This window comes from Amycolatopsis sp. ATCC 39116 (genome assembly GCF_000231075.2).
Taxonomy (GTDB): Bacteria; Actinomycetota; Actinomycetes; order Mycobacteriales; family Pseudonocardiaceae; genus Amycolatopsis_E; species Amycolatopsis_E tucumanensis.
The window spans coordinates 1-97,988 of sequence record NZ_AFWY03000024.1 but is presented as its reverse complement, the minus strand read 5'-3'; the positions used below and the strand labels follow the sequence as shown (position 1 = coordinate 97,988).

The window sequence follows — 97,988 nt, the reverse complement described above, 5'->3', positions numbered from 1 at the left end:
GCCCGCCCCGCCGCGACGCGAACCGCCGCCGCGACGGGTCGAACCGGCCGCGCCCGCCCCCGCGGCGGCCACGGCCTCGGCGGCCTCCGGTGGCGGCAACCAGCAGTGGCCGATCCAGCCGCTGCCCGGCGAGCCGCCGCTGACGCTGTTCCGCGGCAAGGAGATGCGCGAACTGCCCGCGGGCAGCGAACTCGACCGGTTCGGCGGCCCGAACGGCAACCTGACCTACGCGGCCGGGACCCCGTTCGAGGAGCGCTCGCTGGTGCCGGAGTGGGTGACCCGCCCGTACCACGTGTACCGGGTGCAGCGGCCGATCGAGGCGCTCGCCGGCGTCGCGATCCCGTGGTTCAACCAGCCCGGCGGCGGCGCGGCGTACCTGCTGCCCGCGTCGATCGAGGACCTGCTCGCCTCGGGCGACCTGATCGAGCTCGACCCGGGCGAACCGCCGATCGACTGAGGCCAGCCCGGCGCGCGGCCCGGGGTCAGTCGACCACCAGGCCGTGCGCCGCGGCGAAGGCGATCGCCGTCTCCAGGTCGACCCGCGCGCCGCGCAGTTTCGCCTGCACCAAGGCGTTCGCGTCGAGCTTGGCGCCACGCAGGTCTGCACCGGTCAGGTCCGCGCCGCCCAACCGGGCGCCGCGGAAGTCGCTGTCCCGCAGGTCGGCCTCGGTCAGGTTCGCGTCCACGAAACTGGCCTCCCGGAACCGCAACCCGGACAGCGACCGGCGCCGCAGGTTCGCCCGGCTGAAGTTGGCCAGCGAGAAATCGCTGTCCCGCACGGACATCCCACGCAATCCACCGTCCACGAAGGACGATCCGAGCAACGAGCACGCGCTCCACGTGCTGTCTGCCAGCACCGTCCGGTCGAACACGCACGACCGGAACGCCGAGGCCTGGTGCCGGGACTCCCCCAGATCCGCGCCCGAGAAGTCGCACTCGTCGAACGTGCAGCCCTGCGTGACCAGCCGGCGCAGGTCGGCGCCGCTGAAATCGCACCGGCTGAACTGCCGCTTCTCCCACGTCGTCCCCGGCAGCACCGCGTCCCGGTAGTCCTCGGCGATCTCCATCCGGCGAGCTAATCACACCCGCCAGACCGGGCTGTCGACGTAGTGGTTGTCGTAGCGCTCCTGCGACTCCCGGATCTCCCGCGGGTCCGCCTCGCCGCGGTTGACCCGGTCCAGCAGCCGGTAGTAGTCGAACCGGTCCATCCCGGGCGTGAACGTGACGAGCACGTCCGCGGGAGACCCGGCCGCCGGCGCGAACGCGTGCGGCACCCGCGGCGGCACGGTGAGGAAGTCGCCCTCGCCGAGGGTGACCACCTCCTCGTCGAGCAGGACGTCCAGGCGGCCGCTCAGCACGAAGAAGACCTCGGTGGCCTTGGTGTGGAAGTGCGGCGGCGCGCCGGTGGCGCCGGGCTCGAACGTCGCGCGGTTGCTGGTCAGCGTGTCCGTGTCGGTGAGCAGCGTGATGCGGCTGCCCGGGGCGTCGGCGAGAACTTCGGCTTCGGTGGCGCGGATCAGGTTCATGCCTCCACTCTCGCCGTCTCGAGCGCGGCGACCAACGACAAAGCCAGGCTCGATCGATAACCTGGGTGTTATGGATGTGGAGCGGCGGGACATCGAGATCTTCCTGGTGCTCGCCGAGGAACTGCATTTCGGCCGCACGGCCGAGCTGCTGCGCGTCTCGCAGGCGCGGGTCAGCCAGACGATCCGCACGCTGGAACGGCGCATCGGCGCGCGCCTGTTCGACCGGACGAGCCGCCGGGTCGCCCTGACCGCCATCGGGCAGCGGCTGCGGGACGAGGTCGCGCCGGCCCACCGGCAGATCCAGGAGGCGTTCGAGCGAGCCAGGGCCGCCGGCCGCGAGCGGAACACCGTGCTGCGCCTGGGTTTCGCGGCACCCGCGGTGGCCGACCTCATCGCGGACCGGCTGGAAACCGTCCGCGCACAGGGTTTCCGCGTCCAGATCAAGGAAGCCGCGTTCGACGATCCCCTGCGGTCACTGCGGGACGGCGAGGTCGACGCCCTGGTCACGCTGCTGCCGGACCCCGGAGTGGTGGTGCACACCGAGCCGCTGGTGCTGGCGGTGGCGGCGAAACACCCGTTCGCCCGCCGGAAATCCGTGTCGCTGGAGGACCTCGCGCGCGACACCGTGCTCCGCGCCCTCTGGCCGCCACGGCTGCCGTGGACCACGCCCGCGGGCCGTCCCATCGAACTCGGCCCCGCACCCGGGACGATCCAGGAACTGTTCCTCGCCGTGGAAGCCGGCGAGGGCATCAGCCCGCTCGCCGAGCACGCGACGCGCTACTTCGCGCGCCCGAACCTGGCGTTCGTGCCGTTCTCGGACGCGCCGCCGGTCGACTGGAGCCTGGTGTGGCGCGAGGAGACCGCAGCGGTCCGCGCCCTCAGCTCAACCCGGTGACCCGCCGGGCGATCTCGGCGTCCAGCACGCCCTGGTCGCGCAGCAGGGGCGTGCGGGGGTTCCACCATGCGATCGCGGAGACCTCGTCCTCCTGCGGGGTCACCGCGGGCTCGGTCGCGAACCCCGTCCGGTACACCGCGGCGTACTCGCGACGCACTGAATCGCTCAACACGAACCGGGCCACCGCGGCGAACCGCAGCCCGCTCACCACGATCCCGGTCTCCTCGGCCAGTTCCCGGACCGCGGCCTGGTGCGAAGTCTCCCCCGGTTCGATCATCCCGCCGGGCAGCTCCCACTGCCCGCGCCGCCGGTCGAACACCAGCAGCACGCGGTCGTCCACCTCGACGACCACCAGCGCGAGCGGCATCGGCACCGCGGGATCCGTCGAGACCCCGAACCGCACGCTGACCAGGGTGTTCCCGCGCGCGTCGGTGATCGGCAGGCCGTTCACCGGAAGTCCCGCGACTTCGACGGCACCCGCATCGACAGGTGCTGCAACCGGTCCGCGCGCACGCTCACCACCCCGTCCGCCCGTTCGATCACCCCGCGGATCAGCATCGCCGCGCTCCCCCGCGCCACCCGGTGGTACCGGCGCCACAACCCGGCGCTGCACACGACGTTGACCATCCCCGTCTCGTCCTCGATGTTCAGGAACGTGACCCCGCCTGCGGTCGCCGGGCGCTGGCGATGGGTCACCGCTCCGCCGATCAGTACCCGGGCGCCGTCTTCGGCGTCCATCAGTTTTCCGGCGGGCACCACGCCCAGCGCGTCCAGCCGCTCGCGGATGAACTCCGTCGGGAAGCTGTCCGGCGACAACCCGGTCGCCCACACGTCGGCGACCGCCTCGTCGATGTGGTCCATGCCGGGCAGCGTCGGCGCGTGCGCCCCGGCCAGCGTGACCGGCAGCTTCTCCGGCCGTTCCTGCGCCACCGCCCCGGCCGCCCACAACGCGCGCCGCCGGTCGCCGCCGATCTCGCCGAACCGGCCGAACGCCCCAGCCGTGGCCAGCGCCTCGATCTGCGGCGTGGTCAGCCGCACGCGCCGCGCCAGGTCGGCCATGTCGGCGAACGCCCCGCCCCGCTGCCGTTCCCCGACGATCTCCTCGGCGAGCTTCTGCCCGATCATCCGCACCGTGGCCAGCCCGATCCGCACCGCCAACCCGGAATCCCCGGGTTCGAGCGTCGCGTGCGGCAGGCTCGCGTTGATGTCCGGGCCGTGCACCGTGATGCCGTGCCTGCGGGCGTCGGCGACCAGCGACTGCGGCGAGTAGAACCCCATCGGCTGGGCCCGCAGCAGCGCCGCGCAGAACGCCGCCGGGTGGTAGCGCTTGAAGTAGGCGCTGGCGAACACCAGGTAGGCGAAGCTCAGCGCGTGGCTCTCCGGGAAGCCGAAGTTGGCGAACGCCATCAGCTTGTGGAAGATCCGCGCGATCAGCTCGTCGTCGAGGCCGTTGCGCCGGGCGCCCTCGTAGAACCGTTCCCGCAGCCGCTCCATCTTCCGCGTGGACCGCTTCGAGCCCATCGCGTGCCGCAGCTCGTCGGCCTCGGCGGCGGTGAAGTTCGCGACGTCCAGGGCGATCTGCATCATCTGCTCCTGGAACAGCGGCACCCCCAAGGTCTTGTCCAGCGCGTTGGACAGCAGCGGGTGGTCGTGCCGCCACTTCTCCTTCTTCGTGGCGCGCCGGATGTAGGGGTGCACCGAGCCGCCCTGGATCGGGCCGGGCCGGATGAGCGCGACCTCGATCGCCAGGTCGTAGAACGTCTTCGGCTTCAGCCGCGGCAGGGTCGCCATCTGCGCCCGGCTCTCCACCTGGAACACGCCGATCGCGTCCGCGCGCTGCAGCATCCGGTAGACCTCCTGGTCCTCCAGGTTCAGGTTCGCGAGGTCGACCTCGACGCCCTCGAACTCGCGCACCAGGTCGAGCATGTAGTGCACCGCGGAGAGCATGCCGAGGCCGAGCAGGTCGAACTTGACCAGGCCGACGGAGGCGCAGTCGTCCTTCTCCCACTGCAGCACGCTGCGGTCGGCCATGCGCGCCCACTCGATCGGGCACACCTCGCTCACCGGCCGGTTGCAGATCACCATGCCGCCGGAGTGGATGCCCAGGTGCCGCGGGAAGTCCTCCAGCGCGGCGGCCACCTGCAGCACCGGCAGCGGGATGTCGTGATCGGTGTCGTCCTTGGTGTCGTGCAGCGGGCCCCAGCGGTCGATCTGCTTGCTCCACGCGTCCTGCTGGCCGGGCGAGTACCCGAAAGCCCTTGCCGCGTCCCGGATCGCGGACTTGGCGCGGTAGGTGATCACGTTCGCCACCTGCGCGGTGCACAGTCGCCCGTACTTGCGGTAGACGTACTGGATCACCTCCTCGCGGCGGTCGGACTCGATGTCCAGGTCGATGTCCGGGTAGCCGTCCCGGTCCGGCGCGAGGAAGCGCTCGAACAGCAGTTTCCAGCGCACCGAGTCGACCTTGGTGATGCCGAGCGCGTAGCAGACCGCGGAGTTCGCCGCCGAGCCGCGGCCCTGGCACAGGATGTTGTTGCGGCGGCAGAACTCGACGATGTCCCAGACGATGAGGAAGTAGCCGGGGAAGCCGAGCTGCTCGATGATCCGCAGCTCGTGCTCGATCTGGTCCAGCGCCTCCGGCCGGTCGCGGTAGCGGTGTGCGGCGCCGCGGTAGACCTCCTCGCGCAGGAAGGACGCCTCGGTGTAGCCGGCGGGGACGTCGTAGGGCGGCAGCTCGGGCGCGACCAGCTTCAGGTCGAAGGCGCACTCCAGCCCGAGCAGCGCGGCCCGCTGCACCGCGCCGGGGTAGCGGGCGAACCGCTGCGCCATCTCCTCGCCGGACCGCAGGAACGACATGCCGGACGCGGGCAGCCAGCCCGCCATGTCGTCGAGGCCGCGTCGGGCGCGGATCGCGGCCATCGCGCCGGCCAGCCGTCCCCGGTCCGGGGTGGCGTAGTGGGCGGCAGTGGTGGCGACGGTCGGCAGGCCCTGCTCGGCGGCCAGCGCGGCGAGGACGTCGTTGTGCACCCCGTCCTCGGGGTAGCCGTGGTCGGTCAGCTCGACGTACACGCTCTCGAACCTCTCGCGGAGCCGCCGCAGCTCCCGCCCCGCCGCCTCCGGGCCGCCGCGGGCCAGCGCTTTCCGGACCGCGCCCTTGCGGCAGCCGGTGAGCACCACGACCTTGCCCGCGACCTCGCTCGCGACGGCGTCCAGGTCGTACACCGGGCGGCCCTTCTCGGCCCGGTCCGCCGACGCGGCGTGGTCGTGCCCGGCGAGCTGACCCGCGGTGATCGCCCGGCACAGGGCGGCGTAACCGTCCTGCTGCTTGGCGAGCAGGAGCAGGTGCTCGCCCTCCGGGTCGGCGACGCCGTTCTGCGGGCCGGACAGGCCGAAGCTCAGCTCGGTGCCGAACACCGTGCGCACGCCCAGGTCGCGCGCCGCGTCGGCGAACCGCACCACGCCGTACATGCCGTCGTGGTCGGTGAGCGCGATCGCGTCGAGCCCCAGCCGCGCCGCCTCCTCGACCAGCTCCTCGGGGTGGCTCGCGCCGTCCAGGAAGCTGAAGTTGGAGTGGCAGTGCAGCTCGGCGTAGGGCACCCGGCGCCGCCCGCCCGCGTGGTCGTCCCCGCGCGGGGCCTCGACGGTGCTCGGCCGGACGTAGCCCTCCCGTTTCCGGCTCCAGGCGGGGCTGTCCCCGCCGTCGGCCGTCGCCGGTTTGCCCGCCAGCCTGCGCTCCAGCTCCTCCCAGGGGACGGGCGGGTTGTTGAAGCCCATCAGTCCACCGGGCGGCGCGGCACCGGGATCGGCAGCAGCATCTGCTCGTCCTCGACCGGGTCGAGCGACTCGACCACCTTGCGCGGCAGCGCCAGCCAGTGCTGCAGGTCCCGGAAGTACTCGTCGTCCATCAGTCGTACACTCCCTCCACTGTCCAATGTGGACTCGATCCGCCCACTCTCGTCAGCAGGACCGCCGTTTCCGGTTCCCCGGCCAGCACGGCCTGCACCCGGGTGCGCACCCCGTCGCCACCCGGCGTCCACCAGTGCGCGTCGACCAGCCACGGGCCTGCCCAGTCCAGGACCTCCCGTGGCGGGCCGTCGCCCACCGAAACCCGGTGCGGTGGCGCGGAAAGCTCCCGCCGCCGCGTGATGTGCACCTCCGCGCCCGAGGCGTCGAGGACGCGCGCGGGCAGCGGCTGCGCGTAGACCGTGGCCGGGGACGGCGCGGGCAGCCGGCCCGGCCACGGCACGTCCGGCTGGCTCTGCGGGGTCCGCGGGTCGCCCCACGGCACCAGCCGGACGCGCTCGGCCGGACCGCGGCCGCCGTCGAGCACCGCGGTGAAGACGCTGTCCGGGCCGAGCAGGCCCTGCACCCGCACCAGCGCGCGGCCGGCCCGCTCGGTGGTCTCGTCGGACAGGCCGCGCAGGCCCTCCTGCCACAGCCCCAGCTGCAGCGAGTGCCCCTCGACGGTCTCCTCGGGCGCCAGTCGCAGCCGCTCCACCCCGGCGCTGGGCCGTTCGCCGGGCGCGGCGCGCAGCCAGCCTTCGAACTGCCAGCGCACGCGGTCCGCGATGCCCTGCGGCGTCAGCGGTTCCGCGCACCGCCACACGCGGCTCAGTTCCTCGCCGTTCTCGGTGGTGGCGTAGATGCCGAGGCGCGTGCAGGCCAGGCCGTGCCGGGCCAGGCCGCCGTGGAACCGCTCGGCGAGGGTGCGGGCCATGAACGCCGCGGCGTCGACGCGGTCCAGCGGCGGGTCGAAGGCCTTGGTGACGGTGAGCTCGGGCGGCGGCCGTCGCCGGTGCGGTGGCCGTTCGTCGAGGCCGCGCGCCAGCCGGTGCGCGATCATGCCGGCGCGGCCGAACCGCGCGGCGACGTCCCGTTCGGCGAGGTCGGCGAACGCGCCGAGCGTGCGCAAACCCAGGCGGCGCAACAGGTCCACCAGCTCGGCGCGGTCGGCGGCCGGCTGGTCCAGCTCGTCGACCGGCAGGGGCGCGAGGAAGTCGGCGGCCCGGTCGCGGTCGACGATGCGGGACCGGTGGGCGGCCAGCGTCGCGGCGAACAAGCCGTCGGCGATGCCGATCTGGCACTCCACCTGGTGGGAGACGTGCTCGACGAGCAGTTCCGCGAGGCGCAGCTCGCCGCCGAAGTAGCCGGACGCGCCGTCGGCGGGCACCGCGACCAGGCCGGGGCGGACCACCTCGACCCCGACGACCAGCTCCTCGACGGCGGCCGCGACCGGCTCGAAGAGGCGCGCGTCGCGGTCCTCGTCCGGGCCGAAGACCTGGAGTTCGGGACAGCGGGACTGCGCGTCCCGGCGGCGCATGCCGCGCCGGATGCCGGCCGCCCTGGCGACGGCGGTGCACGCGACGACCCGGTTGGCGTGGAACACCGCGGCAGGCAGGTGCAGGGGCGTGCCGTCGGCCAGGCACGCGGCGACGGCGGGCCAGTCCGGGCACCAGAGGACCAGCATGCGCGGTGGTTTGTCTACTGTGGACATGCCGCGCTCCTCGCGCCGGTGCGGTACCCCGGCCGTGCCAAGACACCCCACGCCGATGCCGGCATCGGCGAGCGTGGCACTCGCGGCCCGGCGCACCTCCCGCGCCGGGCCACCGTGCCGGTGGCGCCGCGCCGCGCCACCGCCGTCCCCGAGCCGCCTGCGCGCCTCGGCCCGTGGCCCGAAGCAACGGCGCTCGTCCCCGGAAGATCGGCGCGCATCAGCCCACCTCCCTGGCCAGTTCGAGCACCGGCTCGGGTGCTGCTGCCGGGGCCCCCGCAGACCCCGGCAGCAGCAGATCCGCCCGCCGGGGACGCGTCGCCGCGCCCCGGCCGGCACCCTGGACACGGACCCGCCGCTCACGCAGGTACCCGTGCCCGCCTTCGAGACCGGCCCAGCGGCCGGCCACGCAGTTCAGCTCCACCTCGGCGCCGGGCCACGGCCCCAGGGAGAGCAGCACGGCGCCCCGGTGCCGTGCCCGCGCCGAAAGTCGCCGTGCCTCCTGCGGCGCCGCGCCCCGAGCGGCGACCGCCACCACGTCCACCCCGTCCAGCAGCGCGCCGGTGACCGCGGCGAACTCGGCCCCTGGCCGCGGCACCAGCGCGAGCCGGCTCACCTCGACCCCGAGTTCCGCGGCGGCCACCAGACCGAGGTCCGGCATCCCCACCGCCGCGGCCCACGATCCGGTCGCCGTCGCCTCGGCCAGCAGCGCCAGGAGCAACGACGTCGATCCGCGCACCGCGATCGTGCTCCCGCGCCGCAGGCCCGCCGACGGCAGCAGGCGGCGCAACTCCGGCAGCACCGGCAGGACACGCCCGGTCAGCTGGGCGTGCTCCGCCGCGGCGGCCACCCCGCTCGCCGTGCTCACCCCGGGCAGAGCTGCCAGTGTCGCGACCGACATGCCACCTCCCCACGACGCGCCTGCGAGAACCTGCGGACGTCACCGTGGGGAAGCCGGCGACTGTTCGAACTACTGTTCGATGCGCCTAGTTTGCCTCGAACACCTGTGCGATGTCAAGCCGAGGCGCGGTCCTCCGCGTCACGCCGCGTGAGCACCAGCGGGCCGTCCTCGGTGATGGCGACCGTGTGCTCGGAGTGCGCCGTGCGGGAGCCGTCGGCCGACCGGATGGTCCAACCGTCGGGGTCGTGGACGATGCGGTCGGTCGTGCGCGCGAACCACGGTTCGAGCGCCAGCGTCAGGCCGGGCCGGAGCTTCAGGCCGCGGCCCGGACGGCCCTTGTTGGGCACGTGGAGGTCCTCGTGCATGGTGCGGCCGATGCCGTGACCACCGAACTCGGTGTTCACCGGATAGCCGTACGCCTCGGCCACGGACCCGATCGCCGCCGAGATGTCGCCGAGGCGGTTGCCCGGGCGAGCCGCCTCGATCGCGGCCTCCAGCGCCTCCTCGGTGGCGCGGATGATCCGCAGGTCCTCCTCGTCCGCCGTCCCGACGACGACCGTGCGCGCCGAGTCGGCCGCCCAGCCGTCGATGCTCACCGCGAGGTCCGCGGTGAGCACGTCGCCGTCACGCAGCGTGTAGTCGTGCGGCAGGCCGTGCAGGACGGCGTCGTTGACCGACAGGCAGATGACGTTGCGGAACGGGCCCTTGCCGAAGGACGGGGCGTAGTCCCAGTAGCAGGATTCGGCGCCGCGCCGCTTGATCATGCCGCGGACGTGGTGCTCCAGGTCCAGGAGGTTGACGCCCACGTCGGCGAGCCGGCCGACCTCGGTGAGCACCTCGGCCACGAAACGCCCGGTCACGTGCATGCGGTCGATCTCCGCAGGCGTCTTCAGTTCGATCACGGGTACCTCTCGTTCAGGAGAAGCGGTATAGTTATACCGCAACCCTAGCACCCCACCACGGGAAAAACCGCTCGCGCCCACCGGGTCCCGCGGTGATCATGAACGGGTGCTGCCCGATCCCACCGTCCTCCACCCGATGCCCGGCCAACCCCGCGTGGTCCTGCTCAAACCGCTGGTCAAGTCACCGCTGATCGAAGCGGGCGAGTACTCCTACTACGACGACCCGGATGACGCGACCGGGTTCGAGACACGCAACGTGCTCTACCACTACGGGCCGGAGAAGCTGGTCATCGGGAAGTTCTGCGCGCTCGGCACCGGTGTGCGCTTCATCATGAACGGCGCCAACCACCGCATGGACGGGCCGTCGACCTTCCCGTTCCCCACCATGGGCGGCTCGTGGTCCGAGCACTTCGACCTGCTCACCGGCCTCCCGAGCCGCGGCGACACGGTGGTCGGGCACGACGTGTGGTTCGGCTACCGTTCGACGGTGATGCCGGGAGTGCGCATCGGGCACGGCGCCATCATCGGCGCGGGCTCCGTCGTCACCAAGGACGTGCCCGACTACGGGATCGTGGGCGGCAACCCGGCCCGCCTCGTCCGCAGGCGCTTCAGCGACGAGGACGTCGACCGCCTGCTGCGCATCGCCTGGTGGGACTGGCCGGTGGAGCACATCACCGAGCACGTGCGGACGATCATGGCGGGCGGCGTCGACGACCTGGAGGCCGCGGCCGCCCGCCTCTAGCGATCAGTGGGCGAAGTGGCGCGTGCCCGTCAGGTACAGCGTCACGCCGGCCTCCTCGGCCGCCGCGATCACCTCGGCGTCCCGCACCGAGCCGCCGGGCTGGACGACGGCCTTCACACCGGCGTCGATCAGCACCTGCAGCCCGTCCGGGAACGGGAAGAACGCGTCGGACGCGGCGACCGCGCCCTTGACCCGGTCACCGGCGCGCTGCACGGCCAGCCGGGACGAGTCGACGCGGTTGACCTGCCCCATGCCGACGCCGACCGTCGCACCGCCGCTGGCCAGCAGGATCGCGTTCGACTTCACCGCGCGGATCGCCCGCCACGCGAACACCAGGTCCGCCAGCGTGTCGGCGTCGGCGGCCTCGCCGGTGGCCAGCGTCCAGTTCGCCGGCGAGTCGCCGGGCGCGTCGATCCGGTCGACGGTCTGCACGAGCACCCCGCCGGAGATCGGCCGGAACTCGATCGGGTCGGCGTCGGTCAGCGCGGGCAGCTTCAGCAGGCGCACGTTCTTCTTGCGCTTGAGCACGTCCAGCGCCTCGTCCTCGAAGTCCGGCGCGAGCACGACCTCGGTGAACACCTCGGCGATCTGCTCGGCGGCCTCGCGCGTGATCGGCCGGTTCGCCGCGATCACGCCGCCGTAGGCCGACACCGGGTCGCAGGCGTGGGCCTTGCGGTGCGCCTCGGCGATGTCCAGGCCGACCGCGATGCCGCACGGGTTGGCGTGCTTGATGATCGCGACCGCCGGGCCCTCGAAGTCGTACGCGGCCCGGCGCGCGGCGTCGGTGTCGACGTAGTTGTTGTAGGACATGGCCTTGCCGTGCAGCTGCTCGGCGTGCGCGAGCCCGCCGCGCCAGTGCCGGTACACCGCGGCGCGCTGGTGCGGGTTCTCGCCGTAGCGCAGCACTTCGCCGCGCTCCCAGGTGGCGCCGGTGAAGTCGGGGAAGCCGGAGTCGTCGGCCGGGGCGTAGGCGTTGGCGAACCACGACGCGACCGCGATGTCGTAGCTCGCGGTGTGCGCGTAGGCCTGAGCCGCCAGCCGCTTGCGGTCGGCCAGCGCGAAGCCGCCGGCGCGGACCTGCTCCAGCACCCACTCGTAGCGAGCCGGGTCGACCACGACGGCCACGTTGTTGTGGTTCTTCGCCGCGGCGCGGACCATCGCCGGACCGCCGATGTCGATGTTCTCCACGCAGTCCTCGGGGCTCGCGCCCGAGGCGACGGTCTCCCGGAACGGGTAGAGGTTGACGACCAGCAGGTCGAACGGCGCGATGTCCAGCTCACGCAGCTGCTCGACGTGCTCGGGCCGGTCGCGGTCGGCCAGCAGGCCGGCGTGCACCCGCGGGTGCAGCGTCTTCACGCGGCCGTCGAACGACTCCGGGAACCCGGTGACCTGCTCGACCGGCGTGACCGGCACGCCGGCGTCGGCCAGCGCCTTCGCCGTGCCGCCGGTGGAGACGATCTCCACACCCGCCGCGTGCAGCGCGGTGCCCAGTTCCAGCAGGCCCGTCTTGTCCGAAACGCCGATCAGCGCGCGCTTCACCGGACGCCGGTCTTCCACCGTCACCGCAACCTCACCTTCCGTCCCTCGACCGTGGCACCGGCCCGGCCGAGTCGTTCCACCACGTCCACGAGCAGCCGTCGTTCCACGACCTTGATCCGCTCGTGCAGCCTGTCCTCGTCGTCGTCCGGCTCGACCGCCACCGCCTCCTGGGCGATGATCGGCCCCGTGTCGACCCCGGCGTCCACGAAGTGCACCGTGCAGCCGGTCAGCTTGACGCCCAGCTCCAGCGCGTCGGCCACGGAGTGCATCCCCGGGAACGACGGCAGCAGGGCCGGGTGCGTGTTGATCACGCGGTTCGGGAAGCGCGTGAGGAAGTTCGTCCCCAGGATCTTCAGGAAGCCCGCCGACACGACCAGGTCCGGCTCGTAGGCGGCGACCGCCTCGGTGAGGGCCTTGTCCCAGGCGTTGCGGTCCGGGTGGTCGCTCAGCCGGACGGTGAAGTGCGGCACCCCGGCGCGCTCGGCGCGGGCCAGCGCCTCGACGCCCGTGCGGTCGGTGCCGACGGCGACGATCTTCGCCGGGAAGCCGACGCGTTCGGTCGCGTCCAGGAGCGCCTGCAGCAGCGTGCCCGATCCGGAGGCGAGCACCACCAGCTTGACCGGGACGGGCAGTTCCAACCGGCTGGAGTTCAACGCCTCTCCTTCGCCCGTGCCAACGTCGCACTGAGTCTAAGCTGCGCCGCGGGGCGGCTCCGTTGAGGGCGGTGGTGGGAGACGGGCGGGCTAACTGGGCTCGTCGGGCTTCCCGTTGGTGGGCGGTCGCTCCTCGCTGTCGTCCGGCTCGTCCTCGGGCTCCTCTGCGGTGTCCTCTTCCGGGTCCTCCTCGGCAAGCTCCTCGGCGCTCTCTTCGGCCTCGGCCTCCAGCTCCTCGAGCTCGGCGTCGAGGTTCTCCAGCTCGGCCTCGATTTCGGGCTCCACCTGGGGTTCCTCCGGCTCGGGCGCCGGCTTGGGGCGCGCGTGCGGGCCGGCGAACCAGGCGATCAGACCGCCGGGCACCGCGATCCAGCCGAACGCGGCGACGGACACCAGCCCGACCGGGATGGTCACCGGGTCGAACGCCCCGCCGCCGAGCCTGCCGCCGGCGAGCGTGCCGAGCAACACACAACCGAACCCGACGAGCGCGCCCGCGATGCCGACGATCCGCAGCCGGGCGAGCGGGTTCTCGTCGGCCCGCCGCAGCGACCAGCCGAGCAACGCGCCGACCCCGGCCGGCAGCAGCATCAGGACCGGCCACCACGGCGCGGCGTGCTCGGGAACGCCGGCCAGCACCGGCAGCCCGGGCACCGGACCGCCGGTGAACGAGAACGCGCTCGCCGAGAACGACCCGATCGAGAAACCCGGACCGGTGACGAAGGCCAGGCCGCCGACCACGGCGTTGGGCAGGTACCCCAGCGACAGCAGCAGCATCCCGGCGCCGCTGCCGAACCCGGGGGCGTTCGCCGCGAACAGCTGGCGGATCGTGCCCGAGGCGAGGACCAGGCCGACGGTGTGCACGAGCGCGCCGACCGCGAGCAGCCCGGCCAGGCCCAGCGCGCCGGCACGCAGCCCGCGCACCGCGAGCGGGTCCAGGTAGTCGCGGACGGCTGCCGCGACACCGGACCGCGACGCCGCTCCGGCCGCGGCGGCGACACCCGCGAGGACCGCGGGCACGGCGAACGCGGACAACGGCTCGACGCGCACCCCGGCGCCGTCGTCGAACAACGCGATACCGAGGCCGGCGAGGGCGTGCGCACTGGTCACGGCGGCGATCAACGGCACGGTCGCACCCGGCTCGGCATAGCCGAGGCGTTGCGTGGCGGTCGCCGCCGACCGGGCGACCAGCGCCAGCGCGCCGATCGTCGCCAGCAGCGGCAGCACGCCCAGCGGGCGCCCGGCGATCTCCACGGGCACCTGGTAGGCGGCGAGCCAGCCCGGCCCGGCCGCGCGCAGCACACCGCCGATCGAGAACTCCCCCGCCGCGGCCATGGCCGTGACCAGCCCGAACAGAGCCGCGACCACGACGTACCCGGCGACGATGGGACCGAGGACCGCCGCGGCGAACACCCTCGCCCGGACGACCGGTGAGCGCTCGCCCCGGTCTCCCGGGTCCGTCACCCCTTTCCCGGATCGGCGGTACGAGGTGAGCACCTGCATGCCTCGCACCCTCGCACCAACACTGCTCCGGCCGGGTGAGCCACGCCGTTCCTCCCTCATGCGGGTTAAGCCACACAACGGTGGTGTCGAGCAAGACGCGGCGCGCGAAACGAAAAGCGCCCCTTCCCTGGCCGGGAAGGGGCGCTCCTGCGGAGAAGATCAACCCTGGGGGCTGCCACCGGGCGGGGTGCCGGGGTGCTGGCCCTGCTGGCCCTCGGGCTTGGCCGCCGGGTTGTAGAACTGGCCCTGCTGCGGGGCGTAGACCGTGGACTGCTGCTGCGGCGGCGTCACCGGCGGGCCGTACTGGGTGCCCGACGGGCCGCCCTTCTGCTCACCGGGGCCCTGGCCGAACTGACCCGGCTGTCCGTAGGGCTGGCCGTACTGCGGCTGCTGCGGCTGCGGCATCTTCAGCACACCCGCGTCGAACAGCAGCGCCGCGACCGCGACCAGCATCTGCAGGATGCCCAGGATCAGGATCACCGTGTAGATGCCCGGGGTCTCGGCCTGCTCCGGGATGTGCACGACCACCAGGATCGCGGTGAGCGCGCCGAGCACGCTGAACAGCACCGCGAACGGGAGCGTCCGCGGGCCCCTCGGCAGCACCGACAGGCCGGCCAGCAGACCGCCCACGAGCAGGAACAGGACCGGCTGGTCGGCGCCCTGCGCCTCCTCGGAGAAGCCGATGAAGTAGTTCACCAGGCCCAGCAGGGCGATGAACAGCGTCAGGATCATGCTCAGGTTCGCCGGCGACAGGCTCGGGCCCTGCTGCGGCGGGGGCTGCTGCTGGGGGAACCCGCCGGTCCCCGGGGGCTGGCCACCGCCGCCCTGCTGCGGGTATCCCGGTCCACCACTGGGGAACGTCATCGCGCTTGCTCTCCTGTCTTCGCCCGAACCGGGGTGCCGATATGTCCGGGAACGATGCAACACGTCCCGGGGTTCCCGGTCACCCCATCCGGCTATCCGACGTGCCGGGACGGCAAACGGTTGCGTCGAATTTCGGGGGCCGGGACGCACGCCGGCCGGGCACCGCGAACGGTGCCCGGCCGGCGTGTGGACCGCTACGGGTCAGTGCAGGTTCTCGTACAGCTCCCGAGCCAGCGCGGCGGTCTCGGACGGCGTCTTGCCGACCTTCACGCCCGCGGCCTCGAGGGCCTCCTTCTTCGCCTGCGCGGTGCCCGCGGAGCCGGACACGATCGCGCCCGCGTGCCCCATCGTCTTGCCCTCGGGCGCGGTGAAGCCCGCGACGTAGCCGACGACCGGCTTGGTCACGTTCTCCTTGATGTAGGCCGCGGCCCGCTCCTCGGCGTCGCCACCGATCTCGCCGATCATGACGATGACCTCGGTCTCCGGGTCGGCCTGGAAGGCCTCCAGAGCGTCGATGTGCGTGGTGCCGATGACCGGGTCGCCACCGATGCCCACGGCGGTGGAGAAGCCGATGTCACGCAGCTCGTACATCATCTGGTAGGTCAGCGTGCCCGACTTCGACACCAGCCCGATCTTGCCGGGGCCGGTGATGTTGGCCGGGATGATGCCGGCGTTCGACTTGCCCGGCGAGATGACGCCGGGGCAGTTCGGGCCGATGATGCGGGTCTTGTTGCCCTTGGCGACGGCGTGGGCCCAGAAGTAGGCCGAGTCGTGCACCGGGATGCCCTCGGTGATCACCACGGCGAGCGGGATCTCGGCGTCGATGGCCTCGATCACGGCGTCCTTGGCGAACTTCGGCGGCACGAAGATGACCGACACGTCGGCGCCGGTCTCCTTCATGGCCTCCTCGACCGTGCCGAACACGGTGAGGTCCTTGCCCGCGATGGTGACGGTCTGGCCTGCCTTGCGGGCGTTCACGCCGCCGACGATGTTCGAGCCGGCCTGCAGCATCTTGGTCGCGTGCTTGGTGCCCTCGGACCCGGTGATGCCCTGAACGATGATCTTGCTGCTGGAATCGAGGAAGATCGACATGTCTCTTACGCTCCTGCCGCGGCCAGCTCGGCAGCCTTGTCCGCTGCGTTGTCCATGGTGTCCACCTGCGTGACCAGCGGGTGGTTGGCCTCGTTGAGGATCCGGCGGCCTTCCTCGACGTTGTTGCCGTCGAGACGGACCACGAGCGGCTTGGTGGCCTCGTCGCCCAGGATCTTGAGGGCTTCGACGATGCCGGTCGCGACCGCGTCGCACGCGGTGATGCCACCGAAGACGTTGACGAACACCGACTTGACGGCCGGGTCGTTCAGGATGACGTCCAGGCCGGCGGCCATGACCTCGGCCGAGGCGCCGCCGCCGATGTCGAGGAAGTTGGCGGGCTTGACGCCGCCGTGCTTCTCACCGGCGTAGGCGACCACGTCCAGGGTGGACATGACCAGGCCCGCGCCGTTGCCGATGATGCCGACCTCGCCGTCGAGCTTGACGTAGTTGAGGTCCTTCGCCTTGGCCTTGGCCTCCAGCGGGTCCTCGGTCTGCTTGTCGACGAGCTCTTCCTGCTTCGGCTGCCGGAAGGCGGCGTTCTCGTCCAGGGTGACCTTGCCGTCGAGGGCGACGATCTTGTCCTGCGGGTCGCGGACCAGCGGGTTGACCTCGACCAGGGTGGCGTCCTCGGCCACGAAGGTCTCCCACAGCTTGACGACCACGTCGGCCGCCTGGTCGCGGATGGCCTCGGGGAAGTTGCCCTGGGTCAGGATCTCCAGCGCCTTGGCCTTGTCGACACCGGCGATCGCGTCGACCGGCACCTTGGCGAGCGCCTCGGGCCGCTCCACGGCCAGCTGCTCGATCTCCATGCCGCCCTCGGCGGACGCCATGGCCAGGAAGGTGCGGTTGGCGCGGTCCAGCAGGAAGGAGAAGTAGTACTCCTCCGCGATGTCGGACGCCTCGGTCACCAGCACGCGGTGCGTGATGTGGCCCTTGATGTCGAGGCCGAGGATGGCTTCGGCCTTCTCCTTGGCCTCGGCCGGGTCCTTGGCGAGCTTCACGCCACCGGCCTTGCCACGGCCACCGGTCTTCACCTGGGCCTTGACGACGACCTGTCCACCGATCTTCTCGGCGGCGGCCTGGGCTTCTTCCGGGGTGCTCGCTACGGCGCCGGGCAGTACCGGCACGCCGTGGGCGGCGAAGAGGTCCTTCGCCTGGTATTCGTAGAGGTCCACTACTCCAGTCTCCTGACGACACACACCGCCTGAGTCACCGGTCGTCTCGCGAGGGGCGATCCGCAGGCGGGTGCTTGTTGCAAACCATGCTGCCGGACGGAGACGACCCTAGCGACCTGGGCTTTGGCTCGGGGCGGCGCATCCGGTGAACTCGGTCACCGTATGGATCCAGAGCGTGGTTTCGGGGTGTGAATCGAGCCACGCGCGGCCAGAACGGCGGCGATGACCAGGGCGAGGGCGCAGCCCAGCGCGAGCCACCAGCCCAGCCCCGCGTGCGCTCCGGCGATCTCATCACCCACGAGTGGCAACTCCGCGGCACGCAGCCCGGCGACGCAGGCGGCACCGGCGAGCAGCGCCGCGGCACGGGCGGGACGGCACCGCGGGGCGAGGACGCACGCGCCGAGGACGGTGAGCAGCGCGACCAGCAGGCCCCACGAGGGGGTGCCGAAGCTCGACCAGAGCGCGGGTTCGACGTAGTCCGGCGCGAGGATCGAGGGCGTGCCGAAGGCGCCGATGGCGAGTATCCCCGCGGCGACCAGCGGGGTGAGCAGGTCCGCGCCGGGCAGGGCGGGTCCGTCGCCGAGCGCGGTGGCCGGGTCGGTGGTCTCGTCCCGTTCGACCATGCCCGCGACGACGGAGCAGCAGGCAGTGATGGCCGATCCGACGATGGCGAGCGCGGTCCACAGCACCCCGGGCCCCGGGGTGAGACCGGCGCCGAGTTCGGTGGCGGTGACGGCCATGGTCAAGACGGCGGTGCCCGCGAGCGGGACCGTGACCCAGGCGACCGAGAGCGCGGGCCGGGCGTAGGCCGCGGGGCCGGCGGTGAACATGACGAGGCCGAGCACGCCGACCAGCAGCCCCGCGACGAGCAGTGCGGAGCGGGAGGGGCTCTGCGGGCCGTTGAGGGTCTCGGTGATGACCACCTGGGGCGTGAGGGCGCCGGCGACGGCCGCGGCGGAGGTGAGCACGGCGAGGACGCCGGTGACGATCCGCAGGCGGCGGATGCCGGGCAGGGTGATCTCGCCCGCCTCGTCGTCCTGGGCGGCGTCCCGGGTGGCCGCGGTGGGCAGGAACGCGGCGGCGATCATCCCGGCGGCCCCGACGAGCACGAGGATCGGCCCCGCCGCGAGGCGCACGCCGGGCAGGCTGAGCCCGGAGACGAGGTTCGGCAAGCCGACAACGGCGGCGGTGACGCCGAGCCCGAGCAACCCACCCCGGGCGACGGCCGTGCCCGAGCCGGCGAGCAACACGGTGGCGACGGGCAGAGCGAAGGCGAGCAGCAGACTCCCGGCGAGCACGAGACCCGGGCTCTCGAACGCGCTATCGGCGGGCAGGAAGGCGTCGGTCGAGGTGAAGGGCGCCATCATGACCCCGACGCCCGCAACGACCGCGGCGAACATCCCGAAAACCAACCCCCCACGGCTCACTTCGGCCGCCTCGGGCCAGGTGCTCTCGGGAGCAGGGGTCTGGTCGGCGAGGTTGGCGGGGGTGGCGGCCCGGCCAGGGCCCGCGCCGGGGGTGCAGCCACTGCGGGCAGCAGCGGCTCGGCCAGGGCGGGCGCCAACGGCCGGACCAGAGGCGCGGCCGGAGGCAGGCGCCGAGTCGGAGTCGCCACCGGGCGCAGCGGTGGGGCCGGAGCCGGCGTCGGGGGCAGCGGTGGGGCCGGAGCCGCCGCCGGGGGCAGATGCCCGGTCCGAGCCGCCGCCGGAGGCCGCAGGCCGATCAGAGCTGCCGTCGGGGACAGAGGCCCGGTCCGAGCCGCCGCCGGAGGCCGCAGGCCGATCAGAGCTGCCGTCGGGGGCAGAGGCCCGGTCGGCGGCCTCGGCGCGGGTGGTGGCTCGGCCAGCCTCGTCGGCGCGCGTGGTGGCTCGGCCAGCCTCGTCGGCGCGGGCGGCGGCTTCGCCCGAGGTGGCGGCTTCGCCCGAGGTGGCGGCGTCGCTGGAGGTGGCGGGCCTGTCGGCGGCGGAGTCGTCTGTCGCTCCGTCGCCGATGGTGGCGGAATATTCGGTTCGCGAATTGCGAGCCGGAAGGGCGCCGGTCTTCTTGTCTGCGTTCCCGGTGCGCTCCCCCTCATCACCGGCGGACAGGTCATCACTTCCGCTGGCAGCTGCGCCACCGGCCGCATTCGCGGCGTTGCGGCCACGCGCCGCGGTGCCGCTGGGTGCGTCACCGCCGGTGGTCCGGGCGGTGCGGCCGGGATCGGTGCTGGGGCTGCTCGGGCCAGGGCCTCCGGCGGCGCGGGCGGCGGCAGCTTCGGCGGCGGCGGAGGCCCTCGGGGTCCACGGAGTGTCCGCCTTCGGCGCGGCGGCTCGTGTTGCCATCACCCCCGCGACCATCGCGGCCACGTGGCCCGCCAGCAGGAGCCACAGTCCGGGCGCGGTGCCGGGGTCGGCCAGCGAGTGCAGCCGGAACAGCTCCGGGCGCGCCGCGCGGACCGGGTCCGTCAGCAGGATCAGGTCGAGCACCAGCCGCCCGGGTGCGAGCGCCGCCACGGCGGCCAGCACTCCCGCCGCCGTCTGGTGGCGTCCCTTCAGCGCCAGCACCGCGACCACGGCCATCGGCGCGACAGCGAGCACCACCAGCAACGGCACGCTGTTGAACCCGCGCGCCACGCCGTTCACCACGGGCACGGCGGCACCCACGGCGAGCAGCACGGCCGAGACCGCACCCACCACGTAGGCCGCGACGGACGGGGACCGGCCCGCGGTGGTCGTGTCGGGGATGGCGTCGAGCTGCACGGCAGCCGCGCCGCCGGTGCTGTCAGTGTCCATGTGTTCTCACGTCGTCGAGGGTCGGAGGAGCGGTCGGGACGGCCGGCCTCGGCGTCCGAGAGCCGCGGGCGCACCGCAGCCTGTGCCTGACACCGGCGCCCGGCACCACCGCCTCACAGACGATCGCAGGCCCGCGCGGTCTCGCTACCGACACCGGCGCCGACGCTAGCAAGCCTCCGAGGTTGCCCCCGGAACGCCACGAACTAACAAACCGTGTCGCACGTCACACCAACGGCGGAATATCCCCTCTACCCAGTGTCATCGCTGCTGCTGGACAGCCGGCCCGCGCTCCACGTTCGGCCCAGACGGCGGCCGGTTCTTGCCGTCGACCACATCCCTTCGTTACTGTCCCCCGGTCCCCATCACGGTCAGGTCACGATGTGGGCGACGGGCAGCCAACCCCCGAACGGTTGCCCACCGGGATCCCCCGCCCGGCGCCCGCGGTCTGACCCCCCGAGCAACGGAAGGCCCTGACTTGGCTCGATACCGCTCCCCCGGCGGCCAAGCTCCTTCCCCGGAACTCGACGACGACGCTATGGACGGCGCCGTCGTCCGTGTCCGGGGCGCCCACCGGCTCCCTGCGCCTTCGTCGGCGCTGCGCGGCCGGGTCGTCGTCGCCGCGGTCGCGGCCGGCGCGTTCGCCGCTGCCGCCGCAGGACAGACCCTCCAGGCCGTGCAGACCTCCGACGCCGGTGTGACCCCGCTGGCCAACGCCGAGGACGCCAGCGCGTCGTTCGCCGTCGGTGGTGACGCCCCCACCGGCGCTCCCGAGATCCTTCCCGCGGCCAACTTCACGGACGCGTCGGCCGAGGTGCAGCGCCTCACCGACAGCGAGAACGTCACGATGGCCCGCCAGGCCCGGGACGCCGAAGCCGCCCGCGCCGCCGCCGAAGAGGCCGCCCGGCCGAAGACCTGCCTGCCCGCGAAGGGCACCTACACCTCCGGCTTCGGCGCCCGCTGGGGCACCAGCCACTACGGCATCGACATCGCCAACTCGATCGGCACCCCGATCTACGCCGCCTCCGACGGCACCGTGATCGAGGCCGGCCCGGCCAGTGGTTTCGGCCTGTGGGTGAAGATCCAGCTCGAGGACGGCACCGTGCAGGTGTACGGCCACATGAACAGCTACTCGGTGCGCGAGGGCCAGAAGGTCAAGTGCGGCCAGAAGATCGCCGAGATCGGCAACCGCGGCCAGAGCACCGGCCCGCACCTGCACTTCGAGGTGTGGCTGAACGGCACCAAGAAGGTCGACCCGCGCACGTGGCTCGCCGCCCGCGGCGTCTACCTCTGACGGCCCCTCCCTGGCTCGCTCACGGGGCGTCCGGCCGCACGAAATAGGCCACCGCGACCTGCCAGACCCCGCACAGCCGCCGCGAAGTACGGCGGCACAGCACGCACCGGCCGTCCGGCCCGCCGTGCCGCTCCAGCAGCGCCTGCCAGGCTCCGAGGACGACGAGGGCCTCCGCGGCGGGTAGTGCGCCGTCGCGAGCCGCACGCGCGACCATGCGCTCGACGCGTTCGAGGACGCCCGCCCGCACGTACGGGAACCACTGCCTGCCCACACCATGACCTCCCGAGGGTTCGAACTTTCGTTCGAGACAGTTGTATCGGAGGGGTCTGACAGTTTTGGCGCGGTCGGGCAGCGGGGGTCGACGTTCGCTCGAACGGGTTAATGGGGCGTGCTCACGCTTGAGTTGCGGGCAGCGGTAGGCGGGGTGCAAGGCAGCTGGCAGCGGTGGCGGCCGGGGGACGGCACGCGCCGCAGCGGCGGGGCTCATGCCATGGCGGCAGATACGGCGCAGGCGGCCAGCAGCCTCGGCGCGCGGCCAGACGGCGCGTGACGGTGAACAGGATCTACAGCGTGAATGGATGCCGCGGTCGGCGGCGGAAACGGCACCAGCGGGCGACCGCGGTGACGGCAGCGGTGGCGGCCGAGGAACGGCACGCCACCGCGGCCAGCAACACCTACAGCTTCACCATCGGCACGCTGCCGATCAGCATCAGCTTCACCTTGCCCGCACTGCCGAAATCGATCGTCGCCGTGGCGCGGGGGCCCTCGCCGGACGCCTCGACCACCGTGCCGAGTCCGTACTTGTCGTGGTTGACCCGGTCGCCCACCTCGAGCTTCAGCGCGACCGTGTTCTGCCAGCCCTTGAACGGCGTCGACCGCATGCCGCGGGCCGCGATGCCCGCCTGCGCGGAATCCTCGCCGAAGCGGGAGCGGCGGCCCCAGGTGGTCGCGGCGCGCGGAGAACCGAAGGACGACTCGGCGGCGGACGACGGCTCCTCGCGGCGCCAGTCGAGCAGCTCGGACGGCACCTCGTCGAAGAACCGGGACGCCGGGTTCGTCATCGGCTGCCCCCACGCCGACCGGGTGATCGCCCGGCTCAGGTACAGCCGCTGCCGCGCTCGCGTGATCGCCACGTACGCCAGCCGCCGCTCCTCTGCCAGCTCGGCGGGCTCGCCCAGCGCACGCAGGTGCGGGAACACCCCGTCCTCCCAGCCCGTGCAGAACACCACCGGGTACTCCAGCCCCTTGGCGGTGTGCACGGTCATCAGCGTGACCACGCCGGAGTCCTCTTCCTCGCCGTCGGAGTCCGGCGTCGGCACCGAGTCGGCGTCCGCGACCAGCGACACCCGCTCCAGGAACGCCGCCAGCGAGCCCGGCTCGGGCACCCCGTCGTCGTCCTCGGCGAGCGGCGCCATCTCGGCCGCCTGCTCCGCGAACTCGCGGGCGACCGTGACGAGCTCGGTCAGGTTGTCCACGCGCGAAGCGTCCTGCGGGTCGTCGGACTCCTCCAGCTCCGCCCGGTACCCGGTGCGCTCCAGCACCGCTTCGAGCACGTCCGCGACCTCCGCGCCGCTGTCGACCAGCTCGATCAGCCCGTCGAGCAGCTCGACGAACCCGGCGATCGCCTTGGCCGAGCGCGGGTTGAGCAGCGCGACCCGGCCCGCCGCGGCGTCGCGCAGCGCGGCCGCGAACGAGATCCGCTCGCGCTCGGCGTGGGTGGCCACGCACGCCTCGGCCCGGTCGCCGATGCCCCGCTTGGGCACGTTGAGGATGCGGCGCAGGCTGACCGTGTCCTCCGGGTTGGCCAGCACCCGCAGGTACGCCAGCGCGTCCCGGACCTCGCGGCGCTCGTAGAACCGGACGCCGCCGACCACCCGGTAGGGCAGGCCGAGCCGGATGAAGATCTCCTCGAACACCCGCGACTGGTTGTTGGTGCGGTAGAAGACCGCGACGTCGGAGTACTTCGCCTGGCCCTGGTCGACCAGGGCGTCGATCTCGCCCGCGACGAACGCCGCCTCGTCGTGCTCGTTGTCGGCGACGTACACGCCGATCTTCTCGCCGTCGCCGGAGTCGGTCCACAGCCGCTTGTCCCGGCGGTTCGGGTTGCGCGCGATGACCGCGTTGGCCGCGGACAGGATGGTCTGGGTGGAGCGGTAGTTCTGCTCCAGCAGGATCGTGCGTGCGTCCGGGAAGTCCCGCTCGAACTCCTCGATGTTGCGGATCGTGGCGCCGCGGAAGGCGTAGATCGACTGGTCGGCGTCACCGACGACGCACAGCTCCGCGGGCTCGACACCGGACTCGCTCGTCGACGTGCCGACCAGCTCCCGCACCAGCGTGTACTGGGCGTGGTTGGTGTCCTGGTACTCGTCGACCAGCACGTGCCGGAACCGGCGGCGGTAGTGCTCGGCCACGTCCGGGAAGGCCTGGAACAGCTCGACGGTGCGCATGATCAGGTCGTCGAAGTCGAACGCGTTGGCCAGCCGCAGCCGCCGCTGGTACTCGGCGTAGACCTCGGCGACACGGCGCTCCAGGTCGTTGGACGCCTTCGCCGCGGCGTCCTCCGGGTCGGTCAGCTCGTTCTTGTGGTTGGAGATGTGCACGGCCAGCGCGCGGGCCGGGTAGCGCTTGGGGTCGATGTCCAGGTCGCGCGCCACGAGCGTGACCAGCCGTCGCGTGTCGTCGGCGTCGTAGATCGAGAAGTTCGACGACATGTCCAGCGTCTTGGCCTCACGGCGCAGCAACCGCACGCACATCGAGTGGAACGTGGAGACCCACATCGCGTTGGCCCGCCTGCCGACGAGGTCGCTGACGCGCTCGCGCATCTCGGCCGCGGCCTTGTTGGTGAACGTGATCGCCATGATCTCGCCCGGGTGCACGCCGCGTTCGGCCAGCAGGTAGGCGATCCGGCGGGTCAGCACCCGGGTCTTGCCCGACCCGGCGCCCGCGACGACCAGCAGCGGCGCGCCCGCGTGCGTGACCGCCTCCCGCTGCGCGGGATTGAGGTCGGCGAGCAGGTCGGCGTGGCGGCCCGGCGCTGGGCGCGCGGGCGGCTCGGCGGGGAGGTCGAACAGGGTGCTCATCGGTTCTCCACGCTACTCGGGGGCACTGACGGTTTACCGCGCCGGACGTACCGCCAGGTGTCGTCGGCGGACGGACGCGCGCCCGCTCGCCGCGGCGGAGGATCGACGGCATGGACGCACCATCGAACCGGATCCGCGCCGGAGACCAGGACCGGGAGCGCGTGGCGACCCGGCTGCAGGAAGCGAGCGGCGAGGGCAGGCTGACCCTAGGCGAAGCCGAAGATCGCCTCGCCGCCGCCTACGCCGCGACCTACGTCGACGAACTGTCCGCGCTCACGCGGGACCTACCGGAACCAACGCCGCCGCGCCCCTCGCGCTTCCCCGTGCCCCTGCGGGTGCACGCCGCGGTGGCGGCCGTGCTGTCCGCGCTGCTCGTCACGCGGTTCGCGGTGTCGGACGCGGAGTTCTTCTGGCCGGCGTTCCCGATGTTCTGGCTCGGCGTGAGCCTGGTCGCACACGCGGCCGTCCGCGCCCGGGGGCGAGTTGTGCCATACTGATCTCGTGCAGCACCACGCGTACCGATTTTTCTACGGGATCCGGACTCCGGCTCCCGTGATCGCGTAGGTGCCCACACCACACCGTCACCACAAGCCCCGGAGTCCGCGGACCCGGGGCTTTCGTCGGCTTCGGGGCCGTGCGGGTCCGGGAACCGACCGGAGGGCCCGATGAACGCACAGACGAACGAGAAAGCCACCCCGCCGGAGACTTCCGGCGAACCCGTCGCCACGGCCGAGGAGATCGCCGAGCTGCGCAAGGAGATCGACTGGCTCGACTCCGAGATCCTGCGGCTCGTCAAGCGCCGGGTCGAGGTCTCCCAGACGATCGGCGCCGCGCGGATGGCCGCGGGCGGCACCCGCATCGTCTACAACCGCGAGATGGACGTGCTCGCCCGCTACCGCGAACTCGGCCCGGACGGCCGCCAGCTCGCGATGGCGTTGCTGAACCTGGGGCGCGGTCGGCTCGGCCGCTGAAAATCGTCCGATTTCCGGGGCTTCCCGGAGGTCCGGTGGCTCGGCGGACGGGCACACTGGAGACATGATTAACGTCATCGCGGTCATCATCGCGATCGCCAGTGTGCTCGCCTCGCTAGCCCATGTGGGTTACCTGGCGCTGCTGAACAACGCGGCGAACAAGCGGGCCGGCGGCGCGCCGGTCGCGCAGTACGTCCGCAGCCGGTGGGCGCTCGCCGGGGGAACCTCCGCCGCGGCGCTCCTCGCGTGGCTGTTCACGTCGGGTGGCACCGGGATGGACATCCTCGCGATCATCGTCGCCGCGGGCAGCGGCGCGGTCGCGACCAAGGCCCTCCAGTCGACCCAGGCGCGCTACCGAAGCGGTGGGTGACCGGAGCGCCGACGCCCCAACAGAGTGAACTTGCGGGCTCACGCTTTGACGACCGGCGCGGGCTCTTACTCTTTAGGGCGTGGGATGCCCCAGATTCGGCTCCGCGCGCCCGGCGACAGGCCGTGCGCGTGCAGACGAACGTGCACCCGCACATGCACGGCCTGCTCCATTCGGTCGAATCGGCCTCTTTCCGGCGTCAGACGACGCAGAGGGCGGTGTCCACACGGCATGACACGCGGGGCCGATTTCACGGAAAGCTCTCGTTCCCGGACCGGCCGGCACCGCCGTGGTGCCGGAACCTGGACCCCGGTCGTCCCGGCGCACCCGCCGGCCGCCCGGCGGGCTCCGGAGCCGGTCCGGCCGATGCCGGTGCACCCGCGAAGCTCCGAGCCGTTCGACGCCCCCGCCCGCGGCTCGCTGCCGCTGACCGAACGCACCTCCACCACCGACGTCTTCCCGGCCGCGCACGGTGAGCTCCCCCTGCCCGAGCCGCCTGCCCCGCCCGAGCAGCCCGCGCCGCCTGCCGCGAAACCGGGACAGCGCCCCCAGCGGACCAAGGTCAAGCTGACCCCGCCGCGCCGCCGCGAGGCCGAGGACACCGACGTGCGCGTGTACGAGGCGGCCCCGGTGACCGGCCTCGGCTCCTTCGACCTCGGCAACGTGCCCGCGTCGGTCACCCCGCCGCGGAGCTGGCGCAAGGCCGCCTGGTTCGCCACCGCCTCGTCGGGCGGCGTCGTCGTCGCGCTGATGTTCGCCGGCTCTGCGTTCGTCGCGAAACCGGCGCCGGACCAGGCCGGCGGCGCGTGGGTGCCCGGCCTCGGCGGCGGGGTGCCCACCCTCTCCGGCGAGCAGATCGCCCCGCCCAGCTCCGGCGGCGACGAGAGCGGCACCTCCAGCACGTCCCGCGACGACATAAGGGACACCGGCGCGACCAGCGCCCGGCCGACCGAGAGCGCGGGCGTGCGCGCGCCCGCGGGATCGAGCACGGTCCGCGACACCTCGGCGACCGGCGGGCCGGCGAGCGGCACGACCACCGCGACGCCGACCACCAGCAGCGTCCCGCCCAAGCCGGCGCCATCCCCCGCGCCCTACGAGGCGGACCCGTACCGGTTCGCCGCGTACGCGGACGAGGACCCGAAGACACTGGCCAGCAACTCGCAGACCTACCTCGACACCGTCACCGAGAACCCCGAGGCCGCCGCGAGCCTGACCGACGGCGAGCTGAAGCAGGAAGGCCCGCAGGGGCTGGAGCGCAAGTACGCCGAGGTGGCGTACTTCCAGGTCAAGCACATCCGCGTGCACCAGTACGACGGCAAGACGGTGTGCACCGTGCAGACCGTCTACAAGGACGGCCGCGAGGTCACCGAGGAGCGCACGCTGGAGTTCTCCGGCGACAAAATCACCAACGACGGTGCCTGACCACCGCACTGCTCCAGGTGGGTGACGGTGACTGCCGTTCGTCGTTCCCCGGTGCCCCTCCACCGATCGGGTGTGGCAGGTAACGCGGTACGGGGGTTCGCTGATTAACAGCTAGACAGCCCCGGCCAGTCCCCCCGAGACGGAAGATCCAGACGACAGGTCCATGAGAGTCGCACACGAACGGCGTCGCGCCACCCGCACGCCGGACGCACTCCGCGTCGAGGAGCTGATCTCCCCCGAGATCCTCGACAACGAGATGGTCGACCGCGAGTACCTCACACAGGTGTTCCGCGAGCCGCGGAAGTACCTGCCGCCGCCGCGCGTCCGGACCAGGACCGAGCCGCAGCGGGAGCCGGAGAGCCGGGGCGCGAAGCTCGCCAAGCTCACCGGGCTCACCATGGCGGGCACGCTGCTCGTGGGCGCGGTCGTTGCGTCGTCGGTGCTCAGCCGCGGCCGGGACCAGTCGGCAGCGCCGGTCAGCCCCGCCCCGCCGCAGATCACCGGGGCGGCCGCGCTCGGCGGGTTCGCCGCGGGCGGCGCGCCGGGCGGCAAGCAGGGCAGCAACACCGTGGGTCACGCCGAGGCGACCAGCACCCCGCTCACCCAGGTGCCGGTGGCCCAGACCCAGCCCGCGGAGACCGGGGCGCCCGTCGCGCCCGAGGGCTCCGCGACCACGACGACGACCGCCCCCGTGCTGACCGACGCGGAGAAGCTGGCGGTGGTCAACGAGTTCTACCGGCGGGTCGATTCCGCACCGGAGAAGGCGCTGGACCTGCTCAGCCCGGCGCTGGCCGGTGAAGAGGCCGGCGACCTGGTGCGGGCGTGGAGCACCATGCGCCAGGTCGAGGTGGTGGAGACGCGCGTGCAGCCGGACGGGTCCGTGCTCGCCGTGGTGCTGATGCGCCGCGACGACGGCACCCGGCTGCGCGTCACCCAGCAACTGGGGCTCGACGAGGCCGGACGCAGCATCTCGGAAGCGGTCCTGCTGGCCGCCGAGGAGCTGTAGCGGACGTCATACCAGGCACGGTCCGGGCCGCCCCAGACAGTGCCGGATGCATGCGCGCAGAGTGAGCACCCTAGCCTTGATTGACGGATCTGGCCCAACCCCCGGCCCACGGGCCGAGCTACGTGCATAGGCTTCCAGGCGTGCGGCACTGTCGCGCCCTGAAACAGCCCCCGAAGGAGGTCGCGTGAGCGACGAGGGTCGCCTGGTCGCCGGCCGGTACCGGATCGAGCGGCGAATCGGCAGCGGCGCCATGGGTGCCGTGTGGCAGGCGCACGACGACGTACTCGGCCGCTCGGTCGCGATCAAGCAGTTGCTTCTGCAACCGGGGCTGGACCAGCACGAGGCCGAGGACGCCAAGCAGCGCACGATGCGTGAGGGCCGCATCGCCGCCCGCCTGCACCACCCGAACGCGATCTCCGTCTTCGACGTCGTCACCGACGACAACGGCCACCCGTGCCTGGTGATGGAGTACCTGCCGTCGACGAGCCTCGCCGAGCTGCTGCGCGACCGGAAGACGCTGCCGCCGCGCGAGGTCGCGCGCATCGGCGCCCAGATCGCGGCCGCGCTCAAGGAGGCGCACGCGGTCGGGATCGTGCACCGGGACATCAAGCCGGGCAACATCCTGCTCGCCGACAACGGCGTGGTGAAGATCACGGACTTCGGCATCTCGCGTGCGAAGGACGACGTGACGGTCACCAAGACCGGCATGATCGCGGGCACCCCGGCCTACCTGGCGCCGGAGGTCGCGATCGGTGGCGACCCGGGCCCGGAGGCGGACGTCTTCTCGCTGGGCTCCACGCTGTACGCCGCGTGCGAGGGCCAGCCGCCGTTCGGTCTGAGCGAGAACACCCTGAGCCTGCTGCACGCGGTCGCCGCGGGGCAGATCAACCCGCCGCGGCAGTCCGGTCCGCTCGCCAGCGTGCTGGCCGTGCTGCTGCACCCGGAGGTCCAGCACCGCCCGACCGCCGCGGAGGCCGAGGAGCTGCTCGCGGCCGTGGCGCGCGGTGAGACGCCGCTGGGCGGTCCGGACGACGAGACGCGGTTCTCGCCCTCCGGCGGAGCGCTCGCCGGTGGCGCGCTCGCGGCTGGAGCGCTGGGCGCGGCGGCCGGAGCCGGCGCCACGCGGGCTTTCCGCGGTGACGAGCTCGGCGCGCACTCCGGCACGCTGGCCGGCGGCGCGAGCGACCAGTTCTACGACGAGTACGACGACTACTCGGACGACCCGTACGCCGCCACCGCCGCGTACCCGACGGACGACTACGACCGCCAGGGCGCGACGCGCGCGGTGCCTGCGGGCTACGACGGCTACGACGACGAGCCCCGGGCCGCCGCGGCGGACGACGAGGACGAGAAGCGGGGCAAGTGGAAGGTGCCCGCCGCGATCGGCGCCGTCGTGGTGGCCGGTCTCGTGGCGCTCGGCATCTGGCTGTTCACGCCGGCGAACAACAACACCACGAACACCACCGAGACCAGCCCGCCGGTGGTGCCGCCGCTGGTGACCAGCTCGTCGGTGGAGACGACGGAGAGCTCGACGCCGACCGCGACGCGCTCGAGCCAGGCCAACGAGCCGACGAAGTCCTCCCCTTCGCGGCGCAGCTCCGCCGAGGAGACTTCGACGCCGCGGACCAGCTCGCCCACCAAGTCCAGCCCGCCGAAGACGAGCTCGTCGGAGCCGTCGACGTCGAACACGGCAACCAACACCTCGACTTCGCCTGCCGGGAACGGCTGAGTCGACTGCCGGAAACGTTCAGGATCGGTCAGTAGGGTGGTGGGTGACTATCCGACAGGCCGGGACGACGAGAGGGTGTAGTGGGTACTGAGGGCGCACTCGTCGGCGGCCGGTACCGATTGGACCAACCGATCGGTCGTGGCCGCGCCGGAATCGTGTGGCTGGCGTACGACACGCAGCTGAACCGCACGGTGGCCGCCAAGAAGATGTCGGTCGCGCCGGGGCACAGCGAGCAGTCCGTCGCCGCCGCGCTGGAAGAGGGCCGCGCCGCGATGCGGATCCAGCACGCCTGCGCGATCGGCGTCTACGACGTGCTCCGCGACGGGCCGGATCCGTGGGTGGTCATGGAGTACGTGCCCTCCCGCAACATGGCGGACTTCCTGAGCGAGTACGGGACGCTCACGCCCGACCAGACCGCGTTCCTGGGCATCCAGCTCGCGTCCGCGCTGGCCGCGGCGCACCGGGCCGGTGTGGTGCACCGCGGGCTGGAGCCGGGCAACGTGCTGCTCGCGGACGACGGTGGCGTCAAGGTCACCGACATCGGGTTCACCGGCGCCGGTTTCAACCCCGCCTACCGGGCCCCGGAACTCTCGCGGGGCGCGACCGCCGCGCCGGCCACCGACGCGTTCTCGCTCGGCGCCACCCTCTACACGGCTGTCGAAGGCGTGCCGCCCTACGGCGACCACGGCGGCGGGCCGCTGCGGCAACCGGAGAAAGCCGGTGTGCTCGCGCCCGCGCTGATGAAGCTCCTGCGCGAGGACCCGCTGAGCCGCCCCACGCTCGGCGACAGCATCACCTCGTTCCAGGCGATCACGCAGGGACGGCAGACCGCGTTCATCCCGCCCACCGCGCCCGCGCTGCCGACCGTGCCCGCGTTCCGGCCGCCGTCGCCGCCGCCTCCGCCGAAGGAGCCGTTGGTGCGGATCTCACCGGTCCGGGCGCGGCAGTTGATCCTCGCGACGATGGCTGTGCTGGTCGCGGCGGCTATTGGGATCGGGGTTACGCAGCTTCTTTTTCTCTGAGCGGGCGCTACGCGGGTTTCTCGAGCGCCGGGCTTCGCTTCGCTACGCCCGGATCTTGGTGCCCTCCCGAACCCGATCTTTCAGTGTTTGGCTGGGGATCGGGTTGCGGGAGGGGGCTGGCTCGTGGGTGGGTGGCTTTCGTTGCCGGGTCGCCGTGGTGTGTGGTGTTATGCGGCGACGTCGTTCTTGATGTCCTTGAGGACCTCCAGCAGGTGGCGGACCGCGGGCTGGTCGCGTGACCGGGTGGCCACGGCAGCGTGGATCGGGCGGATCGGTTCCGGGTTGCGGATCCGGCGGATCACCGCGCCGGGCTGGGGTGCGCCCAGGCCCAGCACCGGCACCAGGCTGATGCCGAGACCGGCCGCGACGAAGCCCTGCGCCGTGGCGTAGTCCTCGCACTCCATCACGAAGTTCGGCACGAAACCGGCGGCCCCGCAGGCGGCCATGAGCACGTCCCGGCAGGGGCCGGGCACGCCCTCGTTGCTGATCCACGGCTCGTCGGCCAGGTCGCCCAGGTCCACGACCCGCTTGCGGGCCAGCGGGTGGCTCTTCGGCAGCGCCACGCGGTACGGGTCGTCGAACAGGTGGCACAGCTCGACACCCGGCTTCGAGTACGAGCCGGAGAACACCACGATCGCCACGTCGGCGTCCCCGTTTTCCACCTGCGGCAGCGCCTCACCAGGCTCCAGCAGCCGCAGGTCCAGCTGCACGCCGGGGTAGTCGCGGCGGATGGCCGCCACCGCGGGCGGCACCAGCGACGCGCCTGCCGTCGCGAAATAGCGGATCGCCAGGCGGCCCGTGCGGCCCGCCTTCAGGTCGGCCAGCTCGGACTCGGCCTTGGACAACTGCGCGAACACGACCTCGGCGTGCTGCGACAACAACGCGCCCGCGGGCGTGGGCCGCACCCCGCGGCCGACCCGCTCCAGCAGCGCCGTGCCGGTCTCACGCTCCAAAGTGGACAACTGCTGGCTGATCGCGGACGGGGTGTAGCCGAGGTTCCGCGCGGCCGCGCTGATCGACCCGCTGGACACCACAGCCCGCAGCACCTGCAACCGGCGGACGTCGAGCATGCCCCGAGAATACAGTTCTGCTAACAGCAGCGTGTAGGGATTTTCGCTTGTCCTTACAGATCACCGGCGCGATCGTGAAGGCCGTGGCCGAAACGAAAACCTTGCTGCGCCTGGCCGCGCTGGCACTCATGTGGGGATCGAGCTTCCTGTGGATCAAGATCGGGCTGCAGGCGTTCACGCCGGTCCAGATCGTGCTCATCCGCACCGTCCTGGGCAGCGCCGTCCTCATCGGGCTCTGCTACGCCGCCCGCGACCGCCTGCCTGCCGGACGGCGGATCTGGAAGCACCTGCTCGTCGCCGCCCTGTTCCACAACGCGCTGCCGTTCCTGCTGTTCGCGATCGGCGAGCAGACGGTCAGCTCGGGCGTCACCGGCGTGCTGAACGCGACCACCCCGCTGTGGACGCTGCTCATGGCCGTGCTGATGGGCGTCGAGCGGCGGCTCGACCCGCCGAAGCTCGCCGGGCTGTTCGCCGGGCTCGCCGGCACCGTGCTGATCTTCGCGCCGTGGCAGGAATCCAGCCTGCTCAGCTGGGGTGCGCTGGCCTGCGTCGCCGCCGCGGTGAGCTACGGGTTCGTCTTCGTCTACGAGGGCAAGCACCTGTCCGGCACCGGCTCGTCGCCGGTTGCGCTGGCGGGCGCGCAGATGACCGCGGCGACCGGGTTCACGCTGCTCGCGATGCCCGCCGGTGGCACCACGCCGGTGCACCTGTCCGCGGGTCCGGTGATCGCCGTGGTGATCCTCGGGGTGTTCTCCACCGGCGTCGCGTTCGCGCTGAGCTATCGCCTACTGGCGACCGAAGGCGCGGTCGCCGCATCCACCGTCGGCTACCTGATGCCCGTCGTGTCACTGGCGCTCGGCGCGGTCTTCCTCGGCGAGGACCTCAACCCGCGGATCCTCGCCGGAGTCGCCGTCGTGCTCGCCGGAGTCGCCCTGACCCGCGTGCGGCGCCGGGTGCTGGTTCAGACCAGCCTGCGGTCCGAGGCCCAGCGCGACAGCTCGTAGCGGTTGGACAGCTGGGTCTTGCGCAGGACGCTGGACACATGGGTCTCGACCGTCTTCACCGAGATGAACAGCTCCGACGCGATCTCCTTGTAGGCATAACCCCGCGCGAGCAGGCGCAGCACGTCCCGCTCGCGCGGGGTCAGCAGGTCCAGCTCGGGGTCGCTGATCGGCGCCGAGCCCGGGCGGTCGGCGAACGCGTCCAGCACGAACCCGGCCAGCCGCGGCGAGAACACCGCGTCGCCCTCGGCGACCCGCGCGATGGCCCGCACCAGCTCCTTGGACGAGATGGTCTTGGTGACGTACCCGCGGGCGCCGGCGCGGATGACGGCGATGACGTCCTCGGCCGCGTCGGACACCGACAGCGCCAGGAACACGACGTCCGGCAGGTCGGTGCGGACCCGGCGGAGCACCTCGGCGCCACCACCGTCCGGCATGTGCACGTCGAGCAGCACGACCTGCGGCTTCGTCCGGGCGATGCCGGCGACCGCCTCGGCGACCGAACCCGCCTCGCCGACCACCCGCACCTCGTCGGTGATCGAGTCCAGTTCCGTGCGCACCCCGGCCCGGAACAACGCGTGGTCATCGACCAGGAACACGCTGATCGGGGCCTTCGGCTGCGGTGTCTCGCTCAACGCGTCCCTCCAGAATCGGCTTTCACCGGCATCTCCAGCTGCACTTCGGTCCCATCCCCCGGCGCCGTGCGCAGCCGTACCGTGCCGCCGTTGCGCTCCATCCTCCCCCGGATCGAGTCGGCGAGGCCATGCCGGTCCTCCGACACGGTCTCCGGGTCGAAGCCCTTGCCCCGGTCCCGCACGAACACGGTGACCGCCGTGGGCTCGACCTCGGCGTAGACGCTCACCTCGTCGACCCCCGCGTGCTTGGCCGCGTTGACCATCGCCTCGCGGGCCGCCAAGACCAGCGCGGTGAGCCGGTCGTCCAGCTGCGCCTCGCCCACCACGACCTGCGACACCGAGATCGCGAAGGTGTCCTCGACCTCGCCGCAAGCGTTTGCGATCGCCTGGGAGAACGCCACCGAGCGGTCCTCGCCCTTCTTCTCCGGCGTCCCGTAACCGGACGGGCCGTAGAGCCAGCCGCGCAGCTCGCGTTCCTGGCTGCGGGCCAGCCGCGCGACCTCCTTGGGCGACTCCGACTGCTTCTGGATCAGCGCCAGGGTCTGCAGCACCGAGTCGTGCAGGTGCGCGGCGATCTCCGCGCGCTCCTCGGTGCGGATGCGGGCCCGGCGCTCCTCCCCCAGGTCGCGGCCCATCCGCAGCCAGAACGGCACGGTCAGCACCGCCACCCCGACCAGCGTCGCGAGCACCGCGAGCAGCGCGAACTGCACCTGGTCGAGCGACCCGCTGCGCAGCACGACGACCCCGATGCCGGTGATCACCAGCGCGACACCGGCGAGGATCCGGATCGCGGCCGACCACCCGCCGCCGCCGAGCACCATGCCCGCGACGCCGGACCGCGCGCCGTCCCGCCAGCGGCGGCGCTGCGACTCGTCGGCCTCCCGCCACACGACCGCGGCGCCGACCAGGGCCAGCGCCAGCGGCACCGCGACCCACCCGTTGATCGCGCCGGTGATCGCCCCGCCCGCGACCAGCAGCCCGACGCCCAGGATGAGCAGACCGATGGCCTGCTGCTTCTCCCGCGGCGTGGCCGGCGTCTCGGTCTCCTCGCGGCGCCGCTGCGGCACGAACACCCACAGCAGCCCGTAGGCCACCAGCCCGGCCCCGCCGAACGCGGCCAGGATGGCGAACGTGGCGCGCACCCACAGCACCTTGATGCCGAGGTGGTCGGCCAGGCCCGAGGCGACACCCGCCACGACCCGGCTCGACCGGCGCCGATACATCTTGGGCCGCTCGTCGACCTCCGCCAGCGCGCTCCCGGCGGCAGGCACGACCGCTCCCTCGCCCGGTGGGCGCGGGAGCGGCATGCCGGTCTCGGTGCGCGGCTTCTCCTGCACGTGATCCATGGTTCTGCCATGGTCACACGGCCGCAACCACGATTCATCGGGGAAAACCCCGGGGATCGCGGCCGTCGCAAACTCAGGGTCGTTCCCCGATGTGCGCGCGGGGCCGCTGCCGCATGCTGGGCACCATGAACGACACGGCAGAGGCTCCGAAACCGCAAGGCCTGGGCGGTTTCGAGGAGACCGTGAAGGACTTCTGGGCCAGCCGGCCGCGCCGTCCCGCCAAGGGCGGCAAGATCGGCGGCGTCGCGGCGGCCATCGGCAACCGGTACGGCATCGACCCGGTGATCGTGCGGGTGGCGTTCGTGACGGCGACCGTGTTCGGCGGCGTCGGCGCTTCGCTGTACCTGCTGTGCTGGCTGCTGTTCCCGGCCGAGGGTGACGAGGTGTCGCCCATCGAGTCGCTGTTCGGGCAGGGCCGCAGCTCGATGTCCAAGCACATGACGATCGTGCTGGCCATCCTGTTCTTCCCGCTGTCCAGCTGGGCGTTCGCCGGCGGCTGGTTCGACGGGGGCGGCATCATCGGCGCGGCGATGATGGTCACCGCGCTGTACCTGCTGCACCGCGGCCGCGGGCACGTCAACCGGCCGGTGCCGGTGACCCGCGTGGCCACCGAGGTCGGACCCGCCGCGTTCTCGATGAGCGCGCCGGGCACCACCGAGCGGGCCGAGTCCGGGTGGGACCCGCTTGGCGCGGACCCGATGGCATGGGACCTGCCGGACCCGGTTCCGCCTCCGGCCCCGGCCCCGCCGCCACCGCCGCGCGCGCCGCGGCGGACGAGCAAGATCGGTGTCGCGACCTTCGGCATCGCGCTGCTGGTCGCCGGGATCGGCGCGGCCATCGGTTCGTCCGGTGAGGCGTGGTTCTCGCCGCAGCACGTCATCGGGCTGGTGCTCGGGGTGCTGGGCGTCGGGATGGTGGCCGGTGCGTTCGCCGGTGGCGGCCGCAAGCTGGCCGTGCTGGCGGTGCCGCTGTCGATCGCGGGCGTCGCGCTCACCACGGTCCCCGTCGCCGACTACTCCGGCGGGCTGGGCGACCTGCGGGCCACGCCGACGAGCGCGGCCGAGGTGCTGCCGAGCTACCAGCGCACGGCCGGGACGATGGACCTGGACCTGACCAGGCTGCCCGCGGACGTGCCGGTGACGACCGAGGTGCACCTCGGCGCGGGCGACACGACGATCCGCGTGCCGGCGACGGCGGACGTCACGTACTCCTGCGAGTCGCAGGCCGGTGACGTGAGCTGCTTCGGCCGCGAGACCAACGGGGTCGGGATCGCCCCGATCACCGGGGTGGACTACGGGATCGACGGTCCGGGCGGGCTGCAGCTGACGCTGAAGGCCGACCAGGGCGTCGGGAGCTTGGAGGTGCGCCGTGGCTGAGAACCCCTACGCCCACGACACGGAGACGCCGGCGCCGCCGGAGCGGCGGCGCGGGGTGGACGTCGTCACGCTGATCCTCGGCATCGCGACGCTGCTGGTGTCGGCCTACGTCCTGTCCGACGGCGCCTCGTGGCTGCCCTCCTTCGACCTGAAGTGGGTGCTCGCAGGCGGCGCGGTGCTCGTCGGGGTGCTGATGCTGGGCGCGTCGATGCGGGGAGGCCGGCGGGACTGACGCCGGGAGTTGCCAGGCCAGAGGGAGCCGCGGAGGTGTCCGCGGCTCCCTTTTTTCAGGCCATGATCCAGAATTCGGTCACGATCAGGGCGAGGCCGACCAGGACCAGCGCGCAGGCGGCGGCTCCGAGCAGGCGGTGGCGACGGCCCCGGCCCGCACGCAGCTCGCCCTCCGGTTTCGCGGCGATGATGAAATCGCTGCCGTCCTCCGGCTTCCCGATGACCAGCGAGCCAGTCACGTCACGCGCTTCACCGAGGACGTAGAGCCAGGTGCCGGGCCGGACGATCCACTCCTCGTAGTGGAAGCCGAGGGTGCCCCGGCCCCGCGGCCACTGGAGGCCGAGGAACTCGACCGTCTCGGCCCGGAAATCGGTCTGGTAGGAATCGACCGGCTTTTCCACGGCCTCCGGCCGGGCGCCGTCCGCGACCAGCTCGATCGGGCGGCGCTGCGGATCGACGAGCACGAAGCTCGACGGCGCCTGCCCTTCGGCAACCGTTTCCCGCCCTCGGGTCGCGGCCGCGGAACCATCCGCCGCATCTGCTCCAGTTGCGCGACCGTGAGGGTGGGCGTGGCGGTCATGGCCCGGATCTGCGCGCCCGCCTTGCGCGCGCGGCGGAACAGGAACACCGCCACGACGATCAACGCGATGCCGGCCAGCGACACGCCGCCCCCAGGTCAGTCCCGGATCACTCCCACTCGATGGTGCCCGGCGGCTTGCTGGTCACGTCCAGCACGACCCGGTTGACCTCGGCGACCTCGTTGGTGATGCGGGTGGAGATGCGCTCCAGCACGTCGTAGGGCAGGCGGGTCCAGTCGGCCGTCATGGCGTCCTCGCTGGACACCGGGCGCAGCACCACGGGGTGGCCGTAGGTGCGGCCGTCGCCCTGGACGCCGACGCTGCGGACGTCCGCGAGCAGCACCACCGGGCACTGCCAGATGTCGCGGTCCAGGCCGGCCGCGGTCAGCTCCTCGCGGGCGATCGCGTCGGCGGCGCGCAGCGTCTCCAGCCGGTCCGCGGTGACCTCGCCGATGATCCGGATGCCGAGGCCGGGGCCGGGGAACGGCTGCCGGTGCACGATCGTCTCCGGCAGGCCGAGTTCCAGCCCGACGCGGCGGACCTCGTCCTTGAACAGCAGCCGCAGCGGCTCGACCAGCTCGAACTGCAGGTCGTCCGGCAGGCCGCCGACGTTGTGGTGGCTCTTGATGTTGGCCGCGCCGGTGCCGCCGCCGGACTCGACGACGTCCGGGTACAGGGTGCCCTGGACGAGGAAGCGGTAGTCGCCCTGCGCCTTGAGGTCGCGCTCGGCCTGCTCGAACACGCGGATGAACTCGCGGCCGATGATCTTGCGCTTCTGCTCCGGGTCGGTGACGCCGGCCAGGGCGCCGAGGAAGCGCTCGCGGGCGTCGACGGTCACCAGGTTCACCCCGGTGGCGGCGACGAAGTCGCGCTCGACCTGGGCGCGTTCGCCGCGGCGCAGCAGGCCGTGGTCGACGAAGACGCAGGTGAGCCGGTCGCCGATGGCGCGCTGGACCAGCGCGGCGGCGACGGCGGAGTCGACCCCGCCGGACAGGCCGCAGATCGCGCGGCCGTCCTCGCCGATCTGCTCGCGGATGCGGGCGATCTGCTCCTCGACGATCGAGGCGGTGGTCCACTGCGGTTTGATGCCCGCGATGTCGTGCAGGAAGCGGCGCAGGACCTCCTGGCCGTGCGGCGAGTGCAGGACCTCGGGGTGGTACTGGACGCCGGCGATGCGGTCGTCGACGTTCTCGTAGGCGGCGACCGGGGCGCCCTCGGAGGTCGCGGTGACCTTCGCGCCGGCCGGCGGCTTGGTGACGCTGTCGCCGTGGCTCATCCACACCTGGTGCCGTTCGGGCAGCTCGCGGTGCAGGATGCCGCCGTCGGCCGGGATGTGCACCTCGGTGCGGCCGTACTCGCGGTTGCCGGTGGCCTCGACGGTGCCGCCGAGCGCCTGGGCGAGGACCTGGAAGCCGTAGCAGATGCCGAAGATCGGGACGCCGGACTTGGCGAGCTCGGGGTCCATGCCCGGCGCGTCCGGCGAGTAGGCGCTGGCGGGGCCGCCGGACAGGACGATCGCCGAGGGGTTCTTCGCGAGGATCTCGTCGCGCGTGGCGGTGTGCGGCACCACCTCGGAGTAGACCTGCGCCTCGCGGACACGGCGGGCGATCAGCTGCGCGTACTGCGCGCCGAAGTCGACGACGAGCACCGGACCGCTCGGATTGGACACCGGACCTCCATCAGGACGACGTGTGTCTTCCATCGTCCCAGGTGGGCTGGGTCACGTGCGCCCGGGGACGTGGTAACGACGAAGGCCCCGGACGCGTGGCCCGGGGCCTGTCTGACGTGTGGGTGGCCGGCACGGCGGTCGCCTCTCGGCGAAAGGTCCGAACAGGGCTCCGGCTCGCACCGGTGTTCCCTGACGGCGATATAGGTGAGGCCCGGGGGACACGGACCGCACCGACCAACTCGTACAACAGGGGTGGTGCGCCGCGTATTCCGTAACGCACCGCTCGCCGCACACGATCGTGGGGCGTGGCCGACCCCGCCGAGAGTGACCTCCGGTCCGTCCTGCGCGGGTGCCTGGGTGGGCTGGCCTGGGGGACGCTGCACATCGCCCTCGGGATCGCCTGGCTCCTGGCGAGCGAACAGGCCGTGGGCTGGTACCTCACCGCCTGCGGCGCCGACCACCTCGAACCCTCAGCGGGGATGGGCCTCCTGATCATCATGGTTCCGAAGCTGATCCTGTTCGCTGGCTACTCCGCCGCGGCCTGCTCGATCCTCGTGTGGGTCACCCGGCGATGGACGTCCCGAAGCCTCGCCCTGGTGGCCGCCCTCGCCGGGGCGGCCGTGCTCACCTGGGGCTTCTGGCTCTGGGAGATCAACTGGGTCGTCCGGCCCAGCCTGGAGAACCCGTCCTGCTGAGATCACCCGATCGGGGCGATGCTCGCGGCGCGCGTGGAACGTGAAACCACCTTTCGTGCGGCGCTCTAAGTTTGTCGGCATGGACACCATCACGCCGGAACCGCGGCCGGCTTGGATCGCCGGCCGGGCGGAGCAGGGGACGGCCACCCTGGACGTGCACCACCCCTTCGACGGCAGCGACGTGGCGACCGTCGCCGTGCCGGGGCCGGATCAGGTCGAGCGTGCGGTGGCCGCCGCGGTCGCCGTCGCGCCTGCGCTTCGCCGGACACCGGCCCACGTCCGGGCCGCCGCCCTCGATCACACCTCCAGGCAACTCGCCGCGCGCGCCGAGGAGCTCGCCGAACTCATCACCGCCGAGAACGGCAAACCCCTGAAGTGGGCGGAAGCCGAAGTGCGCCGCGCGGTCTCGGTCTTCCGCATCGCCGCCGAGGAGGCCCGCCGCTTCTCCGGCGACCTCCAGCGCCTGGACACCGACGCCGCGGGCGAGAACCGCCTCGCCATGGTCCGCCGCGTGCCCCGCGGCCCGGTCCTCGGCATCGCGCCGTTCAACTTCCCGCTCAACCTCGTCGCCCACAAGGTCGCCCCCGCGCTGGCCGTCGGCGCGCCGATCATCGTCAAGCCCGCCCCGCGCACCCCGCTGTCCGCGCTGGTCCTCGGCGAGATCCTGGCCGAGACCGACCTCCCGGAGGGCGCGTTCTCGGTCCTCCCGCTCGGCAACGAGGACACCGCGAAACTGGTCGCCGACCCGCGCCTGCCGGTCGTGTCGTTCACCGGCTCCGGCCCGGTCGGCTGGTCCCTGGCCGACGCCGCGCCACGCAAGCACGTCGTCCTGGAGCTGGGCGGCAACGCGGCCGCGGTCGTGCTCGGCGACTGGACGGACCTGACCGGCGCAGCGCAGCGCATCGCGACCTTCGGCAACTACCAGGCCGGCCAGTCGTGCATCGCGGTGCAGCGCGTCATCGTCGAGCGCTCGGTGGCCGACGAGTTCATCCCCGCGCTCGCCGAAGCCATCGCCGCGCAGCGGACCGGCGATCCGTACGACTCCACCGTGGACGTCGGCCCGGTCGTCGACGAGGCGGCCGCGGAGCGGATCGTCGCCTGGGTCGACGAGGCCGTCGCCGCGGGCGCGAAGCTGCTGGCAGGCGGCTCGCGCCAGGGCGCGACCGTCGAACCGACGCTGCTCACCAGCGTGCCCGCGGAGACGAAGGCGTGGTCCGAGGAGATCTTCGGCCCGGTTCTCGCCGTGTCCGTGGTCGAGAACGCCGACGAGGCCTTCGCCGCGGTCAACGCCTCCGCCTACGGGCTGCAGGCCGGCGTCTTCACCCGCGACGTCCGCCTCGCGTTCCGCGCCTCCGCCGAGCTCGAGGTCGGCGGCGTGATCATCGGCGACGTGCCGTCCTACCGCGCGGACCAGATGCCCTACGGCGGTGTGAAGGGCTCCGGGGTGGGCCGCGAAGGCGTGCTCGCCGCCATGCACGACCTCACCGAGGAGCGGGTCACCGTGTTCGCCGGGATCGACCTGTAGACACCAGCGGCAGTCGGAGGGCGGCCGGCGCGTCGGCCGGGACCGCCGGGTTCTTCGGCGGGACCGGCTTGATCCGCCGGTAGCCCTTCGACTGCTCCGGCCGCTTGTCGGCCTCACCCTTGTTGGGCCAGAACGAAAACGCCCGCTCGGCCTGGGCGGTGATGGTCAGCGACGGGTTCACGCCCAGGTTCGCCGTGATCGCCGTGCCGTCCACGATGGACAGTCCGGGGTAGCCGAACACGCGGTGGTACGGGTCGATCACGCCGTCCTCGGCGCTGGTGCCGATCGGCGCGCCGCCGATGAAGTGCGCGGTGAGCGGGATGTCGAACACCTCGCCCCAGGTGCCGCCCGCGGTGCCGTCGATGTGCTTCGCGGTCAGCTCGTTGGCCTGGTGCCCGGCCGGGATGAACGTCGGGTTCGGCTCGCCGTGCCCCTGCTTGGACGTGTACTTGCGCCGCCCGAACAGGCCCCGCCTGGTGTAGGTGGTGATCGAGTTGTCCAGGCTCTGCATCACCAGCAGGATCACGGTCCGCTCGCTCCACCGGTAGCCGTTGAGCAGCTTCGCGCTCTGCACCGGGTGCTTGACCAGGAACCGCACCGCCTGCAGCCAGCGCGGCGTCGGCACCGACCCGTCGGTCGCGATCGTCTGCAGCAGGCTCATCGCGTTGCTGCCCTTGCCGTAGCGCACCGGCTCGATGTGCGTCGACTCGTCCGGGTGGAACGACGATGTGATCGCCACGCCGCGGCTGAAGTCGCGCTCCGGGTCCACGGTGGGGCGGCCCGCGCCGATGATGGCCTCGGAGTTGGTGCGGGTCAGCTCGCCCAGCCGCGGCGACAGGCGGGGCAGCGTGCCCTGGTCGCGCATCTCGTGCAGCAGCCGTTGCGTGCCCCAGGTGCCCGCGGCGAGCACGACCTGGCCCGCGGTGAGCGTGGTGCGGAACCGCTTCGACCTGGTGCCGGTCTTGCGGACGTCGACCTCGAACGAGCCGTCCCCGCGCGGGCGGACCGCGGTGACCGTGGTGAGCGGGATGACCTGCGCGCCGCCCTGTTCGGCGAGGTAGAGGTAGTTCTTGACCAGCGTGTTCTTCGCGCCGACGCGGCAGCCGGTCATGCACGAGCCGCATTCGGTGCAGCCCGTCCGCTCCGGACCGGCCCCGCCGAAGTACGGGTCCGGCACGCGCTCGCCCGGCTTGTCGAAGAACACCCCGACCGGCGTCGGGTGGTAGCTGTCGGCGACGCCCATGTCGGCGGCGACCTTCTGGATGACCTCGTCCGACGGCGTGACGCTCGGGTTCGTGACCACCCCGAGCATCCGGCTCGCCTGGTCGTAGTACGGCGCGAGCTCGGACTCCCAGTCGGTGATGTGCGCCCACTGCTTGTCCTGGTAGAACGGCTTGAGCGGCCGGTACAGCGTGTTGGCGTACACCAGCGACCCGCCGCCGACACCCGCGCCGGCCAGGATCATCACGTCGCGGAGCAGGTGGATGCGCTGGATGCCGAAGCAGCCGAGCGCGGGCGCCCACAGGTAGCGCTTGAGATCCCAGGACGTCTTGGCGAACTCGTCGTCGGCGAACCGGCGGCCCGCCTCGACGACGGCCACCCGGTAGCCCTTTTCGGTCAGCCGGAGCGCGGCGACGCTGCCGCCGAACCCCGATCCGACCACGATGACGTCATAGTCAGCCGCATTGCTGTTACGCGTGGTCACAGGTAAAGCGTAACCACCACCACAGGGTTCTGACCAGTAGTAAGTTACCGATCAGTTCGGGCAACCTCTTCGCCGCGCGTAACGTATTTCCCCCATCGGAGTGATTATCGTTGTAAATCACATCACACATCTGGGGAGATGACTTGTCGTTGCCGCCTTCACTCGCCCGGGTCCGCCGGCTGATCACCGACGGCTCCTGCGCGGTGCTGTCGCTGGATGTCTTCGACACCATCCTGTGGCGGCGCACGCCCAGGCCCACCGACGTGTTCGCCGTGCTGGGGGCGCGGCTCGTGCGGGACGGCCGGTGCCCGGACTGGGTCACGCCCGCCGCGTTCCGGCGCATGCGGATCGTCGCCGAACAACGGGCGCGCCAGAGCGAGGAGGCACTGGGCACCGAGGTGTCGCTGTTCGACATCTGGCAGCACATGCCGCTGCGGATCTTCGGCGCCGAGCTGCCCGAGCTGGTCCGCGCCGAGGTGACCTGCGAGCGCGACTTCACGGTGCCCGACCTGGACATCGCCGAACTGGTCGAACTGGCCGCGAAGCACCACGTGCCGACCGTGCTGGTGTCGGACACCTACTTCACCGAGGAACACCTCGCCGAGCTGCTCGACCGGCCGGGACTGGGCGCGCTGCGCGAGGCCCGAATCTTCCGCTCGCACCAGCACGGGCTCGACAAGGCGTCCGGGCTGTGGGAGATCGTCCTGGACAACCTCGGCGTGCACCCCGAGCAGGTCGTGCACATCGGGGACAACGCGGTCGCCGACATCGAGGTGCCGCGGGAGCTGGGCGTCCGGACCGTCTACTACGAGCGGCTCGACGAGGAGTTCCTCGCGGTGCTGGAGCGGGAGCGCGAGCCGCTCGGCCTGGAGGACCCGCTCGGCGAGCACCTCGACACCGACCAGGGCGACTACGGCATCACCAGCCTGCGCGCGAAGACGCTCCAGCGGGTGGACCAGGCGGCCCAGACCCCGGTCCGCACGGCCTGGCGGTACGGCGCGTCGGTGCTCGGCCCCGTGCTGACCGGGTTCGCCGAGTGGGTCGCGTTGCGCGCCCACCAGTCCGGGATCCCGGTGCTGTGGTGCCCGATGCGCGAGGGCACCCTGCTCTCGACGCTGATCAACAACGCCGCGCAGGCCCGCGGCTGGAACGTCGAGGCACGGCCGGTCTGGCTGTCCCGGCACGTCACCTCGCTGGCCGCGCTCGACCCGGCCGACCCGGACTCGCTGCGGCAGTTCATCCAGCAGCGCCACGGCCTCACCGTCCGCCAGCTGATGCAGGCCCTGCACCTGCGCCCCGGTGACGTGCCGCCGCTGGCCGAGGCGCTGGACACGGTCCTGGACAACGACCGGGAGATCGACCTGGTCACCGACGTGCTCACCGAAACCGCCCACCTGCGCAACCGGCTGGCCGTCACGGTCACCCGCATCCGCGAGCGCGTGCTGGGCGAGCTGCGCCGGGCCGGGATGCTCGACGTGCCCGAGCCCGCGCTGGTCGACCTGGGCTGGGGCGGGACCATCCAGTACTACCTGGGCAGGCTGCTCGACGTGGCCGGCGCCGGCGTCCGCCCGGCCGGCTTCTACCTCGCCACTGACGACCGGTCGGTGCGCGTGTACCGGGCCGGGCTGCGCATCGAGAGCTACCTCAGCCAGGGCGGGCAGCCGCCCGAGATCGCCCGGACCATCAGCCGCAGCCCGGAGGTGCTGGAGCAGTCAATCAACGACTTCTGCGGCTCGCTGCTGGACTTCGCCGACGACGGCTCCCCCGTGCTCGGCCCGGCCTCCGACGGCGAGGCCCAGCTGGCGCAGCGGCGCGCGGTCCAGGACGGCATCCGCGAGTTCCAGGCCCAGTGGTACCGCTACGCCGACGGCGGCTGGCCGGACCTGACCGGCACCGCGCGGCACCGGCTGGCGAACATCCTGGTGTCCGCGCTGAAGGCGCCGACGGCCGCCGAAGCCGCGGTGTTCGGCAACTGGGCGCACGAGGACAACTTCGGGTCCGCGCTGATCACCCGGGTCGTGCCGGAGGACCTGCTGCCCGCGATCCCCTACCTCTCCCCCGCCGACCTGGCCGATCTGGAGATGCGCGACGCGTTCTGGCCCGCGCTGCTCGCGGCCTCGGACACCCGGCTGGCCGCGGGCGCCCGCGCGCTGGCGGAAAGACAGGTGGACGCGGACCTGTTCGAGCCGTCCGACGATCCGGCCGAGACCCGGCTGAGCTTCCGCACCGGCGACGGCGAATGGCACGACGGCCCGCGCCGCCGGGTGCGGATCAACCACAACGGGCTTTCGTTCGCACGCCTGGACTTCCGCTCCGCCGACGTCACCGACGTGGCTCTCGCGGTGCCGGGGCGGCCCGCGCTGGTGCGGATCGACTGGGTCGAGGTGAAGGCGATCGTGCCCGGCCAGAGCGTGCCGCGGGTCGAGCGCTGGGAACACCCCGCCGACTTCGCCGGGCTGATCCACGCCGCGTGCCGGTGGCTGGGCGGCACCCTGTTCGAGTTCGAGGCGGACGAGGGCGCGGTGTGGTTCCCGGTCGCCGCCCGCTTCGGCGCGCCGGTGACGTCCGGGCAGGTGACGATCGCCTTCGCGGTGCTGCCGAAGTCCCGGACCGGGCTCGGCGCCCACCCGCCGTCAGCGCCCCGGCTGACCCGGATGCGCAGCCGGGTGCGTGAGGAGATCCGCACGCACGGACCGGTCGGCCTGGCCACGTCGGCGGCGCGCATCGCCGTGCGGCAGCTGCGGAGCGGCAAGTGAACGACTACGGCACCCGCACCGACCCGCACGCCCAGGCACGCGCGGCCCGCCAGACGCCCCTGCTGCTGCACTCGCTGTCCTGCTTCCGGGAGGTCTTCGAGGTCGTCTACGCGCACCGCCCGATCTCCACGGTGGTCGAGGTCGGCGTCGAGTCCGGGCAGGTCAGCGGCATCTACACCGAACTCGGCGCCCGCGCGGTGTACTGCGTCGACCCGGCCCCGACCGAGTCGCTGCGCGCGGCGATCGCCGGGAACCCGGCGCTGCACCTGGTCGAGGAGCGCTCGCCGGACGTGCTGCCCGACCTCCCTGTCGCGGACCTCTACGTGCTGGACGGCGACCACAACTACGCGACCGTGCGCGCCGAGCTGGCCTGGGTGCGGGCGAACGCGCCGGACGCGGTCACGGTGCTGCACGACGTGCTGTGGCCGTGCTCGCGGCGGGACCAGTACTACCTGCCGTCCCGGCTGCGCCCCGAGGACCGGCATCCGTCCAGTTCGGAGGGTCCGACCGTGTGGCACGACGAGCTGACCCGAGCCGGTTTCGTCGGCCTCGGGGCGTTCACGTGCGCGCAGGAGGCGGGCGGTGAGCGCAACGGCGTGCTCACCGCGGTCGAGGACGCGCTGACCGAGGGCTGGCAGCTCGCGATCATCCCGGCGATCTTCGGCGTCGGCGTGGTGACCCGGGACGAGGCGCTGCTCGACGCGCTGCGGCCGTACCGCGACTCGCGGCTCCTCTACACCTTGGAGAACAACCGCATCGCCCTCTACACCCGGTTGCTGCAGCTGCAGTTCGACGCGGTGGCGCACGCGGAGAACGCGGACGCGATGGCGGAGACGATCGCCGGCCAGCGGCGTGAGCTCGACCGGCTCGCGACGGAGGCCGCGGACCTGCGTGCCGAGGCCGACGAGCTGCGCAGGCAGAACGAACGGCTGCGGGCGCAGCTCGACGAGCGTCCCGCGACGCTGGCCGACCGCGTCCTGCGACGCCAATGAACCGGACCCGCACCGCGACGGTCGCGGCGAGCGTGGCCTGGGTGCTGGCGGCGACCTGGCTGCAGCTCATGCGGGGGCCCGGGCTGCGTGCCTACGACGTGGTGTGGGCGGAGGACGGCGGTGTCTTCCTGAACCAGGCGATGCGGCATTCCTTGTGGCACAACCTGGTCACGCCGCACGCCGGGTACCTGCAGGTGGTCGCGAAGCTGGTGGTGGAGCCGGTCGCGGCGCTGCCGCTGGCGTGGGCGGCGGTCGCGCTGGCCACGGGAGCGGCGCTGGTGGTCGCGTCGATCTCGCTGCTGGTGTGGTTCCACAGTGGACGGATTCTGCGGTCGGCGTGGGCACGGGTGCTGGTGACGGCGATCGTGCCGCTGCTGCCGCAGGCCGGGTTCGAGGTGAACGCGGCGGTCAACGACCTGCACTGGTACCTGGCCTACGCGGCGTTCTGGGTGCTGCTCGCGCCACCGCGGTCGGTGGCCGGGCAGGTGGGTTCGGCCGCGGTGGTGGCGCTCGCGGCACTGTCCGATCCGCTGACCGCGCTCGTGCTGCCGGCCGCGATCGTCGGGATCGTGCGGGCGCCGCGACGGCTGCTCGCGTGCGTCGCACCCGCGGTGATGCTGGTGGCGCTGGCCGTGCAGGGCTGGGTGCACCTGACCCGCGCGGCCGGGTACCGGGCTAGCGAGACGGTGCTGGGCGAACTGCCGTCGATCTACGGGCTGCGGGTGCTGCTGAGCGCGCTGACCGGGGACCGGTTGCTGGGCCCGGTGTACCAGTGGGCCGGGCTGGTAATGGTCGCTGTCGTCGGTGCGGTGGCGGCGGTGGTGGCGGGTGTGCTGCTGTGCCGCGCCGACCGGGTGGCGCGGCAGGTCGCGGCGGTCGGTCTGGTGTGCTCGGTGGCGTACCTGGTGGTGCCGGTCGGGTTGCGCGGCACGGGCGGGTTCCTGGAGCGCGCGGAGTTCTCGCTGAATGGGTCGCGCTACACGATCGTGCCGCTGCTGCTGTTGTGGGTCGCGGTGGCGGCGCTGCTGGACCGGCTGCGGCCGCGGACGGTGGTCGGCGGGGCGGTCGCGGTGTTCCTCGGCGTGCAGGTGCTGAGCGACTGGGCGGCTCCGAGCGTGCGCACGGGCGGTCCGTCGTGGCGTGCTTCGGTGGCGGAGGCGCGGGCTGCCTGTGCGATGCCCGTCCGTCCCCCGCAGCCGGTGCCGCTGGTGGCCGAGGAGGACGGCCGCTACGCCGTGCCGATCGTCCCCGGCCCCGACGAGGTCACGATCGTCGTCGCGCCGGTGCCGCCGCCCGGCGAGCCGCTGCTGTTCGCGGTGGTGGCGCCGTGCGCGGAGTTGCGGGGCTGACTCACTCGGCGTTGGCGAGCACCGCGTCCACGAGGCCGGGGAACTTCTGCTCCAGCTCGGCGGTGCGCAGCGTGTTCATGCGCTGCCTGCCCTCGTCGTACTGGCGGATCAGGCCGCCCTTGCGCAGGGCCCGGAAGTGGTGGCTGAGCGTCGAAGCCGCGACCGGCAGGCCGAAGGTGCCGCAGGGGCGGTCGCCCTCGGCCTGGAGCAGGCGGATGATCGCCCGCCGGGTGGGGTCGGCGAGCGCGTGCAGCACGTCGTCGACGGTGATCTCGTCGAGCTCCGGGTGCGCGATGCCGGACCAGCGGCCGAGTGGCACGGTCTCGTCCTCCTGAAGGTGCTCTCAGCTCTCTTCGACACTTAACGAAGACTCTACTGCTCCGGAGGACTATTCGAGACACGTCGAAAACAGACAGACTGGGAGGAACCGATCATGCGTGCACGCCTGCTCACCGGACTGGCCGCCGCCGCCCTCGCGTTCACCATCGCGCCGGCCGCCGCTGCCGAAACCCACCCGCACCCCACGCCCTACGGCCCGCAGCGGCCGTACGAGCCTGACGTGGCCGGGCCGGTGAACATCGACGCCGGCACGGTGGTGTACGCCCCGGACGGCGGTTCGCGGTTCGGCGTGACCATCACGTTCGACGCCCAGCGCTCGACGACGACCGGCGTGGAGCCGGCCGCCCCGCGCGAGTTCGTGTTCCTGTTCGACCGGTCGGTGCGCTTCAGCCCGCACCTGTTCCCGACGTGCGACCGGTCGGTGATCGAGACCCAGGGCGCGGCGGCCTGCCCGGACGGCTCCCAGGTCGGCTCCGGGCGGGCGGAGTTCTACCGCGGCGGGGCGGGCGAGGTGCTGGTGTTCAACACGACGTTCGACCACGGCAGGCGTGGCGTGCTGATCCACATCCCGGTCAGCGGGGCCATCCTGGAGAACACGCTGGAGCGCGTGGTGGGCGACTACCGCGACGACTACGGCTGGGGGCTGAACGAGATCGTGCCGCCGAACGACACGCCGCCGCAGGACCGGCCGAGCACGTCGGCGTTCGCCGTGACGTTCGGCGCGGTCCACAACGGACACAGCTTCGTGCAGAGCTACGCGAAGCCGGGGTCCGAAGTGGCGGCGGGCGTGTGGAGCGAGTACGTGACCGGCCAGACGACGCTCGTGGAGGGCACGCTGACGCGACCCTGACCCGCGCCCGGTTCGCCGAGCCTTCCCAGCGGCAGCGGGCAGCGGCACGCGCGGGCCGAACCAGCGGCCGCACCGAGGCACCCGCAAACACCGCGACGCACAGCCTCAGGCGCACCGCGGAGAACCCGCTCCACCCCGCATGCAGTCCGAGGCCCGCGGTGTCTCCTCTGCCGCACCGGGCCGCGGCATGCGGGAGCCGAGCCGCCAGCAGCCGCACCGAGCTCCGGCGCGAAACGCCCGCGACGCGTGGTGCCAGGCCCGCGCCGAGGCGCACCCGCTCCATCCCGCATGCAGCCCCGCGGCCCGCCGAGCCTTCTCAGCCGCAGCGGGGCCGCGGCAGGCGGGCGCCGGACCAGCGAGCGTCAGCCACGCACCAAGAGCCCCACCCGGCTCCACCCCGCATGCAGCCCCGCCGCCCGCCGAGCCTTCTCAGCCGCAGCGGGGCCGCGGCAGGCGGGCGCCGAGCCAGCAGCGTCAGCCGCGGACCGAGAGGCCCACCCGCTGGAACTCCTTGAGGTCCGAGTAGCCCGTCTTGGCCATCGCCCTGCGGAGGGCTCCGAACAGGTTGATCGAACCCTCCGCGTCGGACGACGGGCCGAACAACAGCGTCTTCAGGTCCACCTCGATGTCCGGCCCGGCCGCGACCCGCGAGCGCGGCAGGTTCGGGTGCGCGGCCGCCGCGGTCCAGTACAGGCCGTGGCCGGGCGCCTCGGACGCCGCGGCCAGCGGGGCGCCCACCACCACGGCGTCGGCGCCGCACGCGATCGCCTTCGCGATGTCGCCCGAGCTGGTCATCCCGCCGTCCGCCAGCACGTGCACGTACCGGCCGCCGGTCTCGTCGAGGTAGTCGCGCCGGGCGGCCGCCGCGTCGATGATCGCCGTCGCCATCGGCACGCCGATGCCCAGCACGCGGTCGGTGCTCGTCACACCCGGGGTGTAGCCGTGGCCGACGATCACGCCCGCCGCGCCGGTGCGCATCAGGTGCATCGCGGTGCGGTAGTCGGACACGCCACCGGCGATCACCGGCACGTCCAGGCCACCGATGAAGTCCTTGAGGTCCAGCGGGTCGGCGTCGTCGTGGGCGACGTGCTCCGCGGAGATGATCGTGCCCTGCACGACCAGGATCTCGACCCCGGCCGCGATCAGGTGCGGCGTCAGCTCGGCCGCGCGCTGCGGGCTCACCCGCGCCGCGACCGTCACGCCCGACTCGCGCACCCGGCGGATCGCCTCGGTCAGCAGCTCCGGCTGCACCGGCGCGGAGTGCAGCTCCTGCAGGGTGCGGACCAGCGCGGTGCGGTCCTCGTCCTTCGCGGCGTCCACCACGCGGAGCAGCGCCTGCTCGGCGTTGGCGTGCCGGGCCCACAGGCCCTCGGCGTTCAGCACGCCCAGCCCGCCCAGCTTGCCGATCTCCACGGCCGTGTCCGGCGACACCACCGCGTCCGTCGGGTGGGTGACCAGCGGGATGTCGAACCGGTAGGCGTCGATCTGCCACGCGGTGGACACGATCGCCGACGACCGGGTCCGCCGGGACGGGACGATCTCCACGTCATCGAGGTCGTACGCCCGCCGCGCGGTGCGTCCCATGCCGATCTCGACCAGATCGCGCACGTCAGGTCCCTTCTCGCCGCCAGTAGTTGACGGCCCATTGTCGCTAGGCCATCGGTGTGACCCGCGCGCAGGGGGTCACCGAGAGGTGTAGTTGGGCGCCTCGACCGTCATCGTGACGTCGTGCGGGTGGCTCTCCTTGAGGCCCGCGGCGGTGATCCGCACCAGCTGCGCCTTCTGCAGCTGCTCGATCGTCTCCGCGCCCGCGTAGCCCATGCCCGAGCGCAGCCCGCCGACGAGCTGGTGCACGACGTTGGCCAGCGGCCCGCGGAACGCGATGCGGCCCTCGATGCCCTCCGGCACCAGCTTGTCCTCGCTCAGCACGTCGTCCTGCGAGTAGCGGTCCTTCGAGTACGACTTGCGCCCGTCCCGCGACTGCATCGCGCCCAGCGACCCCATGCCGCGGTAGGTCTTGAACTGCTTGCCGTTGACCAGGATCAGGTCGCCCGGCGACTCGGCGGTGCCTGCCAGCAGGCTGCCCAGCATCACGGTGGACGCGCCGGCCGTGATGGCCTTGGCGATGTCACCCGAGTACTGGATGCCGCCGTCGCCGATCACCGGCACACCGGCCGGGCGGCACGCCTTGTCGGCCTCGTAGATCGCGGAGATCTGCGGCACCCCGACGCCCGCGACGATGCGGGTGGTGCAGATCGACCCGGGGCCGACGCCCACCTTGACCGCGTCCGCGCCCGCGTCGACCAGCGCCTGCGCGCCGGCCCGGGTGGCGACGTTCCCGCCGACGACGTCGACGGTGTCGCCCAGCTCCTTCTTCAGCGTGGCGACCATGTCGATGACCGCGCGCGAGTGGCCGTGCGCGGTGTCGACCATCAGGACGTCCACACCCGCGTCGGCGAGCGCCATCGCGCGCTGGTGACCGGCCGCACCGACGCCGACCGCCGCGCCGACGACCAGGCGGCCGTCCGGGTCCTTGGTGGCGTGCGGGTACTGCTCGGTCTTGACGAAGTCCTTGACCGTGATCAGCCCGCGCAGCTTGCCCGCGCCGTCGACGATCGGCAGCTTCTCGATCTTGTGACGGCGGAGCAGGCCGAGCGCCGCGTCCGCGGTGACGCCGACCTGCGCGGTGATCAGGTTCTCCTTGGTCATCACCTCGCTGACCGGGCGGCTGTGGTCCAGCTCGAACCGCATGTCGCGGTTGGTGATGATGCCCACCAGCGTGCCGGAGGCGTCCGTGACCGGGAGGCCGGAGATGCGGAAGCGGGCGCACAGGGCGTCGACCTCGGCGAGCGTGTCGTCGGGCGAGCAGGTGACCGGGTCGGTGACCATGCCCGCCTCGGACCGCTTGACGACCTCGACCGCCGCGGCCTGCTCCTCGATCGGCAGGTTGCGGTGCAGGACGCCCATGCCGCCCTGGCGGGCCATGCTGATCGCCATGCGGGCCTCGGTGACGGTGTCCATCGCCGCGGAGACCAGCGGGATGCGCAGGGTGATGTTGCGGGACAGCCGGGTCGACGTGTCGACATTGCTGGGCACGACGTCCGACTCGGCCGGCAGCAGCAGCACGTCGTCGAAGGTCAACCCGAGCATCGCGAACTTGTCTTCCGGGGCGAACTCGCTCGTCATGGGGGTGGCTGACCTTCCTGGCAGTGGCGGGTGAACCTTCCGTCGATGGTATCTGGCCCCCGTCCCGGCGACCGCCGGACTGGGGCCAGACGTGACCGGGGAAACTCGCCCCTGTTTGGAGGGACTGAAAGGCCCTGGACAAGCAACCCGGTCGGGCAGGTACGGTGCGACGCGTGCCGCACGAAGTGTTGCCCCCCGACCCGTTCGCCGACGACCCGGACGACCCCGCCCGGGAGCTCGCCGGCATCGGGGACGACGAGCTGGCCGAACCGATGGACGCGCAGGCGCGCGCCGAGTTGCTGGCGGACCTGTCGGACCTCGCGGTCTACCAGGCGCTGCTGGAGCCCCGCGGAGTCCGCGGGATCGTGGTCGATTGCGGTGAGTGCGATCAACCGCACTTCCACGACTGGCACCTGCTGCGCGCGAGCCTCGAGCAGTTGCTCGCGGACGGGCGGATGCGCCCGCACGAGCCGGCCTTCGACCCCAACCCGGCTGACTACGTGAGCTGGGACTACTGCCGCGGTTTCGCGGACGGGATCACGACCACCGAAAGCGCCTACTGACTGTTCCCACGAGAAGGCCCGGCCGCGGGAGGCCGGGCCTTCGTCATGTCCTGGGCAGGATGCGGAAACGAAAGAAGACCCGGCCGCTCCCGCCCGGGTCTTCTCACAAGACGGATCAGTTCGAGCTGGTGCCGGTGTCCACACCGGCAGGCGCCTGGCCTGCTCCCGAGTCCGGCGTGTCGTAGCGCACCGTGTTGCCCGAGGAACCGTCGCCGGGCGGCGTCGTGCTGCTCTCGGTCGTCGGGGGCGGGGACGTCGTGCTGCTCGTCGACGGGGTCGGCGTCGTGGTCTGCTGCGGGCTCGTCGTGGTCGACGAGGACGGCGACTTCGTGGAGCTCGGCGGCGGCAGCGCGGCCGAGGTCGGCAGCGAGGTCGGCGAGTTCGGCGTGGTGGTGGTCGAGTCCGGCAGCATCGAGGCGAGCTGCTGGTGCTCCGCCATCAGCTGGCTGAGGTTCTCCTCCTCGGTGACCTGGCTCAGCTTCGCGGCGGCCTCGGCGAGCGCCTGCTGCGCCTCGGCGATGCGGCCCTGCGAGAGGGCGATGCTGGCCTGCTGCAGGTCGATGCGGGCCGCGGAGGCGGCCTCGACCGACCGCGCGTGGTCGGCGTAGAGCACCTTGGTCAGGCCCCACAGCGTGTCGCCGGGCTGCGCGTCCCGCGCGGCGATGCTGGTGCCGGTGAACCCGATGGCGAGAACGGCCGCGGCCGTGGCGACCGGCACGAGCAGGCGGCGTCGGCGCGCCCGCTGCCCGTGGCGGCGGGCCAGCGCGGCCGTCTTGATCGTGGTGACGGCGGTGTCGGTGTCGATGAGCTCGGCGAGCGGCTCGCTGTCGATGTCCCGTCGCCAGGACAGCAGCAGGGCGTTGAGTTCCTGGTCACCCAGGTCGTCGGCGATGCCGGGGTCGGAACCGCCGAGCGAGTCCAGCAGACCGTCGTCCGCGCGGATCGCGGTGAGGTCCGCCTCGAACTCCGCCCGCGAGGAACTCAGGGTCGACTCGAACTCGAGCTCGTCGAGCTCACGTCTGACGTCTTCGCGATCGGTCACTCAGGCCACCTCCTCGGACGCCAGCGCCTTGCGGAGCCGGGCCAGCGCGCGGTGCTGCGCGACGCGGACTGCGCCTGGCGTCGAGCCGACCGCTTCCGCGGTCTCCTCGGCGGACAGGCCCACGACCACGCGCAGCACGACGATCTCCCGCTGCTTGTCCGGCAGAACCCGGAGCAGCTGTGCCATGCGCTCGTTCAACTCCCCCTGCAAGGCGCGCTGTTCCGGCCCGATGTCGCCCTCGATCTCGTCGGGGATCTCGGCGACAGGCTCGGCCCGGTTGCGCGCGGCGGCCCGATGCGCGTCGGCCACCTTGTGCTGGGCGATGCCGTACACAAAGGCCAGGAACGGGCGCCCTTGATCACGGTACGAAGGCAACGCCGTGAGCACTGCTAGACACACCTCCTGGGCAACGTCGTCTGCCGAGGCGAACGACCGCTCCTGTCGTCCGACCCGGGCACGGCAATACCGCACCACCAGGGGACGGATAGCGGCCAGCAGCCGCTCCACCGCCTGGGGATCCCCCTCGACAGCGGCGGCGACTGGCTCATCCAGCCCGTCCCCCACATTGGCCATCGCAGACAACAGTCCCAGCGTTACGTGTAGGCGTGCAAAATTAACGGCGCGGCAATCCCCACATCGCTCACACCGGTGAGGCCTACGGTACCTGGCGACGCCGGTGTCGCGTATGCGTGGTCGGCTCTACAGCCGCGCCGGCCTCGCCGAACCGAGGCCGCCCAGTATCGCACGGATGTGGTTCGCAGGGGGGCGATCGAGCGAAGCGGCGCGCGGAAACACGAAAATTTCTCGCTGAATCCGCGCGTCCGCGTCAGGAGACCAGACCCCGGCGGAAGCCGTGCGCCACAGCCTGCGCACGGTCCCGCACGCCGAGCTTGCGGAACAGCCGGCGCGCGTGGGTCTTCACGGTGTCCTCGGAGAGGTACAGCTCACGGCCGATCTGGCCGTTGCTCTTGCCCTGGCTCATGCCGCGCAGGACCTGGAGCTCGCGCTCGGTGAGCTGCACGCCGGGGTCGGCGGGCTGGCGCGGCGCCGGCACCGAGGTGCTGGCGAGGGTGTGCGCGAGCGCGGCGACCAGCTCCGGCCGGGACGCGTCCCAGCGCAGGTAGCCGCGGGCCCCGCCGGCGATGGCGGCGGCGATGCTGCCGGCGTCGTCCGGCGCGCCGAAGACGATCACGTTGGCCTGAGGGTTGGCGGACACCAGCCGCCGAGTCGCCTCCACCCCGGCCGGCATCGCGCGCTGGGTGCCGACGAGCACGACGTCGACCGGCTGCCGCGAGTACCGGGCCAGCAACTCGTCACCGTGCGCTACACAGTCGATGCGACTGACACCGGGGACAGCAGACATCACGCGGGTGAGCCCTTCGCGGACACTGCGTCGGTCGTCGCAGATCAAGACCGTCGTCACGGGTGTTCCTTCCTGCAGCCGGGTGACATTCCATATCCCCTATCGGACGCTTGAGGCCGTACCTTGACACGATCCGGTGGCTTTTTTTGGAACTTCTTCGCCCGGATGTCGGTATGGCCGGCGGGAGCCCCGCACCCGGGGTCAGACCGGTACCGACGGTGAACCATGCGCCAGCCGCCTCCCTCCGGGGTCGGAGCTCAGTAACACTGCGTATAACACCGCGGCCGTTCGCGATCGGTGGCGGTCCGCGTCGGCGGGCCACAGATCGGCCGCGATCAGCCCGGCGGGCCAGCTGAGCGAGGACAGTTCGTACTTGTCCGCGTCCGCGAGCGCGCCCGAGACGAGCTCCCCGGCTCTTCGCTTCTGCCCGATGGTGCCCAGCGCCGCGGCGAGCACCAGCTGGGACTTGACGGTGTGCCGGATCGACCCGGCAGCCGTCGCCTCGTCGAGGGCGGCCTCGGCGGGCGCGACCGCGGCCGGCGCGTCACCCGAGGCGAGCGCGAGTTCCGCGGTGACCCAGCCGAGCCGGGTCCGGGTGCGCCAGTTGTCCACCGCGCCCGCGGCCCGGTCCAGGACGCGCCGCGACGCAGAGAGCCGCCCGGTGCCGAGGTGGTCGGCGGCCAGCCCGAGGAGCGCGTCCGCGAGCGCGCCGCGGGCGTCCAGGCCGTCCGGGTCCGGATCCGACACGGCCGTGGCGGCCCGGCGGAGCGCGGCGCCGTCGAGCCCGCGGGCGACGGCGTGGCCGCCGAGCTGCCTGCGGTGCGAGGCGAGGGTGGCCAGCGCCAGCGCGGCGACCACCGGGTCCCGGTCGCGGGCGAGGCCGTCGAGCAGGGTGGTGGCGGCCGCGTACCGGCCCTGGGCGCCGAGCACGATCGCGCCGAGCAGGCGCCGCTTGGGCGGGCCCGCGGCGGCGAGCACGTCCGGCGGCGGCGCCGGCCGGTCGCCGAAGGCCGCTCGTCGGAGTTCGATCTCGTGCACGTTACTTCCCTACCAGGACGTACTCGATGCGGTCAGCCGCCGTCCGCAGTCCGGACAGCCGTTCGACGCGATCCGGCAGCTCCGGGGCGCGCCAGCCCGGGCCGGCGGCGAACAGGCGGCTGCGCAGCCCGCCGCGGGACACCTCTGGGAACAGCTCCGGGTCGGCGTTGCCCGCGCGGTCGGCCCACAGCACCACGGCCGCGGGCGAGCTGCGCCGGACGGCCGCGGACAACGCGGGGCCGGGCAGCGGCAGCCCGAACAGCTGCGAGCCGATGCGCCGCGCGGCCAGGCCCGCGGCCAGCACGTGCAGCGGCAGGCCGTCCTGCTCGTCCGGGACCCGGCTGAGCAGCACCGGGCGCTGGTTGCGCGGGTGGTCGAGCACCGGGGTCGCGCGCACGACGGCGGCCAGCACGCACTCGCTCAGCATGGCCTGCACCTCGACCCCGGCCGGGGTCCCGGGCCAGCCGGCCCCGCAGGCGTCGAGGACCGGGGCGATCACGCCCTCCCACGCGTCGAGGACGCCGGCGCTGCCGATCGCGTCGTCGAGGGTCTGCTGCACCGCGCGGCCGTCGAGCGCGACCGCGGCGGCGCGCAACCGGCGGGCGGCGGCGCCGTTCTGCGCGGCGCTGACCTGCTCGGCCGGCGGCGGCAGCGGCTGGGCGGCGATCTCCGGGGCGGCGCCGAACGACTTCGGCATCTGCTGGAGCGCGTAGCGGGCGGCCTCCGCGGTCGAGGCACCGCGCAGCAGCGCGCGCTGCATCAGTTCGAGGCGGCCGATGTCGGCGGCGCAGTAGCGGCGGTGCTTGCCGCCGGTGTGCCTGCTCGGGCCGAGGCCGTAACGGCGGTCCCAGGTGCGCAGTGTCGAGGGCGCGACCCCGAGCCGCCGGGCGACGGCGGCCACGGGCATCGTCGGCTCGGCCTGACCGGCACCCCTGGGACGGCTCACCCGACCCAATATCCCGGTACCACTCGAACGGGGCAACCTGAATCGGTTTCGTTATTTCCCCTGTTTACGGCCCTGATCTCACGCATCCGGGGGAAACCTAACGGCTGAATCAGCGGGATTCCCTTGAACAACTATTGGCGCGCTTCTAACGTTACCGCCGTTGCGCCATTCGGAGTAATCGCCGGGCGGCTAAGCAGGGGTGGCACGACCGAATCGGAGGGCGGTCACGATGGCAGACACGCGCAGGCTCCCGGGCCCGAACGCCGATATCTGGGATTGGCAGCTGCGGGGGTCGTGCAGGGGGATGGACAGCGGCGCGTTCTTCCACCCGGACGGCGAGCGCGGGCCGGCGCGAGCGCGCCGCGAGGCCCGCGCGAAGGCGATCTGCCAGTCCTGCCCGGTCCTGCAACTGTGCCGGGAGCACGCGCTCGCGGTGCACGAGCCGTACGGGATCTGGGGCGGGCTGTCGGAAGCCGAGCGGGAGACGATCATCCGCACCGGGAAACCGCAGCTGACCCTTTCCGGCCAGTAGCCGGAACGGAAAAAGCGGACGGCACCCGGGTGAACGCCCGTCAGCCGGGTGCCGTCTTTTTTCCCAGAAATCGCGGCCACACGGTCATCGCCGTGTCGATGACCGCTTCCAGGTCCGCGAGTTCGGCGCCATCTCGCGCCTGAATCGACATCCCGTGCAGAATCGTGCCGTAGAACCGGACGATTCCCTCGACGTCGGCGTCTTCGGGCAGGTCCCCTTCCGCTACCGCGCGTCGCAACCGCGCGGCCACGCCGATCAGGTTGTTCCGCCGTTTGGCCGCGAGGAATTCGCGGACCGGCCGGTTCTGCTCCGTGCAGTTGAGCGCGGCCAGCACGACCATGCACCCACGCGGGTGACCCGCCTCGACGTACCCGCGGGCGCTCTCCCGCAACCAGGCCTCGACGGCGTCACGCGCGGTCTCCCCCTCCGGCGGCCGTTGCCCGAACCGCTCCCCGTAGCGCTCGATCGCCTCCCGGAACAACGCCTCCTTCCCGCCGAAGGCCGCGTACAGGCTGGGTGAGCCGATCTTCATGGCGGCGGTCAGGTCGGACAGCGACGTGCCCTCGTAGCCGCGCTCCCAGAAGACGTACATCGCCTCGTCCAGGGCCGCGTCCCGGTCGAAGGTCCTCGGACGCCCGCGTGGTGACATGGTTCGCATTCTATAGCGGTCGGCACAGAAGTCGCTCTAACTTCTGTGCCGATCACTACAGAAATGGAGGACCCATGGGTTCGCTGGACGGCAAGGTCGCACTCGTCACCGGGGGCAGCAGGGGCATCGGGGCGGCGATCGCCCGGAAGCTGGCGGCGGACGGGGCGCACGTCGCGGTCACCTACGAGAAGTCCGCCTCGCGGGCGGCCGAGGTGGTGGCCTCGATCGAGGGCCTCGGCCGGAAGGGGCTGGCGCTGCAGGCCGACAGCGCTGACGCCGAGGCACTGACCGCGGCGGTGGACCAGGCGGCCGAAGCGCTGGGCGGGCTGGACGTGCTGGTCAACAACGCCGGGATCTTCCCGCGCGGGACGGTCGACGAGATGAGCCTCGCCGACTTCGACCGGACGCTGGCCGTCAACGTGCGGGCCGTGTTCGTCGCGACCCAGGCCGCGGTGCGGCACCTGCCGGCCGGTGGCCGGGTCATCACGATCGGCAGCACGCTCGGCGAGCGGGTGCCTGGGCCGGGGATGAGCGCCTACGCGGCGTCGAAGGCCGCGGTGGTGGGGCTGAGCCGGGCGTTCGCGCGGGACCTGGGGCCTCGCGGGATCACGTCGGTGGTGGTTCAGCCGGGGCCGACCGACACGGACATGAACCCGGCGGACGGGCCGCGCGCGGCGAGCTCTCTCGCGCTGTCCACTGTTGGGCGGCACGCGTCACCGGAGGATCTGGCCGCGACTGTTGCGCATGTCGCTGGGGCGGCTGGGGCGTTCATCACCGGGTCGGTGATCACCGTCGATGGTGGGGTCAATGCTTGAGTAGGCGCTACGCGGGTTTCTCAATCGCCGGCTTCGCTTCGCTACGCCCCGGTTGAGCCCTCCCGAACCCGATCTTTCAGTGTTCGGTTGCCGAGACACCGCGTCAAGGCGGGAAAGCGTGCCTTGACCCGGTGGCTCGGCAACCGATTTGGCTGGGGATCGGGTTGCGGGAGAGGGGTGGCTCGGAGGGGTCGGTGCGTGGCGTTGCCGGGTGGCGGGTTGTGGTTGTGGAGCTGGAAAAGAAAAGAAGGGCCCCCGCTTTTGGCGGGGGCCCTTTTGGTGCTTGTTGTTGCTAGTGCGCGTGGCCGTGGCCGTGGCCGGTGTTCTCGGGCTCCTCGACCGGCTTGTCCACCACGGTGCTCTCCGTGGTCAGGACGAGACGGGCGATGGAGGCCGCGTTCGCGACCGCGGAGCGGGTCACCTTCACCGGGTCGACGATGCCGGCCTGCAGCAGGTCGGTGATCTCGCCGGTGGCGGCGTTGAAGCCGTAGCCCCAGCCCTGCTCCTGCACCTTGGACACGATGACCGGGCCCTCGTAGCCGGCGTTCGCGGCGATCCAGTTCAGCGGCGCGGTCAGGGCGTCCCGCACGATGCGGACACCCGTGGCCTCGTCGCCGGTCAGACCGAGGTCGCCCTCGAGCTCCTTGACCGCGTGCACGATCGCCGAACCACCGCCGGGCACGATGCCCTCCTCGACGGCCGCCTTGGTCGAAGCCACGGCGTCCTCGATGCGGTGCTTGCGCTCGTTCAGCTCGGTCTCGGTGGCCGCGCCGACCTTGATCACCGCGATACCGCCGCCGAGCTTCGCCAGCCGCTCCTGCAGCTTCTCGCGGTCCCAGTCGGAGTCGGTGGTCTCGATCTCCTTGCGGATCTGCGCGATGCGGGCCTCGATGTCGGCCTTGGTGCCTGCACCGTCGACGATCGTCGTGTTGTCCTTGGTGATCTCGATGCGCCGGGCGGTGCCCAGCGAGTCGAGGCCGATCTCGGACAGCTTCAGGCCGACCTCCGAGGAGATGACCTGCGCGCCGGTGACGACGGCCAGGTCGTCCAGGAACGCCTTGCGGCGGTCACCGAAGAACGGGGCCTTCACCGCGACCGCGACGAGGGTCTTGCGCAGGGCGTTGACCACCAGGGTGGACAGCGCCTCGCCCTCGACGTCCTCGGCGATGATCAGCAGCGGCTTCTTCGACTCGGCGACCTTCTCCAGGATCGGCAGCAGGTCGGCCAGCGCCGAGATCTTCTCGCGGTGCAGCAGCACGTAGGCGTTCTCGAGGATCGCCCGCTGCTCCTCCGGGTCGGTCGCGAAGTGCGCCGACAGGTAGCCCTTGTCGAACTGCACACCCTCGGTGATCTCGAGTTCGGTGGCCAGCGTGGAGGACTCCTCCACGGTGATCACACCGTCCTCGCCGACCCGCTCCACGGCCTCGCCGAGCAGGGCGCCGATAGTGGCGTCACGCGAGGTGACCGTGCCGACCTGGGCGATGTTGTCGCGGCCCTTGACCGGGGTGGCCTTGGACTTGAGCACCTCGATGACCTTCTCCGCGGCCGCCTCGATGCCCTTGCCGAGGCCGGCCGGGTTGGCGCCGGCGGCCACGTTGCGGAGGCCGACCTTCACCAGAGACTGCGCCAGCACGGTGGCCGTGGTGGTGCCGTCGCCGGCGACGTCGTTGGTCTTGGTGGCCACGTTCTTGGCCAGCTGGGCACCCAGGTTCTCGAACGGGTCCTCCAGCTCGATCTCCCGCGCGACGGTGACGCCGTCGAGGGTGATCGTGGGGCCGCCGAACTTCTTGTCCAGCACGACGTGACGACCGCGCGGGCCGAGGGTGACCTTGACCGCGTCGGCGAGCTTGTTGACGCCGCGCTCGAGGGCTCGACGAGCGTCCTCGTCGAAGTTGATCTGCTTGGGCATGGAAGTCCTCTCAGACAGCAGAACGCCCCGTCCCCGGCTTTCCAGCGGGGCCCGGGGCGTTCACCGCAGCGCCTGTGTCAGTTGACGACAGCCAGCACGTCGCGAGCGGACAGGATCAGGTAGTCCTCACCGTTGTACTTGACCTCGGTGCCGCCGTACTTGGAGTAGATGACGACGTCGCCGACGTTGACGTCGACGGGGATGCGGTTCCCCTTGTCGTCGACGCGGCCCGGGCCAACGGCCAGAACCTTGCCCTCCTGGGGCTTCTCCTTGGCGGTGTCGGGGATGACGAGGCCGGACGCGGTCGTCTCCTCGGCCTCGCTCGTCTGGACAACGATCTTGTCCTCGAGCGGTTTGATGTTCACGCTCACCGGGTTGACCTCCACGGGTCGTCGAAAGCGTTGGCAGGTACTTACTTGGTTTCGGCGCCTACCACCCCCGCCGTCGCGGGTGCCGGGGCGTGTGCGGTGCCTTCGATTAGCACTCTAGCCACGGGAGTGCTAGCCGCGCAAGGAGGGTCCCCCGGTGTGGCTGCCACCCCTTGTCAAGGTGCTTGACCGGGCACTTTGCCGGCCCCGTCGCGGCGGCAGCCGTCGGGCGCGGCACACGTCGTCACGTAGCGATATCGCCATCTCACTCGTTGAGCGGTGTTGACTTCCGACCCCGCTGCCTACCTTGGGAAACGGCCCGGACACGACTGGAAGGAATGGTGTTCCCATGGGTGGTTGCAGCTGTTGCAGCTCGTGCAGTGGCCCCGGATGCGGTTGCTGCGGAGGCTGCTAGCACCGGCCTTGACCTGAACGGCCCCGGGACCCCGATGGCGCGGTCCCGGGGCCGTTCTACGGAACCAGCACGATCTTCCCGCGCACCCGCCCGCTCTCGCTCAGCTCGTGCGCCTTCGCGGCGTCCGCCAGCGGCAGGACCTGCGAGACGTGGACCCGCACGTCCGCGGCCCGCGCCAGCTCCGCGGCCGACGGCTGCACGTGGAACCGCCGGTAGCGCGGGTCGTCCGCCCCGTCGTCGCCCTGGGCGTCGATCAGCACGCCGCCGGGGTTCAGCACCCGCAGCGAGCGCGAGCCGTACTCGCCGCCGACCAGGTCGAACACCACGTCCACATCGGACACGGCCGTGGTGAAGTCGACCGCGGTGTGGTCGATCAGCTCGTCCGCGCCGAGTGCCCGCAGGAACTCGTGGTTGACCGCCCGGGCGGTGCCGATCACGTGCGCGCCCCTGGCCTTCGCCACCTGCACCGCCACGTGCCCGACCCCGCCGGCCGCGGCGTGGATCAGGACGCGCTGACCAGCACGGACATCGGCGAGCGCCTGGGAGGCGGTCAGCACCGCGGTCGGCAGCGCGGCGGCGTCGACGTGGTCCAGGGCCGCCGGCTTCGGGGCCAGCGCGTCGCGGGGCACGGCCACGTACTCGGCGTAGGCGCCCCAGCGCGACATCACCAGCCCGAACACCTCCTCGCCGGTCTCCTCGACCACGCCCGAGAAGTCCAGGCCGAGCCGGAACGGCGGCACGATCCCGAACCCCTCCACCAGCCCCCGCCGCAGCTTCCAGTCGGCCGCGTTCACCCCCACCGCGTGCACCCGCACCAGCACCTCGCCCGGCCCGGGCACCGGCCGCGGCGCGTCGACGAATTCCAGGACCTCGGGGCCACCCAGGGCCCGCACATCAACAGCTTTCACACCGGAGATCGTCGTGCGCGGTGGTATCGGTTGTGAAGAAGGCACCTTCCTGATATCCAGGTACCTCGTGGATACCGTCCAGTCCTACCTCCGCGCCTGCCCCGCCCGCACGGTGCTCGACGCGCTGGCCAACAAGTGGACGCTGCTGGTGCTGAGCTTCCTGCGCCGCAGCGACGGCCCCGTGCGCTTCAACGAGTTGCGCCGCCGGCTGGAGGGCATCACCCAGAAGTCACTCACCCAGACGCTGCGCGCGCTCGAGCGCGACGGCCTGGTCGACCGGGCCGTCTACCCGACCGTGCCGCCGCGCGTCGAGTACTCGCTCACCGCCCTCGGCACCCAGGTCGGCGACATGTTCAACGTGCTGGGCGAGTGGGCAGAGGAGCACGTCGGCGAGATCCTCGCGGCGCGCGAGGCCTTCGACAACCGCCCCGCCCCGGAACCGGTGCGCTGACCGGAACCGCTGTCACCCACAAGGCGTCGTACGCCCCGTGGCGGTGGTGCAGCGGTCCCAGTTGAGGCGTGCCGATGAAGTACCCACCGCAGCCGGGCCAGTCCTACGAGCCGTAGCCCGGCGCCCGGTGGTACCCGCAGCAGCAGGGCCCGTTCCCGCCCGGCGGCGGTCACCCCCAGCCCTTCCCGCGCGGCGGTGGGTACCCGCCGCCATCGATCGCGACGGTTCGCGGCCGGGCTGTCGCCGGTGCGTGAAAGACCTGGAGAGGCGCGCAAGTGATCGGGTAGTTCCCAACCCCCTTGCCACTGTGTAGTTTCCTGGCTACACCAGCCTGGGAGGGCAACATGCCGATCACCCGCCGCAACGCTTTGCGCGCGATCGCCGCCGGCACCGCCGGCGTGGCCGTGGTGGCCGCGCCCGGTGCTGCCGCCGCCACGACTTCCGCCCGTCAGCGGGCGTTCGCCGCCGCGGCGGCGGAGTTCGGGGTCCCAGAACCCGTGCTGCTCGGCGTCTCGTACCTGAAGTCCCGGTGGGACTCGCACGGCGGCGCGCCGAGCACCGGCGCCGGTTTCGGCCCGATGCACCTGACCGACCTGCGCGCGGTCGCCGCCGGGGGCAGCCACCACGACAAGGGCGAGGACCCGCGTGGCGACTCGGCGCGCGGCGAGCTGCGGCCGCACACGTCGGACGCGCTGCAGACCGTGGACCTCGCCGCCGGGCTGACCGGCGTGGACGCCGCGACGCTCCGGACGGACCCGGTGCAGAACATCCGCGGTGGCGCGGCGGTTCTGGCCCACTACCAACGAGAACTCGGCGCCCGCGCCGACGTGCCCGCCGACTGGTACGGCGCGGTCGCCCGCTACTCCGGCGCTTCGGACACCGGGACCGCGACGTTCTTCGCCGACGAGGTGTTCTCGACCATCACCGCAGGCGCGAGCCGGACCACCGACGACGGGCAGGCCGTCGCGCTGCCCGCGACGCCGGTTTCGCCGCGGCGCGAGCAGGTCCGCGCGCTCGGGCTGTCCACGGTCGCGGAGGGCGCGGCCGAAGCCCCGCCCGGGCTGCCCGTCGAGTGGATCCCGGCGCCCTACCAGGACCTCGGCGGCGGCAACTACGGCAACTACGACAAGGCCGAGCGGCCCAACTCCCAGCAGATCACGCACATCGTCATCCACGACACCGAGTGCACCTACGACGCGGCGATCGGGCTCGTGCAGGACCCGTCGTACCTGGCGTGGCACTACACGCTGCGCTCGACGGACGGGCACGTCGCGCAGCACGTGCTGACCAAGGACGTCGGCTGGCACGCGGGGAACTGGTACTTCAACGCGAAATCGATCGGCGTCGAGCACGAGGGGTTCGCGGCGCAGGGCACCTGGTACACCGAGGCGATGTACCGGACCTCGGCGAAGCTGGTGAAGTACCTGGCCGGGAAGTACCGGATCCCGCTGGACCGCGAGCACATCATCGGTCACGACAACGTGCCGGGCGGGACCGCGGACAAGGTCGCCGGCATGCACTGGGACCCGGCGCCGTACTGGGACTGGGCGCACTACTTCGACCTGCTCGGGGCGCCGCTGAACGCGCGGCCGGTGCGGCAGCCGACGGGCCTGGTGATGGTCAAACCGGACTTCGCCACGAACCCGACGGGCTACACGGGCTGCGACACGTCGGCCCCGGGCGCCGCGTGCCCGGCGCGTGGTTCGTCGGCGCTGTTCATGCGCACCGAACCCCGCGACGACGCGCCGTTGCTGGCGGACGTGGGCCTGCACCCAGAGGGCGGGCCCTCCACGGTGGCGATCTCGGACGTCGGCAGCCGGGTCTCGACCGGGCAGCGGTACGCGGTGGCGGAGGTCCGCGGCGACTGGACGGCGGTGTGGTTCCTCGGGCAGAAGGGGTGGCTGCGGTCGTCCGGCGTGGTGCCGGTGCTGGGGCAGGTGGTGACGCCGCGGCCGGGGCTGTCGTCGGTGCCGGTGTACGGGCGGGCGTACCCGGAGGCGGAGGCGTACCCGGAGGGGCTCACGCCGCAGGAGGTCGTGCCGCTGCAGTACACGCTGCCCGCGGGCCAGAAGTACGCGGCAGGCCCGACGCTGACTGCGGAGTACTACTCGGCGACGACCTTCGACGCGGCGCAGCACGTGGTGGTGCGCGGGAAGACGAAGTACGTGCAGGTGCAGTTCGGGCACCGGGTGGGCTTCGTCAAGCTCGACGACGTGGTGGTTTCGCGCACGCGCCCGTGACGTGCGGTGAGTCTGGGGAGGAACTGTGGGGATTCGCATGGCCGCGGGCGTCGCGGTGGTCGCGGCCGGGCTGCTGGCGACGGCATCGCCCGCGTGGGCGGGCGAGGCGGGTGCGCTGGGCGCGTGCGCGGAGCTGACCGACAGCGGCCCCGGCTGGGCCGAGCTGCGCAACGACTGCGGGGTGGCGATCGAGGGCTCGATCGCCCTGAGCACCGGGAAGCGCCCCGCGTGCGTGCCGATCGCGCCGAGGGGGACCGGCACGGTCACCTGGGAGGGCGAAGGCGTGGCTGAGTACGCGGTCGACTGCATCTGACGGGGCCGCCCCGGCTGCCGGATCGGTGGCCGGGGCGGTCCCTCACGGCTTGCCGCAGCACACTGCCGGGCTCGCCGACGCACAGCACGGTCACGCTCGCCCCCTGACCGCGGGCGCGAGCTTCGCGCTCAAGCGCTCGGCAGTCGCTCAGAGCGAGACGATCTCCACCGGCAGCGCGGGGTTCGCGGAGAGGTCCAGCGCCGACGGCTTCTTCTCCGCCGCCACCACGTGCGCGCCCAGCGCGGCGATCATCGCGCCGTTGTCGGTGCACAGGCGCGGCCTCGGGACGCGCAGCTCGATCCCCGCGGCCTCGCACCGCTCGCGCGCCAAGCTGGACAGCCGCGAGTTCGCCGCGACCCCGCCGGAGATCACCAGCGTGCCGATGCCCATCTCCGTCGCCGCGCGCACGGCCTTCGCGGTCAGCACGTCGGCCACCGCCTCCTGGAAGGACGCCGCCACGTCGTTCACCGGGATCTCCTCGCCGCGGCGCTCGGCGTTCTCCACCCACCGCGCCACCGCGGTCTTCAAGCCGGAGAACGAGAAGTCGAACTTCGCGTCCCGCGGGCCGGTCATTCCGCGCGGGAAGTCGATCGCCGTGGGGTCGCCCTCGCGTGCGGCCTTGTCGATCGGCGGGCCGCCCGGGTACGGCAGGCCGAGCACGCGGGCCACCTTGTCGTAGGCCTCGCCGGCGGCGTCGTCCACAGTGGACCCGATCTCGGTGATCTCACCGGCGATGTCGTCCACCCGCAGCAGCTGCGTGTGACCGCCGGACACCAGCATCGCCAGGCACGGCTTCGGCAACGGGCCGTGCTGCAGGGTGTCCACCGCGATGTGCCCGGCCAGGTGGTTGACGCCGTAGAGCGGGACGTCCAGCGCCGCCGCGTAGGCCTTCGCCGCCGAGACGCCCACCAGCAACGCGCCCGCGAGCCCCGGGCCCGCGGTCACCGCGATGGCGTCCACATCGGACAGCCGGAGCCCGGCCGTGGCGAACGCGCGCTCGGCCGTCGGCCGCATGGCCTCCAGGTGAGCGCGGCTGGCGACCTCCGGCACCACTCCGCCGAACCGCGCGTGCTGCTCGACGCTCGACGCGACCTCGTCGGCGAGGAGCTCGACGGCGCCGTCGTCGTGCAGGCGCACGAGGCCGACGCCGGTCTCGTCGCAGGAGCTTTCGATGCCGAGGATGATGCGGGACATCAGCCCACCTCCTGCTTGCTCACGGCGGGGCGCATCATCGTGTACGCGTCGGCGCCGGACGGGTGGTAGTAACGCTTGCGCAGGCCGATCTGCTCGAAACCGTGCCGCCGGTACAGCTCCTGGGCGCGGTCGTTGTCGGTGCGGACCTCCAGGAACACCGGCGCGCGGACCTCGTCGGCGCGGGCGAGCAGTGCGCGCAGCAGCGCGGTGCCGATGCCCTTGCCCTGGTGAGCGGGGTCAACGCCGATGGTGTGGACGCTGGCCTCGTACTCGCCCCGGCCGCCGACGACCGCCAGGCCGGCGTAGCCGATCAGGACGTCCTCGGGGGTGTACGCGCCGAGGTAGTAGGCGCCGGAGTCCAGCTCGCTGAGGAACGCGCGGGCGCTCCACGGGTCGTCACCGGCGAAGAGGACCTTCTCGATCTCGGCGCACCGGTCCACGTCCTTGCGGCGCAGCTTGGCGAGCTTCACGCGGTGGTCACCCGCTTCCGCGCGGCGGGTTCGACGGCGTCCGGGCGGCGCAGGTAGAGCGGCGTCAGCGGGGCGGGCTCGGCTCCCGAGGTCAGCGCCTCGCGGGCCGCGGCCACCAGACCGGCGGTGCTCGGGTAGTACGGCTCGACGACCCGGGCGCCGAGCTGCTCGGCGTAAAGGCGGGCGCCGTCCCCGGCGGCGAGGCTGATCGACAGCTCGGCGGGCGCCTGGACGTGGGGGCCGTCGGTGCGCTGGCCGTCCGCGTCGTAGGCCGCCCAGTACACCTCGCGGCGACGGGCGTCGGTGACGACGTGGAACGGCTCGCCAAGGCCGGCCTGACGGGCGATCGCGTCGAGGCTGCAGACGGGGTGGACCGGGATCCCGAGCGCGTGCCCGAGCGCGGCGGCGGTGGCGAGACCGGCGCGCAGACCGGTGAACGGCCCCGGCCCGGCGCCGACCACGATCGCCGCCAGGTCCTTGAGCGCGACACCCGCTTCGCGCGCCGCGTCGAGGGCGTGCGGGGTGATGAGCTCACCGTGCGCACGCGCGTCGAGCGTCACCCGCTCGGCGAGCACGGTGGCGCTCGTGGTGAGCTCGGCGACCCCGGCGGTCACCGCGGGCGTCGACGTGTCCAGAGCCAGTACCAGCACAGCTCTCCAGGGTACGGCGTGCGCGCCGACCTGCGGTTACCGGGCCGCTTGGGTGCCGACCTCCCCCGCCCTCGATGCCTGATTGTGTTTCAGTCGCCGAGCAGGTCGACGACCAAAGATCGGCTGGGGATCGGGGGCGGGGGAGGTCTGGTCGGGGTAGTCGGTGTCGTTGCGTTGCCGGCTTGCGGTTCGTGGGGCGCAGGAAGAATGCGCAGCCGGAGGCTCGCCGTCACCGGGCGCAACCGGGCGGTGGCCGGGCGCCTTCCGGGTCAGTCCTCCGGGTCCCAGCTCAGCAGGCGCACCTCGGCGACCGTGCGGAGGTGGTTCCGCATCGCTTCGGCCGCAGTCTTCGGGTTGCGGTCTCGGATGGCGTTCGCGATGCGGATGTGCTGGTCCAGCGACCGCGGCGGGCGGCCCGGCTGGCGGAGCGACTCGTTGCGGCTTTCGGTGATCTGGTCGGCGATCGCGCCCATGAACTCGGCCAGCAGAGCGCTGTGCGCGGCCCCGGTGATCGCCGCGTGGAACCTACGGTCACCCTCGACCCCGGCTCCCCCGTCCCTGATCTCGGCCGCCATGAACTCCAGCGCCGACTCCAGCGCGGCCAGGTCCTCGTCGGTCCGGCGCACCGCCGCCAGCTCGGCCAGCTTCGTCTCCAGCGCCTCCCGCGCGTCGAGCACGTCCGGCAGCCGCCGCCTGCGTTCCACCAGTCGCTCGACCGGCTCGGCGTCCAGCGCGTCCCGCACCAGGTACGTCCCGCCGCCGTGCCGGGTCTCGACCAGGCCCTGCACCTCCAGCACAACGATCGCCTGCTTCACCGACGCCCGGCTCACCCCGAGCCGCTGCGCCAGGTCCCGCTCCGCGGGCAACCGGTCGCCCGCACGCAGCCCGGCGTCGGCCGCGTAGGCCCGCAACCGCTCCAGGACCTGCTCGTACAGCCGCGGACGGACCATCGGGCTCAGCGCATCAGACACGTTCCGAAGCCTAGCCCTTGACAGGCTGAGTGGCTGAGCCGCAAAGTGGTTCAGCCACTCAGCCACTTGAATCCCAACGGCGGGAGTTCTACCGATGTCCGCTGAGCTGATCTCGATCCTCGTCCTCGCGGTCGTCTTCGTGATAGCGACGACTCGCTCGATCAACATGGGGGTGCTGTCCTTCGCGGCCGCGTTCGGCGTCGGCACGCTGGCCGCGAACATGGATGCCGACGAGATCTTCGCCGGCTTCCCCGGCGACCTGTTCGTCGTGCTCGTCGGCGTCACGTTCCTGTTCGCCATCGCCCGCGCCAACGGCACCACGGACTGGCTGGTCGACGCCGCCGTCCGGCTGGTCCGCGGCCGCGTCGCGCTGATCCCCTGGGTCACCTTCGCCATCACCGCGGTGCTCACCGCGATCGGCGCGGTCAGCCCGGCCGCGGTCGCCATCGTCGCGCCCGTCGCGCTCGGGTTCGCCGCCCAGTACGGCATCCACCCGCTGCTGATGGGCGCGATGGTCGTGCACGGCGCGCAGGCCGGCGGTTTCTCGCCCATCAGCGTCTACGGCACCATCGTCAACGGCATCGTCGAGCGCGAACGCCTCGGCGGCAGCGAGATCACGCTCTTCCTGGCCAGCTTCGTGGTCAACCTGGTGATCGCGGCCATCGTGTTCGTCCTCCTGCGCAAGCGGCAGACCATCCGCACCACCGACCGGGACCGCGAACTCGTCGCCGCGGGCACCGGCGGCCCGCCCGCCGGCACCGGGTCGGCCGGCGTCGAAACCCGCGAGCGCATCCGCCTCAACGCGCCCCGCATCGCCACGCTCGCGAGCCTGGCCGTGCTGGTCGTCGCCACGCTGGTGTTCGACCTCGACGTCGGCCTTACCGCGATGACGCTGGCCGTGGTGCTCAGCGTGATCTGGCCCGCGACCAGCAAGAAGGCCGTCGGCGAGGTCACCTGGCCCACCGTGCTGCTGATCTGCGGCGTGCTGACCTACGTCGGCGTCCTGCAGGAGATGGGCACGATCGAGTGGGCGGGCGAGGGCGTCGGCGGCATCGGCGCGCCGCTGCTCGCCGCGCTGCTGCTGTGCTACATCGGCGCGATCGTGTCGGCGTTCGCGTCGTCGGTCGGGATCATGGGCGCGCTCATCCCGCTCGCGGTGCCGTTCCTCGCGCTGGGCACGGTCGGCCCGGTCGGCATGATCTGCGCGCTCGCGGTGTCGGCCACAGTCGTCGACGTCAGCCCGTTCTCCACCAACGGCGCGCTGGTGCTGGCCAACGCCCGCGAGGTGGACCGGGACGCCTTCTTCCGGCAGTTGCTCGTCTACGGCGGCATCATGGTCGCCGTGGTACCCGCCGTCGTCTGGCTCGTGTTCATCGTGCCCGGACTCGGCTGATCTGTGAGGAGTTCACGTGCCCGAACGGTTGTTCCCGGCCCTGGCAGAGCCGCCCGAGAAGGAGGCCCTGCGCTTCGGCGAGGTCTCGCTCGACTACGCGGAACTGGCGGCGATCGCCGGTTCACTCGCGAGGGAGATCCGCGCCCAGTCACCCACGCGGGTGGCGGTGTGGGCGACGCCGACCATCCACACGAGCGTCGCCGTGGTCGCGGCGCTGCTCGCGGGTGTCCCGGCGGTCCCGGTCAACCCGAAGATCGGCGAGCGCGAACTCGACCACATCGTGAACGACAGCGCCCCCTCGCTCGTCCTCAGCGAGCCGGGCGCGAAGCTGCCGGAGCGGCTGGCGAACCTGCCGCGCCAGCAGGTCGCGCTGATCGGCAGCCCCGGTGACCTGCCCGAGGAGCCGGGCGACGAGGCGCCCGCGCTGATCGTCTACACCTCGGGCACGACCGGCCCGCCGAAGGGCGTCGTGCTGCCGCGGCGCGCCATCTCCAGCACGCTGGACGCGCTGGAGGACGCCTGGCAGTGGACCGCGGACGACGTGCTCGTGCACGCGCTGCCGCTGTTCCACGTGCACGGCCTGATCCTCGGGATCCTCGGCCCGCTGCGCCGCGGCGGCACCGTGCACCACGCCGGGAAGTTCGCCACCGACGTCATCGCCAGGGAACTGTCGACCGAGGCGACGATGATGTTCGGCGTGCCCACGATGTACCACCGCATCGCGGAGGAGGTGGGCGGCAACGCCGAGCTGGCCAAGGCGCTGAGCGGGGCGCGGCTGCTGGTGTCCGGGTCGGCCGCGCTGCCGGTGCACGACCACGAGCGCATCCGCGCGGCCACCGGGCAGCAGGTCGTGGAGCGCTACGGCATGAGCGAGACGCTGATGAACACCAGCGTCCGGGCCGACGGCGAACGCAAACCCGGCACAGTCGGGGTGCCGCTGCGCGGGGTCGAGGTGCGGCTGGTCGACGAGTCGGGCGCGGTCATCGAGACCAGTGACGGCGAGACGGTCGGCGAGATCCAGGTGCGCGGGCCGAACCTGTTCACCGAGTACCTCAACCGCCCGGACGCGACCGCGGAGGTGTTCGACGCCGGCTGGTTCCGCACCGGCGACATGGCGACCCGGGACGCCGACGGCTACTACCGGATCGTCGGGCGCAAGGCCACCGACCTGATCAAGAGCGGCGGCTACAAGATCGGCGCCGGCGAGATCGAGAACGCGCTGCTGGAGCACCCGGGCGTGGCCGAGGCCGCGGTGACCGGCGAGCCGGACCCGGACCTCGGCGAGCGGATCGTGGCGTGGATCGTGCCCGCCGGAGAGCCGCCCGCGGAGCAGGAGCTGGTCGACCACGTCGCCCGGTTGCTGTCGCCGCACAAGCGGCCGCGGGTGGTCCGGTTCCTGGATGCGTTGCCGCGCAACGACATGGGCAAGGTCATGAAGCGGGCGCTGGATGCGTGAGAGCGCCCGTGCGGTGATCGGCTCGGTGTGCTCCGGGTTCACCGAGCTGCCCGCGCCACCCAGCGCCGAGTCCGGTGTGGACGGTCCGATCGGCTGGCCCGGTTACGACTCCGCGCGTGACAGGGCCGCCGAGCGCACCGGCGAGCGGGAATCGGTGGTGTGCGGGGTCGGCAAGTTCGGCGACACCGAGGCGACCGTCATCGCGTGGGAGTTCGGGTTCCTCGGCGGCTCGCTCGGGCGGCGCACCGGCGACCGGATCGAGGCGGCGTTCGAGCGGGCGCGGGAGCTGCGGACGCCGGTCGTGTCGATGATCGCGACCGGCGGCAGCCGGATGCAGGAGGGCATGGCCGCGCTGACGCAGCTGCAGCGGATCGCCCGGCAGGCGGCGCTGACGCGGGCCGCCGGGTTGCCGCAGGTCGCGGTCGTGCGGGACCCGACGACCGGCGGCGGCTGGGCCACGCTCGGCGCCGGTTCGGACGTGGCGCTGGCCCTGCCCGGGGCGCAGGTCGGGTTCGCCGGGTCGCGGGTGCGGCCGTCCGGTGACGCGTCGGCGTACACCGCGGAGTCGCAGCTGGCGTCCGGGCACGTGGACCAGATCGTCCCCGCGGCGGAGCTGGGCGAGCGGCTGGGCCGGTGGTTGTCGTTGCTGACGGGCGCGGACGGGCGGCCGGCGCCGCCGCCATCGGCTTTGGGCGGCGATGAGCTACCGGCGGACGGCTGGGCAGCGGTGCAAGCGGCACGTGCTCCGTCACGGCCGCGCGCCGAGTCCTATTTGGACGCCTACTTCGAGTGGCGGGAGGACATCAGCGGCGACCGGTGCGGCGGCGTTGATCCCGGGGTGCGGTGCGGGTTCGGAATGCGCGGAGGCGTGACGGTCGCCTACGCCGCGCAATGCGGGATCGCGACGCTGCCGTCGGGTTTCCGCACGGCGGCGCGGCTGATCCGGCTGGCCGACCGGCTGGGGATCCCGGTGCTCACCCTGGTGGACACCCCGGGCGCGGCCAACGACCCGGCGGCCGAACGGGCCGGCGCGGGCGCGGCGATCGCGGAGGTCTTCGCGGCGGTGGCCGGGGCGTCGGTGCCGGTGACGACGCTGGTGATCGGCGAGGGCGGCTCCGGGGGCGCGCTGGCGTTCGCCCACCCCGAGCGGACGTGGGTGACGCCGGACAGCTACTTCTCGGTGACGTCCCCGGAAGCGGCGGCGTCGATCCTGAAGCGCCCGCCCGAGGAGGTCCCGGCGACGGCGAACCAGCTGCGGTTGCGGCCGCAGGACCTGGTGCTGCTCGGTGTGGCGCGGGGGATCGTGGGGCGCTGAGGCCGGACTGGCTGCGGGGCTTGGCGGCAGGAGCGCGCCCGAACACGGAACTCGCGCTCGGAGCGCGGGCCGCGTGCCCGCGGGCGCGAGGCTCTGGCCGGATTCAGAACTCGCGCCCGCGCGGGTAGGGCTCGCGCCGGGCGGAGTCGGGTCAGGGGTGCAGCAGGACCTTGCCGGTGTCGACGGCGGGGTCCTCCAGCAGCCGCAGGGCGCGTTCGGCTTCCTCCAGCGGGAACTCGTGCGTGATCAGCGGCCCGGGGTCCAGCAGACCGGTCGCGAAGGCCCGCACGGCGTGCGTCCACGCGCGGGACGGCGCGCCGAACACCGTGTGCACCGTCACCGCGGCCGTCACCAGGTCCGCGGGCGCGATCGGCTCCGTCTCGTGGCCCGCCAGGCCGGTCAGCACCACCCGGCCGCCGCGGCGGCACATCCGCACCGCCTGCGCGCCCGTGCCCGGCGCGCCCGCCGCCTCCACCACCACGTCGAACCCGCCCGGCGCCGCGCCCGGGCTGTAGAAGCCGGTCGCGCCGCAGAAGCGGGACGCGGGCACCGCGCGGGAGGCCCGCGGGTCCACCACGACCAGCTCGGCCGGGCCGCTCGCCGCCAGCAGCTGCGTCGCCAGCAGGCCGAGCGTGCCGCCGCCGATCACCGCCACCCGTTCGCCCGGCACGACCGCCGCGAGCAGCGTCGCGGCCGCCATGCAGGCCGCCGGTTCCAGCAGCGCCGCGGCGCGCAGGTCGGCGCCGTCGGGCAGCACGTGCAGCAGCCGCGCCGGAATGCGCAGCTCGTCGGCCCACGCGCCGGGCTGGGTGAATCCCGTCTCGTCGTACTCGGCGGTGCACAGGGTCGTGTCGCCGCGCCGGCACGGGGCGCACCGGCCGCAGTTGCGGAACCCTTCGCCAACCACGGGTTTGCCGAGCAGCTCCGGGTCGGTGCCCGGCCCGAGCTCGACGACCGTGCCCGACCACTCGTGCCCGGGCACCACCGGGTACCGCACGAAACCCTCGGCCCGCGTCCCGGCGAGCACCTCGCGGTCCGACCCGCAGATCCCCGCCCACTCGACGCGGACGACGACCTCGCCGTGGCCGGGGTCCTCCGGCTCGGTCCGCACGACGCTCAGCTTGCCGGGGGCCTCGACGACGACCGCGCGCCCCATCAGCCCACCAGCTCGGGTACGCGCTCGACCCACGAGCCGTGCGGCTCCAGGGTCAGTTCCCGCACGTCGTCGGGCCGCCGGTCGATCCGGACCACCAGGTGGTCGGACGACAGCCGCTCCGCGGAACCCTCGCCCCACTCCACGACCACGGCGGCCGATTCGAGGTCGGTGTCCAGGTCCAGGTCGTCGAGCTGCGCCAGGTCACCGCCGAGGCGGTAGGCGTCGACGTGCACCAGCGCGACGCCGCGCTCCCCCGCCGGGTGCACCCGCGCGATCACGAACGTCGGCGAGCTGACCCGCCCGGACACGCCCAGCCCGGCCGCGATCCCGCGCGTCAGCACGGTCTTGCCCGCGCCGAGCGGACCGGCGAGCAGGACGACGTCGCCCGCCCGCAACGTGCGGCCCAGCGACTCGCCGAACGCCACCGTGTCGTCGGCCGTCGGTAACTCGATGCTCATTGGTTCAACCACCGCCACATCCGCCGCGGGCGGGACTCGTCCGTCACTCCCGCGCACCGCTGTACCAGGTCGATGAGGTGGCTGTCGACCACCTCGGGCTGTTCGAGCTGCACCATGTGCCCGGCGCCGCGCACGCGCACCAGCTCGGCGTCGGGCAGCTCCGCCGCGATCCGCTCAGCGTGCGAGTACGGCGTGAACCGGTCGGTGTCGGCGCCGATCACCAGCACGTGCGCGTGCTTCAGACCGGCCAGCGCCGCGTACCGGTTGTGGCTGCCGAGCGTGTCGACGAACCCGACCAGCTCCTTCACCGACGTCACGGCCAGCATCTCGAGCATGAAGTCGACCACGCGCGGGTCGACGTCGCGGGAGCCGAACGCGAGCAGCCGCACGGCCTGCCGGGTCAGCTGCCCGCCCGCGGCCCGCACGAACTCGACCAGCCCCGGCTGCCACCCGGCGAGCTCGCCGACACCGCGGGTCAGCGGGTTGTACTTGGACAGCAGCCCACGCGGCAGCCCCTTGCGGCCCACCTCGCCCGCCGCGGTGGCGATGAACGCGACCCCGCAGATCCGCTCGGCGAACAACTCCGGGTTCTGCTGGGCCAGCTCCATGACCACCATGCCGCCCATGGAGTGCCCCATGAGCACGATCGGCCCCTCGGGCGCGACGGCGCGCAGCACCGCGTCGAGGTCGCGGGCCAGCTGTTCGATGGTGCTGGTCTTCTCGTTGGCCGGGCCGGACGTGCCGTGCCCGCGGTGGTCGTAGTAGACCTGCCGCACGCGCGGCAACGTCAGCGAGGCCAGGTCGCGGCGCTGGAAGTGCCAGCTCAGCTGCGACAACGCGAACCCGTGCACACCCACCACGGTCAGCTCGGGTTTGCCGCCGTCGGCCGGGTCGATCTCGGACACCGACAGCGGCGTGCCGTCGTCCGCGGCGACCGTGGAGGTGCGGTCCGGGTCGAGGGTGCCGAGCCGTTCGCCGGTGAGGTGGTCCCGCTGGCGCTGCTGCTGCGCGGTCACCGCGATGGTGGCCGCCGCGGTGCCGGTGACCAGCGCGACGGCACCGCCGAGCACGGTGAGCATCCGGCGGGACACCATCAGACGTCCTCCCCCAGGTACCGCCGCCGGATCCGCGGCCGGTACATGCCGGTGACGATCTCGTAGTCGATGGTGCCGATCTTGTCGGCCCATTCGCGCGCGGTCGGTTCGCCCCGGGCGCCGTCGCCGAACAGGACCACCTCCGCGCCCAGCGGCGGCTCGTCGTCGCCGCAGTCCACGACCAGCTGGTCCATGCACACGCGACCGGCGACCGGACGGCGCTTGCCGTGCAGCCACACGTCCATCCGGCCGGACAGCGTGCGCGGCACCCCGTCGGCGTATCCGGTGGGCACGAGGGCGAGCGTGGTGTCCCGCCGCGCGGTCCACGTGTGTCCATAGGAGACGGACTCGCCGGCGCGGATCCGTTTGGTGAGCACGACCGACGAGCGGAACGTCATCACCGGGCGCAGGTCCTCGGGTTGCGGGTTGGGGTTGAGGCCGTAGATCGCGATGCCCGGGCGGACGAGGTCGAAGTGCAGGTCCGGCCGGTTCAGCGTGGCGGCCGAGTTCGCCAGGTGCCGCAACGGGTTCAGGCCGGCCTCGCGCGCGATCTCGTACGCCGCGGCGAAGCGCTCGGCTTGCTGGTCGGTCGCCGGGTGGCCAGGCTCGTCGGCGCACGCGAGGTGCGACCAGATGGCGACGACCTCGACGTCCGGCTCCCCGGCGGCCTCCTTGACCAGGGCGGGCCAGTCCGCGGCGGGGCAGCCGTTGCGGGACAGGCCGGTGTCGATCTTCAGGTGGACCCGGGCGCGCTTGCCGGTGCGACGGGCGGCTTCGGCAATGCGCGCGAGTTCGGCCCGGGAGCTGGCCGAGAGGTCGACGTCCGCGGCGATGCCCGGCGCGAAATCGGTGGTCGGCAGGTCGAGCCAGGCCAGGATGGGCGCGGTGATGCCCGCCTCGCGCAGCGCGAGCGCCTCGCCCAGGGAGCAGGCGCCGAGCCAGGTCGCGCCGGCCTGCAGCGCGGCGCGCGCGACGGGGACCGCGCCGTGGCCGTAGCCGTCGGCCTTGACGACCGCCATCGTGGCGGCACCGGAAGCCGCCGCCCTGCTCGCGAGCAGGGCGACGTTGTGCCGCAGGGCAGCCAGGTCGACGACAACCTCGGCGCGGGGGAGATCGGGGCTCATCGGGGTCCATTTTCCCACGTCCGGGCCGCCGGGTGCCCTGCGGGCGGTGTCGACCTCCCCCGCCCCCTCACGTCGAGTGTGTATTGGTCGCCGAGCAGGGGTGTCAAGGCGGGAAAGAGTACCTTGACACCCCTGGTCGGCGACCAAAGATCGGCTGCGGATCGGGGGCGGGGGAGGTCTGGGGCGTTGGTCGTGGCATGCGTTGCCGAGCGGCGGTCAGGCGCCAGTCGCGGTCCGGCTCATGGGTGGGAGCAGCGCCGCGCAGGCCCTTCCCTAGCTCACGCCCCCTGCACCGGCACGTCGTGCACCAGCTGTCGCACCGCCAGGTGCCTGCCGCGGATCTCGTTGCCGACCTCGGGCGACTGCGGCTGCTCCAGCGTCACCTGCGCCTTCGCCTCCCACACCGGCGGCTCCGCGCCTCCCGCCAGCGCCCAGGCCGCCTGGCGCGCGGCGCCCAGCGCGACGTGCTCCGCCGGCTCCGGCACCACCACCGGCACCCCGAACACGATCGGCGCGATCGCCCGCACCGCCTCGGACTGGGCCGCCCCGCCGATCAGCAGCACCCGCCGGGCGGCCAGGCCCTGTGCCGCCACCGCGTCGAGGCCCGCCGACAGGCCGCACAGCATCCCTTCGACCGCGGCGCGCGCCACGTTTTCCGGCGTCATGTTGCCCCGGCGCAAGCCGTGCAGCGAACCGGCCGCCGTGGGCAGGTTCGGGGTGCGCTCGCCGTCCAGGTACGGCAGCAGCGTCAGGCCCTCGGCGCCCGGCTGGGCCGCCAGCGCCAGCCGGTCGAGCCCGGCCAGGTCGGTGCCCAGCATCGCGGCCGTCGCGGTCAGGACGCGCGCCGCGTTGAGCGTGCAGGCCAGCGGCAGGAACCGGCCGGTCGCGTCGGCGAAACCGGCGACCAGTCCGGTGGCGTCCGCGGACGCCGTCTCGCACACGCCGAACACCGTGCCGCTCGTGCCCAGCGACACCACGACGTCGCCCTCGCCGAGACCGAGCGCCAGCGCCGCGGCCATGTTGTCGCCCGTGCCCGCCGACACCAGCACCCCGTCCGGCGTCCGCCCGGCCGCCTCCGCCGGGCCCAGCACCCGCGGCAGCTCCGGGTCCCGGCCGCCGAACGCGTGCTTGAGGATGTCCCGCCGGTACACGCCCTCCGCCGGCGAGAAGTAGCCCGTGCCGGACGCGTCGCCGCGGTCGGTCACCGGCTCGCCGCCGGTCAGCCGCCAGGTCAGCCAGTCGTGCGGCAGCACCACGCGCGCCACCCGGTCGGCCAGCTCCGGCTCGTTCTCCGCGAGCCACCGCAGCTTCGTCACGGTGAAGCTGGCGACCGGCACCGAGCCGACCGCCTCCGTCCACGCCGCCGGGCCGCCAAGCTCCCGCACCAGGTCCTCGGCCGCCTGCCCGGACCGCGTGTCGTTCCACAGCAACGCCGGCCGCACGACCTCGCCGTCCTCGTCGAGCGTCACCATGCCGTGCTGCTGACCGCCGACGCCGAGCGCCTGGACGCCGTCCAGCAACCCGTCGCTGGCCTCGGTGAACGCCCGCCACCACTCGCGCGGGTCCACCTCGGTCGCGTCCGGGTGCGCGGCGCGGCCGGTGCGCACCACCGCGCCCGTCTCCGCGTCGCAGACGACGATCTTGGTCGATTGGGTGGACGAGTCGACCCCGGCCACGAGCTTGTCCGTCATGATCCCTCCGGAACTTCGGCCACGAGCACTTCCACGCCGAGCGCCCGCATCGCGGCGATCTCGTCGGCGGGCGTCATGTCGTCGGTGATCACGACGTCGTAGGCGCCGACGTCACCGTAGTCGTAGGTCGCCGTGCGGCCGAACTTCGAATGGTCGACCACGAGCACGTTCCGGTTCGACGCGGCCAGCGCGGCCGTCTTCAGGTCGGCGTAGTCGCGCACCGGGTGGTAGAGCCGCCCGCCTGCGACCGCCGTCGCGGAGACGAACCCGACGTCGGCGCGCATCCGGCCCAGGGCGGCGACGGTGTCCGGACCGCTGCACGAGTCGAACTCCGTGTAGCGGCCGCCGAGCAGCAGCACCTCGACGCCCTCGGCCTCGCCGAGGATGCGGGCCTCCTCCAGGGAGTTGGTGATCACCACCAGCCGCCCCAGCTCCGGGAACCGGCGGACCAGCGGGAACAACGTCGTCGAGTCGTCGACGAACACCGTCTGCCCGGCCGTCACCTGCTCGAACGCCAGCGCCGACAACGCTTCCTTCAGCGGCAGGTTGAGGTTCTCCCGGAAGCGCTTCGCCGTCTCCATGGTCAGCGCCGGGTACGCCGCCACCTTGCCGCGCAGCTTGCGCAGCAGCCGCCGCTCCGCGAGGTCGTCGAGGTCGCGGTGCATCGTCATCAGGCTGACCCCGAACTGCTCGGTCAGCTGATCGATGCGCACCTCACCGCAGTCGATCACGTGCCGCAGGACCTCCTGGCGGCGCTGCTCGACCTCGGCGTCGGACGGTCTAGGCACGCACCACCGCCTTGATGACCGAGTCGTCCTTCCCGGCGATGGTGAGGGCCTGCTCGACCTCGTCCAGCCCGAACCGGTGGGTGACCAGGCGGTCCAGGTCGACCTCGCCGCCCGCGGCCAGCGCGATCGCCGTCGGCCAGGTGTTCGCGTACCGGAAGGTGCCGGTGACCTCCAGTTCGAAGTTCTGCACGTGCGCCAGCGGCAGCGGGATCTCGTCGCCGCCCATGCCGATCAGCACGACCCGGCCGGCGCGGGCGACCGTGCGGATCGCCTGCCCGGCCGCGGCGGGCACGCCCGAGCACTCGAGCAGCACATCCGGCTCGAACACGGCGTCGGCCAGGCTCTCCCGCGACACGTCGATCGTCGCAGTCGCGCCCAGCTCCTCCGCCACCTGGAGGCGCCGCGGGTTGACGTCGGTGACGACGACCTCGCTCGCGCCGAACGCCCGCGCGGTCTGCGTCGCGACCAGCCCGATCGGCCCCGCGCCGGTGATCAGCACCCGGCTGCCCGGCGCGATGCGCGACTTGCGGCTCGCCCACACACCCACCGACAGCGGTTCGAGCAGCCCGGCCGCGTCGTCGCTGAGCGCGTCCGGCACCGGGTGCGCGAAGTCCTCACGCAGCACCACGTACTCGCAGAACGCGCCGTCGATCGGCGGGGTGCCGAAGAACCGCATGCGCGGGCACAGGTTGTAGCGGCCCGCCTTGCACTCGGCGCACACCGAGCACGGCACGCCCGGTTCGAGGGCCACCCGCGCGCCGATCTCGTGCCGCCGCGCGTCCTTCCCCCTGGCGACGACCACCCCGCTCGGCTCGTGGCCGAGGACCAGCGGCTGCTCGACGACGAAGTCGCCGATGCGGCCGTGCTCGTAGTAGTGCACGTCGGAACCGCAGGTGCCGACGGAGGCGACCCGGATCAGCACCTCGTCCGGCGCAGGCGCCGGCACGGGACGCTCCTCGACGCGGATGTCGTGGATCCCGTACAGCACGGCGACCTTCATCGTCGCGGGCACTTCACTCACCTGTCACGGCTCCCAGCGTCAGGCCGGTGACCAGCCACCGGCGCACGGCGAGACCGGCCACGATCATCGGCAACACCACAATAGTGCCGATGGCCGTGAGCTGGCCCCAGTCGATTCCCGTCTGCGTCACGAGCTGGTCGGCGGCGATCGGCAGGGTCTGCGAGTGCGGACCGCTGAACACCAGCGCGAACGCGTAGTCGTTCCAGGAGAACACCAGGCACAGCACGAAGGTGGTCACCAGGCCCGACTTGGTCAGCGGCAGCACGACGTGCCAGAACGCCTGCCACCGCGTGCAGCCCGCGACCAGCGCCGACTCCTCCACCGACGGCGGCACCTCGGCGAAGAACGCGCTCATCAGCCAGATCGCGAACGGCAGGTTGAACGTCAGGTACGCCAGGATCAGCCCGGGGATGCTGTCGATCAGGTTCGCGCCGCGGAACAGCAGGAACAGCGGCAGCACCACGACGGCGATCGGCGCCATCCGGGTCGAGATGATCCAGAACGCGACGTGCTTCTTGGCCCGCATGCGGGTCCCGGCGAGCCCGTAGCCCGCCAGCGCGCCGATCGCGACGGCGAGCACCGACGAGATCCCGGACGCGAGCACGCTGTGCCAGATGTAGGGGCCGAGGTTGTTGGCCCCGGTGAACAGGCTGCGGTAGTTCTCCAGTGTCGGCTGGAACAGGAACTCCGGCTCCGCGGCCGTGACGTCCACATCGGACTTGAACGAGGACGCCACCATCCACACCAGCGGCACCAGCGTCCACAGCAGACCGACGATCACCACGGCGCGGACGCCCACCCGGGCGCGCAGCGGCGTGCGGTCGATGGCGCTCGTCATCGGGTCAGCCCCTTCCTGTCCAGCACCCGGACGAACGCCCGCGCGATGAGGATCGTCACGACGAGCATGACGAGCCCGATCACCGCGGCGTATCCGAGGTCGAAGAAGCGGAAAGCGGTTTCGTACAGCCGGATCGGCACCGTCTTGGTCGCGTCCGCCGGGCCGCCGTTGGTGGTGACGCTGATGATGTCGAAGTAGCGGATCGCGTCCATCGAGCGGATCAGCAGCGCGACCAGCAGCACCCCGGAGATCGAGGGCAGCAGGACGTGCCGGAAGCTCTGCCAGCCGTTCGCGCCGTCCAGCGCCGCGGCCTCGCGGATGCTCTGCGGCACCGCGGTCAGGCCGGCGAGCACGACCAGCGTGATCAGCGGGGTCCACTCCCAGACGTCCATCGCGACCACCGCGAGGAACGCCGACGTGCCGCCGCCGAGGATGTCGCCGTGGTAGCCGACCAGGCCGAGCAGCCACGTGTAGAGGCCGAACGTGGAGTCGGTGAGGAACCGGCCGAGCAGGCCGACGATCACCGGCGCGACGAACATCGGCAGCAGGAACAGCGTCAGCAGCAGGTTGCGGGCGCGCACCAGCTTCCACAGGCACAGCGCGAATCCCAGGCCCAGCACCATTTCCAGGCCGACGGTCAGCACGAAGAAGGCGATGGTGCGCAGCCACTGCACCCACAGGTCGAGGTCGCCGAACAGCCGCGCCCAGTAGGTCAGGCCGACGTTGTCGAACACGACCCCGCCGAGCAGGTGCACGCGCGAGAAGCTCATCGCGATGATCGTGACCAGCGGGATGACCGACAGCAGCGCGAGCAGGATCATACCCGGCGTCAGCATGAGGCCGTGGAAGCCGATCCGCTTGCGTGGCTTGGTGTTCCGCACCGGCGCCTCGGCCGGCGCGTCGAGTGTCGTGGTCATGCCGCCCACCCCCGTGCCGTGATCCGGTCGATCTTCGTGGCCGCGCCGCGCATGGTGTCCGCGGGCGAGGAATCCCCGGCGAGCATTTTGGACAGTTGCGTGTAGACGGCGGTGTCGCACTCGTTCCACATCGGGATCTTCGGCCGCAGACCGATGTTCTCCGGCTGCCACGCGGTCGCCACGGCGGGCGCGGCGAGGATGTTCGGCATCGCGGAGGGCCGGTGCTCGGCGGCGCGGACCTCGGGCAGGTCGTAGACGGACTGCCGGGTCGGGGTGCCGCCGCCTGCCTCGCTCTTGAGGTTGGCCAGCTGCGTCTGCGTCGAGGTCGCCCAGAGGACGAACAGCCACGCGGCCATGCGCTCGTTGGGCTGGGTGTTGCCGTTGATGCCGATGCCGCAGCCGCCGTAGTGGTTGGCGGAGCGGACCGGACCGCGCGGCAGCGGGGCGTAACCGAAGCGGCCGGGCATGGCCTTCTCGTTGGCCGCCGCGTACTCGTGCCAGTTGACGCACATCGCGATCCGGCCCGAGCTGAGCGCCGGGGCGAGGCCGTTCCAGTCCCAGGTCTTCGACGACGGGTCGGCGATCGACAGGAGCCGCTGGTAGAACTCGGCGGCGGCGATGGCCTGGTCGCTGCCGAGGCGGCACGGGCCGGGGTCGGTGGTGCCGTAGAGGCCGACCTCGGTGCCGTTGTCGAAGTAGTCGCCGCCGTATGACCACAGCACGTTGGAGAAGTCGCACATCAGCGAGTCGTGTTGTTTGGCCTGGTGGCCGGTGCCGTAGGCGACTTCGTCGGCGTTGTCGTTGAACCACCGGGCGATCCGCAGGTACTCGTCCCAGGTGCGGTCGAGGCCGGGGGTCGGGTCGAAGCCGAGGTCGTCGGCCATGCGCGCGCCGTACTTGTCGAACAGGTCGGCGCGGTACTGCCAGATCATCGTCGGGCAGTCGTAGGGGACGGCGAAGATCTTGTCCCGGTCGCCGAACCGGCCGGCGGCGTCGAGCTGGGTCGGGATGAAGTCGTCCCAGCCGTCGAATTCGGGCAGGCCGGGCTGCGCGGCGAGCTCGCGCAGGTCGACCAGGCCCTTCGAGTAGGGCGCGAGCACCTGGTAGGGGTCGGCGTAGATCACGTGGTACTGCGATTCGCCGCCGGCCAGGTCGAGCGCGACCTTCTGGACCAGGGCGGACAGCTCCAGCGTGACGATGTTGACGTTGATGCCGGTCAGGTCCGTGAACGGCTTGAGGTTCGCCGCGATCGCCGCGGTGGGGGCGGTGTTCTCGGAGATCAGGTTGATGGTGGCGCCTGCGAACTGGCGCCAGCGGTCGTCGGTGACGATCCGCGGCGCGTCCTGCCGGGCGCTGCAGGCGCCGAGCAGGCCGCCGGTGGCGAGGGCCGCGCCGCCCGCCAGTGCCCCCCTGAGCACCGACCGCCGCGCGACGCCCCTTGGGGGCGCTCCCGTCATTGGGTTCCTCCGTAGTTGGTGGGGACGCCCACTTATTTACCAGAGGATCTCGCAGTTGTTAACACATAACTCGATAACTTGATGGGTAAGTTCTCCTATGGGAGCTCTGGGTGATCGTTCGTGTTCAGAACGCGGTCGATCTAGGTCTGCGCGGCCTCCGGAATCGCCGCGAGGATCGCGCCCGGGAGCCCCCGCTCCGCGTCAGAGCGCCGCGGCGCGCACGGTCCGCACCGCGTCCGGGATCGCGGCCAGAATCCCCGAAGCCGAGACCGGCACGCCCCGCGCCGCAAGATCCCCCGCCAGCGAATGCACGTACGCCGCGCACCCAGCAGCCAGCCACGGCTCCAACCCACCCGCCAGCAGCGAGCCGATCAACCCGGACAGCACGTCCCCGGAACCGGCCGTCGCCAGCCACGAGCCGCGCGCGACGTTCACCAGCACCCGGCCGTCCGGGGCGGCGACGATCGTCACGTTGCCCTTCAGCAGCACCACGGCGTCGTACTTCGCCGCGGCCTCCCGCACCGACGCCACCCGGTCCTCGCCCGGCGGGCGGCCCATCAGGCGTTCGAACTCGCCCGCGTGCGGGGTCAGCACCAGCGGAGTGCCCGGGTCACGAGCGTCCAGGACGTCCGGGCGGTGCGCCATCAGCGTCGTCGCGTCGGCGTCCGCGCACACCGGGACCCCGGCGCCGAGCACGTGCCCCAGCACCTCACGCCCCTCGCGGCCGGTCCCGATCCCCGGCCCGACCACCCACGCCTGCACCCGCCCGGCGTCGGTCACCGAACCGGTCGCCACGACCTCCGGCCACCGCGACCGCACGACGTCAGCCGCCGGCCCGGCGTAGCGCACCATGCCGGACGTCGCGAGCACCGCCGAACCGGTCGCGAGCACCGCCGCGCCCGGGTAGGTCGCCGAGCCGGCCGCGACGCCCGTCACACCCTGGGTGTACTTGTTGTCCGCCGGCCCCGGCACCGGCCACGCGCGCCCGACGTCGGCCGCGTCCAGCTGCCACAGGTCCGGATCGTCCAGGTCCAGGCCGATGTCGACCAGCTCGACCCGCCCGCAGCGCGACGGGTTGAGCACGTGCACCGGTTTGCGCGCGCCGAACGTCACCGTCCGCATGGCCGTGACCGCGTCGCCCGGCACCGCCCCGGTGTCCGGCTCGAGGCCGCTGGGCAGGTCGACCGCCAGTACCGGCGTGCGAACGTGCTTGACCAGCGCGGCCGCGTCCGGGCGCAGGCCGCCGTGCGCGGACAGGCCGACGATCCCGTCGATCACCAGGTCCGCGGCTTCGAGCACCGCCGGGCCGTCCTCGGCGGACACCACCCGGCCCTTCGCCCGGCGCAGCGCGGCCAGCCCGGCGGCGTGCGCCTTCTCGGGCTTGAGCAGGATCGCGGTGACGCTCACGCCCCGGCGGCGCAGGAACGCACCGGCCCACAACGCGTCGCCGCCGTTGTTGCCCGCGCCGACGAGCAGCGCGACGCGCCGCCCGGACACCTGCCCGGTGTGCTCGGCCAGCATCTCGGCCGCGTGCAGGGCGACCGCGAACGCGGCCTTGTGCATCAGCGCGCCCTCGGGCGTGGCGGCCAACAGCTTCTCTTCAGCCGAACGGATCCGGTCGGTGGTCCAGATTCCCTGCACGCGGCCCTGTTTACTCCACGGTCACGGACTTCGCCAGGTTCCGCGGCTTGTCCACGTCGTAACCACGCGAGCGAGCGATCTCGGCCGACAGCACCTGCAGCGGCACGGTCGACACCAGCGGCTGGAGCAGCGTCGGCACCGCCGGGACCTCGATCAGCTCGTCGGCGAACGGGCGCACCGTGTCGTCGCCCTCCTCGGCGATGACGATCGTGCGCGCGCCGCGGGCCTGGATCTCGCTGATGTTCGACACCAGCTTGGCGTGCAGCACCGCGCGGCCCTTCGGCGACGGCATCACGACGACGACCGGCAGGCCCTCCTCGATCAACGCGATCGGGCCGTGCTTCAGCTCACCGGCGGCGAAGGCCTCGGCGTGCATGTACGCCAGCTCCTTGAGCTTGAGCGCGCCCTCCAGCGCGACCGGGTAGCCGACGTGCCTGCCCAGGAACAGCACGGCCTTCGAGTCGGCGATGTCCCGGCTCAGCTCGCGCACCTGGTCCACAGTGGACAGGACCTTCTGCACGGCGGCCGGCATGGCCTCCAGCTCGGCGAACTCGCGTGCCACCTCGTCCGGGTACTTCGTGCCGCGGGCCTGCGCCAGCGCGAGGCCGACGAGGTAGTTCGCCGCGATCTGCGACAGGAAAGTCTTCGTCGCCGCGACCCCGACCTCCGGCCCGGCGTGCGTGTAGAGCACGGCGTCGGACTCGCGCGGGATCTGCGCGCCGTTGGTGTTGCAGACGGCCAGCACGCGCGCCTTCTGGTCGCGGGCGTGGCGGATCGCTTCGAGCGTGTCCGCGGTCTCCCCGGACTGCGACACGGCGACGACCAGGGTGTCCCGGTCCAGCACCGGGTCGCGGTAGCGGAACTCGCTGGCCAGCTCGACCTCGACGGGCAGGCGGCACCAGTGCTCGATCGCGTACTTGGCGACCAGGCCGGAGTGGTAGGCCGAGCCGCAGGCCACCACGAACACCTTGTCGACCTCGCGCAGGTCCTGGTCGGACAGGCGCTGCTCGTCGAGGATGATGCGGCCGCGGTCGAAGTGGCCGCGCAGCGTGTTCGCCAGCGCCTCCGGCTGCTCCTCGATCTCCTTGAGCATGAAGTACTCGTGGCCGCCCTTCTCGGCGGCCGAAAGGTCCCAGTTGACCGTGAACGGCTTGCCCTGCGCGGGCTCGCCGGCGAAGTCGGAGATGTCGTAGCCGTCCCGGCTGATGACGACGACCTGGTCCTGGCCCAGCTCGACGGCCTCGCGGGTGTGCTCGATGAAGGCCGACACGTCGGAGGCGACGAAGTGCTCGCCCTCGCCGACCCCCACGACCAGCGGCGACGACCGCCGCGCGGCGACGATCATGTCCGGCTGGTCGGCGTGGGTGACGACCAGGGTGAACGCGCCTTCGAGGCGGCGGCACACGGCCCGGACGCTGGCCGGCAGGTCACCCGCGGTGGGGCCGTTGGCGTAGGCGCGGGCCACCAGGTGGGCCGCGGTCTCGGTGTCGGTGTCGCTGGTCATCTCGACACCGTCGGCCTCCAGCTCGGCCCGCAGGGCGGCGAAGTTCTCGATGATGCCGTTGTGCACGACCGCGACGCGCTGCGAGGCGTCCCGGTGCGGGTGCGAGTTGCGGTCGATGGGCGCGCCGTGGGTCGCCCATCGGGTGTGGCCCATGCCCGCGGTGCCCGCGAACCCGTCGAGGCCGTGTTCGGAGAGCGCGCCCTCCAGGTTGGCCAGGCGGCCCGCCTTGCGTTCGACGGTCAGCGCGCCGGCGCCGTCCAGCACGGCCACGCCGGCCGAGTCATACCCGCGGTACTCCATCCGGCGCAGCCCGCCGAGCACGACGTCCAGCGCCTGCCGGTGACCGACATATCCCACGATTCCGCACACACCACCAGCCTAACGAGGGATACGGGTCGCGCTCCCCCGGCTCATCTCCACCTCGGCGAAACCGCGCTTCCGAAGGATGTTGCGCGGCCGTGCCGGGGCGGGCTGCCCTAAGCTCTCGACCATGGTCAGCAAGCCCAAGGAGCTGCTCGAAGAGCTGTCGCACGCGGGACCGCACGACGTGCTGCGGGGCAACCTCGCGCTCGCCGGATTGCCCGGTGTGGTGTTCACCCCACGAAGCGGCCTCGGGCTGCCGGCGGTGGCCTTCGGGCACGGTTGGTTGCAGCCGCCCGGGCGGTACCGCGGGCTGCTGGCGCATCTCGCGAGCTGGGGCATCGTGGCAGCCGCGCCCGCGACGCAGCTCGGTCCGCTGCCGTCGCACCGCCTGCTGGCCGCGGACCTGCGCACGACGCTCGACGTGGTGACCGGGGTGCGGCTCGGCCCGGACGCGATCAGCGTCGACCGGGACCGGCTGGGCCTGGCGGGCCACTCGACCGGCGGCGGATCGGCAGTGCTGGCCGCGGCCTCGGGCGGGGTGCGCGGGGTGGCGACGTTCGCCGCGGCGCAGACGCTGCCGTCGGCGAGCGCGGCCGCGGTGCACGTGACGGCGCCCGGGCTGCACCTCGCCGCGGACGGCGACCTGGTCGCCCCGGCGGGCGGCAACGCCGAGTCGATAGCCAAGGCGTGGGGCGGGCCGGTCCAGTACCGGAAGGTCGACAAGTCGACGCACCTGGCGTTGACCGAGGGCAGCCACTGGAGCCAGCGCCTGCTGCACGGGAAGCCGAACCACCGGACGCAGGTGCTGGTGCGGGCCCTGTTCACGGCGTTCTTCCTGACGCATCTGACCGGGACGGACAAGTACCGGCCGCTGCTGGAGACGGACGTGAAGCGCGCCGAAATCGACTTCTCGCGCGACGCGTTGCCGGTGGCTGCGTAGCTGCACCTCCGTCAGCCGCAGGAGTCCGGCCGCGCGAGTTCGGGGGCAACCGGCGCCCCACCAGCGCCATCCGCACCCGCCCAGCCCAACACCACGCCGCCGCCAGAAGCCCGGCCGCGCGCGTGCGGGGGCGGCCGGCGCCCCACCAGCGCCGCCCACACCCGCCCAGCCCAACACCCCACCCCCCGCAGAAGCCCAGCCGCGCACGTTCCGGGGGCAACCGGCGCCCCACCAGCGCCGGCCGCAGAAGCCGGGCCGCGCGCCGGGCAGCCGCACCACAGCAGCCCGCCAACCACCAGCGCCGCCCTCGGCCACAACACCCCACAGGAGTCGGGTCGCGGGCTTTGGGATCAGCCCAGCCAGTCCTTGTTCGAGTAGTCGTCCTCGGGTTCGTCGGGGCGGGCGTGGCGGCCTCGGCGCGCCGGGGGTTCCGGTGGGGGCGCGTGGCGGTTCGTCGGTTCAGTCGCCATCTCCGGGTCTTCGAAGTCCATGCCCAGTGAGGCATTGGGGTCGGACTTCTCGGGCAGCTCCCACCCGGCGGCGGTCCTCGTGCGGGCGGCCTGCTCGGCGAGGCGCTGCACGCTCGCGGCGGCCTCCCGCGTGAGGTCGCCGGCGCGGGCCTGGCTCTCCGCGAGACTCGTCTCGACGCGGCGGCCGATCAGGTCCTGACGGGCGACGCGCTCGGCGGCGATCGCGTCGAGCTTCGTCTGGAACTCGCTCACCTGCGGGTTTCCTCCTCGTCCAGGGAGCCGCTGATGCGGCCACCCGAGCCGGGGCTGTCGAAGATGTCGCCGTCAACGCGGTAGGCGCGGGAGGACCGCTCGGGATCCTCACCACCCTGGTTCCCGGCGGCGGCTGGCAGGCCGCCGAGCATGCTCATCCCGCTGGGATCGACAGCCGCGCCGACCGGATCAAGCCCCGGCGCGGTGCCGAGGGCGGCCCCGGACGCCGGAGGCGCCGAGGAGTGCCCGATCGAGCCGGGATCGCCGAGGGAGCCGCTCACGGCCCCCTGCTCGGCCGGCCCATCGGAAACCCAACCCAGCGCGGCGGCTGGGCTGGTGTGCTCCTGCCCGCCGAGCGACGGGTAGCCGGTAGCGCCCGGACCGGCAGCGTCCGCGAGGTTCGGACCAGCACCAGCGGCGCCGGACATAGTCGCTTGGGCGCCATCGGGCGCGCCGTCGGCACCCGCGCCTTGAACCTGAGCGTGGCGGGGCCCGGAGGCAGCAGCCGGCTGGGCGAGGTCATCGAACGCGCCAGCCGCCGACCGCTGGGCGGCATCGGCGAGGGAGACGGAGTCTGCGGCGACAGCCGGCTGGTTGAGGCCGCCGAGTGCGCCAGTCGCGCCGAGGCGCTGGGCCGGGTCGGTGGAGAGGCCAGGGGCGGCCCCGACGCTGGCGGGTGTAGCGGGCCCACCGGCGGGCTCCTCATCCAGGGGGTACGTCGTGGGGGTGCCCGTGCCGTCGGCGAGCGGGGCGAAGTCCGCGGCGCCAGCTGACTGGCCGGGGCCGCCGAGTGCGCCGGTCGCGCCGAGGCGCTGGGCTGGGTCGGTGGAGAGGCCGGGGGCGGACCCTGGGCTGCCGGGTGTGGCGGGCCGGGCGGTCGGCTCCTCGCCCAGGGGGTACGTCGTCGGGGCACCGGGGACGGAGCCGGAGCCGCCGGGCGCGGTTGGCTCCTCGCCGAGGGTGTACGTCGTTGGGGTGCCCGTGCCGTCGTCGAGCGTGATCACCGTTGGGCCGGTCTCGCCGGCTGGGCGTTCGGCTGTGATGTGCAGTGGGCCGTCGTCGATGTGGATTTTGCCGTCGGCGGCCGGGGTGTACGCGGGGGTCGCCGGGTCGGGGGTGCCCCACGTGAGCTGGTAGTCCTTCGGCTGGCCGTCGCCGTTGTCGATTTTGATGGCCATTCGGCCGGTCTGGTCGGGCTCGGTCAGTTCGAGCTTGCTGTCGCCCCGCTGGACCGTCAGCGTGTCCTGCTCGTCCGGCACCGGCTCGGCGGCCGGCACGGCGGGCGCCACCGCCGGGGGCACGACCGGAGGGGCGAGTGGTGGTGTCGCACCCGCCGCGCCAGCGCCACCCGCGAAACCCGCGCCGCCCGCCGAGCCACCGCCACCCGCCGAACCCGCGGCGCCACCGCCGGCGCCGCCCGCGCCACCGGCACCGGAGCTCTGCGGCGCGACCGGCGCGGCCTCGCCGACCGCAGCGAACGGGTTGTCCGGCACCTGCTGCAACTCGGTGTTCAACGCCGACCACTGGGCCGCCACCGCGACGCGCGTGTTCTCGCACATCGTCTGGAACTCGCCGACGAAACCGGCGAACCAGCGGCAGAACTCCGCCAGCCAGCTCTTCGCCCACGACTGCACCGCGTCCAGCAGCTCGTCCGACATCCCGAACGACGAGCCCACCAGCAGCTGCCCCGCCAACGGCGAATGCTGCCCCAGCAGGAACGGGATGAAGTGCTTGAAGTCGTCCGCGCTGGCGTTGCGCCCCAGCTCCGCGATCCGCGCGAGGCGCGAGGTGTCCTGCGCCGTCAGGCCCTGCTGCTGCGGCCACGTCTGGAACGCGTACTGCAGCACCCACGAAGCCTTGTCCCGGCACGAGCCGGCGACCGCGGCGATCGTCCGGTTCACCACGTCCGCCGCGTGCTCCAGCGACTGCTCGACGGCCCTGACCCCGTCCCCGAACTTCGTCCAGGACGCCGCCGCCGCGCTCTTCCCGTCGCCCTCCCACGAGCCGAACAACGCCTGCATCGCGGAGTTCTGCGACGGCGCCGCGTCCGCGACCGACTCCCGCACCTGCACGATCTCGGTCACCCCGGCGGCGAACTTGTCGAACGGGATGTCGCGCTGCTCGTCGTAGCGGTCGATCAGCTCCTGCAAGCGGAAATCCGGCAACCCGGGCGCCGCCACCGCGCGCGCCCTGCTGTAGACGGGCAGCCACACCCGGAAACTGTCCAGCCCCGGCACGCCGGCGTCGAGGATCTCGTTCGAGTTCGCCGCCCCCGGGCTGGTGTCCGACCCCTTCAGCGAGTCGAGGCGCGCCTTCCCGTCGTCGACCGCCCGCGCCTGCGCCTCGCGCGCCGCCTGCATGTTCGCGTCGTGCTTGCCCTGCGCCGCGGAGTACGCGTCGTAGGCGAAGGCGCCTTCCTGGAGGTCCCGGTCGGTGAACCCGAACCGGTCCTGATAGGACTCCAGCAGCTCCTTCTTCTCGTTCTCGTTCGCGAAGCCGTAGACGACCGGGTCGACGTCACCGATCGCGTCGAAGTAGCGGACGAGCAGGGTGCGCTTGGTCTCGTCGTCGATCCCCGGGTCGTCGACGAGCTGCCGGACCTCGTCGATCGTGGGCAGCCGCTCTGCCATCAGCTCGCCGCCGTCCGCACGTCGGCCTGGGACCGGTCGTCCGCCGCCGTGTAGGACCCGCTCGCGCGGCCCAGCTTGTCCGCGAACTCACCGGAGGCCCGCACGTAGCTGTCCACACAGGCCACCAGCCGCTGCACACCCGCCTGGTACCCGGCGAAGGACTCGTGGTGCTTGCGGCCGAAGTCCTCGGCCGTGATCCGCACGTCCTTGAGGTTGGGCAGCGTGTATCGCAGCTGCGTCCCCGGCTCGTCCCGCACCGTGCCGGCGGCGGCGCTGAGCTGCTGCGGATCGACCTCGTACCCGGCCACGACCACTCCCCCTCGCTCCGTGTCGTGCACAGAACATACCTACCGGGTACGACAATCCGCAGTCGGTTCAGGAGACGGACGAAACGACTCCGGCGAGGCGGTCCGCGGCGGCCTGGGCGGTTTCCTGTGACGGCGCCTCGACCATCACCCGCACCAGCTGCTCGGTGCCGGACGGGCGCAGCAGGACGCGGCCCTCGTCGCCCAGCTCGGCCTCTACGGCCTCGACGGCTTCGCGCACGACGTCGGACTTCGCGACCGTCGCCTTGTCCGAGACCCGCACGTTGACCAGCACCTGGGGCAGCTTGCGCATCACGCCGGCCAGCTCGGCCAGCGTCTTGCCGGTCGACGCGACCCGGCTCATCACCCGCAGCGCGGTGAGCAGGCCGTCGCCGGTGGTGGCAAGCGCCGGGAACACCACGTGGCCGGACTGCTCGCCGCCCAGCGCGTACCCGCCCGCGCGCAGCTCCTCGAGCACGTACCGGTCGCCGACGGCCGTGGTGCGCAGGTTGACCCGGTGGTCGCGCATGGCCAGGTGCAGGCCGAGGTTGCTCATCACGGTCGCGACGAGGGTGTCGTGGGTCAGCTCCCCGGCCTCGGCCATCGCGAGCGCCAGGATCGCCATGATCTGGTCGCCGTCCACCAGCTCGCCGGAGGCGTCCACGGCGAGGCAGCGGTCGGCGTCGCCGTCGTGGGCGATGCCCAGGTCGGCGCCGTGCTCGACCACCATCGCCTGGAGCTTGTCCGGGTGGGTCGAGCCGCAGCCCTCGTTGATGTTGATGCCGTCCGGCTCCGCGTGGATGGCGATGACCTCGGCCCCGGCCTTGCGGTAGACCTCGGGCGCGGCGAACGAGGCCGCGCCGTTGGCGCAGTCGACGACGATCCGCAGGCCCGTCAGCGGGTGCGGGGTGGCCGCGAGCAGGTGGTTCGTGTAGCGCTCGAGGGCGTCGTCGACGTCGCTGACCCGGCCGATCTCCGCGCCGGTCGGGCGGGGGCCGTCACCGGTCAGGCCCGCCTCGATCTCGTCCTCGATGCCGTCCGGGAGCTTGTGCCCGCCGGAGGCGAAGAGCTTGATGCCGTTGTCCGGCATGGGGTTGTGCGACGCGGAGATCATCACGCCGAGGTCGGCTTCGAGCGCGCCGACCAGATGGGCGACCGCGGGGGTCGGCTGGACACCCACACGGAGGACGTCCGCGCCCGCCGACGCGAGGCCGGCCACGACGGCGGCCTCCAGCATCTCGCCGCTGGCCCGGGGGTCCCGCCCGACGACCGCGACCGGACGGTGCGAGCGGTCGTGCGCGGCGAGCACACGGGCCGCGCTGGCCGCCACGGACAGCGCCAGCTCCGGGGTCAGCTCCCCGTTGGCGAGGCCTCGAACCCCGTCGGTGCCGAAAAGGCGAGCCATCTCATCCTCTCCTCGAGCGTGCAACCCCGACAACCTAGCGTCCCCCGATTCGACGGTAACGCTCCCCCGGAGCATCGTCGCCAGGGTGCGTTCCGCTGGAAGAACGCGGTTTTCGCACGTTACATACCCAGCCTGGGTGTCACCTGCACAGGAACGACGAAGGCGCCCACCCGGAACCGGATGGGCGCCTTCGCGTCGGACTGGCGCAGGTCAGCGCTTGCTGTACTGCGGAGCCTTGCGAGCCTTCTTGAGGCCGTACTTCTTGCGCTCGGTCGCACGCGCGTCGCGGGTCAGGAACCCGGCCTTCTTCAGCGCGGGACGGTCGTCGGCGTCGACCTCGACCAGGGCGCGAGCGATCGCGAGGCGCAGCGCGCCCGCCTGGCCCGAGATGCCGCCACCGGTCAGGTTGCCGAAGATGTCGAACGAGTCCGGCTTCTCCACGGTCACCAGGGGCTCGCGGATGAGCTGCTGGTGCACCTTGTTCGGGAAGTACTCCTCCAGGCTGCGCCCGTTGAGCTTGAACTTGCCGGTGCCGGGGACGAGCCGCACGCGGACGACGGCCTCCTTGCGACGGCCGACGGTCTGGGCGGAGCCACCGGCAGCGCGGGACGGCCGCGGCGCGGCCGGCGTCTCGCTGGTCACGACCGCCTCGGTGGCCTCGGGGGCCTCGGTCTCGGTCTCCGTGCTGGTCACAGACACTTCCTCACTCACTTGGCGACCTGCGCGATCTTGGTGATCTCGAACGGCTGCGGCTGCTGCGCAGCGTGCGGGTGCTGCGGGCCTGCGTAGACCTTCAGCTTCTTCGCCTGGGCGCGGCCGAGCTTGTTCTTCGGCAGCATGCCCTTGACGACCTTCTCCAGCAGCCGGTCGGGCCGGGTGTCGAGCAGCTCGCCGAACGAGCGCTTGCGCAGACCGCCCGGGTAGCCGCTGTGCCGGTACGCGAACTTCTGGTCGCGCTTGTTACCGGTCAGGCGGACCTTCTCGGCGTTGACGATGATGACGAAGTCACCGGTGTCCACGTGTGGTGCATACGTGGGCTTGTGCTTGCCGCGCAGCAGCGTGGCGACCTCGGTCGCGAGCCGGCCGAGCACGACATCCTCGGCATCGATCACATGCCAGGCACGGGTGACATCGCCAGGCTTAGGGCTGTACGTGGGCAAGGGTTTACCTCGTGGTCAACGGTGCGTTTGGGGTCGAGTGCGTACCCAGCGCGAACGCTTGCTGCACGCACAACGACATATAAAGATACCCGCCGGGTTCGGCGACCTTGAAGGCGGGGTGTCCCCGGCCTACATACTAGGGTTGCGCGCAGTCGAGAACACGGTTTTCCGCCTGGAGGGGGCCACCGGCGTGTCCGCGCGAACGAGATCCAGCCTACCGAGGTTCACCGCGGTGCTCGCCACCGTGGCCCTGCTCGCCGGGTGCGGCAGCGCCAAGGCGGGGACGCCCGTGCCCGACGGCGAGGACGCCGCCGCCTACGTGAGCGCGAAGTTCGACGAGACGCTCAACAAGCTGTCCGACCAGTTCAGCGCCAACGAGACCCGGAAGACCCGGCTGGACCAGGTGGTGCGCTTCGACGAGCGGCGCCTGAACGCGACGATCAGCGCCGTGCAGCTGGGGCACCCGCCCGCGCGGCTGAGCCGCAACCACTCGAACCTCGACTCGAACGAGTACCTGGACGTCTACCACCCGGCCAACAGCCCGGTCGAGTACATGCTGCTCGGGCCCGTGTACGCCAGCCTCGCGCCGACGCCGTGGGTGCAGATGCCGTACACGTCGGGCCAGTACAACGAGTGCTACTGGGAGGGCGCGCAGACGGTCTGCAAGATGCTCGGCGCCGTGCAGGACTCGGTGGAGGGCGGCCATGGCGCGAAGAGCGCCAACAGCAAGCCCGACGGCAGCGTCGAGCTGATGGCCGAGGTGACCCTGACCGCGTTCATCGAGAACGACGTGGTGACCTTCCCCGCCGCGATCAGCTCCGAGCTGACGGCCGAGATGAAGGCGCAGACGCTGCAGACGCGCGTCGTGCTGGACCCGCGGGGCAAGCTGACCGAGATCGAGATGACGGGCAAGATCACCGGCAACGGGCACGAACTGGAGATCGACTACCACTACCGGCTCGACGGCACGCCGTCCGAGGTCGACCTGCCGAAGATCCCGGACCCGTCGCAGGTCACGGTGTTGGCGGACAGTGCGGCGGTGTCGGATTTCTACGCCCGGATGGACGACATCCAGGGGCAGGGCAGGTGAGTGGCGTGAACCAGCCGCAACAGCCGGGGTGGCAGCCGGAACAGCAGAATCCCGCCGGCGGACCGGTCCCCCAGCCCTGGGGACAGCAGGGCCCGGCCAGTGGGCCGGTTCCGCAGCAGTGGGGCCAGCAGCCCACTGACCAAGCCGGCGCGGCCGCACCCTGGGGCCAGCCCAGCCAGCAGAATCCCGCCAGCGGGCCGGTGCCCCAGCCGTGGGGGCAACAGCCCGCCGACCAGACCGGCCCGGCGAACGGCCCTGCCGCATCTTGGGGCCAGCCCGGCCAGCACAACCCCACCAGCGGACCGGTCCCCCAACCGTGGGGCCAGCAGTCCGCCGAAACCGGCCGGTACCGCCCGGGCAGAACTGGGGCCAGCAGGGCCCGCCCAGCGGGCCGGTCCCCCAGCCCTGGGGCCAGCAGCCCACTGACCAAGCGGGCGCGGCCGCTCCCTGGGGCCAGCCCGGCCAGCACAACCCCACCAGCGGGCCGGTCCCCCAGCCCTGGAGCCCGCACGAAACCGGCCAGGTGCCGCCCGGCCAGGGGTGGAACCAGCCCGGCCAGGCGCAGCACCAACCCTCCAGCCCCGCGACCGGCCCCCAGCCCCAGCAGGGCGGGCAGTGGCAGCCGAGCTACGGGGGGTTCGGCGCGTTCGGCGAGCAGAAGCCCAAGCGCTCCAAGAAGCCGTTCCTGATCGGCGCCGCGGTGGTCGTTCTGCTCGCCGGGGGTGGCGTCGGCGCGTGGCTGCTCGGCGCGTTCCAGGGGGACACCCTCGACCGGGCCGCGGTCCAGGACGGCGTCGTCAAGATCCTCCGCGAGGACTTCGGCGAGGGAGACGTCAAGAACGCCCAGTGCCCCGAGGACCAGCCGGTCCGCACGGGCACCACCTTCGAATGCACGGTGACCGTTGCGGGACAACCGAAAAAGGTCACCGTCCGCGTCCTCAACGACCAGGCGCAGTACGAAGTCGGAATGCCGCGCTGACCAACGGAAAAAGGCCCCGGCGCACAACGCCGGGGCCCCTTCCGGGAAAAGAACTCAGCCGCCGAACATCTTGGTGATGCCGGTGTCCGTGGACTGGTAGCCGTCCGCGATCTGCGGCAGCGCGGTGGCGATGCGGGCGAGGAGACCCTTCATGTCCTCCAGCGCGCGGTTCCACTCCTCCTGCCGGTCGTGCCACGCCTGCTGCGCGTCACCGGTCCAGCTGTTGGTCAGCGGAGCGAGGTCCGACTTCAACTGGGTGAAGAGGTTCTCCAGCTCGCCGCCGGTCTTGTTGCAGTCCTCGGCCGCCTGGTGGATGGTGGCGTAATCGACCTTCATCGGGCCCGACATGATTGTCCTTTCTGGTCTGGAAGTCAGGTGTGGTGACGGCGCTCAGGCCGCGATCACAGGCCCTCGAGAGCGGCCTGGAGCGAGCTCAGCTGCTGGTTGACTTCCTGGTCCTGCACCTCGTACTGGACACCGGAGGACTTGAGCATCTCGCCGATGTGCTCGAGCGCGTCGTTCAGCTTCGCCGACTTCTGGGCGAACGCGTCCATGACGTCCTGGAACACCTTGGCCGCCGGACCGGTCCAGCCAGCCTGCGTGGCCTCGATGTTGTTGGCCAGCTGCATCAGGTTCTGGTCCATCGCCAGCTTGGCCTCGGACACCTTCAGGTGCGCGGCCGCGAATTCTGCCGGATCCCCTTCAAAGCCGCCTGCCATGAGGAACTACCCCCTTCGTCGTGGTGTTGTCCGTAACGATCCCAACCGCCTACGGACCTACGACGATGACCTTGCCATGGCCGGTTCCGCCTTGTCCCGCCGTTCGCGGAAGTAGTTGCGCGTGTGAATGCCGCGCTCACCCGAACGGGTTTTCACGCGCTGATGTTGAGCGTCCGGATCACCTGCGTGCACGCGGCGTCCACCCGCTGACGCGCGTTTTCGTTCGCATACACGCACCCGACGTTCACCTGGACGTTCCCCTGCGCGAGCGCGTACCAGTCGATCGACGCGTTCTGGCCGGGCAGCACCTGGTGGTAGAAGACCACTTTCCGGCCGGCGTAAGTGGCTTCCGGGTTGAACCCGGAATACTGCGCGGGCGCCGCCTCGATCTGCGACCGCAACTCGCTGACGAGCCGGCCGGGATCCGCCGACGCGTCGTAGGACAGCGGGTGCTCCTGGACCGACACCGAGTCGAACTGCTGCTGCGCGTCGTCCGGTTTGATCAGCGTCTCCCGCAGGTCCGGCGAGCCACCGGTCTGCGTCCAGTCCTGCGGCGCGGTGAACTGGTAGTGGTACTGCGCGACGACCTTCCCCGGCGGCGGTTCCGGCTCCCCGTCCGCGGTCAGCACGACCACCAGCCCGGCCACCGCGGCGACGACGAGCACGGCCGCGCCGCCGATGATCCACGGCAGCTTCGGCTTCTTCCGCGACGGCGGCGCGGGGATCCCGCGCGGCGGCGAACC

Annotated in this window: 92 protein-coding genes; 32 read left to right on the top strand and 60 right to left on the bottom strand. The window is 72.4% G+C overall.

The annotated features are described in order from the left end of the window. The coding region (locus AMY39116_RS43475) for a TNT domain-containing protein (RefSeq protein ID WP_235716202.1) at window positions 1-457 on the top strand (457 nt) is incomplete at its 5' end. A 25-nt stretch (window positions 458-482) separates the two neighbouring features. Here AMY39116_RS43475 and AMY39116_RS0323525 read toward each other — a convergent pair. Next, window positions 483-1,067, bottom strand: coding sequence for a pentapeptide repeat-containing protein (locus tag AMY39116_RS0323525; protein ID WP_020420082.1), 585 nt, complete (start codon window positions 1,065-1,067; stop codon window positions 483-485). 12 nt (window positions 1,068-1,079) lie between these two features. Further along, complete coding sequence (locus tag AMY39116_RS0323520; protein ID WP_020420081.1) at window positions 1,080-1,526, bottom strand: cupin domain-containing protein; 447 nt, start codon at window positions 1,524-1,526, stop codon at window positions 1,080-1,082. 70 nt (window positions 1,527-1,596) lie between these two features. On the opposite strand from AMY39116_RS0323520, the gene AMY39116_RS0323515 reads away from it, so the two are divergent. After that, window positions 1,597-2,421 carry a LysR family transcriptional regulator gene (locus tag AMY39116_RS0323515; RefSeq protein WP_020420080.1) on the top strand — a complete coding sequence of 275 codons (825 nt, stop codon included), beginning with the start codon at window positions 1,597-1,599 and terminating at the stop codon, window positions 2,419-2,421. Here AMY39116_RS0323515 and AMY39116_RS0323510 read toward each other — a convergent pair. The 6 genes from AMY39116_RS0323510 to map all read right to left on the bottom strand — a co-directional run bounded on the left by AMY39116_RS0323510 (window position 2,405) and on the right by map (window position 9,715). Continuing rightward, the gene (locus AMY39116_RS0323510; protein ID WP_020420079.1) at window positions 2,405-2,872 is read right to left on the bottom strand and encodes an NUDIX hydrolase; all 468 of its coding nucleotides are present in this window, start codon (window positions 2,870-2,872) and stop codon (window positions 2,405-2,407) included. The genes AMY39116_RS0323515 and AMY39116_RS0323510 overlap by 17 nt on opposite strands. After that, window positions 2,869-6,195 (bottom strand): error-prone DNA polymerase, encoded by a 3,327-nt coding sequence (locus AMY39116_RS0323505; protein WP_020420078.1) that lies wholly within the window; start codon window positions 6,193-6,195, stop codon window positions 2,869-2,871. The genes AMY39116_RS0323510 and AMY39116_RS0323505 overlap by 4 nt, the downstream gene beginning before the upstream one ends. Next, complete coding sequence (locus AMY39116_RS47900) at window positions 6,195-6,326, bottom strand: hypothetical protein (RefSeq protein WP_020420077.1); 132 nt, start codon at window positions 6,324-6,326, stop codon at window positions 6,195-6,197. Before AMY39116_RS47900 ends, AMY39116_RS0323505 begins: the two co-directional genes overlap by 1 nt. Beyond that, window positions 6,326-7,888, bottom strand: a complete 1,563-nt coding sequence (locus tag AMY39116_RS0323495) for a DNA polymerase Y family protein (protein WP_020420076.1) — start codon at window positions 7,886-7,888, stop codon at window positions 6,326-6,328. Before AMY39116_RS0323495 ends, AMY39116_RS47900 begins: the two co-directional genes overlap by 1 nt. Window positions 7,889-8,132: 244 nt before the next feature. Next, the gene (locus AMY39116_RS0323490; protein ID WP_020420075.1) at window positions 8,133-8,813 is read right to left on the bottom strand and encodes a hypothetical protein; all 681 of its coding nucleotides are present in this window, start codon (window positions 8,811-8,813) and stop codon (window positions 8,133-8,135) included. Window positions 8,814-8,926: 113 nt separating this feature from the next. After that, on the bottom strand, window positions 8,927-9,715 hold the full coding sequence (gene map, locus AMY39116_RS0323485) for a type I methionyl aminopeptidase (protein ID WP_020420074.1): 789 nt from the start codon (window positions 9,713-9,715) through the stop codon (window positions 8,927-8,929). Window positions 9,716-9,851: 136 nt separating this feature from the next. Between map and AMY39116_RS0323480 the strand changes: the two genes are divergently transcribed. Beyond that, complete coding sequence (locus AMY39116_RS0323480) at window positions 9,852-10,457, top strand: CatB-related O-acetyltransferase (RefSeq protein WP_051123587.1); 606 nt, start codon at window positions 9,852-9,854, stop codon at window positions 10,455-10,457. A 3-nt stretch (window positions 10,458-10,460) separates the two neighbouring features. Here the strand turns inward: AMY39116_RS0323480 and purH are convergent, their stop codons facing one another. The 7 genes from purH to AMY39116_RS44775 all read right to left on the bottom strand — a co-directional run bounded on the left by purH (window position 10,461) and on the right by AMY39116_RS44775 (window position 20,051). Further along, on the bottom strand, window positions 10,461-12,020 hold the full coding sequence (gene purH, locus AMY39116_RS0323475; protein ID WP_020420072.1) for a bifunctional phosphoribosylaminoimidazolecarboxamide formyltransferase/IMP cyclohydrolase: 1,560 nt from the start codon (window positions 12,018-12,020) through the stop codon (window positions 10,461-10,463). Continuing rightward, the gene (gene purN / locus AMY39116_RS0323470) at window positions 12,017-12,634 is read right to left on the bottom strand and encodes a phosphoribosylglycinamide formyltransferase (RefSeq protein WP_027936174.1); all 618 of its coding nucleotides are present in this window, start codon (window positions 12,632-12,634) and stop codon (window positions 12,017-12,019) included. The genes purH and purN overlap by 4 nt, the downstream gene beginning before the upstream one ends. Window positions 12,635-12,739: 105 nt before the next feature. Next, window positions 12,740-14,149, bottom strand: coding sequence for a DUF6350 family protein (locus AMY39116_RS0323465; RefSeq protein ID WP_020420070.1), 1,410 nt, complete (start codon window positions 14,147-14,149; stop codon window positions 12,740-12,742). 159 nt (window positions 14,150-14,308) lie between these two features. Next, complete coding sequence (locus AMY39116_RS0323460) at window positions 14,309-15,013, bottom strand: DUF5336 domain-containing protein (protein WP_020420069.1); 705 nt, start codon at window positions 15,011-15,013, stop codon at window positions 14,309-14,311. 201 nt (window positions 15,014-15,214) lie between these two features. Next, window positions 15,215-16,105: a succinate--CoA ligase subunit alpha gene (gene sucD / locus AMY39116_RS0323455; RefSeq protein WP_017986721.1), complete on the bottom strand. Its 891-nt coding sequence runs from the start codon at window positions 16,103-16,105 to the stop codon at window positions 15,215-15,217. A 5-nt stretch (window positions 16,106-16,110) separates the two neighbouring features. Then, window positions 16,111-17,280: an ADP-forming succinate--CoA ligase subunit beta gene (gene sucC / locus AMY39116_RS0323450; protein WP_020420068.1), complete on the bottom strand. Its 1,170-nt coding sequence runs from the start codon at window positions 17,278-17,280 to the stop codon at window positions 16,111-16,113. Window positions 17,281-17,435: 155 nt separating this feature from the next. Further along, the gene (locus AMY39116_RS44775; protein WP_020420067.1) at window positions 17,436-20,051 is read right to left on the bottom strand and encodes a hypothetical protein; all 2,616 of its coding nucleotides are present in this window, start codon (window positions 20,049-20,051) and stop codon (window positions 17,436-17,438) included. A 535-nt stretch (window positions 20,052-20,586) separates the two neighbouring features. Between AMY39116_RS44775 and AMY39116_RS0323440 the strand changes: the two genes are divergently transcribed. Next, a complete protein-coding gene (locus tag AMY39116_RS0323440; protein WP_020420066.1) occupies window positions 20,587-21,342 on the top strand; it encodes a M23 family metallopeptidase in 756 nt (251 codons plus the stop codon). A gap of 19 nt (window positions 21,343-21,361) precedes the next feature. Here the strand turns inward: AMY39116_RS0323440 and AMY39116_RS0323435 are convergent, their stop codons facing one another. After that, window positions 21,362-21,613: a hypothetical protein gene (locus AMY39116_RS0323435; RefSeq protein WP_020420065.1), complete on the bottom strand. Its 252-nt coding sequence runs from the start codon at window positions 21,611-21,613 to the stop codon at window positions 21,362-21,364. Window positions 21,614-22,016: 403 nt separating this feature from the next. Then, window positions 22,017-24,422, bottom strand: coding sequence for a DNA helicase PcrA (gene pcrA / locus AMY39116_RS0323430; protein ID WP_020420064.1), 2,406 nt, complete (start codon window positions 24,420-24,422; stop codon window positions 22,017-22,019). 110 nt (window positions 24,423-24,532) lie between these two features. Here pcrA and AMY39116_RS0323425 point away from each other — a divergent pair, with 110 nt between their 5' ends. From AMY39116_RS0323425 to AMY39116_RS0323395, 7 genes are all read left to right on the top strand, one after another. Then, window positions 24,533-24,919, top strand: a complete 387-nt coding sequence (locus tag AMY39116_RS0323425) for a DUF1707 domain-containing protein (RefSeq protein WP_020420063.1) — start codon at window positions 24,533-24,535, stop codon at window positions 24,917-24,919. A gap of 168 nt (window positions 24,920-25,087) precedes the next feature. Further along, window positions 25,088-25,393, top strand: a complete 306-nt coding sequence (locus tag AMY39116_RS0323420; RefSeq protein WP_020420062.1) for a chorismate mutase — start codon at window positions 25,088-25,090, stop codon at window positions 25,391-25,393. Window positions 25,394-25,457: 64 nt separating this feature from the next. Beyond that, window positions 25,458-25,763: a hypothetical protein gene (locus AMY39116_RS0323415; protein WP_020420061.1), complete on the top strand. Its 306-nt coding sequence runs from the start codon at window positions 25,458-25,460 to the stop codon at window positions 25,761-25,763. Window positions 25,764-26,126: 363 nt separating this feature from the next. Further along, the gene (locus tag AMY39116_RS0323410) at window positions 26,127-27,182 is read left to right on the top strand and encodes a hypothetical protein (protein WP_020420060.1); all 1,056 of its coding nucleotides are present in this window, start codon (window positions 26,127-26,129) and stop codon (window positions 27,180-27,182) included. A 163-nt stretch (window positions 27,183-27,345) separates the two neighbouring features. Then, a complete protein-coding gene (locus tag AMY39116_RS0323405) occupies window positions 27,346-28,188 on the top strand; it encodes a hypothetical protein (RefSeq protein ID WP_027936172.1) in 843 nt (280 codons plus the stop codon). Between the two features lie 184 nt (window positions 28,189-28,372). Next, a complete protein-coding gene (locus AMY39116_RS0323400) occupies window positions 28,373-29,917 on the top strand; it encodes a serine/threonine-protein kinase (RefSeq protein ID WP_020420059.1) in 1,545 nt (514 codons plus the stop codon). 80 nt (window positions 29,918-29,997) lie between these two features. Beyond that, window positions 29,998-30,939 carry a serine/threonine-protein kinase gene (locus tag AMY39116_RS0323395; protein ID WP_027936171.1) on the top strand — a complete coding sequence of 314 codons (942 nt, stop codon included), beginning with the start codon at window positions 29,998-30,000 and terminating at the stop codon, window positions 30,937-30,939. A gap of 167 nt (window positions 30,940-31,106) precedes the next feature. Here the strand turns inward: AMY39116_RS0323395 and AMY39116_RS0323390 are convergent, their stop codons facing one another. After that, window positions 31,107-32,009 carry a LysR family transcriptional regulator gene (locus AMY39116_RS0323390; RefSeq protein ID WP_020420057.1) on the bottom strand — a complete coding sequence of 301 codons (903 nt, stop codon included), beginning with the start codon at window positions 32,007-32,009 and terminating at the stop codon, window positions 31,107-31,109. A gap of 83 nt (window positions 32,010-32,092) precedes the next feature. On the opposite strand from AMY39116_RS0323390, the gene AMY39116_RS43465 reads away from it, so the two are divergent. Beyond that, a complete protein-coding gene (locus tag AMY39116_RS43465; RefSeq protein WP_039791713.1) occupies window positions 32,093-33,013 on the top strand; it encodes a DMT family transporter in 921 nt (306 codons plus the stop codon). On the opposite strand, the gene AMY39116_RS0323380 is transcribed toward AMY39116_RS43465, so the two are convergent. Together AMY39116_RS0323380 and AMY39116_RS0323375 are read right to left on the bottom strand one after the other, a co-directional pair. Then, window positions 32,971-33,645, bottom strand: coding sequence for a response regulator transcription factor (locus AMY39116_RS0323380; protein ID WP_020420055.1), 675 nt, complete (start codon window positions 33,643-33,645; stop codon window positions 32,971-32,973). The genes AMY39116_RS43465 and AMY39116_RS0323380 overlap by 43 nt on opposite strands. After that, window positions 33,642-34,991: an ATP-binding protein gene (locus tag AMY39116_RS0323375; RefSeq protein ID WP_020420054.1), complete on the bottom strand. Its 1,350-nt coding sequence runs from the start codon at window positions 34,989-34,991 to the stop codon at window positions 33,642-33,644. Before AMY39116_RS0323375 ends, AMY39116_RS0323380 begins: the two co-directional genes overlap by 4 nt. Window positions 34,992-35,104: 113 nt before the next feature. Here AMY39116_RS0323375 and AMY39116_RS0323370 point away from each other — a divergent pair, with 113 nt between their 5' ends. Beyond that, entirely contained in the window at window positions 35,105-36,367 is a 1,263-nt protein-coding gene (locus tag AMY39116_RS0323370; protein WP_020420053.1) for a PspC domain-containing protein, read from the top strand. Next, a complete protein-coding gene (locus AMY39116_RS0323365) occupies window positions 36,360-36,599 on the top strand; it encodes a hypothetical protein (protein WP_020420052.1) in 240 nt (79 codons plus the stop codon). Before AMY39116_RS0323370 ends, AMY39116_RS0323365 begins: the two co-directional genes overlap by 8 nt. 55 nt (window positions 36,600-36,654) lie before the next feature. On the opposite strand, the gene AMY39116_RS44770 is transcribed toward AMY39116_RS0323365, so the two are convergent. Further along, entirely contained in the window at window positions 36,655-37,278 is a 624-nt protein-coding gene (locus AMY39116_RS44770; protein ID WP_084506145.1) for a GIDE domain-containing protein, read from the bottom strand. A gap of 7 nt (window positions 37,279-37,285) precedes the next feature. Next, window positions 37,286-38,845 (bottom strand): glutamine-hydrolyzing GMP synthase, encoded by a 1,560-nt coding sequence (guaA, locus tag AMY39116_RS0323355; RefSeq protein ID WP_020420050.1) that lies wholly within the window; start codon window positions 38,843-38,845, stop codon window positions 37,286-37,288. 305 nt (window positions 38,846-39,150) lie between these two features. Here guaA and AMY39116_RS0323350 point away from each other — a divergent pair, with 305 nt between their 5' ends. Both AMY39116_RS0323350 and AMY39116_RS0323345 read left to right on the top strand, forming a co-directional pair. After that, window positions 39,151-39,540 (top strand): hypothetical protein, encoded by a 390-nt coding sequence (locus AMY39116_RS0323350; protein WP_020420049.1) that lies wholly within the window; start codon window positions 39,151-39,153, stop codon window positions 39,538-39,540. A gap of 79 nt (window positions 39,541-39,619) precedes the next feature. Next, the gene (locus tag AMY39116_RS0323345) at window positions 39,620-41,065 is read left to right on the top strand and encodes an aldehyde dehydrogenase family protein (RefSeq protein ID WP_020420048.1); all 1,446 of its coding nucleotides are present in this window, start codon (window positions 39,620-39,622) and stop codon (window positions 41,063-41,065) included. On the opposite strand, the gene AMY39116_RS0323340 is transcribed toward AMY39116_RS0323345, so the two are convergent. After that, entirely contained in the window at window positions 41,037-42,770 is a 1,734-nt protein-coding gene (locus tag AMY39116_RS0323340; RefSeq protein WP_027936170.1) for an FAD-dependent oxidoreductase, read from the bottom strand. The two genes, AMY39116_RS0323345 and AMY39116_RS0323340, sit on opposite strands and share 29 nt — an antisense overlap. A 143-nt stretch (window positions 42,771-42,913) precedes the next feature. On the opposite strand from AMY39116_RS0323340, the gene AMY39116_RS0323335 reads away from it, so the two are divergent. Genes AMY39116_RS0323335 through AMY39116_RS0323325 form a run of 3 tightly spaced genes read left to right on the top strand, consistent with a single transcriptional unit; the run spans window position 42,914 to window position 47,867 of the window. Next, window positions 42,914-45,526 (top strand): haloacid dehalogenase, encoded by a 2,613-nt coding sequence (locus AMY39116_RS0323335; protein WP_027936169.1) that lies wholly within the window; start codon window positions 42,914-42,916, stop codon window positions 45,524-45,526. Further along, window positions 45,523-46,518 (top strand): class I SAM-dependent methyltransferase, encoded by a 996-nt coding sequence (locus tag AMY39116_RS0323330; protein ID WP_020420045.1) that lies wholly within the window; start codon window positions 45,523-45,525, stop codon window positions 46,516-46,518. Before AMY39116_RS0323335 ends, AMY39116_RS0323330 begins: the two co-directional genes overlap by 4 nt. Next, window positions 46,515-47,867, top strand: a complete 1,353-nt coding sequence (locus AMY39116_RS0323325) for a hypothetical protein (protein ID WP_020420044.1) — start codon at window positions 46,515-46,517, stop codon at window positions 47,865-47,867. The genes AMY39116_RS0323330 and AMY39116_RS0323325 overlap by 4 nt, the downstream gene beginning before the upstream one ends. Before the next feature lies 1 nt (window position 47,868). On the opposite strand, the gene AMY39116_RS0323320 is transcribed toward AMY39116_RS0323325, so the two are convergent. Continuing rightward, a complete protein-coding gene (locus tag AMY39116_RS0323320; RefSeq protein ID WP_020420043.1) occupies window positions 47,869-48,186 on the bottom strand; it encodes a helix-turn-helix transcriptional regulator in 318 nt (105 codons plus the stop codon). Window positions 48,187-48,300: 114 nt separating this feature from the next. On the opposite strand from AMY39116_RS0323320, the gene AMY39116_RS0323315 reads away from it, so the two are divergent. Then, on the top strand, window positions 48,301-49,056 hold the full coding sequence (locus AMY39116_RS0323315; RefSeq protein WP_020420042.1) for a hypothetical protein: 756 nt from the start codon (window positions 48,301-48,303) through the stop codon (window positions 49,054-49,056). Window positions 49,057-49,530: 474 nt separating this feature from the next. On the opposite strand, the gene AMY39116_RS0323310 is transcribed toward AMY39116_RS0323315, so the two are convergent. Together AMY39116_RS0323310 and guaB are read right to left on the bottom strand one after the other, a co-directional pair. Continuing rightward, a complete protein-coding gene (locus tag AMY39116_RS0323310) occupies window positions 49,531-50,664 on the bottom strand; it encodes a GuaB3 family IMP dehydrogenase-related protein (RefSeq protein ID WP_020420041.1) in 1,134 nt (377 codons plus the stop codon). Between the two features lie 75 nt (window positions 50,665-50,739). Continuing rightward, window positions 50,740-52,242 (bottom strand): IMP dehydrogenase, encoded by a 1,503-nt coding sequence (gene guaB / locus AMY39116_RS0323305; protein ID WP_020420040.1) that lies wholly within the window; start codon window positions 52,240-52,242, stop codon window positions 50,740-50,742. A 173-nt stretch (window positions 52,243-52,415) separates the two neighbouring features. On the opposite strand from guaB, the gene AMY39116_RS0323300 reads away from it, so the two are divergent. After that, window positions 52,416-52,805, top strand: a complete 390-nt coding sequence (locus tag AMY39116_RS0323300; protein WP_017986689.1) for a DUF5319 domain-containing protein — start codon at window positions 52,416-52,418, stop codon at window positions 52,803-52,805. Between the two features lie 115 nt (window positions 52,806-52,920). Here the strand turns inward: AMY39116_RS0323300 and AMY39116_RS0323295 are convergent, their stop codons facing one another. The 5 genes from AMY39116_RS0323295 to AMY39116_RS0323275 all read right to left on the bottom strand — a co-directional run bounded on the left by AMY39116_RS0323295 (window position 52,921) and on the right by AMY39116_RS0323275 (window position 57,149). Further along, window positions 52,921-53,847 carry an anti-sigma-D factor RsdA gene (locus AMY39116_RS0323295; protein ID WP_020420039.1) on the bottom strand — a complete coding sequence of 309 codons (927 nt, stop codon included), beginning with the start codon at window positions 53,845-53,847 and terminating at the stop codon, window positions 52,921-52,923. Beyond that, complete coding sequence (locus AMY39116_RS0323290) at window positions 53,848-54,420, bottom strand: sigma-70 family RNA polymerase sigma factor (RefSeq protein WP_026153775.1); 573 nt, start codon at window positions 54,418-54,420, stop codon at window positions 53,848-53,850. A 253-nt stretch (window positions 54,421-54,673) separates the two neighbouring features. Next, window positions 54,674-55,270 carry a response regulator transcription factor gene (locus AMY39116_RS0323285; RefSeq protein ID WP_017986686.1) on the bottom strand — a complete coding sequence of 199 codons (597 nt, stop codon included), beginning with the start codon at window positions 55,268-55,270 and terminating at the stop codon, window positions 54,674-54,676. A gap of 141 nt (window positions 55,271-55,411) precedes the next feature. Beyond that, window positions 55,412-56,248: a hypothetical protein gene (locus AMY39116_RS0323280; protein ID WP_020420036.1), complete on the bottom strand. Its 837-nt coding sequence runs from the start codon at window positions 56,246-56,248 to the stop codon at window positions 55,412-55,414. Window position 56,249: 1 nt separating this feature from the next. Continuing rightward, entirely contained in the window at window positions 56,250-57,149 is a 900-nt protein-coding gene (locus AMY39116_RS0323275) for a MerR family transcriptional regulator (RefSeq protein ID WP_020420035.1), read from the bottom strand. 274 nt (window positions 57,150-57,423) lie between these two features. Here AMY39116_RS0323275 and AMY39116_RS0323270 point away from each other — a divergent pair, with 274 nt between their 5' ends. Next, window positions 57,424-57,726 carry a WhiB family transcriptional regulator gene (locus AMY39116_RS0323270; protein WP_017986683.1) on the top strand — a complete coding sequence of 101 codons (303 nt, stop codon included), beginning with the start codon at window positions 57,424-57,426 and terminating at the stop codon, window positions 57,724-57,726. A gap of 40 nt (window positions 57,727-57,766) precedes the next feature. Here the strand turns inward: AMY39116_RS0323270 and AMY39116_RS0323265 are convergent, their stop codons facing one another. Continuing rightward, a complete protein-coding gene (locus AMY39116_RS0323265) occupies window positions 57,767-58,375 on the bottom strand; it encodes a TetR/AcrR family transcriptional regulator (RefSeq protein WP_027936168.1) in 609 nt (202 codons plus the stop codon). Between the two features lie 74 nt (window positions 58,376-58,449). On the opposite strand from AMY39116_RS0323265, the gene AMY39116_RS0323260 reads away from it, so the two are divergent. Continuing rightward, the gene (locus AMY39116_RS0323260) at window positions 58,450-59,190 is read left to right on the top strand and encodes an SDR family NAD(P)-dependent oxidoreductase (RefSeq protein ID WP_020420032.1); all 741 of its coding nucleotides are present in this window, start codon (window positions 58,450-58,452) and stop codon (window positions 59,188-59,190) included. Between the two features lie 292 nt (window positions 59,191-59,482). On the opposite strand, the gene groL is transcribed toward AMY39116_RS0323260, so the two are convergent. The 3 genes from groL to AMY39116_RS0323245 form a co-directional block, all read right to left on the bottom strand. Further along, window positions 59,483-61,099, bottom strand: coding sequence for a chaperonin GroEL (groL, locus tag AMY39116_RS0323255; RefSeq protein WP_020420031.1), 1,617 nt, complete (start codon window positions 61,097-61,099; stop codon window positions 59,483-59,485). Window positions 61,100-61,176: 77 nt separating this feature from the next. After that, window positions 61,177-61,470 carry a co-chaperone GroES gene (groES, locus tag AMY39116_RS0323250; RefSeq protein WP_026153773.1) on the bottom strand — a complete coding sequence of 98 codons (294 nt, stop codon included), beginning with the start codon at window positions 61,468-61,470 and terminating at the stop codon, window positions 61,177-61,179. 468 nt (window positions 61,471-61,938) lie between these two features. After that, complete coding sequence (locus tag AMY39116_RS0323245) at window positions 61,939-62,790, bottom strand: NADP-dependent oxidoreductase (protein ID WP_027936167.1); 852 nt, start codon at window positions 62,788-62,790, stop codon at window positions 61,939-61,941. A gap of 67 nt (window positions 62,791-62,857) precedes the next feature. On the opposite strand from AMY39116_RS0323245, the gene AMY39116_RS0323240 reads away from it, so the two are divergent. The 3 genes from AMY39116_RS0323240 (at window position 62,858) to AMY39116_RS0323230 (ending at window position 65,794) form a co-directional block, all read left to right on the top strand. Further along, window positions 62,858-63,241, top strand: a complete 384-nt coding sequence (locus AMY39116_RS0323240) for a helix-turn-helix domain-containing protein (RefSeq protein WP_020420029.1) — start codon at window positions 62,858-62,860, stop codon at window positions 63,239-63,241. Window positions 63,242-63,585: 344 nt separating this feature from the next. Beyond that, window positions 63,586-65,481: an N-acetylmuramoyl-L-alanine amidase gene (locus tag AMY39116_RS0323235; RefSeq protein WP_020420028.1), complete on the top strand. Its 1,896-nt coding sequence runs from the start codon at window positions 63,586-63,588 to the stop codon at window positions 65,479-65,481. Between the two features lie 25 nt (window positions 65,482-65,506). Next, window positions 65,507-65,794, top strand: coding sequence for a hypothetical protein (locus tag AMY39116_RS0323230; RefSeq protein ID WP_157358663.1), 288 nt, complete (start codon window positions 65,507-65,509; stop codon window positions 65,792-65,794). A 147-nt stretch (window positions 65,795-65,941) separates the two neighbouring features. Here AMY39116_RS0323230 and tsaD read toward each other — a convergent pair whose 3' ends face one another. The 4 genes from tsaD to AMY39116_RS0323210 all read right to left on the bottom strand — a co-directional run bounded on the left by tsaD (window position 65,942) and on the right by AMY39116_RS0323210 (window position 69,079). Beyond that, window positions 65,942-66,988, bottom strand: a complete 1,047-nt coding sequence (gene tsaD, locus AMY39116_RS0323225; protein ID WP_020420026.1) for a tRNA (adenosine(37)-N6)-threonylcarbamoyltransferase complex transferase subunit TsaD — start codon at window positions 66,986-66,988, stop codon at window positions 65,942-65,944. Next, the gene (gene rimI, locus AMY39116_RS0323220; protein ID WP_020420025.1) at window positions 66,988-67,458 is read right to left on the bottom strand and encodes a ribosomal protein S18-alanine N-acetyltransferase; all 471 of its coding nucleotides are present in this window, start codon (window positions 67,456-67,458) and stop codon (window positions 66,988-66,990) included. The genes tsaD and rimI overlap by 1 nt, the downstream gene beginning before the upstream one ends. After that, window positions 67,455-68,108: a tRNA (adenosine(37)-N6)-threonylcarbamoyltransferase complex dimerization subunit type 1 TsaB gene (tsaB, locus tag AMY39116_RS0323215; RefSeq protein ID WP_020420024.1), complete on the bottom strand. Its 654-nt coding sequence runs from the start codon at window positions 68,106-68,108 to the stop codon at window positions 67,455-67,457. Before tsaB ends, rimI begins: the two co-directional genes overlap by 4 nt. Before the next feature lie 269 nt (window positions 68,109-68,377). Next, window positions 68,378-69,079, bottom strand: a complete 702-nt coding sequence (locus AMY39116_RS0323210) for a FadR/GntR family transcriptional regulator (RefSeq protein WP_027936166.1) — start codon at window positions 69,077-69,079, stop codon at window positions 68,378-68,380. A gap of 94 nt (window positions 69,080-69,173) precedes the next feature. Between AMY39116_RS0323210 and AMY39116_RS0323205 the strand changes: the two genes are divergently transcribed. From AMY39116_RS0323205 to AMY39116_RS0323195, 3 genes are read left to right on the top strand one after another with little or no spacing between them, the layout of a single operon-like run. Beyond that, the gene (locus AMY39116_RS0323205) at window positions 69,174-70,472 is read left to right on the top strand and encodes an SLC13 family permease (protein ID WP_020420022.1); all 1,299 of its coding nucleotides are present in this window, start codon (window positions 69,174-69,176) and stop codon (window positions 70,470-70,472) included. Window positions 70,473-70,488: 16 nt separating this feature from the next. Then, window positions 70,489-71,928, top strand: a complete 1,440-nt coding sequence (locus AMY39116_RS0323200; RefSeq protein WP_020420021.1) for an acyl-CoA synthetase — start codon at window positions 70,489-70,491, stop codon at window positions 71,926-71,928. Next, window positions 71,921-73,243 (top strand): carboxyl transferase domain-containing protein, encoded by a 1,323-nt coding sequence (locus AMY39116_RS0323195; RefSeq protein ID WP_020420020.1) that lies wholly within the window; start codon window positions 71,921-71,923, stop codon window positions 73,241-73,243. The genes AMY39116_RS0323200 and AMY39116_RS0323195 overlap by 8 nt, the downstream gene beginning before the upstream one ends. A gap of 151 nt (window positions 73,244-73,394) precedes the next feature. Here AMY39116_RS0323195 and AMY39116_RS0323190 read toward each other — a convergent pair whose 3' ends face one another. The 12 genes from AMY39116_RS0323190 to glmS all read right to left on the bottom strand — a co-directional run bounded on the left by AMY39116_RS0323190 (window position 73,395) and on the right by glmS (window position 87,301). Beyond that, the gene (locus tag AMY39116_RS0323190) at window positions 73,395-74,399 is read right to left on the bottom strand and encodes a zinc-binding dehydrogenase (RefSeq protein ID WP_020420019.1); all 1,005 of its coding nucleotides are present in this window, start codon (window positions 74,397-74,399) and stop codon (window positions 73,395-73,397) included. After that, complete coding sequence (tsaE, locus tag AMY39116_RS0323185; protein WP_020420018.1) at window positions 74,399-74,857, bottom strand: tRNA (adenosine(37)-N6)-threonylcarbamoyltransferase complex ATPase subunit type 1 TsaE; 459 nt, start codon at window positions 74,855-74,857, stop codon at window positions 74,399-74,401. The genes AMY39116_RS0323190 and tsaE overlap by 1 nt, the downstream gene beginning before the upstream one ends. After that, window positions 74,854-75,951 carry an alpha/beta fold hydrolase gene (locus AMY39116_RS0323180; RefSeq protein ID WP_020420017.1) on the bottom strand — a complete coding sequence of 366 codons (1,098 nt, stop codon included), beginning with the start codon at window positions 75,949-75,951 and terminating at the stop codon, window positions 74,854-74,856. The genes tsaE and AMY39116_RS0323180 overlap by 4 nt, the downstream gene beginning before the upstream one ends. After that, window positions 75,951-77,075, bottom strand: coding sequence for an alanine racemase (gene alr / locus AMY39116_RS0323175; protein WP_020420016.1), 1,125 nt, complete (start codon window positions 77,073-77,075; stop codon window positions 75,951-75,953). The genes AMY39116_RS0323180 and alr overlap by 1 nt, the downstream gene beginning before the upstream one ends. 278 nt (window positions 77,076-77,353) lie before the next feature. Next, window positions 77,354-78,766, bottom strand: a complete 1,413-nt coding sequence (gene xylB, locus AMY39116_RS0323170; protein WP_020420015.1) for a xylulokinase — start codon at window positions 78,764-78,766, stop codon at window positions 77,354-77,356. Then, on the bottom strand, window positions 78,763-79,554 hold the full coding sequence (locus AMY39116_RS0323165) for a DeoR/GlpR family DNA-binding transcription regulator (RefSeq protein ID WP_020420014.1): 792 nt from the start codon (window positions 79,552-79,554) through the stop codon (window positions 78,763-78,765). The genes xylB and AMY39116_RS0323165 overlap by 4 nt, the downstream gene beginning before the upstream one ends. Then, window positions 79,547-80,566 (bottom strand): NAD(P)-dependent alcohol dehydrogenase, encoded by a 1,020-nt coding sequence (locus AMY39116_RS0323160; RefSeq protein ID WP_020420013.1) that lies wholly within the window; start codon window positions 80,564-80,566, stop codon window positions 79,547-79,549. Before AMY39116_RS0323160 ends, AMY39116_RS0323165 begins: the two co-directional genes overlap by 8 nt. A gap of 1 nt (window position 80,567) precedes the next feature. Beyond that, on the bottom strand, window positions 80,568-81,413 hold the full coding sequence (locus tag AMY39116_RS0323155) for a carbohydrate ABC transporter permease (RefSeq protein ID WP_020420012.1): 846 nt from the start codon (window positions 81,411-81,413) through the stop codon (window positions 80,568-80,570). Then, complete coding sequence (locus AMY39116_RS0323150; protein ID WP_235716201.1) at window positions 81,410-82,330, bottom strand: carbohydrate ABC transporter permease; 921 nt, start codon at window positions 82,328-82,330, stop codon at window positions 81,410-81,412. Before AMY39116_RS0323150 ends, AMY39116_RS0323155 begins: the two co-directional genes overlap by 4 nt. Further along, the gene (locus tag AMY39116_RS0323145; RefSeq protein ID WP_027936164.1) at window positions 82,327-83,787 is read right to left on the bottom strand and encodes an extracellular solute-binding protein; all 1,461 of its coding nucleotides are present in this window, start codon (window positions 83,785-83,787) and stop codon (window positions 82,327-82,329) included. The genes AMY39116_RS0323150 and AMY39116_RS0323145 overlap by 4 nt, the downstream gene beginning before the upstream one ends. 201 nt (window positions 83,788-83,988) lie before the next feature. After that, window positions 83,989-85,428 (bottom strand): NAD(P)H-hydrate dehydratase, encoded by a 1,440-nt coding sequence (locus tag AMY39116_RS0323140; protein WP_020420009.1) that lies wholly within the window; start codon window positions 85,426-85,428, stop codon window positions 83,989-83,991. Between the two features lie 10 nt (window positions 85,429-85,438). Next, window positions 85,439-87,301, bottom strand: a complete 1,863-nt coding sequence (gene glmS, locus AMY39116_RS0323135; RefSeq protein ID WP_027936163.1) for a glutamine--fructose-6-phosphate transaminase (isomerizing) — start codon at window positions 87,299-87,301, stop codon at window positions 85,439-85,441. 121 nt (window positions 87,302-87,422) lie between these two features. Between glmS and AMY39116_RS0323130 the strand changes: the two genes are divergently transcribed. After that, entirely contained in the window at window positions 87,423-88,235 is an 813-nt protein-coding gene (locus tag AMY39116_RS0323130) for a dienelactone hydrolase family protein (RefSeq protein ID WP_020420007.1), read from the top strand. A gap of 350 nt (window positions 88,236-88,585) precedes the next feature. Here the strand turns inward: AMY39116_RS0323130 and AMY39116_RS0323125 are convergent, their stop codons facing one another. The 6 genes from AMY39116_RS0323125 to rplM all read right to left on the bottom strand — a co-directional run bounded on the left by AMY39116_RS0323125 (window position 88,586) and on the right by rplM (window position 94,457). Next, window positions 88,586-88,957 (bottom strand): hypothetical protein, encoded by a 372-nt coding sequence (locus AMY39116_RS0323125; protein WP_020420006.1) that lies wholly within the window; start codon window positions 88,955-88,957, stop codon window positions 88,586-88,588. Then, a complete protein-coding gene (locus tag AMY39116_RS46255) occupies window positions 88,954-91,587 on the bottom strand; it encodes a WXG100 family type VII secretion target (RefSeq protein ID WP_020420005.1) in 2,634 nt (877 codons plus the stop codon). The genes AMY39116_RS0323125 and AMY39116_RS46255 overlap by 4 nt, the downstream gene beginning before the upstream one ends. Continuing rightward, window positions 91,587-91,925 (bottom strand): hypothetical protein, encoded by a 339-nt coding sequence (locus AMY39116_RS0323115; RefSeq protein ID WP_235716200.1) that lies wholly within the window; start codon window positions 91,923-91,925, stop codon window positions 91,587-91,589. Before AMY39116_RS0323115 ends, AMY39116_RS46255 begins: the two co-directional genes overlap by 1 nt. 37 nt (window positions 91,926-91,962) lie before the next feature. After that, on the bottom strand, window positions 91,963-93,297 hold the full coding sequence (glmM, locus tag AMY39116_RS0323110; protein ID WP_020420003.1) for a phosphoglucosamine mutase: 1,335 nt from the start codon (window positions 93,295-93,297) through the stop codon (window positions 91,963-91,965). A gap of 210 nt (window positions 93,298-93,507) precedes the next feature. Continuing rightward, window positions 93,508-93,990 carry a 30S ribosomal protein S9 gene (rpsI, locus tag AMY39116_RS0323105; protein ID WP_017986651.1) on the bottom strand — a complete coding sequence of 161 codons (483 nt, stop codon included), beginning with the start codon at window positions 93,988-93,990 and terminating at the stop codon, window positions 93,508-93,510. Window positions 93,991-94,004: 14 nt separating this feature from the next. Further along, window positions 94,005-94,457 carry a 50S ribosomal protein L13 gene (gene rplM, locus AMY39116_RS0323100; protein WP_020420002.1) on the bottom strand — a complete coding sequence of 151 codons (453 nt, stop codon included), beginning with the start codon at window positions 94,455-94,457 and terminating at the stop codon, window positions 94,005-94,007. Between the two features lie 232 nt (window positions 94,458-94,689). Here rplM and AMY39116_RS0323095 point away from each other — a divergent pair, with 232 nt between their 5' ends. Both AMY39116_RS0323095 and AMY39116_RS45615 read left to right on the top strand, forming a co-directional pair. Next, complete coding sequence (locus AMY39116_RS0323095) at window positions 94,690-95,547, top strand: hypothetical protein (RefSeq protein WP_020420001.1); 858 nt, start codon at window positions 94,690-94,692, stop codon at window positions 95,545-95,547. A gap of 523 nt (window positions 95,548-96,070) precedes the next feature. Next, entirely contained in the window at window positions 96,071-96,526 is a 456-nt protein-coding gene (locus AMY39116_RS45615; RefSeq protein WP_020420000.1) for a DUF4333 domain-containing protein, read from the top strand. A 54-nt stretch (window positions 96,527-96,580) separates the two neighbouring features. Here AMY39116_RS45615 and AMY39116_RS0323085 read toward each other — a convergent pair whose 3' ends face one another. The 3 genes from AMY39116_RS0323085 to AMY39116_RS43455 all read right to left on the bottom strand — a co-directional run. Next, window positions 96,581-96,862 (bottom strand): WXG100 family type VII secretion target, encoded by a 282-nt coding sequence (locus AMY39116_RS0323085; RefSeq protein WP_020419999.1) that lies wholly within the window; start codon window positions 96,860-96,862, stop codon window positions 96,581-96,583. 65 nt (window positions 96,863-96,927) lie between these two features. After that, complete coding sequence (locus AMY39116_RS0323080) at window positions 96,928-97,245, bottom strand: WXG100 family type VII secretion target (RefSeq protein WP_017986646.1); 318 nt, start codon at window positions 97,243-97,245, stop codon at window positions 96,928-96,930. A 152-nt stretch (window positions 97,246-97,397) separates the two neighbouring features. After that, window positions 97,398-97,988 (bottom strand): type VII secretion-associated protein (locus AMY39116_RS43455; protein ID WP_039791710.1); only part of this gene is annotated, 591 nt, incomplete at its 5' end.

Excerpts from the sequence above, each read along its gene's own strand:
- AMY39116_RS0323270 (WP_017986683.1), top strand. The coding sequence starts at position 57,424 with ATGGCAGACACGCGCAGGCTCCCGGGCCCGAACGCCGATATCTGGGAT.
- AMY39116_RS0323460 (WP_020420069.1), bottom strand. The coding sequence starts at position 15,013 with ATGACGTTCCCCAGTGGTGGACCGGGATACCCGCAGCAGGGCGGCGGT.
- AMY39116_RS0323370 (WP_020420053.1), top strand. The coding sequence starts at position 35,105 with ATGCTGGGCACCATGAACGACACGGCAGAGGCTCCGAAACCGCAAGGC.
- AMY39116_RS0323375 (WP_020420054.1), bottom strand. The coding sequence starts at position 34,991 with ATGGATCACGTGCAGGAGAAGCCGCGCACCGAGACCGGCATGCCGCTC.
- AMY39116_RS44775 (WP_020420067.1), bottom strand. The coding sequence starts at position 20,051 with ATGGACACTGACAGCACCGGCGGCGCGGCTGCCGTGCAGCTCGACGCC.
- AMY39116_RS0323345 (WP_020420048.1), top strand. The coding sequence starts at position 39,620 with ATGGACACCATCACGCCGGAACCGCGGCCGGCTTGGATCGCCGGCCGG.
- AMY39116_RS0323465 (WP_020420070.1), bottom strand. The coding sequence starts at position 14,149 with ATGCAGGTGCTCACCTCGTACCGCCGATCCGGGAAAGGGGTGACGGAC.
- AMY39116_RS0323290 (WP_026153775.1), bottom strand. The coding sequence starts at position 54,420 with ATGGCCAATGTGGGGGACGGGCTGGATGAGCCAGTCGCCGCCGCTGTC.
- tsaD (WP_020420026.1), bottom strand. The coding sequence starts at position 66,988 with ATGTCCCGCATCATCCTCGGCATCGAAAGCTCCTGCGACGAGACCGGC.
- guaB (WP_020420040.1), bottom strand. The coding sequence starts at position 52,242 with ATGACGAGCGAGTTCGCCCCGGAAGACAAGTTCGCGATGCTCGGGTTG.
- AMY39116_RS0323505 (WP_020420078.1), bottom strand. The coding sequence starts at position 6,195 with ATGGGCTTCAACAACCCGCCCGTCCCCTGGGAGGAGCTGGAGCGCAGG.
- AMY39116_RS0323190 (WP_020420019.1), bottom strand. The coding sequence starts at position 74,399 with ATGGGGCGCGCGGTCGTCGTCGAGGCCCCCGGCAAGCTGAGCGTCGTG.
- AMY39116_RS0323440 (WP_020420066.1), top strand. The coding sequence starts at position 20,587 with ATGGACGGCGCCGTCGTCCGTGTCCGGGGCGCCCACCGGCTCCCTGCG.
- AMY39116_RS0323490 (WP_020420075.1), bottom strand. The coding sequence starts at position 8,813 with ATGTCGGTCGCGACACTGGCAGCTCTGCCCGGGGTGAGCACGGCGAGC.
- AMY39116_RS0323480 (WP_051123587.1), top strand. The coding sequence starts at position 9,852 with ATGCCCGGCCAACCCCGCGTGGTCCTGCTCAAACCGCTGGTCAAGTCA.
- AMY39116_RS0323425 (WP_020420063.1), top strand. The coding sequence starts at position 24,533 with ATGGACGCACCATCGAACCGGATCCGCGCCGGAGACCAGGACCGGGAG.
- xylB (WP_020420015.1), bottom strand. The coding sequence starts at position 78,766 with ATGACGGACAAGCTCGTGGCCGGGGTCGACTCGTCCACCCAATCGACC.
- AMY39116_RS0323205 (WP_020420022.1), top strand. The coding sequence starts at position 69,174 with ATGTCCGCTGAGCTGATCTCGATCCTCGTCCTCGCGGTCGTCTTCGTG.
- AMY39116_RS0323315 (WP_020420042.1), top strand. The coding sequence starts at position 48,301 with ATGCGTGCACGCCTGCTCACCGGACTGGCCGCCGCCGCCCTCGCGTTC.
- AMY39116_RS46255 (WP_020420005.1), bottom strand. The coding sequence starts at position 91,587 with ATGGCAGAGCGGCTGCCCACGATCGACGAGGTCCGGCAGCTCGTCGAC.
- AMY39116_RS0323495 (WP_020420076.1), bottom strand. The coding sequence starts at position 7,888 with ATGCTGGTCCTCTGGTGCCCGGACTGGCCCGCCGTCGCCGCGTGCCTG.
- pcrA (WP_020420064.1), bottom strand. The coding sequence starts at position 24,422 with ATGAGCACCCTGTTCGACCTCCCCGCCGAGCCGCCCGCGCGCCCAGCG.
- AMY39116_RS0323235 (WP_020420028.1), top strand. The coding sequence starts at position 63,586 with ATGCCGATCACCCGCCGCAACGCTTTGCGCGCGATCGCCGCCGGCACC.
- AMY39116_RS0323080 (WP_017986646.1), bottom strand. The coding sequence starts at position 97,245 with ATGGCAGGCGGCTTTGAAGGGGATCCGGCAGAATTCGCGGCCGCGCAC.
- AMY39116_RS0323150 (WP_235716201.1), bottom strand. The coding sequence starts at position 82,330 with ATGACCACGACACTCGACGCGCCGGCCGAGGCGCCGGTGCGGAACACC.
- AMY39116_RS0323265 (WP_027936168.1), bottom strand. The coding sequence starts at position 58,375 with ATGTCACCACGCGGGCGTCCGAGGACCTTCGACCGGGACGCGGCCCTG.
- AMY39116_RS0323525 (WP_020420082.1), bottom strand. The coding sequence starts at position 1,067 with ATGGAGATCGCCGAGGACTACCGGGACGCGGTGCTGCCGGGGACGACG.
- AMY39116_RS0323180 (WP_020420017.1), bottom strand. The coding sequence starts at position 75,951 with ATGGTGTCCCGCCGGATGCTCACCGTGCTCGGCGGTGCCGTCGCGCTG.
- AMY39116_RS0323195 (WP_020420020.1), top strand. The coding sequence starts at position 71,921 with ATGCGTGAGAGCGCCCGTGCGGTGATCGGCTCGGTGTGCTCCGGGTTC.
- AMY39116_RS0323260 (WP_020420032.1), top strand. The coding sequence starts at position 58,450 with ATGGGTTCGCTGGACGGCAAGGTCGCACTCGTCACCGGGGGCAGCAGG.
- AMY39116_RS0323325 (WP_020420044.1), top strand. The coding sequence starts at position 46,515 with ATGAACCGGACCCGCACCGCGACGGTCGCGGCGAGCGTGGCCTGGGTG.
- glmM (WP_020420003.1), bottom strand. The coding sequence starts at position 93,297 with ATGGCTCGCCTTTTCGGCACCGACGGGGTTCGAGGCCTCGCCAACGGG.
- AMY39116_RS0323415 (WP_020420061.1), top strand. The coding sequence starts at position 25,458 with ATGATTAACGTCATCGCGGTCATCATCGCGATCGCCAGTGTGCTCGCC.
- AMY39116_RS0323145 (WP_027936164.1), bottom strand. The coding sequence starts at position 83,787 with ATGACGGGAGCGCCCCCAAGGGGCGTCGCGCGGCGGTCGGTGCTCAGG.
- AMY39116_RS0323405 (WP_027936172.1), top strand. The coding sequence starts at position 27,346 with ATGAGAGTCGCACACGAACGGCGTCGCGCCACCCGCACGCCGGACGCA.
- AMY39116_RS0323155 (WP_020420012.1), bottom strand. The coding sequence starts at position 81,413 with ATGACGAGCGCCATCGACCGCACGCCGCTGCGCGCCCGGGTGGGCGTC.
- tsaE (WP_020420018.1), bottom strand. The coding sequence starts at position 74,857 with ATGAGCATCGAGTTACCGACGGCCGACGACACGGTGGCGTTCGGCGAG.
- sucD (WP_017986721.1), bottom strand. The coding sequence starts at position 16,105 with ATGTCGATCTTCCTCGATTCCAGCAGCAAGATCATCGTTCAGGGCATC.
- AMY39116_RS0323130 (WP_020420007.1), top strand. The coding sequence starts at position 87,423 with ATGGTCAGCAAGCCCAAGGAGCTGCTCGAAGAGCTGTCGCACGCGGGA.
- AMY39116_RS0323410 (WP_020420060.1), top strand. The coding sequence starts at position 26,127 with ATGCCGGTGCACCCGCGAAGCTCCGAGCCGTTCGACGCCCCCGCCCGC.
- AMY39116_RS0323515 (WP_020420080.1), top strand. The coding sequence starts at position 1,597 with ATGGATGTGGAGCGGCGGGACATCGAGATCTTCCTGGTGCTCGCCGAG.
- AMY39116_RS0323420 (WP_020420062.1), top strand. The coding sequence starts at position 25,088 with ATGAACGCACAGACGAACGAGAAAGCCACCCCGCCGGAGACTTCCGGC.
- groL (WP_020420031.1), bottom strand. The coding sequence starts at position 61,099 with ATGCCCAAGCAGATCAACTTCGACGAGGACGCTCGTCGAGCCCTCGAG.
- AMY39116_RS0323520 (WP_020420081.1), bottom strand. The coding sequence starts at position 1,526 with ATGAACCTGATCCGCGCCACCGAAGCCGAAGTTCTCGCCGACGCCCCG.
- AMY39116_RS0323390 (WP_020420057.1), bottom strand. The coding sequence starts at position 32,009 with ATGCTCGACGTCCGCCGGTTGCAGGTGCTGCGGGCTGTGGTGTCCAGC.
- AMY39116_RS0323085 (WP_020419999.1), bottom strand. The coding sequence starts at position 96,862 with ATGAAGGTCGATTACGCCACCATCCACCAGGCGGCCGAGGACTGCAAC.
- AMY39116_RS47900 (WP_020420077.1), bottom strand. The coding sequence starts at position 6,326 with ATGGACGACGAGTACTTCCGGGACCTGCAGCACTGGCTGGCGCTGCCG.
- alr (WP_020420016.1), bottom strand. The coding sequence starts at position 77,075 with ATGAGCCCCGATCTCCCCCGCGCCGAGGTTGTCGTCGACCTGGCTGCC.